This is a genomic window from Pseudomonas sp. EYE_354 (assembly GCF_023148575.1).
Taxonomy (GTDB): Bacteria; Pseudomonadota; Gammaproteobacteria; order Pseudomonadales; family Pseudomonadaceae; genus Aquipseudomonas.
Genome location: NZ_JAHXNQ010000007.1, coordinates 168,829 through 279,577, shown reverse-complemented (window position 1 = coordinate 279,577; position 110,749 = coordinate 168,829). Strand labels below are relative to the sequence as shown.

General features: G+C 61.3%; 90 protein-coding genes, 5 tRNA genes and 8 pseudogenes (1 of these 103 cut by a window edge). 61 read left to right on the top strand and 42 right to left on the bottom strand.

Annotated features, from left to right (window positions below; all coding sequences use genetic code 11):
* Positions 1 to 142: 142 nt before the first annotated feature.
* The 8 genes and pseudogenes from KZX66_RS12550 to KZX66_RS12515 form a co-directional block, all read left to right on the top strand.
* Positions 143 to 1,036: pseudogene (locus tag KZX66_RS12550) on the top strand (cysteine synthase family protein); the annotation flags it as partial.
* Positions 1,014 to 1,577 (top strand): phosphoribosyltransferase family protein, encoded by a 564-nt coding sequence (locus tag KZX66_RS12545; RefSeq protein ID WP_248079763.1) that lies wholly within the window; start codon positions 1,014 to 1,016, stop codon positions 1,575 to 1,577. The pseudogene KZX66_RS12550 and the gene KZX66_RS12545, both read left to right, overlap by 23 nt.
* A 308-nt stretch (positions 1,578 to 1,885) precedes the next feature.
* Entirely contained in the window at positions 1,886 to 2,515 is a 630-nt protein-coding gene (locus tag KZX66_RS26440; RefSeq protein WP_248079761.1) for an EamA family transporter, read from the top strand.
* The gene (locus KZX66_RS12535) at positions 2,512 to 3,762 is read left to right on the top strand and encodes an ATP-grasp domain-containing protein (protein ID WP_248079759.1); all 1,251 of its coding nucleotides are present in this window, start codon (positions 2,512 to 2,514) and stop codon (positions 3,760 to 3,762) included. Before KZX66_RS26440 ends, KZX66_RS12535 begins: the two co-directional genes overlap by 4 nt.
* Positions 3,763 to 4,062: 300 nt before the next feature.
* Positions 4,063 to 4,695, top strand: coding sequence for a glutathione S-transferase (locus KZX66_RS12530; RefSeq protein WP_248079757.1), 633 nt, complete (start codon positions 4,063 to 4,065; stop codon positions 4,693 to 4,695).
* A 63-nt stretch (positions 4,696 to 4,758) separates the two neighbouring features.
* On the top strand, positions 4,759 to 5,670 hold the full coding sequence (locus KZX66_RS12525) for a LysR family transcriptional regulator (RefSeq protein ID WP_248079755.1): 912 nt from the start codon (positions 4,759 to 4,761) through the stop codon (positions 5,668 to 5,670).
* A complete protein-coding gene (locus KZX66_RS12520) occupies positions 5,670 to 6,554 on the top strand; it encodes a LysR substrate-binding domain-containing protein (RefSeq protein WP_248079753.1) in 885 nt (294 codons plus the stop codon). The genes KZX66_RS12525 and KZX66_RS12520 overlap by 1 nt, the downstream gene beginning before the upstream one ends.
* A gap of 79 nt (positions 6,555 to 6,633) precedes the next feature.
* A complete protein-coding gene (locus KZX66_RS12515; RefSeq protein WP_248079751.1) occupies positions 6,634 to 7,566 on the top strand; it encodes a pyridoxamine 5'-phosphate oxidase family protein in 933 nt (310 codons plus the stop codon).
* 21 nt (positions 7,567 to 7,587) lie between these two features.
* Here the strand turns inward: KZX66_RS12515 and KZX66_RS12510 are convergent, their stop codons facing one another.
* From KZX66_RS12510 to KZX66_RS12500, 3 genes are all read right to left on the bottom strand, one after another.
* Positions 7,588 to 9,108 (bottom strand): glycosyltransferase family 39 protein, encoded by a 1,521-nt coding sequence (locus KZX66_RS12510; protein ID WP_248079772.1) that lies wholly within the window; start codon positions 9,106 to 9,108, stop codon positions 7,588 to 7,590.
* Positions 9,108 to 10,763 (bottom strand): lipid IV(A) 4-amino-4-deoxy-L-arabinosyltransferase, encoded by a 1,656-nt coding sequence (arnT, locus tag KZX66_RS12505; RefSeq protein ID WP_248079749.1) that lies wholly within the window; start codon positions 10,761 to 10,763, stop codon positions 9,108 to 9,110. The genes KZX66_RS12510 and arnT overlap by 1 nt, the downstream gene beginning before the upstream one ends.
* Before the next feature lie 187 nt (positions 10,764 to 10,950).
* Positions 10,951 to 11,625: a histidine phosphatase family protein gene (locus KZX66_RS12500; protein ID WP_248079747.1), complete on the bottom strand. Its 675-nt coding sequence runs from the start codon at positions 11,623 to 11,625 to the stop codon at positions 10,951 to 10,953.
* 275 nt (positions 11,626 to 11,900) lie between these two features.
* Here KZX66_RS12500 and KZX66_RS12495 point away from each other — a divergent pair, with 275 nt between their 5' ends.
* The 4 genes from KZX66_RS12495 (at position 11,901) to KZX66_RS12480 (ending at position 17,706) form a co-directional block, all read left to right on the top strand.
* Positions 11,901 to 12,569, top strand: a complete 669-nt coding sequence (locus KZX66_RS12495) for an ABC transporter ATP-binding protein (protein ID WP_248079745.1) — start codon at positions 11,901 to 11,903, stop codon at positions 12,567 to 12,569.
* 1 nt (position 12,570) lies between these two features.
* Positions 12,571 to 15,033 (top strand): ABC transporter permease, encoded by a 2,463-nt coding sequence (locus KZX66_RS12490; RefSeq protein ID WP_248079743.1) that lies wholly within the window; start codon positions 12,571 to 12,573, stop codon positions 15,031 to 15,033.
* On the top strand, positions 15,023 to 16,084 hold the full coding sequence (locus tag KZX66_RS12485; protein WP_248079741.1) for a lipocalin-like domain-containing protein: 1,062 nt from the start codon (positions 15,023 to 15,025) through the stop codon (positions 16,082 to 16,084). The genes KZX66_RS12490 and KZX66_RS12485 overlap by 11 nt, the downstream gene beginning before the upstream one ends.
* A gap of 116 nt (positions 16,085 to 16,200) precedes the next feature.
* Complete coding sequence (locus KZX66_RS12480) at positions 16,201 to 17,706, top strand: hypothetical protein (RefSeq protein ID WP_248079739.1); 1,506 nt, start codon at positions 16,201 to 16,203, stop codon at positions 17,704 to 17,706.
* A gap of 60 nt (positions 17,707 to 17,766) precedes the next feature.
* On the opposite strand, the pseudogene KZX66_RS12475 reads toward KZX66_RS12480, so the two are convergent.
* From KZX66_RS12475 to KZX66_RS12440, 8 genes and pseudogenes are all read right to left on the bottom strand, one after another.
* A pseudogene (locus tag KZX66_RS12475) lies at positions 17,767 to 18,187 on the bottom strand (hypothetical protein).
* A 160-nt stretch (positions 18,188 to 18,347) separates the two neighbouring features.
* Positions 18,348 to 19,211, bottom strand: coding sequence for a LysR family transcriptional regulator (locus tag KZX66_RS12470; RefSeq protein ID WP_248079737.1), 864 nt, complete (start codon positions 19,209 to 19,211; stop codon positions 18,348 to 18,350).
* A gap of 38 nt (positions 19,212 to 19,249) precedes the next feature.
* A complete protein-coding gene (locus KZX66_RS12465; protein WP_248079735.1) occupies positions 19,250 to 20,290 on the bottom strand; it encodes a hypothetical protein in 1,041 nt (346 codons plus the stop codon).
* 24 nt (positions 20,291 to 20,314) lie between these two features.
* A complete protein-coding gene (locus KZX66_RS12460) occupies positions 20,315 to 20,590 on the bottom strand; it encodes a hypothetical protein (RefSeq protein WP_248079733.1) in 276 nt (91 codons plus the stop codon).
* A 147-nt stretch (positions 20,591 to 20,737) separates the two neighbouring features.
* Positions 20,738 to 21,487: an alpha/beta fold hydrolase gene (locus tag KZX66_RS12455; RefSeq protein WP_248079731.1), complete on the bottom strand. Its 750-nt coding sequence runs from the start codon at positions 21,485 to 21,487 to the stop codon at positions 20,738 to 20,740.
* Between the two features lie 103 nt (positions 21,488 to 21,590).
* Positions 21,591 to 22,991, bottom strand: a complete 1,401-nt coding sequence (locus KZX66_RS12450; RefSeq protein WP_248079770.1) for an efflux transporter outer membrane subunit — start codon at positions 22,989 to 22,991, stop codon at positions 21,591 to 21,593.
* A gap of 7 nt (positions 22,992 to 22,998) precedes the next feature.
* Entirely contained in the window at positions 22,999 to 24,969 is a 1,971-nt protein-coding gene (locus KZX66_RS12445) for a MacB family efflux pump subunit (RefSeq protein WP_248079729.1), read from the bottom strand.
* A gap of 1 nt (position 24,970) precedes the next feature.
* Positions 24,971 to 26,140 carry an efflux RND transporter periplasmic adaptor subunit gene (locus tag KZX66_RS12440; protein ID WP_248079727.1) on the bottom strand — a complete coding sequence of 390 codons (1,170 nt, stop codon included), beginning with the start codon at positions 26,138 to 26,140 and terminating at the stop codon, positions 24,971 to 24,973.
* A 193-nt stretch (positions 26,141 to 26,333) separates the two neighbouring features.
* On the opposite strand from KZX66_RS12440, the gene KZX66_RS12435 reads away from it, so the two are divergent.
* From KZX66_RS12435 to KZX66_RS12420, 4 genes are all read left to right on the top strand, one after another.
* Positions 26,334 to 26,882, top strand: coding sequence for a sigma-70 family RNA polymerase sigma factor (locus tag KZX66_RS12435; RefSeq protein ID WP_282445905.1), 549 nt, complete (start codon positions 26,334 to 26,336; stop codon positions 26,880 to 26,882).
* Positions 26,883 to 27,000: 118 nt separating this feature from the next.
* Positions 27,001 to 28,338 carry a SidA/IucD/PvdA family monooxygenase gene (locus tag KZX66_RS12430; RefSeq protein ID WP_248079725.1) on the top strand — a complete coding sequence of 446 codons (1,338 nt, stop codon included), beginning with the start codon at positions 27,001 to 27,003 and terminating at the stop codon, positions 28,336 to 28,338.
* 66 nt (positions 28,339 to 28,404) lie between these two features.
* Positions 28,405 to 29,625 (top strand): putative DNA modification/repair radical SAM protein, encoded by a 1,221-nt coding sequence (locus KZX66_RS12425; protein ID WP_248079722.1) that lies wholly within the window; start codon positions 28,405 to 28,407, stop codon positions 29,623 to 29,625.
* The gene (locus KZX66_RS12420) at positions 29,622 to 30,506 is read left to right on the top strand and encodes a TIGR03915 family putative DNA repair protein (RefSeq protein ID WP_248079720.1); all 885 of its coding nucleotides are present in this window, start codon (positions 29,622 to 29,624) and stop codon (positions 30,504 to 30,506) included. The genes KZX66_RS12425 and KZX66_RS12420 overlap by 4 nt, the downstream gene beginning before the upstream one ends.
* A gap of 3 nt (positions 30,507 to 30,509) precedes the next feature.
* Here the strand turns inward: KZX66_RS12420 and KZX66_RS12415 are convergent, their stop codons facing one another.
* The 4 genes and pseudogenes from KZX66_RS12415 to KZX66_RS12400 all read right to left on the bottom strand — a co-directional run.
* Complete coding sequence (locus tag KZX66_RS12415) at positions 30,510 to 31,007, bottom strand: Lrp/AsnC family transcriptional regulator (RefSeq protein WP_248079718.1); 498 nt, start codon at positions 31,005 to 31,007, stop codon at positions 30,510 to 30,512.
* A gap of 5 nt (positions 31,008 to 31,012) precedes the next feature.
* Positions 31,013 to 31,240, bottom strand: a pseudogene (locus tag KZX66_RS12410) (histidine/lysine/arginine/ornithine ABC transporter ATP-binding protein); the annotation flags it as partial.
* A gap of 83 nt (positions 31,241 to 31,323) precedes the next feature.
* On the bottom strand, positions 31,324 to 32,370 hold the full coding sequence (locus KZX66_RS12405; protein ID WP_248079716.1) for an ornithine cyclodeaminase: 1,047 nt from the start codon (positions 32,368 to 32,370) through the stop codon (positions 31,324 to 31,326).
* Positions 32,371 to 32,384: 14 nt separating this feature from the next.
* Positions 32,385 to 32,483 (bottom strand): annotated as a pseudogene (locus KZX66_RS12400) (amidinotransferase); the annotation flags it as partial.
* Between the two features lie 634 nt (positions 32,484 to 33,117).
* On the opposite strand from KZX66_RS12400, the gene mgtA reads away from it, so the two are divergent.
* From mgtA to KZX66_RS12375, 5 genes are all read left to right on the top strand, one after another.
* Positions 33,118 to 35,823 (top strand): magnesium-translocating P-type ATPase, encoded by a 2,706-nt coding sequence (mgtA, locus tag KZX66_RS12395; protein ID WP_248079714.1) that lies wholly within the window; start codon positions 33,118 to 33,120, stop codon positions 35,821 to 35,823.
* Between the two features lie 16 nt (positions 35,824 to 35,839).
* On the top strand, positions 35,840 to 36,556 hold the full coding sequence (locus tag KZX66_RS12390; RefSeq protein WP_248079712.1) for an MgtC/SapB family protein: 717 nt from the start codon (positions 35,840 to 35,842) through the stop codon (positions 36,554 to 36,556).
* 270 nt (positions 36,557 to 36,826) lie between these two features.
* Complete coding sequence (locus tag KZX66_RS12385; protein WP_248079710.1) at positions 36,827 to 37,456, top strand: response regulator transcription factor; 630 nt, start codon at positions 36,827 to 36,829, stop codon at positions 37,454 to 37,456.
* Position 37,457: 1 nt separating this feature from the next.
* Positions 37,458 to 41,075, top strand: a complete 3,618-nt coding sequence (locus KZX66_RS12380) for a transporter substrate-binding domain-containing protein (RefSeq protein ID WP_248079709.1) — start codon at positions 37,458 to 37,460, stop codon at positions 41,073 to 41,075.
* A gap of 133 nt (positions 41,076 to 41,208) precedes the next feature.
* Positions 41,209 to 41,631, top strand: a complete 423-nt coding sequence (locus KZX66_RS12375) for a chemotaxis protein CheY (RefSeq protein WP_248079707.1) — start codon at positions 41,209 to 41,211, stop codon at positions 41,629 to 41,631.
* Positions 41,632 to 41,764: 133 nt separating this feature from the next.
* Here the strand turns inward: KZX66_RS12375 and KZX66_RS12370 are convergent, their stop codons facing one another.
* Positions 41,765 to 42,835, bottom strand: a complete 1,071-nt coding sequence (locus tag KZX66_RS12370; protein ID WP_248079705.1) for a 3-deoxy-7-phosphoheptulonate synthase — start codon at positions 42,833 to 42,835, stop codon at positions 41,765 to 41,767.
* Positions 42,836 to 43,446: 611 nt separating this feature from the next.
* Here KZX66_RS12370 and KZX66_RS12365 point away from each other — a divergent pair.
* Both KZX66_RS12365 and KZX66_RS12360 read left to right on the top strand, forming a co-directional pair.
* Entirely contained in the window at positions 43,447 to 44,196 is a 750-nt protein-coding gene (locus KZX66_RS12365) for a carbon-nitrogen hydrolase family protein (RefSeq protein WP_248079703.1), read from the top strand.
* Entirely contained in the window at positions 44,197 to 44,628 is a 432-nt protein-coding gene (locus KZX66_RS12360; RefSeq protein ID WP_248079701.1) for a GNAT family N-acetyltransferase, read from the top strand.
* Positions 44,629 to 44,720: 92 nt separating this feature from the next.
* Here the strand turns inward: KZX66_RS12360 and KZX66_RS12355 are convergent.
* Positions 44,721 to 44,852 (bottom strand): annotated as a pseudogene (locus tag KZX66_RS12355) (DNA-binding protein); the annotation flags it as partial.
* 82 nt (positions 44,853 to 44,934) lie between these two features.
* Between KZX66_RS12355 and KZX66_RS12350 the strand changes: the two are divergent.
* The 6 genes and pseudogenes from KZX66_RS12350 to KZX66_RS12325 form a co-directional block, all read left to right on the top strand.
* A complete protein-coding gene (locus tag KZX66_RS12350; RefSeq protein WP_248079699.1) occupies positions 44,935 to 45,291 on the top strand; it encodes a helix-turn-helix transcriptional regulator in 357 nt (118 codons plus the stop codon).
* Between the two features lie 160 nt (positions 45,292 to 45,451).
* A complete protein-coding gene (gene uvrY, locus KZX66_RS12345; RefSeq protein WP_010566015.1) occupies positions 45,452 to 46,093 on the top strand; it encodes a UvrY/SirA/GacA family response regulator transcription factor in 642 nt (213 codons plus the stop codon).
* A gap of 1 nt (position 46,094) precedes the next feature.
* Entirely contained in the window at positions 46,095 to 47,918 is a 1,824-nt protein-coding gene (gene uvrC, locus KZX66_RS12340) for an excinuclease ABC subunit UvrC (RefSeq protein ID WP_248079697.1), read from the top strand.
* A 32-nt stretch (positions 47,919 to 47,950) separates the two neighbouring features.
* A complete protein-coding gene (gene pgsA / locus KZX66_RS12335; protein ID WP_010566013.1) occupies positions 47,951 to 48,511 on the top strand; it encodes a CDP-diacylglycerol--glycerol-3-phosphate 3-phosphatidyltransferase in 561 nt (186 codons plus the stop codon).
* A gap of 60 nt (positions 48,512 to 48,571) precedes the next feature.
* A tRNA-Gly gene (locus KZX66_RS12330) sits at positions 48,572 to 48,647 on the top strand.
* Positions 48,648 to 48,876: 229 nt separating this feature from the next.
* A pseudogene (locus tag KZX66_RS12325) lies at positions 48,877 to 49,119 on the top strand (Arm DNA-binding domain-containing protein); the annotation flags it as partial.
* A 1-nt stretch (position 49,120) separates the two neighbouring features.
* On the opposite strand, the pseudogene KZX66_RS12320 reads toward KZX66_RS12325, so the two are convergent.
* The 9 genes and pseudogenes from KZX66_RS12320 to KZX66_RS12275 form a co-directional block, all read right to left on the bottom strand.
* Positions 49,121 to 49,237: pseudogene (locus KZX66_RS12320) on the bottom strand (TetR/AcrR family transcriptional regulator); the annotation flags it as partial.
* On the bottom strand, positions 49,234 to 50,874 hold the full coding sequence (locus KZX66_RS12315; RefSeq protein WP_248079696.1) for an AMP-binding protein: 1,641 nt from the start codon (positions 50,872 to 50,874) through the stop codon (positions 49,234 to 49,236). The pseudogene KZX66_RS12320 and the gene KZX66_RS12315, both read right to left, overlap by 4 nt.
* 56 nt (positions 50,875 to 50,930) lie before the next feature.
* On the bottom strand, positions 50,931 to 52,223 hold the full coding sequence (locus tag KZX66_RS26390; protein ID WP_282445904.1) for a methyl-accepting chemotaxis protein: 1,293 nt from the start codon (positions 52,221 to 52,223) through the stop codon (positions 50,931 to 50,933).
* 17 nt (positions 52,224 to 52,240) lie between these two features.
* Positions 52,241 to 53,497 (bottom strand): GTP-binding protein, encoded by a 1,257-nt coding sequence (locus KZX66_RS12300; protein ID WP_248079695.1) that lies wholly within the window; start codon positions 53,495 to 53,497, stop codon positions 52,241 to 52,243.
* The gene (gene nthB, locus KZX66_RS12295; RefSeq protein ID WP_248079694.1) at positions 53,494 to 54,138 is read right to left on the bottom strand and encodes a nitrile hydratase subunit beta; all 645 of its coding nucleotides are present in this window, start codon (positions 54,136 to 54,138) and stop codon (positions 53,494 to 53,496) included. The genes KZX66_RS12300 and nthB overlap by 4 nt, the downstream gene beginning before the upstream one ends.
* A 40-nt stretch (positions 54,139 to 54,178) precedes the next feature.
* The gene (gene nthA / locus KZX66_RS12290) at positions 54,179 to 54,781 is read right to left on the bottom strand and encodes a nitrile hydratase subunit alpha (protein WP_248079693.1); all 603 of its coding nucleotides are present in this window, start codon (positions 54,779 to 54,781) and stop codon (positions 54,179 to 54,181) included.
* An 80-nt stretch (positions 54,782 to 54,861) separates the two neighbouring features.
* Positions 54,862 to 56,376: an amidase gene (locus KZX66_RS12285; protein WP_248079692.1), complete on the bottom strand. Its 1,515-nt coding sequence runs from the start codon at positions 56,374 to 56,376 to the stop codon at positions 54,862 to 54,864.
* Between the two features lie 118 nt (positions 56,377 to 56,494).
* On the bottom strand, positions 56,495 to 57,364 hold the full coding sequence (locus KZX66_RS12280; protein ID WP_248079691.1) for a transporter: 870 nt from the start codon (positions 57,362 to 57,364) through the stop codon (positions 56,495 to 56,497).
* Positions 57,361 to 58,428 carry a phenylacetaldoxime dehydratase family protein gene (locus KZX66_RS12275; RefSeq protein ID WP_248079689.1) on the bottom strand — a complete coding sequence of 356 codons (1,068 nt, stop codon included), beginning with the start codon at positions 58,426 to 58,428 and terminating at the stop codon, positions 57,361 to 57,363. The genes KZX66_RS12280 and KZX66_RS12275 overlap by 4 nt, the downstream gene beginning before the upstream one ends.
* Positions 58,429 to 58,969: 541 nt before the next feature.
* Here KZX66_RS12275 and KZX66_RS12270 point away from each other — a divergent pair.
* The 5 genes from KZX66_RS12270 (at position 58,970) to KZX66_RS12250 (ending at position 64,627) form a co-directional block, all read left to right on the top strand.
* Positions 58,970 to 59,905 carry a helix-turn-helix domain-containing protein gene (locus KZX66_RS12270; RefSeq protein ID WP_248079687.1) on the top strand — a complete coding sequence of 312 codons (936 nt, stop codon included), beginning with the start codon at positions 58,970 to 58,972 and terminating at the stop codon, positions 59,903 to 59,905.
* Positions 59,906 to 60,233: 328 nt separating this feature from the next.
* A complete protein-coding gene (locus tag KZX66_RS12265) occupies positions 60,234 to 61,496 on the top strand; it encodes a serine hydrolase (RefSeq protein ID WP_248079685.1) in 1,263 nt (420 codons plus the stop codon).
* 116 nt (positions 61,497 to 61,612) lie between these two features.
* Positions 61,613 to 62,950: a hypothetical protein gene (locus KZX66_RS12260; protein WP_248079683.1), complete on the top strand. Its 1,338-nt coding sequence runs from the start codon at positions 61,613 to 61,615 to the stop codon at positions 62,948 to 62,950.
* 40 nt (positions 62,951 to 62,990) lie between these two features.
* Positions 62,991 to 64,094 (top strand): polyamine ABC transporter substrate-binding protein, encoded by a 1,104-nt coding sequence (locus KZX66_RS12255; protein ID WP_248079681.1) that lies wholly within the window; start codon positions 62,991 to 62,993, stop codon positions 64,092 to 64,094.
* A gap of 44 nt (positions 64,095 to 64,138) precedes the next feature.
* Entirely contained in the window at positions 64,139 to 64,627 is a 489-nt protein-coding gene (locus KZX66_RS12250) for a DUF3237 domain-containing protein (RefSeq protein ID WP_248079680.1), read from the top strand.
* A 29-nt stretch (positions 64,628 to 64,656) separates the two neighbouring features.
* Here the strand turns inward: KZX66_RS12250 and KZX66_RS12245 are convergent, their stop codons facing one another.
* On the bottom strand, positions 64,657 to 65,268 hold the full coding sequence (locus tag KZX66_RS12245; protein WP_248079678.1) for a TetR/AcrR family transcriptional regulator: 612 nt from the start codon (positions 65,266 to 65,268) through the stop codon (positions 64,657 to 64,659).
* Between the two features lie 118 nt (positions 65,269 to 65,386).
* A complete protein-coding gene (locus KZX66_RS12240; protein ID WP_248079676.1) occupies positions 65,387 to 67,144 on the bottom strand; it encodes a sigma-54-dependent Fis family transcriptional regulator in 1,758 nt (585 codons plus the stop codon).
* A 268-nt stretch (positions 67,145 to 67,412) separates the two neighbouring features.
* On the opposite strand from KZX66_RS12240, the gene KZX66_RS12235 reads away from it, so the two are divergent.
* The 3 genes from KZX66_RS12235 (at position 67,413) to KZX66_RS12225 (ending at position 70,730) form a co-directional block, all read left to right on the top strand.
* Positions 67,413 to 68,888, top strand: a complete 1,476-nt coding sequence (locus tag KZX66_RS12235) for a benzaldehyde dehydrogenase (RefSeq protein WP_248079674.1) — start codon at positions 67,413 to 67,415, stop codon at positions 68,886 to 68,888.
* Between the two features lie 45 nt (positions 68,889 to 68,933).
* Entirely contained in the window at positions 68,934 to 69,701 is a 768-nt protein-coding gene (locus KZX66_RS12230; RefSeq protein ID WP_248079672.1) for a coniferyl-alcohol dehydrogenase, read from the top strand.
* Positions 69,702 to 69,782: 81 nt separating this feature from the next.
* On the top strand, positions 69,783 to 70,730 hold the full coding sequence (locus KZX66_RS12225) for a transporter (RefSeq protein ID WP_248079670.1): 948 nt from the start codon (positions 69,783 to 69,785) through the stop codon (positions 70,728 to 70,730).
* On the opposite strand, the gene mhpT is transcribed toward KZX66_RS12225, so the two are convergent.
* Positions 70,708 to 71,925, bottom strand: a complete 1,218-nt coding sequence (mhpT, locus tag KZX66_RS12220) for a 3-(3-hydroxy-phenyl)propionate transporter MhpT (RefSeq protein WP_248079668.1) — start codon at positions 71,923 to 71,925, stop codon at positions 70,708 to 70,710. The genes KZX66_RS12225 and mhpT overlap by 23 nt on opposite strands.
* Before the next feature lie 308 nt (positions 71,926 to 72,233).
* Between mhpT and KZX66_RS12215 the strand changes: the two genes are divergently transcribed.
* Positions 72,234 to 73,550 (top strand): OprD family porin, encoded by a 1,317-nt coding sequence (locus KZX66_RS12215; protein ID WP_248079666.1) that lies wholly within the window; start codon positions 72,234 to 72,236, stop codon positions 73,548 to 73,550.
* Position 73,551: 1 nt separating this feature from the next.
* On the opposite strand, the gene KZX66_RS12210 is transcribed toward KZX66_RS12215, so the two are convergent.
* Positions 73,552 to 74,043 carry a MarR family transcriptional regulator gene (locus KZX66_RS12210; RefSeq protein WP_248079664.1) on the bottom strand — a complete coding sequence of 164 codons (492 nt, stop codon included), beginning with the start codon at positions 74,041 to 74,043 and terminating at the stop codon, positions 73,552 to 73,554.
* A 213-nt stretch (positions 74,044 to 74,256) separates the two neighbouring features.
* Between KZX66_RS12210 and KZX66_RS12205 the strand changes: the two genes are divergently transcribed.
* The 6 genes from KZX66_RS12205 to KZX66_RS12180 all read left to right on the top strand — a co-directional run bounded on the left by KZX66_RS12205 (position 74,257) and on the right by KZX66_RS12180 (position 82,340).
* Complete coding sequence (locus tag KZX66_RS12205; protein WP_248079662.1) at positions 74,257 to 75,087, top strand: p-hydroxycinnamoyl CoA hydratase/lyase; 831 nt, start codon at positions 74,257 to 74,259, stop codon at positions 75,085 to 75,087.
* A 77-nt stretch (positions 75,088 to 75,164) separates the two neighbouring features.
* On the top strand, positions 75,165 to 76,613 hold the full coding sequence (locus tag KZX66_RS12200) for an aldehyde dehydrogenase (protein ID WP_248079660.1): 1,449 nt from the start codon (positions 75,165 to 75,167) through the stop codon (positions 76,611 to 76,613).
* A 62-nt stretch (positions 76,614 to 76,675) separates the two neighbouring features.
* The gene (locus KZX66_RS12195; protein ID WP_248079658.1) at positions 76,676 to 78,559 is read left to right on the top strand and encodes a feruloyl-CoA synthase; all 1,884 of its coding nucleotides are present in this window, start codon (positions 76,676 to 76,678) and stop codon (positions 78,557 to 78,559) included.
* Positions 78,556 to 79,797 (top strand): thiolase family protein, encoded by a 1,242-nt coding sequence (locus KZX66_RS12190; RefSeq protein ID WP_248079656.1) that lies wholly within the window; start codon positions 78,556 to 78,558, stop codon positions 79,795 to 79,797. The genes KZX66_RS12195 and KZX66_RS12190 overlap by 4 nt, the downstream gene beginning before the upstream one ends.
* 31 nt (positions 79,798 to 79,828) lie before the next feature.
* Complete coding sequence (locus KZX66_RS12185) at positions 79,829 to 81,571, top strand: acyl-CoA dehydrogenase (protein ID WP_248079654.1); 1,743 nt, start codon at positions 79,829 to 79,831, stop codon at positions 81,569 to 81,571.
* A gap of 55 nt (positions 81,572 to 81,626) precedes the next feature.
* Positions 81,627 to 82,340, top strand: coding sequence for a GntR family transcriptional regulator (locus tag KZX66_RS12180; RefSeq protein ID WP_248079652.1), 714 nt, complete (start codon positions 81,627 to 81,629; stop codon positions 82,338 to 82,340).
* Between the two features lie 6 nt (positions 82,341 to 82,346).
* Here the strand turns inward: KZX66_RS12180 and KZX66_RS12175 are convergent, their stop codons facing one another.
* Together KZX66_RS12175 and KZX66_RS12170 are read right to left on the bottom strand one after the other, a co-directional pair.
* Complete coding sequence (locus KZX66_RS12175; RefSeq protein WP_248079650.1) at positions 82,347 to 83,297, bottom strand: PDR/VanB family oxidoreductase; 951 nt, start codon at positions 83,295 to 83,297, stop codon at positions 82,347 to 82,349.
* Positions 83,294 to 84,334, bottom strand: a complete 1,041-nt coding sequence (locus KZX66_RS12170) for an aromatic ring-hydroxylating dioxygenase subunit alpha (protein WP_248079647.1) — start codon at positions 84,332 to 84,334, stop codon at positions 83,294 to 83,296. Before KZX66_RS12170 ends, KZX66_RS12175 begins: the two co-directional genes overlap by 4 nt.
* 129 nt (positions 84,335 to 84,463) lie before the next feature.
* Here KZX66_RS12170 and KZX66_RS12165 point away from each other — a divergent pair.
* Positions 84,464 to 84,881, top strand: a pseudogene (locus KZX66_RS12165) (hypothetical protein).
* Here the strand turns inward: KZX66_RS12165 and KZX66_RS12160 are convergent.
* Positions 84,878 to 85,039: a hypothetical protein gene (locus KZX66_RS12160; RefSeq protein ID WP_248079645.1), complete on the bottom strand. Its 162-nt coding sequence runs from the start codon at positions 85,037 to 85,039 to the stop codon at positions 84,878 to 84,880. The pseudogene KZX66_RS12165 and the gene KZX66_RS12160 overlap by 4 nt on opposite strands.
* A 210-nt stretch (positions 85,040 to 85,249) precedes the next feature.
* On the opposite strand from KZX66_RS12160, the gene KZX66_RS12155 reads away from it, so the two are divergent.
* Entirely contained in the window at positions 85,250 to 85,912 is a 663-nt protein-coding gene (locus KZX66_RS12155) for a peptidase C39 family protein (RefSeq protein WP_248079643.1), read from the top strand.
* A gap of 36 nt (positions 85,913 to 85,948) precedes the next feature.
* Here the strand turns inward: KZX66_RS12155 and pbpG are convergent, their stop codons facing one another.
* Positions 85,949 to 86,872: a D-alanyl-D-alanine endopeptidase gene (gene pbpG, locus KZX66_RS12150; RefSeq protein ID WP_248079641.1), complete on the bottom strand. Its 924-nt coding sequence runs from the start codon at positions 86,870 to 86,872 to the stop codon at positions 85,949 to 85,951.
* Positions 86,873 to 87,080: 208 nt separating this feature from the next.
* A complete protein-coding gene (gene folD / locus KZX66_RS12145; protein ID WP_248079639.1) occupies positions 87,081 to 87,935 on the bottom strand; it encodes a bifunctional methylenetetrahydrofolate dehydrogenase/methenyltetrahydrofolate cyclohydrolase FolD in 855 nt (284 codons plus the stop codon).
* Positions 87,936 to 88,210: 275 nt separating this feature from the next.
* Here folD and KZX66_RS12140 point away from each other — a divergent pair.
* The 11 genes from KZX66_RS12140 to KZX66_RS12090 all read left to right on the top strand — a co-directional run bounded on the left by KZX66_RS12140 (position 88,211) and on the right by KZX66_RS12090 (position 98,812).
* Positions 88,211 to 88,287: transfer RNA gene (locus KZX66_RS12140), tRNA-Arg, on the top strand.
* Positions 88,288 to 88,319: 32 nt separating this feature from the next.
* Positions 88,320 to 88,395, top strand: a tRNA-His gene (locus KZX66_RS12135).
* A 56-nt stretch (positions 88,396 to 88,451) separates the two neighbouring features.
* Positions 88,452 to 88,536, top strand: a tRNA-Leu gene (locus tag KZX66_RS12130).
* A 77-nt stretch (positions 88,537 to 88,613) separates the two neighbouring features.
* A tRNA-His gene (locus tag KZX66_RS12125) sits at positions 88,614 to 88,689 on the top strand.
* 593 nt (positions 88,690 to 89,282) lie between these two features.
* The gene (gene tig, locus KZX66_RS12120) at positions 89,283 to 90,593 is read left to right on the top strand and encodes a trigger factor (RefSeq protein ID WP_248079636.1); all 1,311 of its coding nucleotides are present in this window, start codon (positions 89,283 to 89,285) and stop codon (positions 90,591 to 90,593) included.
* Between the two features lie 91 nt (positions 90,594 to 90,684).
* Positions 90,685 to 91,320 (top strand): ATP-dependent Clp endopeptidase proteolytic subunit ClpP, encoded by a 636-nt coding sequence (clpP, locus tag KZX66_RS12115; protein WP_003174822.1) that lies wholly within the window; start codon positions 90,685 to 90,687, stop codon positions 91,318 to 91,320.
* Between the two features lie 112 nt (positions 91,321 to 91,432).
* Positions 91,433 to 92,716 (top strand): ATP-dependent Clp protease ATP-binding subunit ClpX, encoded by a 1,284-nt coding sequence (clpX, locus tag KZX66_RS12110; RefSeq protein WP_010209414.1) that lies wholly within the window; start codon positions 91,433 to 91,435, stop codon positions 92,714 to 92,716.
* Between the two features lie 161 nt (positions 92,717 to 92,877).
* Positions 92,878 to 95,274, top strand: a complete 2,397-nt coding sequence (gene lon / locus KZX66_RS12105; RefSeq protein WP_248079633.1) for an endopeptidase La — start codon at positions 92,878 to 92,880, stop codon at positions 95,272 to 95,274.
* Positions 95,275 to 95,423: 149 nt separating this feature from the next.
* Positions 95,424 to 95,696: an HU family DNA-binding protein gene (locus tag KZX66_RS12100; protein WP_003174819.1), complete on the top strand. Its 273-nt coding sequence runs from the start codon at positions 95,424 to 95,426 to the stop codon at positions 95,694 to 95,696.
* A 232-nt stretch (positions 95,697 to 95,928) separates the two neighbouring features.
* Positions 95,929 to 97,803 (top strand): SurA N-terminal domain-containing protein, encoded by a 1,875-nt coding sequence (locus KZX66_RS12095; RefSeq protein ID WP_248079632.1) that lies wholly within the window; start codon positions 95,929 to 95,931, stop codon positions 97,801 to 97,803.
* 211 nt (positions 97,804 to 98,014) lie between these two features.
* Positions 98,015 to 98,812 carry a DUF2242 domain-containing protein gene (locus tag KZX66_RS12090; protein ID WP_248079631.1) on the top strand — a complete coding sequence of 266 codons (798 nt, stop codon included), beginning with the start codon at positions 98,015 to 98,017 and terminating at the stop codon, positions 98,810 to 98,812.
* A gap of 453 nt (positions 98,813 to 99,265) precedes the next feature.
* Here KZX66_RS12090 and KZX66_RS12085 read toward each other — a convergent pair whose 3' ends face one another.
* Positions 99,266 to 100,300, bottom strand: coding sequence for an AraC family transcriptional regulator (locus KZX66_RS12085; RefSeq protein ID WP_248079630.1), 1,035 nt, complete (start codon positions 100,298 to 100,300; stop codon positions 99,266 to 99,268).
* 4 nt (positions 100,301 to 100,304) lie between these two features.
* Complete coding sequence (locus KZX66_RS12080) at positions 100,305 to 101,435, bottom strand: carbon-nitrogen hydrolase family protein (RefSeq protein WP_248079629.1); 1,131 nt, start codon at positions 101,433 to 101,435, stop codon at positions 100,305 to 100,307.
* Positions 101,436 to 101,647: 212 nt separating this feature from the next.
* Here KZX66_RS12080 and KZX66_RS12075 point away from each other — a divergent pair, with 212 nt between their 5' ends.
* Positions 101,648 to 103,687 (top strand): NADPH-dependent 2,4-dienoyl-CoA reductase, encoded by a 2,040-nt coding sequence (locus tag KZX66_RS12075; RefSeq protein WP_248079628.1) that lies wholly within the window; start codon positions 101,648 to 101,650, stop codon positions 103,685 to 103,687.
* A gap of 57 nt (positions 103,688 to 103,744) precedes the next feature.
* Complete coding sequence (locus KZX66_RS12070) at positions 103,745 to 104,635, top strand: 1-aminocyclopropane-1-carboxylate deaminase (protein ID WP_248079627.1); 891 nt, start codon at positions 103,745 to 103,747, stop codon at positions 104,633 to 104,635.
* On the opposite strand, the gene KZX66_RS12065 is transcribed toward KZX66_RS12070, so the two are convergent.
* The 3 genes from KZX66_RS12065 to KZX66_RS12055 all read right to left on the bottom strand — a co-directional run bounded on the left by KZX66_RS12065 (position 104,625) and on the right by KZX66_RS12055 (position 107,262).
* The gene (locus KZX66_RS12065; protein WP_248079626.1) at positions 104,625 to 105,182 is read right to left on the bottom strand and encodes a cytochrome b; all 558 of its coding nucleotides are present in this window, start codon (positions 105,180 to 105,182) and stop codon (positions 104,625 to 104,627) included. The two genes, KZX66_RS12070 and KZX66_RS12065, sit on opposite strands and share 11 nt — an antisense overlap.
* Before the next feature lie 114 nt (positions 105,183 to 105,296).
* On the bottom strand, positions 105,297 to 106,124 hold the full coding sequence (gene phnX / locus KZX66_RS12060) for a phosphonoacetaldehyde hydrolase (protein ID WP_248079624.1): 828 nt from the start codon (positions 106,122 to 106,124) through the stop codon (positions 105,297 to 105,299).
* 28 nt (positions 106,125 to 106,152) lie between these two features.
* Positions 106,153 to 107,262, bottom strand: coding sequence for a 2-aminoethylphosphonate--pyruvate transaminase (locus tag KZX66_RS12055; protein ID WP_248079622.1), 1,110 nt, complete (start codon positions 107,260 to 107,262; stop codon positions 106,153 to 106,155).
* Between the two features lie 112 nt (positions 107,263 to 107,374).
* Between KZX66_RS12055 and KZX66_RS12050 the strand changes: the two genes are divergently transcribed.
* Positions 107,375 to 108,229 carry a LysR substrate-binding domain-containing protein gene (locus tag KZX66_RS12050; protein ID WP_248079620.1) on the top strand — a complete coding sequence of 285 codons (855 nt, stop codon included), beginning with the start codon at positions 107,375 to 107,377 and terminating at the stop codon, positions 108,227 to 108,229.
* Positions 108,230 to 108,369: 140 nt separating this feature from the next.
* The gene (locus KZX66_RS12045) at positions 108,370 to 109,077 is read left to right on the top strand and encodes a YebC/PmpR family DNA-binding transcriptional regulator (RefSeq protein WP_248079618.1); all 708 of its coding nucleotides are present in this window, start codon (positions 108,370 to 108,372) and stop codon (positions 109,075 to 109,077) included.
* 52 nt (positions 109,078 to 109,129) lie between these two features.
* Here KZX66_RS12045 and KZX66_RS12040 read toward each other — a convergent pair whose 3' ends face one another.
* Positions 109,130 to 110,431: a leucine-rich repeat-containing protein kinase family protein gene (locus tag KZX66_RS12040; protein WP_248079616.1), complete on the bottom strand. Its 1,302-nt coding sequence runs from the start codon at positions 110,429 to 110,431 to the stop codon at positions 109,130 to 109,132.
* A gap of 39 nt (positions 110,432 to 110,470) precedes the next feature.
* Positions 110,471 to 110,749 carry the 3' end of a cell division protein ZapE gene (gene zapE, locus KZX66_RS12035; RefSeq protein WP_248079613.1) on the bottom strand. Its footprint extends 816 nt past the window's final position, so 279 of the gene's 1,095 nt are visible here — the last part of the coding sequence; its start codon lies off the right edge, out of view; the stop codon is at positions 110,471 to 110,473.

The following is a 110,749-nucleotide window of genomic DNA, read 5'->3' as shown; positions in this document are numbered from 1 at the left end:
GAGAACGAGGTCGGCAGCCTCGCGTTTGAATTCAGGGGAAAAGGTACGGCGTTGTTTGGTCATCTGACACCTCGTTCTGGCGAGCATTCTCGCCTAGATGGGTGTCCGGTTTCATTAGACCACTACAAATAGAGTTTTCTCTAAATGTGAATTTTTAAACCCTACAGGAAGTCATAAAGACAGGACGTACCTGAATATTGTTAACCGGTTGGAAGAAGCAGGTGTTATTAGGCCTGGCATGACGTTGATAGATTGCTCTACGGGGAATGCTGGGGCGGCGCTTGCTTGGATCGGAAAAATGAAAGGCTATAAAGTTAAAATTTTTATGCCGGAAGGTATGACTGAGGAGCGCACGGTACAGATACGTTCTTATGGGGCTGAAGTAGTTGAGACATCAAAAGACGATTTTTTATCGGGCGCTGTACTAACAGCTAAGCGTTATGTGGCAGAGTGCGCAGATAAAGAAAATTATTTTCTGGATCAGTCCAGTAACTTATTAAATAAGCAGGGTTGGACATTCTGTGGTGAGGAAATAATAAGAAGCTTGAAGATGCTTGATATAGTGCCCGATTATTTCATCTGCTCGATAGGTACGGGTGGGACTTTTTCCGGTATTGCTGAGGTCCTGAAGCACGCCTACAGCGAGATTATAACAGTTGGTCTTGAAGTCAATAATTCTGCTCCATTGTTTGCAGCGCGAAATCACATGGCTTTTGAGCACCGTCCTCATAACTTGATGGGGCTAGGTGCCGGCGTGTTGTCGGCTAATACGAGCGCTGAATTGGTTGATGAAGTGAGGCTGATTGATGGTGCTGAGGCTTGGGATCGAATGAAACGCTTTATTGATGAAGAAAAAATTCCAATTGGTCCGACCTGTGGAGCGAATCTGTTGGCCTGTGATGAGGTTGTAAAAAACGTCAATAAAAAAAATATTGTCACTTTGTTTTTTGATGGCTCATGGAAGTACGCGAGTCGCTGGAATGGTGTTTATCCAGAATACAGTGAGGTGAGTGATGCTGCTCGAAGATATTTATAAAAATGCCAAGGTTGTAAATTCCGGTAAGGCGTGGACTACGGTGAACGAGTTCACTGATCAGATTCCAGCATTAAGGCCGGAGGTCCTAATGGAGGTTGCGCATGAAATAATTAAGTGTATGGATTTGAGTGTTTCAAAAATAGTCACTGAAGAAGACAAAGGCGCTGCGCTTGCTACGACAGTCTCGTTGTTGACAGGTATCCCGCTGGCAATGGCTAGATGGTATTCGTATAGCCTGAGTGATATTAATGAGCAGGTAGTCAATATACAGTCTGAGTACTTTGATGGCGTTGTGTACCTTAATGGGGTGGATGTCGGAGATCGAGTCACTATTATTGATGACACATTGAGTACTGGCGGTACGATTATTGCGCTGGCTAGAGCCGTAAGTGGCGCAGGCGGCGAGTTGGTGGATGTTATTTGTGCAGTCGAGAAGGTAGAGAACAATGGATTTAAAAACGTTAAGAGTCACACAGGTGTTGAAGTAAAAACACTTATGAAGATAATGGTTAGGGAAGAAGGTGTGAGTGTTATTTCGTAGTGTGATAATTTTCGGTTGAGTATGTATGCTTAGAATAGGCGTAATAATTGGCTTGGTGTTCTGCTTGCTCAGCGCAGCCTTCGATGTGTACGTTGCTTACGTCACACAGTCGATCAATACCTTACTGGTTGTTTTTTACTGCTTTGTAACGTCTGCGGTGTTCTTTATCGTGTATGCACTGTGTCGCGATGCACACGCTCTGGTGGCGAGGCTGAAGTCCTGTTGGAAGTTCGTGTTAATCGTCAATGTGGCGGTTTTACTCAACTGGGGGGGGGCTGTTTTATGCCCTGCGTTATTTAGAGCCTGCCGTGGTCGGCGTCGCCTCGGTCGCCTGCGGACCCGCACTTACGTTAGTTATTTCGCTGCTGAGTAAACGCGGCGCCAAGGTCGCTTTAGCCGATACGCTGGTGTCCTGCCTGGTGCTCACGTCGGTAGCCATCATGTTGTTCAATTCCTTTACCGGCGACAGTGGCGTCGTTGCGACCACCGTGGAGGAGCGGCTGCTGGGCATTGCCAGCGTTTTGGTTTGCGCGTTGGGTACGGTCATGTACACGGTTTTCTCCAAGGAAATGTTCGCACGTCAGTGGACGGTCTACGAAATTCTGGCTGTCAGGAGCGTTGCGATGATCGGTGTCTGCGTTATCGCAATACCTGTTGGCGTAGGGAGTTTTTCGCTCGACCGCGAGTTGATTCTGCCGATGATGATATTGGTGGTCATCGGACATTTGCTGCCGATCTACCTGATTCAGAAAACCATTTACTACTTGACGCCTATCCATGTGTCCCTGGTGTTGCTGACCCTGCCTGTATTTGTGCTGTTACTCCAATACCTGGACACCAGAGTTGAATTCTCCATGGCCAGTATGCTGGCGGTCGGCATCATTGTGTGTTTGCTGTCGGGTCGGGCGATGTATGCAATCAGGAAGGAGGCAACATGATCAACGTGGTCGTGGTTGACGGTTTCTCTTCTGGGAAATTTGTAGCGAAGCGCTTGAGTGAAAAGGGCTGCGTGCTTATGCATGTGGCGTCATCGCAGGCTTTGGACAGTTACTATTACAAGGGTTTTGATTATTCGGTTTATGAACGGATCCTCGTAAGTGGCGATTTAGCGAGCACTGTGGTGAGTGTCGAGTGCTTCCAGCCGTACTTCATCATTGCGGGCGCCGAAACCGGTGTACCCCTGGCGGACCTGCTCAATGAACGACTGCAACTGCCCTATCACAATGACTTCGACAAGACCGAGGCCCGTCGCAACAAGTACGACATGATCCAGTGTGTTGCTCAGGCACAGTTGTCCGCAGCTCGGCAATTCGCCGCAGCCAGTTGGGCTTTGGCCGATACCTGGATCAGGGAACACGGACGCTTTCCCGTCGTGATCAAACCGCTGGCGAGCGCAGGTGCCGATGGAGTGTTCGTCTGCGTGGACAGGAAAGCGTGCGAAGTTGCCGTGGGTAAGCTGCTGGGCACCACAAACAAATTAAACCTGCCGAATACGCAGGTGCTGATTCAGGAGTACCTGGCGGGGGTGGAATATGTGGTGAACATGGTTTCACTCAACGGCCAATCGCTCGTTACGGAAGTGGTGAGATACCAGAAGCAGCGTACAAAAGAGGGAGGCATCCTGTATGACATTGATGAGCTGATCGGCTCTGATTCGGCGGTTTACCCGGTACTGGTGGATTACACCCGGTCCGTTCTGCGGTGCCTGGGTATTCGCAACGGACCCAGTCATGCAGAAGTCATGCTCACTGCAGAGGGGCCGAAACTGGTAGAAATTGCGGCACGAACCGATGGCATTCTGCGCCCCAGCGTATCCAGGCAAACCACCGGGCTTGGGCAGATTGAAGCCGTGGCCTTATCCATCGTTGAGCCTGAATTTTTTTCCCAGTTATTGGCTAGGGATGTCGACTATCGACTGCTGCAACATACCTACAATGTATGCCTGATCAACCGTTCACATGGCTGTTTTTATAAGGATCTGTTTTTGCAAGAGCTGCTCAAGCTTGAGTCTTTCTTCGACGTGGTTTTCTACGTCGAAAATGGCCAGTCCTTGGGAGTAACGCAAGATGTGTTCAGTCAACCGGGTACTGTGTACCTGGTTCATACCGACCCGAAAGTGATCGCAGCGGATTACCTTAGGATTCGCACACTTGAAGCCGAAGGAGGGTATTTGACTGTCGGTTAGCACGCCTTCAAGCCAGGTCGCACACCCCAAAATTCCACCCGCCTGTATCGCTTGGTTTTTGTCGCCGCATGGTCGAACGCCCGCACCGCTAGCTTGAGCGGCACTGGGTGAGTAATCACGGGCGCATTGAGCTGGAGTTCAAGGACGTGTCAGGCCCGTATCAAGCGGCAACCTTTGGGACCAGCCGGATAAAGTATTATTTCGTCAGGTGAAATACTGGATTGTAAATCCTGGTGATTCCATCCATCAGGGCTGCGGTGGAACATGCCTGGCGTCGATACCTCACTTTTGGAGCCGTTCATGTCCCTGTCTGCGATCAAACTGTATGGTTTTCCCCTGTCCGGGCATTCCCATCGGGCCGAGTTGATGCTTTCCCTGTTGGGCCTGCCCATGGAATTTGTCCTGGTGGACCTCAAGCAGGGCGCCCATAAATCCGCCGAGTTCACCGCCACCGTCAACAGTTTTGGCCAGGTGCCGGCGATTGATGACAACGGCAATGTGGTGGCGGACTCCAACGCGATCCTGGTTTACCTCGCCACGAAATACGGCAACGGCCAATGGCTGCCGAGCGACCCGCTGGGCCAGGCGCGCGTGCAGCGCTGGCTCTCGGCCGCCGCCGGCCAACTGCATGCCGGGCCCGCCACTGCGCGGTTGGTCACGGTGTTCGGTGCGGATGTGGATGCTGCGTCCGCCATTGAGCGTGCCCATGCCTTGCTCGCGCTGGTGGAGCAGCAACTGAGCGAGACCTGCTACCTGGCCGGCGAGCAGCCGAGCATCGCCGATGTCGCGTTCTACACCTACGTGGCCCACGCGCCGGAAGGCAATGTGTCGCTGGCAGACTACCCTCAGGTACGCGCCTGGCTCTCCAGTATTGAGGCGCTGCCGGGTTTTGTCGGCATGCCGCGCACGGTGATCGGCTTGCAAACCCCATGATGCGAACGCCCTGTGGCAAGCTCGCTCGCCACAGGGGTGCTCATTGAGTCAACAGGAGTCGCGATGGACCGGTTTCACGAAATGCAGGTGTTCCTGGCGGTAGCCGAGGAGGAAGGCTTTGCCGCCGCGGCGCGCCGCCTGAACACCTCGCCACCGAGCGTGACCCGGGCCATCGCCGCGATGGAGCAGCGCATCGGCACGCAGTTGCTGGCGCGCACCACCCGCAGCCTGCACCTGACCGAGGCCGGCCAGCGTTACCTGGAAGATTGCCGGCGCATCCTCGCCGAGCTGGACGAAGCCGAGGAAGCGGCGGCGGGCAGTTATTCGATCCCCTGTGGCCATCTGACGGTGACCGCGCCGGTGCTGTTTGGCGAGCTGTATGTGGCGCCGGTGCTGGGCGAGTATCTGAACCGCTTCCCTCAGGTCAACCTCAACGCGCTGCTGGTCGATCGCGTGGTGAGCATGGTCGATGAGGGGGTAGATGTGGCTGTGCGCATCGGCCATCTGCACGAGCCGGGGCAGCAGGCGACACACGTGGGGGAGGTGCGCCGCGTGGTGTGCGCAGCGCCTGCCTTCCTCGACCAGTATGGTCGGCCGGAGCACCCTGGGCAGTTGCGCGAGGCGCGCATCGTCACGCCGTCGTCTGCCGGCCAATCGGTGAGCGAGTGGGTGTTTTCCCAGGGCGACCAACAGCTGAAGGTGCCTATCCAACCGCGTCTGGTGGTGTCGGCGAACAACGCCGCAATCAACCTGGCGCGCCTGGGGTGGGGCATGACGCGGGTACTGTCGTATCAAGTGGCCGCGGCGGTGGCGGCGGGTGAGTTGGAAATCGTGCTGGAGGCGTTCGAGCCGGCGCCGCTGCCGATCCAGGTGCTGTACCAGAAAAGCCATCGCATCCCGGCCAAGATCAGCACCTTCGTGGAATTTCTCAGCCAGCGCCTGGGCCAGGACGCCGCGCTCCAACGGCGCGGCTGATGGAGCGTTATCGCGATATGCAGTTGTTCGCGGCGCTGGCCGCGCAACCGAGCCTGGCCGCGGCGGCGCGCAGTGCGCGTGTCTCCGGCCCAACCCTGGTGCGCGCGGTGGCCCGTCTGGAAGCGCGCCTGCACCTGCCGTTACTGCAACGCAGCACCCGCGGGGTAAGCCTCACCGATGCCGGCAACGCTTACCTGGCCGACTGTGTACGGTTGCTGGCGGCGGTGGATGCCGCCGAGGCCTCGGCCAAGGGTTTGCACGTGCAGGCCCAAGGCAACCTGCGGGTGTTCCTGCCGTTGCTGTTCAGTCGCTATGTGATGGCGCCTGTGTTGGCCGGCTATCTGGAGCGCTACCCCGAGGTGCGCCTGCACGCGTCTTATCACGATTACTACCCGAACCTGCATGAAGAGGGCCTGGACGTGGCGATCCTGGTGGGTGGCCTGCCCGACTCGGCGCTCATCGCACGGCCCATCGGGCACGTACGACAGGTGGTGTGCGCCAGCCCCGATTACCTCGCCGCCCATGGCGAGCCGCGGCACCCGAGCGAGCTGAAACGGCACGCACTGGTCGCCGCTGCCGAGTCGGTGCTTTGGGAATTTCCGGGTTATTCACTCAAAGCCCGCGCCCGGTTGGGCTGCGCCACGGTGCAAGGCGCGATCAATGCCGCCGTGCACGGCGCGGGCGTGATGCGTGGCCTGAGTTACCCCCTGCATGAACCCCTGCGCAGTGGGCAATTGCGCCGGATCCTGGCGGACTATGAAGGACCGCCGCTGCCCGTGCACGTGGTGTACGGCGAGGGCCGTCATGCGCCGATGCGCGTGCGCAGTTTTGTCGAGCACTGCGTGACCGCGTTGCGCGCCCATCCGGCATTTCAGCTGGCGTAACAGTGGATTGCCTGGCGTGGCTATTCTCTCGTTTGATGCGAGGGCGCAGCATCGAACCATCCCATAGGAGGTGGCCCTTATGAACCCTGTCGAACAGTCCCCTTGGCACGCCGGCGAACGGCAGATGCAGCACAGTGCCGGCGTTGCCGAGCGCATGGCCGTGATCGGGCCCAAAGTGATTCGTGATCATCTTCCCGAGCAGCACCGCGACTTTTATCCCTTGCTGCCCTACTTGCTGCTGGGCGTGGTTGACGCTCAAGGCATCCCATGGGCGACGTTGGTGGAAGGCGCGCCGGGGTTTGCCCATTCGCCCGAGCCACATCGTTTGCAGGTCGACAGCCTGCCCTCCAGCGCCGACCCCGCCCGCGCCGCGCTGCACCCCGGTGCCGCAGTGGGCGTGCTGGGTATCGACCTCAGCACCCGCCGCCGCAACCGCATGAACGGCCGTGTCGGCGCCCTGGATCACGCGGGGTTTTCGGTGGACGTGGTGCACACCTTCGGCAACTGTCCCAAGTACATCCAACTGCGCCCCGTGGAGGGCATCGCACGTAAACCCGGCACCGAGGCCGAGCATTCCAACGGCCTGGACGCTGCCGACCAAGCGCTGATCCGCCACGCCGACACCTTCTTCGTCGCCAGCTACGTTGACGTCGAGGGCGAACGCTCGGTGGACGTGTCCCATCGCGGCGGCAACAGCGGCTTCGTGCGCGTGGACGCAGACGTGCTGACCATTCCGGATTTCGCCGGCAACCTGTTCTTCAACACCCTCGGCAACCTGGCGACCAACCCGGTGGCGGGGTTGTTGTTTATCGACTTTGCATCGGGCGACGTACTGCAAATCGCCGGGCGCACCGCGTTGATCCCTGACGGCCCTGACGTGGCTGCGTTCGAGGGCGCGCAGCGGTTGTGGACGGTAACCGTTGAGCACGTGGTGCGGCGCCCGGCCGCCTTGGCATTGCGCTGGCAGTTTGCTGAGTTTTCGCCGTTCAGTCTGGCGACGGGGCGTTGGTAGCACGGCTGCGCGCGCCGCGCGTCAAGGCGGCGTCGGTACAAACGCCACACTTCCCTCATCACGTTTGTGAAACAAGCGCTCGCCATTATCCGGCCCGGTGGTGATCACCTTATTGCCGGCACCCAGGTACGCCAGTGGTGTCGGGTCGTCCTTGGAAAAGGGCGCGACGATTATCGTGCGCTGCGGGTCGAAGCGCTGGCCGCTGGTTTTTTCCAGCCAGGCCATGAACGCCTCGCGGGTGCCTTGGCGCGGGAAGTCCTGGGTCTGGGCCACGTAGTAGAACGGCTTGCCGGCGTTTTGCAGGTACATCGGGGCTTTGTTGTCGACCTCTACCAGCACCAGTTGCCATTGTTGCCAGGGCGCGCTTTTTTCTGCCTGCGCGCGCACGTCTTCGGCGAACCGGGTCACACCGCCGTTGCCGTTGGACCAGGGATAAGCCACGCCCACTATCAACAGCATGAGCGCGGCAGCGATGCCGAACCCGTTCCTCCAACGCGGCCAACGGGCGGGATTGTTCCTCAGTCGCTCACTCAACCACCACGCCGCCAGCAGTTGGGCAAAGGGCACTAACGGCAGCACGTAGTAGCTGCGTCGGCTGCCGCTGGCGGTGAAGAACACAAAGAGCAGGCCCAGGCCTGCGACCAGCCACCGCACGTTGGGCGGGGTGTGGCGCCAATTGCGTACGGCCAGCCACAGACCCAGCAGCCAGCAGGGTGTCCAGGGCAGGGTGTAGGCGGGGAGGTAGATCAGGTAGGTGTAGATCGGGCCCATATGGTCGAAGGGGTCGAAAAAGCGCACCACGTTTTCCCGGAACACCAGCGCCAGTCCGCTTGCACCATAGGTTGCGGCGCCGTAGACATGGGATAACACGAACGGAACGGCATACACCGCGCCGGCAATCAGCAGTGCCAGTAACAGCCGCAGGTTGAGGTGGCGCCTGTAACGCTGCTCGCTCAGCAGGTGCGGCAGCAGCACCAGGGCCGGTAGCACAAAACCGATCAACCCCTTGAGCAGCGAGGTCAGTGCGAGCAACAGGAAAAACACCGTATAGCGTCCCAGCCGTGTGTCATCCGGCCCACGCCAATACCACCACACCGCCGCCAGCACGCCGCAGACGGTCAGCACATCCGCGGTGGCCACGCGTGCCCAGAACAAAAAGTAGAAGGTGGTCGCGAGCATCCACCCTGCAATCAGCCCGGTGCCTTTGTGAAACAGGCGTTCGCCCAGCAAGTAGATCAGCCACACGCTCAGCCATGCGGCAATTACCGACGGCAAGCGCAATGACCATGGACCAAGGCCGCCCATCAGGTGCGCCGTGGCGGTGATCAGCCAATAGGAGGGCAGGGGTTTGTCGTAATACGGCACGCCTTTGAGGTACGGGTCGAAGTAATCGCCGCTTTGCAACATCTGCAAGGCGATGTTCGCCCAGCGGGTTTCAGGGCCCCACAGGTCACGTGCGCCCAGGCCCGTGAGCAACAGCACGGCCGTGACACTCAGCAATAAAAGCAGGGCGCCGCGTTGGGTGTTCCAGAAAGGCCGCATCATGGCAACTGCGGGTAGAGGATCAATTGCAGGGAGCCTTTCTTATAGCGTTTGCCGCCGAGCGGCAGTTGCCCGGCCTCGCGCATTTCGCTGGTGCTGCTCACGCGCAACAGCACGCCGACGGCGCCGTGCCGGCGGGCATCGGTGAGCCAGTTTTGCACCTGTTCCAGTTCGACTTTGCGTCTGACGCTACCGGCGTACTGCAAGCCATAGCGCAGCTCGCCCTCGGTGTCATACAGCGCCACGTCGGGGCGTTGCAGGCGCCAGGCCAAGGCGCTGGCACTGGCCAGCTCATTGCTTAACAGGGCGTGTGTTTGCTGCAGTTCCTGCAAGTGTTCCAGCACGAACTGGTCGGGCATTTGGTTATCAGCGATCTGCGCCGGCATGCTCGCGGGCAGCAGGATCACCAGCACACCGATGCCCAGCGCCGGCATGGCCCACAACGTGAGTGGTCGAAACGCTTGCAGCAGATGGGTAAGGATCCACACCAGCAGCACGATAAACGCCAGCGACAGGTTGAACATCTCGGCGTGGCTGTTGCTGTAGAGCGGCCTGGCGATTTGCAGGTAGATCAGGCCGATCATCGCCAGCATGCCGATGGCGAAATTGAGCAGACCATTGAGGCAAATCGTGCGTGCGCGACCGTCGCGCAGCAGGTCACTCAGGGTATGGCCCATCAACAACGCCAGGGGCAACAGGCACGGCATGATGTAAGTGGGCAGCTTGCCGTTGCTCAGGCTGAACAACCCCAGGGGCAGCAGCAGCCACAGGGCCAGGAAGCCGATCGCCGGCTGGCGTTTTTCTCGCCAGGTTTTGCGCAGGGTTGTAGGCAGCAGACCGGTCCACGGCAGGCACGCCACGGCGATAATCGGCAGGAAGAACCACCATGGCCGCACGTGTTGCGCGTCGGCGGCGCTGAAGCGGCGAATGTGTTCGTTCCAGAAAAAGAAGCGCCAGAAGTCCGGTTCCCTGGCGTGGATCGCCAGCACCCAGGGCAAGCACACCAACACCGCGACACCGATCGCCACGGGGCCATACCGCAGCAGGTCAGCCAGGCGCCGTTGCCAAAGTACGTACGGCACGGCAATCAGCACCGGCAGCGCCCAGGCCAGAAACCCCTTGGTCATAAAACCCATGGCGCAGGCAAAGCCCACCGCCGCCCAGGCGCCGAGACGGCTGCGCGGGCTGTTGCTGTCGAGGGCAAACCACAGCGCCACCAGGCTCAGGTTGACCCAAAGCGTGAACGGCGGATCGAGGTTGGAATAACCCGCCTGCCCCGCCACCAGGCCAAAACTCAAGTAGAGCAGGGCGCAGGCGAAGCTCTTGCGAGGGTCGTTCCACAGGCGGCGAGCGATGAGGTGGGCCAGCAGCACGCTTAAGCCTGTGGTCAGGGCCGATGCGATGCGTACACCGAACAGGTTCTGGCCGAACACCGCTTGGCCCAGGGCGATCAACCAGTACCCGGCGGCGGGTTTTTCGAAATAGCGGATGCCCATGAAGTGCGGCGAGACCCAGTTGCCCGTCTGGAGCATCTCCTGGCTGATTTGGGCGTAGCGCGTTTCATCCGGGATCCACAAACCGTGCAGGCCCAACGGCAATAGATAAAACGCAGCGAAGGCGAGCAACAGCAGGTGCAGGCGGTTCAAACGAATCATGAAAACGTCGCTCCTTGACGTTTAATTAATAAGTGACGAACTAAAAAGGCAGTCGCTGAAAAGGTCACGGGATTCACTAAGTTGCAGAACATGTAGACGACGTCCTTAATTAAAAGGCGCAACTCAACATGCCAGAACATGGCTGTCTTTTGGCTGAACAGTCAGTCGTGGCGGCTGAGGAGAGTGGTTAGATTTGCTTGAGCGCGGCCGGCCAGTCCGGGTTGTTCACAAGGCCCAGGATTTTGAGTTTGCCGTTGGGCAATACCTGCACGAACAGCGAGCTGCCGTATTCGGGGAACGCGGCATGCGGGAAACCCTGGGTTGTTTCGAAGTCGGCGATGCAGCCGCTGTGGGTGACGAACACCAGGTTGCGCCCCGGCTGTTTGTAGCGCAGCAGTTCTTCGCCCATGGCCGCGCCGCAGACGGCTCTTTCGCCCGAGGTCAGCTCATGTTTACCGAACATAAAGCGCAAGGTTTGGGCGGTACGAATGGCGGGGCTGGCGAGTACGTCGCTCTCGGCCATGCCCAAAGATTTAAAGGCGTTGCCGAGTTTTTCTGCGTGTTGGCTGCCGTTGATGGTGAGGCCTTCGACCGGGCCCAGGCAGGGGTTGGTCGAGCGGTCGCAGCGCTCTTCATGGCGCACCAGCACGATGATCTCGCCGTCGCGCCACAGAGGCAGCACTTGGGAACTCAACAGGCGGTCGCCGACGCCCAGGTCCCTTGGCGATACCGGCCAGAAGAGTACACAGCCGAGCAATAACGCCGTCACGCCTACACCTATCCAGCGCAGTTGGGGGCGCTTGATCCAGGCGCGGCGCGAGCGCGGTTTAGTCAGGGTAAGGTCAACCACTTCATTCACCATGTTCACTGTCGGCAGTGTTGTAATTAGTTAGGTGCAACGTGTCGGCGAGTACCCGAAGTGAAGCGAGAGGCTGTCACAGGGCCGCTGTCTTTTCGCTGAACATGTGGCGGTTAAAAGTTGCCAGGCACGGCAACTAACTAGTTGCCCGGGCGTGACGCTTGGCCGGTAATTTAAAGAGGGGTGGGTGGGCAGCCGGTGAAATCCATGTGAAAAATTCGCGTGGTTTCAACCGGTAGCCGTTATCCTCGATTGCCACCCATCAAACGAGTCTTCCCATGTTGCAGGTGCAAGGTGTCTTCAAAAGCTATGCCACGCCCCAAGGCCCATTGGCGGTGCTGGCGGGGGTGGATGTGCACCTGGCCGAGCGCAGCAGCCTGGCATTGATGGGTGAGTCGGGCAGTGGCAAGAGCACGCTGTTGCACCTGGTGGCCGGGCTCGATCGGGTCGATCGCGGCAGTATTGAGGTGAGCGGGCAGCGCCTCGATCAACTGAGCGAGGCGCAACTGGCGCACTGGCGGCGGACCGAGATCGGCCTGGTGTTCCAGCAGTTCAACCTGATCGGCAGCTTGCGCGTCGACGACAACCTGGCGTTCCAGGCTCGGCTGGCGGGGCGCTTTGATCCGCATTGGCAGGCGCAGTTGGTGGAGCGCCTGGGCCTGGGCGACGTGCTCAAGCGTTACCCGGAGCAACTGTCGGGCGGCCAGCAACAGCGGGTCGCGGTGGGCCGGGCGCTGGCGTCCAGGCCTGCCCTGTTGTTGGCGGACGAGCCCACCGGCAACCTTGACGAAGCCACCAGCGACGAGGTGCTGCAACTGCTGCTGGACCTGCTGCGTGACAGCCCCACCAGCCTGTTGATGGTCACCCACAGCCCGCGCATCGCCGCGCGGCTGGACCGGCAGGTGGCGTTGCATCACGGCCTTATCGTGTCGGCGGATGCGCGCTGACATGGCCGTGTTTTATTGGACGTTGCGCGCTTTGCTCAGCCATTGGCGACGTCATCCCGTACAGTTTTTCAGTGTGCTCACCGGCCTGTGGCTGGCCACTGCGCTGTTGACAGGGGTGCAGGCGCTGAACAGCCAGGCGCGCGACAGTTATGCCCGCGCCAGCCAGTTGATCGGCGGCGAAGCCCAGGCCAGCCTGAGTGCGCCGGACGGTGCCAGCGTCCCCGAGGGGCTGTTCGCCCAACTGCGCCGCGCCGGCTGGCCGGTGTCGCCGGTGGTGCAGGGGCGGGTGCAGCTCACGGGGCGTGAGGACGTACGCCTGCAATTGATGGGCATCGAGCCGCTGTCACTGCCGGGTGGCGGGGCGGTGGCGGGGCAGCACTTGAGCCAGGCGCAACTGCTCGCCTTCTTTGACCCGCCAGGGCGCACCTGGATCGCGCCTCAAACCCTGCAGGCGCTGGGTTTGCAGGAGGGGCAGCAGCCGCAGACAGTCGACGGTCAGCGCCTGCCGCCGCTGCACGCGCAGCCGGACATGGCGCCCGGTTTACTGCTCACCGATATCGGTTTCGCCCAACCGCTGCTCGGGATGCAGGGGCAGCTGTCGCGCCTGCTGGTGGACAAGGCCTTCGCCGCCGGCGACCCCAAGCCTCCTGTCACGCTGCAACTGCACCAGGCCGAGGACAATAACCTGGCACGCCTTACCGAGAGCTTTCACCTGAACCTCGATGCCCTGGGGTTCCTGTCGTTTGTGGTGGGGCTGTTCATCGTGCACGCCGCCATCGGCCTGGCGCTGGAGCAACGTCGCGGGTTATTGCGCACCTTGCGTGCCTGTGGCGTCAGTGCGCGGCTGTTGATCTTCAGCCTGGGCGTGGAGCTGGGCGCGTTGTCACTGCTGGGCGGCGTACTGGGTGTCGCCAGCGGTTACGTGCTGGCCAGCCTGTTGCTGCCGGATGTGGCGGCCAGCTTGCGCGGGCTGTACGGCGCTGAAGTGCCGGGGCAACTGAGCCTGAGCCGGTGGTGGTGGCTGGCGGGGCTGGTCTTGAGCCTGCTTGGGGCCCTGCTCGCCGGTGCCAGCAGCCTGTGGCGGGCGGCGCGTTTACCGTTGCTGGCGCTGGCCAATGCCCAGGCCTGGCATGAGGCCCACGGCCGTTGGCTGCGGCGCCAGGGTTGGGTGGCGGGCGGTGCGTTGCTGATCGCGCTGTTGGCACTGTGGCTGGGCGACAGCCTGGCGGCGGGTTTTGTGTTGATGGGCGCCTTGCTGCTCGGTGCGGCGCTGGGCTTGCCGGTGTTGCTCAACGGCTTGCTCAAGGTTGTGCTGGGACGCAGTCGCTCGGTGCTGGGCCAATGGTTTCTCGCCGATTGCCGGCAACAGTTACCGGCCCTGAGTTTGGCCCTGATGGCCTTGCTGCTGGCGTTGGCCGCCAACATCGGCGCCGGCTCCATGACCTCCGGTTTTCGCCACACCTTCAACAACTGGTTGGAGCAACGCCTCACTGCCGAGCTGTACCTCAACCCTCAGACATCGGCCCAGGCCGACCAGCTCAGCCAATGGCTGGCGCAACAACCCCTGGTGCGCGCCGTGCTGCCCACTTGGCAGGTCGCGGTGCAGGTGCAGGGCTGGCCGGCAGACCTGTTCGGCGTGGTCGACGACCCGACCTACCGCGAGCATTGGCCGTTGCTGGAGGCGGTTGATGCACCGTGGGACCAGTTGCAGCACGGCGACACGCTGATGCTCAGCGAACAGTTGGCGCGGCGGCTCGCGGTGAAACTGGGGGATGCGGTGGGTATCCCGACGCCGCAGGGTGTGTGGTCACCCACGGTGGTTGGCATCTATGCCGACTATGGCAACCCCAAGGGTCACGTGCTGGTCAATTCGCAGCACCTGCTCAAGCACTGGCCGACGCTCTCGCCGGCACGTTTCAACCTGCGTGTCGCACCGCCCGATGTGGCGCCGCTGGTGCGCGAGGTGCAGCGGGTATTTGCCCTGACGGACAGCCGTATCGTCGATCAACAGCAACTCAAAGGCTGGTCGAGCCAGGTGTTCGAACGCACCTTCGCCGCCACCGCCGCCCTCAACAGCCTGACCTTGGGCGTGGCCGGTTTGGCGTTGTTCATCAGCCTGCTCACGCAAAGCCAGAGCCGCCTCGGGCAACTGGCGCCGCTGTGGGCGTTGGGCGTGACACGCCGGCAATTGATGCTGTTGAACCTGGGCCAGACCTGGCTGTTGGCGGTGCTCACGCTGCTGTTGGCGGTGCCGCTGGGCCTGCTGCTGGCGTGGTGTCTGGACGCGGTGATCAACGTGCAGGCCTTTGGCTGGCGTCTGCCGTTGCAGGTGTTCCCGTGGCAGTTGGCGCAGCTGCTGGGGCTGGCGCTGCTGGCCACGTTATTGGCCTCGGCCTGGCCCTTGTGGCAGCTGTACCGCAGCCAGCCCACGGACTTGCTTCGGACCTTCGCCCATGAAGATTAAGCTGCTGATGTGTGCGTTATGGCTGTTGAGCGCCTGTGACAAGGCCCCCGCGCCGCAGGCGAGTTTCGCCGGCCTGGGCAGTGAGGCGGCGGATTTTGCCCAGGTGGTGCCGGGCAAGGTCTTTCGTTTCCCCGACGACCACGGCCCCCACGAGGGCTTTCGGATCGAATGGTGGTACGTCACCGCCAATCTCAAGGACGCCCAGGGCAACGTGTTTGGCGTGCAATGGACGCTGTTTCGCAACGCCCTCAAGGCTGGGCCGACGCAGGCCGGTTGGCAGGACTCGACGGTCTGGCTCGGCCACGCGGCGGTCACCTCCGCCAACCGGCACTACGCCGCCGAACGCCTGGCCCGTGGCGGCGTTGGCCAGGCCGGGGCCCAGGCGGCGCCGTTCAGTGCCTGGATCGACGACTGGAATTTCACCACCCGTCCTGGGGCGACGGATGCGTTGGCGGACATGCAACTCAACGCCAGCGGCAAGTCATTCGCCTACGACTTGCACCTGACCTCCCAGCGTCCGTTGGTGTTGCAGGGCGACAACGGCTACAGCCGAAAGTCCGATCAGGGCCAGGCCTCGTACTACTACAGCCAGCCGTTTTTTACCGCGAGCGGCAGCGTGAGCATCGATGGCCACACCTATCAAGTCAGCGGCCCGGCCTGGCTCGACCGCGAGTGGAGCAGCCAGCCGCTGAGCAGCCAGCAGACCGGCTGGGACTGGTTCTCCCTGCACCTGGACGATGGTGAGCGACTGATGCTGTTTCGCGTGCGGCAGCAGGACGGCGGCGGCTATCTCACCGGCACCTGGATCGACCGCCAGGGCCGCACCGAGACCCTGCACAACGCCGACATCCAACTGGCTCCGCTGGCAACCACGGCCATTGACGGACGCACGGTTCCAACGCGCTGGTCGCTGAAAATTCCGGCCAAGCAGTTGGATATCACCACCGAAGCCGTCAACCCGAACGCCTGGATGAACCTGAGTATTCCTTACTGGGAAGGGCCGGTGCGATTTGAGGGGGGAGTGGGGTATCTGGAGATGACGGGGTATTAGGTGCGAGGAAATTTCCTACATAAAATACTGGACATGCATACAGTATTTGGCTAGATTCCATCCCAGGTGACCGGATGTCACCTGACCTTCACTTTTTAACTATGGATGGATAAAAAATGAAATCTAAAAAAGCCTTTATGCTGGGCGCAGCCGTGGCGGCCTCCTGCTTCGTGTCGGCCTTTGCCCTGGCCGAGCAATACCCTCATCTGGCGGCGCAAGCGGCCCAACCTTCGATCAAACAAAGCCTGAAAGCTGCTGGCAACGTCCAGTCGACAAAGGCGCCGGCGGGGCTCAAACAGCAACTGCGCGCGGGTGCTCAACTCAAAAAGTCGCAGCCCGCCGTGAAAGCCAAGGCTGACTCGGTGGTGGTGGACCATCCCGCGCAAGCTCCCGTGACCCAGGTCAAGAAGCCCAGCGCACAGTCGGCGACGGCGGTGCAGGCTGCGTTGGTTCAAGGCTGCGAAACCACGCTGGATGTGAACCAGCTGTACACCATCAACGGCGTGCAGACCGGCAATTTGCTGTGCTACCACTTCAACCTGCCGAGCAAGGCCCGGATCAATGCGCTGTTGGTCGGCCAGACCGCCGGCACCGACATGGCGTTGACCCTGTTCCAGGACGATGGTCAAGGCAACCCGATTCCACTGAGCACCTCCGACAATCCGGGCACGGGCGATGAAAGCCTCGAAGGCGTGCTGCCGGCCGGTGATTACTACTGGTTCATGGAAGCCAATGCGGCAGTCCAGGGCTCGAGCTTCCAGTTCGGCGTGGCGGTGGATGCCAACATCGATGCGTTCGAACCCAATGACACCCCGGATACCGCGTTCCAACTGCCGGACACGCTGAACTACCTCCAGGGCAACGCGGACAGCGTCAATGATGTGGATTACTTCGACTTCACCGCAGTGCGCGGCCAAAGCGTGGGTATTGCCTTGACGCCCGATGCGGCCAGCGGCAGCACGCGCAACAAGTGGATCCTGGAACGATGGGATGGCAGCCAATGGGCGCAGGTGGACCCTGCACTCAAATCCACCTCTGTCCCAAGCCCCGGTGTGGGCGGGGTGGTGAAGGTGCGTGTGCGGCCCAACCCTGGTGACGCGTGGAGCGCGACGGGAAAATACAACCTGTCTTTGGGTTCTAACCCGCGCATCAACACCTCGGACGTGAAGGGCGAGCCGAGCGTGATTCGCATCCCGTATTCCGCGTCCGATGTGGGCTACGGTTACATGACCACCCAGGCCTATCGAAACCTGACCTGGACCATGAACCTGTCGGACAGCACCGGCGCGCCGCTGGTGGGGTTGCACCCGATTGTGTATCTCGATCAGCACATCAACCCCGATACCGGCAACATCGTCTACAAGGCGTATTCGGCGGCAACCGACAGTGCCGGCGAAGCGGCCGGTACGATCAACGTGGGCACCTGCTCCGGTGATTTCCAGACCACCTTTGTGCATTACTCCCAGGGCTACAACAACACCTGGCGTACCACCTTCAACTACGGTGTGTGGCGCATGGAAGTACTGGAATATCCGGGGATCGGCGTGGGCGGCGACAATGTGCCTTACGTCAGCTTCGGTCACCTGTGCAACCAGACCTTGTTGAGCAGCACCAAGGCTTAACGGGCGATTTTCTTTGACCTTAAGGGCATACAGGCCGCGCGCCTGTATGCCCTTTTTGCGTTATGGCGCCAGTGCCACCGCCAACGGCAAGCGCGCCATGCTGGTGTTCTTCAAGGAGCCCAGGTACAGCCGGTCGCCATACTCGCACGCGGTGGTGACCGGCGAATAATTACCGGCGCTGCCATCCTGCAAATTGGCGATGACTTTCCCCTCGGTATCGAGCTCCAACACAAAGCCTTTGCGCTTGATGGGCTTGGGCGCCAGCCCTAGCGGGCGTCCGCCGGTGTTGGCCAGTACGTCGAGGGTTTGGCTGCCGGGCGCGGTGCGAATGATGCGCCCATCATGCAGGCCGCTGATCAGCATGCCCTGGGCGGTGTCCAGTTCACCGGCTGCACGTGGGTGGGCATCAACAGCAGAAAGGCGACCACCGCCAGCAGCAACACAAACAGCACAGGCGCAGTTTTCTTGGGCGAGTGCTCATGGCGGTTCCTGGTTATCGTGGGGGTTGGGGCGTTTGAAATTGTTCCCCTGCCGCACCTCGCGGCGCATGGCGAGAAGCTCAGCGTGCTGTTGCCGGAGGCTGAGCTTAGTGGGCAACCGGGAATCTGCGAGTGCTTGAACGTGACCTGATGTGTTGCGCCTTAAATCAGCGGGTCCCAACGTTGCGACCAATCACTGTCGGCCTTGACCACGCCGCGCAGCAGTTCCAACGCCTGTTGCAACACCGCTGAGTCCCGTGCACGGGAATACACCAGGTAGGTTGGAAAGCTGAATTCCGGCGCCTTGGCTACACGCTCCATCACGCCGCTGTCCAGATAGCTCTGGACCACCCGTGTGCGGAAGTAACCGGCGCCGCCGTTTTCCAGGATGTACTGCAAGGCCAGCGGCCCCAGATTGAAACTCACGGCGGCACGGGCTTTGTCGGGCAGGGCGGCATCGTGCTGCTGGCGAAAGCCCGGGCCCCAGTCGATGTACACGTATGGGGCCGGGTTACTCACCAGTTGCACCAGGATCAGTTTTTCTTCCAGCACTTGCTCCACCTGCAAGCCCGGCCAGTATTGCGGCTGGAACACCAGTGCCGCATCAAGCACACCCAGCTCCAGTTGGCGCAGCAGGTATTCGCCTTCGCGCACGACTGTGCGCAGGGCGTGCCCGGGAATCTGTTCGCGCAGGGCCTGGGCCCAACCGAGCATCAACGGGTTGCACAGGCTGACCTCGCCGCCGATGTGCAGCACATTGCAATAGCCGTCGGGCAACGGCAGATCGCGGCGCGCGGCCTCCCAGGTTTGCAGCAACTGATTGGCGTAAACCACGAACGCCTCGCCGTCGGCGGTCAGCCGCGCACCTGCGCGGTTGCGCACAAACAGCGTGCAGCCCAACTGGGTTTCGAGGTTTTTGACTCGTGCGGTGATCGCGGTCTGGGTGACGTGCAATTTCTCGGCCGCGGCGGCAAGGCTGCCGCAGCGGGTGATTTCGAGGAAAGTGCGTGCAAGTTCGATATCCATACATCTCTCGCAAGTGGCTCAGCCACGCAGTGTAGCCTTCAGGCCGGCGAAAAAATCAGCTCCACATCGATCTGATGCCCCTGGCGCAGCACATACTCGCTTAAACCCTGGCGATTGCGGATCAAGTAGCCGGGATCATAGACGAAGCAAATCAACCGTCGGCACCGCGGGTGTGCGGCATAGCGTGCGATGTCGATGATCAACTGTTCGCCCAGTTGCTTGTCCTTCAACCCCGCGCGGGTCATTTTCACTTCGACCCCGACTTGCATATCGTGCAGCAGAAAATCCATGCGCGATGAGGCGCCTGCGCAACTGGGCACGGGCTCCTCGGCACGCAGGTCGGCGATATGCAGGCTCAGAAGTGCGCGCAACAGGTCCTGCACATCGTATTCGTTATGCACCGACAGGCCCGTGCGGCCATCGTGACGATGGGTCAGCGCCAGGCAGAAGCGATGAAAATGCTGGAGTAGATGCCGGACGGTATCGAGCGGCGAAGGCGCGGGGGCGTCGGGTTCATCGTCAAAAAAGCGGGCCAGCTGGCGCTCTTCGAAATCCACGATGGCCGTCGGCTCCTTGAGGCTGGCGTAGATCAACAACAGCAGCAAAATGATTTCGAGCAGGACAAACAGCAACAGGCCCGACAAGGCCGGTCGCAGGGTGATCTGCGGTTCGTAACGATAGCGGGGCAGTGTGCCGTCGGCTTTTTCGCCCTGGGGAACGAGCTGAAACTTCAGGCTGACGTATATCCATAGATGCCCACGGTCCGGCACGATAAAACTGGACAGTGCATCCAGGCGCTCCTGGCTCGGCTCGCGGTTGTAGGCCTTGAGTTTGTCGAACAGCGGGTCGGTGTTCTGGCGGAACTCCTCGGAGATCATCAGGTTATACACCGCCGGGTTGGTCTGGTCGGCGGGCTGAAACACCTCATAGATCAGCAACAGGTAGTTGATGGCGATGCTCACCATGATCAGCACCAACAGCAGCCGCGTCCTGCGCTTGTAAAGGCGGGTACTCAGGATGACCTGGGCGAGGGATTGCGGCGACGGCTTGCGCCGGATCGACTTGAACCAACTGATCATAAAGCGGTGTTCTCGCGCGACGGGCTATTGAATACCGATGGACCAGCGTCGGGTCGTCTGGTCTTCGTGGCGTTTGTCGATATCGGTTTCGTATTGGCACTGCGGGCCCTCGCAACTGTATTCGAGCGTGAGCGAGGGCGGAGGTTGAATGGCGAACAGCGAGCTGGACTGCACCGCCGGTTCGGTCGTCAGGGGCTCAGTCGCGGGCGCGGTGTAAGTCAGATCCAGCGCGGCGCTGCAGGCCATGGCTGGCAGGATGGCGAGCAGTGCACTCGCCACAACGGTCCTTGTGAATGCCATCTAAAACAATCCGTACCACAAAAAATGAAGCGCGAATTATAGGCCGATAGCGAAGGGGGATGCACCGCGCTATCCCCGGACGGCCAACCCACAGATCACGCAGGCTGCCAGCTGTTGAGTGAGGTTGCGTCGTAAACGATGTTCTATCTATCGCCCCACACCTGAATCCACGCAGCGGGTGGACGCAGGAGGCCGTTTGCCGTACGCCAGAAAAACCCCGATCCATCGGGCTGCACAGCCGCTGGTCCCTGGGCTGGTTGGCTCCTTGAGGTGCAATTGTTCGACCTGAGGCGCGCTGAGGCTGTTGCCCTCGCCGTTGACCAGCACCATGCGCGCGATGCGCTCGGGAAACAGCGCGGCGTAATGGTCACCCAGGCGTGTCGCTGCTGCGTTGCCCAGGTAATGCAGTTGTGGGTCGCCCAGTTGGACGCGGACGAACTCCATGTCGCGAGCGGCCTGTTCAACGCCCTTGTCCTGGCTCAGGTCGTGCGAGCTGAGCTCGATCACGTCGTAGCGGTTGAGCAATGTGCGATAGGCCTGTGCCGAAGACGCGCCCCAGTGGCTGGCCAGTTGAATGGCGAAGGTGCCCACTGCGTTTCGTTGTGGCGGGTCGCCGGCCTGGGCGAAGACTACCCCCTCGCGACTCAAGGGGTCGCGGGCGCCCACTCGGGTCACGTAGAGACGCCGATTGCCTTGGCCGGGGGCCGTATGATCGCGCGGTACGCTCACGATGCCGCATTGGGTGCGCGCCAGTACGTCAGGGTCCAGGCGTTCCACGGCGGGGAGGGGGCAGTCCAACAGCCAGTCAATGGCGGTGGGTTTGATCAGCGGCTCGGCATGGCCAAGGCTCGCCGCCAAACATAGGCAGCCCCACACCAGGTGTTTTGCAACGGTCATCAGGAGGTCCAGGGCTGCCGTGTGAGAACGGCTTTTTACCAAGGACCTGGGGCTGAAGAATGTAGGGTTAAAAGACGGACGCTGTAGGAGATTTGAGTTTCGTTTATCGGATATCGCTTTGCCAGCCGCCGCCCAATGCTTTGTACAACGTGATGCTGGCCTGCAGGCGTGACAAGCGCAACTGCACGTTCAGGTCCTGGGCGGCGTACAACGTGCGCTGGGTTTCCAGGACGCTGAGCAGGTCCTCGGCGCCCGCCTGATAGCGGCTTTCGGCGATCCGGAAGGCGGTCTGAGCCTGTTGCAGTTCTTCTGTCTGCCAGTGGCGCTGCTGGTCCAGGCGCGTAACGCTGCTGAGGGCTTTTTCCACATCGGCAAACCCATTGATGATTGCGCCGCGGTAGCTTTGCAGCAGTTCATCCTGGCGCGCGCGGGCTTTGTCGCGTTCGGCGCTTAAACGGCCATTGTTGAAGATCGGTCCCACCAGCCCGGCCGTCAGGGTGTAGTAGGGGCTGCGCAGGATATCCAGCGCCTTGTAAGCGTCGGAGCCCACGGTGGCGCCGAGGGTGACCGCCGGCAGCATGGCCGCGCGCGCCACGGTGACGTTGGCCTGCGCCGCTGCCAGTTCGGCTTCGGCCTTGGCAAGGTCCGGCCGGCGGCTGAGCAATTGGCTGGGCATGCCGCTGCCGATGGTCGGCCAGGTCAGGGCCTCAAAGGGCTCGGCGGCCAGGTCCAGGGCTTGCACCGGTTGGCCGAGGAGGGCGGCGAGGGTTATCCGTGATTCTTCGGCAAGCTGTGCAATCAATGGCAACTGGCGCTGCTGGCTGGCCACCAGGCTTTTCTGCCGGGCCAGTTCCAGCGCGGTGGCTGCGCCGGCGTCATAGCGGGTTTGCACCAGGTCGAGCACGTTGCGCGCATTGGCCAGGTTCAGCTCGGCGATCTGTTGGCGTTGGTGCGCGGCCAGGGTTTGTGCGTAGCGGTCGGCCACGTTGCTCAGCAGGGTCAGCTCCACGGTGGCTTGGTCGAACGCGCTGGCTCGCAGGCTGTGCAGGGCGCTGTCGCGCGCGGCGGCGCGACCGCCCCAGAAGTCCACTTCGTAACTGGCGGCAAAGTTGGCGCCAAAGCCGTCCTCGGTGTCATCGCTTTTCGACACGTCCAGGTTCGGTCCACCTTCGCCGCGCAGCAGCTTCTGGCGGCTGGCGGTGAGGTTGAACTTTACTTCGGGCAACAACGGCGCGCCGGCGATCACTGCCGTGGCCTGTGCCTGGCGCACTCTGGCCATGGCGGCGGCGACGTCGAAACTGTCACGTCTGGCCTGGTCGATCAGACGGTTCAGTTGCGGGCTGCCAAACTGCGTCCACCACTGGCTGTTGCTGGCCTGGGCCGCGTCGCGCTCGGCGAATTGCCAGGCGGTCGGCGGCGCGACGCCGCTGTCGACGACGGGCGGGTCGCCGGCGCAGGCGTTGAGCAGCAGGCACAGGCTGATGAGGGACAGGTGCGCAGGGATGCATCGTTTATTCACTGGTCAATGCCTTAACCGGATCGAGCCGGGCAGCTTTACGGGCCGGCATAAAGCCGAATACGACGCCGGTGACCAACGCGCAACCAAATGCGCCGAGCACCGCCACCAGGGAAAACTGCACAGCCACTTTGGCCAGTACCAACACACCCCCCACCAGCAGGGCCAGCGCGATACCGCACAGGCCGCCGACCACCGAGAGCATCACCGCTTCGGTGAGGAACTGGCGCAGGATGTCGCGCTGCCGGGCCCCGGTGGCCATGCGGATGCCGATTTCGCGGGTCCGTTCACGCACGGTCATCAGCATGATGTTCATCACGCCGATCCCGCCCACCAGCAACGAGATGGCGGCAATCGAGCCGAGCATCAGCGACAGGGTGTTCTGGGTGTGCGCCTCGGCCTGGATCATCGCGGCGTTGTTGGTCAGCTCGTAGTCGCGTTTGCCGTTGTGCAGGCGTTGCATCAACTGGTCGATGGCCAATTCGGCCTCGTGGACCTTGCGCGCATCGGCGGCGGCGATCACCACATATTCGGGGTCGTAACTGCCGAACAGGCGCACGCTGGCGGCGGTGTAGGGGATGGCGATACGGTCGTCGCTGTCCTTGTCGCCGGAGGCGGCGCCTTTTTCCGCGAGCACGCCGATCACCTGGAATGGCACGTTCTCGATCAGGATGTATTGGCCGATGGGGTCCACCAGGCCTTTGAACAATTTGTCGCGCACACGATGGCCGATCACTGCCACCGTGGCGCCCGCGCGCTCGTCGGCTGCCGTGAAGTAGCTGCCCTCGACCACCGGCCAGTTGAAAATGTCCGGAAAGTTGGTGTCGTTGCCGCCCACATAGGCCACGTAATCGACATTGCCGAAACGCACCCCGGCCTCGCTGCCGTTGACCGGCATGATGCGCTTGACCTGGGGCAAGGCTGCCAGCGCCGCGACATCATTGAGTGTGACCACCCCCGGCGGCGTGCGCGGGTTGGGCGCTGAGCCGCCGAGGTAGAGGATGTTGGAGCCGAAGGCGCCCATCTGCGCCATGACCTGGCGCTTGCTGCCTTCACCCACCGCCAGCATCACCACCACCGAGGCCACGCCGATGATGATCCCCAGCAGGGTCAGCGCGGTGCGGAAACGGTTGATCCACATCACGCGCCAGGCCGCTTGCACCGCGTCCATCAGTTCGGCTTTCCAGGCGCCGTTGTGCTCGGCACCGTCGGCCAGCCGTTGGCGCAGGTCCACGGCTTGCAGTGCGCCGCTGTTGACGGTTGGCGCGCCGCTGTCGGCGTCGGCGGAATCGCTGATGATCAGGCCGTCGCGAATTTCGATAACGCGGTTGGCCCGCGCCGCCACTTCGCGATCGTGGGTGATCAGGATCACCACGTGGCCCTGGCTGGCCAGTTCGTCCAGCAGGGTCATCACCTCGGCGCCGCTATGGCTGTCGAGGGCACCGGTGGGTTCGTCGGCGAGGATGATGTGGCCGCCATTCATCAGCGCACGGGCAATCGATACGCGTTGCTGCTGCCCGCCGGACAACTGGTGCGGACGGTTGCCGGTGCGCTCTGCCAGGCCCAGGCGGCTGAGCAGGGCGCGGGCGCGGGCATGGCGCTCGGCGGCGCTGACACCGGCATAGATCGCCGGCATTTCGACGTTTTCCAGAGCTGAACCCGAGGGGATCAGGTGGTAGCCCTGGAACACGAAGCCAAAGGCTTCGCGGCGCAGCCAGGCCAGTGCGTCACTGTCCAGGTGGGCGACGTTTTCGCCGGCGAACAGGTAGTCGCCGACGCTTGGGCGGTCGAGACAGCCGAGGATGTTCATCAGCGTGGACTTACCGGAGCCGGACGCGCCGACAATGGCGACAAACTCCCCGGCATGGATCGACAGGTCGATGCCACGCAACACGTCGACCTGGGGGCTGTCACCGCCGCCGTAGGATTTGCGGATGTTCTTGAGTTCGATCAGAGGCGTGGTCAACTCAACCCCCGGTGCCGGTGGCCGGGCCGATCAGCAGGTGATCGCCTTCACTCAAACCGCTGAGCACCTGCACCCGCAGACGATCACTGATGCCAAGGCGTACTTCGCGTTCTTCGATGCGGCCGTTCTCCAGCACCACGCGGGCGATCTGCCGGTCGGCGCTGCTGGTGCCGGTCAGGGCGGCAACCGGCGCGGTCAGGGTGTCCTTGGCTTGGCCGGCGACAAAAAACACCTGGGTGGTCATTTCGGCCATCAAGGCGTTGTCGCCGTTGTCCACATCCAGCAACACGGTGTAGAGCACCACGCGGCCGGTACCGCTTTTGCCGGAGCTGTTGGGGCTGCCGCTGCCCTGGGTTTCGTTCAATGGCTTGGGCGGTATCGGCAGGATCTGTCGCACGGTGCTGGACCAGCGCCGGTTGCCGCCGCTGAGGGTGGTGAAGTAGGCGGTCATGCCGGGTTTGACGTGACCGATGTCGGCCTCTGAGACCTCAGCCCATACGGTCATCGGCGACAACTTGGCGATGCGCAGGATCAGCGGCGTCTGCTGTTGGGCGTTGAGGGTCTGGCCGACTCGCGCGTCCACCGCGACCACGGTGCCGCTCATCGGTGCGTAAATGCGCGTGTAGCCCAGTTCGGCTTCATCGCTGCGCAGGCTGGCCTGGGCCTGGAGTATCTGGGCCTGGAACATGTCGACGCGGGCCTGGGTGGCACTGAGTTCGGCCTTGGCGGTTTGCACATCCTCTTCACGGGTGGCGTTGCCGGCGACGAGGCGCTGCTGGCGCTGGTATTTCTGGCGCGCCAGCGCGTGCAGGGCCTTCTGTTCCTGCAATTGAGCCTTGAGGTTTTCGATGGCATAGCGACTGGCGTCGAGTTTGGCTTTTTGCGTCGAGGGGTCGATTTCCACCAGTAACTGACCTTCCTGGACCTGGTCCCCGGCTTCGACATGGATCTTGCGAATTTGCCCCGATGCCTGGGCGCCCACGTCGACATAACGCCGTGGTTGCAGAGTGCCCAGAGCGGTCACGCTGCTTTCGATATCGGCGCGGGTGACCGTTACGGTGGTGAGCGTGTCGCGGCCCGGCGGCAGCACCTGCCAGGCGGCCAGGGCGAGCAGGGGGATCAGGCACGCCACAACTAGCAGGGCGCGTCGGGCAGGTCGAGGGCGTTTCATGCTTAGGTTCCAGCCAGGAAAGTTCGGAGCGCAGTTGCGCAGAGCTGACAGTTAAACGAGAGAAATGCTCGTCAATTTAGGCTGTTACACACCGTGTAATAGCTCTTAGGAGTAAAAAAATCGACGGTTGGCGCAAGACTTCTTTAAAAGTAAGTGAGAATTACTATAAATTGCACGCACCCAAACTGCCATTATGCATTTGGCTGACATTTTCAGGCACTCAAGGAACGGATACCGCCCTCTACGGCGGTCGGGAGTCATGTTGGATAGCTACTATCGCGAGCTGGTGTGTTTTCTCAACGCCAAGCTGGGCAACCGTCAGGTGGCCGAAGATGTGGTGCATGACGCTTACGTCCGGGTGCTGGAGCGCTCCAGCGCGGCACCCATCGAGCAGCCTCGCGCGTTTTTATACCGTACGGCGCTGAACCTGGTGATCGACGGCCATCGGCGCAATGCCCTGCGCCAGCATGAGCCCCTGGAAGCCCTCGACAGCGAAGAGCGTTTCTCCCAAAGCACGCCCCACGCCAGCCATGACCAGAGCCAACGACTGGCGCTGCTTGAGCGCGCCCTGGCGGAGTTGCCGGCGGCCTGTCGCGACAGCTTCAAGCTACGCAAGCTGGAAGGCCTGACGCACCTGCAAATCGCCGGGCGCCTGAACATTTCCCGGGCCCTGGTGGAAAAACACATCGTCAACGCCATGAAGCATTGCCGGGTGCGAATGCGCGAGTGGGACGCTCACTGATGCTGATCGGTTAAATTTTATTTCATTGTCCTCGTTTCCTATCAACACATGACCTGTTGTGCAGGTCTTGAAGGTATTTCTGCCCCATCGCCAAGGGGCTTATCCAGAGGACACTGGAATGACACAGGCAATTGCTTCGCCCGCGGTTCACGACCTTATCGGTATCGGTTTCGGCCCATCGAACCTGGCGCTGGCCATCGCCCTGCAGGAACGAGAGAAAACCCAAGGCAAACTGGATGCGCTGTTTCTCGACAAGCAGGCCGACTACCGCTGGCACGGCAATACCCTGGTCACCCAGAGCGAGCTGCAGATTTCGTTCCTCAAGGATCTGGTGACCCTGCGCAACCCCACCAGCCCTTACTCCTTCGTCAATTACCTGAAGGCCCATGACCGCCTGGTTGATTTCATTAACCTGGGCACCTTTTACCCGTGCCGCATGGAGTACAACGACTACCTGCGCTGGGTGGCGGCGCAGTTCCAGAGCCAGGGCCGGTATGGCGAGGAAGTGCTGGCGATCGAACCGATCCTGCACCAGCAGCAGGTCGAGGCGCTGCGCGTGATCTCCCGCGATGCGCTGGGCGAACAGCATGTGCGCACCACACGTTCGGTGGTGGTCAGCGCCGGCGGCACGCCACGGGTACCGGACGCGTTCAAGGCGCTCAAGGACGATAGCCGCGTGTTCCACCACTCCCAGTACCTGGCCCGCATGGCGCAGCAGCCGTGTGTGGACGGCAAGGCGATGCGCATCGCCATCATCGGCGGTGGCCAGAGTGCGGCCGAAGCCTTTATCGACCTCAATGACAGCTACCCGTCGGTGCAGGTCGACATGATCCTGCGCGGTTCGGCGCTTAAACCGGCGGATGACAGCCCATTCGTCAATGAAGTGTTCTCCCCGGCCTTTACCGACCTGGTGTTCCAGCAGGTGGGCGCTGAGCGCGAGCGGTTGGTGGCCGAGTACCAGAACACCAACTATTCGGTGGTCGACCTGGACCTGATCGAGCGTATTTACGGGATTTTCTACCGTCAGAAAGTCTCCGGTATCGCCCGCCATGCGTTCAGCACCATGACCGTGGTCGAGAGGGCCGAGGCCGGCCCGCTGGGCGTGGCACTGACGCTGCGCAACAATGCCACCGGCGCCGTCAGCGTCAATCACTACGATGCCGTCGTGCTCGCCACCGGCTACGAGCGCCAGATGCACCGCGAACTGCTGGCGCCGCTGGAAGCCTACATGGGCGACTTCGAAGTGGCCCGTGACTACCGCATCGTCACCGACGAACGCTGCAAGGCGGGCATCTATATCCAGGGTTTCAGTCAGGCCAGTCATGGCTTGAGCGACACGTTGTTGTCGATTTTGCCGATTCGCGCCGATGAAATTGCCGCGTCGCTGTACGAAAACCATCGTCACCGGGGCTCGGCTCATTCGGTTCGCGACCTGCTGCTGGCCACCGCCAGCTGACAGGGTGCACTTGTGACGCAGAGGGCTGACTGATACTGTACAAAAAACCAGTATTGGCAGCCCTCCATGCAATTGATCGAAAAACTCAGCATTCTCGCCGACGCCGCCAAGTACGACGCCTCCTGCGCCAGCAGTGGCGCGCCCAAACGCAGCTCCGAGGGCAAAGCGGGGCTGGGCTCTACCGACGGCATGGGCATCTGCCACAGCTACACGCCAGACGGGCGCTGCGTATCACTGCTTAAGGTGTTGCTCACCAACTTCTGTCTCTACGACTGCCAATACTGCGTCAACCGCCGCTCCAGCGACGTGCCCCGTGCACGCTTCACTCCGGAGGAAGTGGTGACGCTGACCCTGGATTTCTATCGACGCAATTGCGTCAGCGGGCTGTTCCTCAGCTCAGGCATCATCCGTTCGGCCGACTACACCATGGAGCAGCTCGTGCGGGTGGCCAAACTGTTGCGTGAAGAACACGACTTTCGCGGCTATATCCACCTCAAGACCATTCCCGAAGCCGACCCGGCCCTCATCGCCGAGGCCGGGCGGTATGCCGATCGCCTGAGTGTGAACATCGAGCTGCCCACCGATGCCAGCCTGCAAACCCTGGCGCCGGAGAAGCAGATCGGCTCGATCAAACAGGCCATGCAGACCATCTACACGGGTGAACAGACTGTATTCAACGAACCCCGTGCACCGCGTTTCGCGCCGGCCGGGCAGAGTACCCAGATGATCGTCGGTGCCGATGACACCGACGACAGCACCATCCTTCACGGGGCCGAGTCCCTGTACGGCAACTTCAAGCTGCGCCGCGTGGATTACTCGGCGTTCAGCCCCATTCCCAACAGCCCGAAAAGTGTGCCCCTGGCCGCGCCGCCATTGATGCGCGAGCACCGTTTGTACCAGGCCGACTTTCTGTTGCGCAGCTATGGATTCAGCGCGGGCGAACTGTTTCAGGGGCCCGGTCACCTTGCCCTGGATATCGACCCCAAGCTGGCCTGGGCCCTGGAACATCGCGAGGTGTTCCCGTTGGACCTGAACCGTGCAGAGCCCACGCTGATCGCGCGCATTCCGGGTATCGGCCTGCGCACTACCCAGCGTCTGGTCGACCTGCGCCGCGAACGCAAGATCCGCTTTGAAGACCTGGCGCGCATGCGTTGCGTGCTGGCCAAGGCCAAGCCGTTTTTTATCACCAGCGATTACCACCCACAGCAGGCCGAAAGTACGAGCGTGTTGCTGCGCGAGCAGTTACGCGACCGCCCGCAGCCGCAGCAGATGGGGTTGTGGGGATGATCAGTCTGGAGTGCGACAACGTGTTCGATACCTGGCGCGAACAGGCGCGCTGGTTGCTCAGCCACCAGATCGACCCCAGCCAGGTGAGCTGGGGCGAGGCTGAGGTGGCGGACCTGTTTGCCACCGATCAGCCGATCCCGCCAGGGCAGGGCCCTTTCCAGGCGCGCATTCCCAAGGCCCTGCTCCAATTGCTGGAGTCGGCCGCCTGTTACCACGGCGACCAACGGTGGAGCCTGTTGTATGAAGTATTGTGGCGGGTCAGCCATGGCGACCGCACGGCGATGCTTGCGGGAGACAAGCTGGGCAGCGAGTTGCAGCGCCGCATCAAACAGGTCAGCCGTGAAGCCCATCATTTGCATGCATTTGTGCGGTTTATTGCCTTACCCGCCGAGGCGGGGCTTGAGTTGCCGGAGTATGTGGCGTGGCACGAGCCGGCCCACGACATCCTCAAATCAGCCAGCCAGCATTTTGTCGGGCGCATGGGGCGTCATCGCTGGATGATCGCCACGCCATTGGACGGGGTGTATTACGACGGTGAGCAACTGATCCATCAGCGCGAGTGTCCTGAAGCCTGGCGCCAGTTGGCGCAGAATATTGAAGACCCGCACAGTGCCATGTGGCTGACCTACTACAGCCACATCTTCAATCCGGCACGGCTGAACCCTAAGGTGATGGAAGGCCACTTGCCGAGCCGGTTCTGGAAAAACCTGCCGGAGGGCAAGTTGATACCGGGGTTGATCAGCGAGGCGCGTACGGGCAAGCAGAAGGACGGGCAGGCCAGGCGGATAGGGGAAAGGCAAGGAAAGCGAATTGTGCACCCGGTGCTGGTCAATGGGGTCGCCGAAAAATCAACGCCCCCGATTGAACATGGGCATTCGTAAGGCTCAGCCCAACGCGGCGGCGGTGTTTTTGACCACCGCCAACTCCGGATGCGCCACCAACTTATCGATGTGCAACTCGTCGTTGTTCAACCAGGTTTCGGTGAGCACCCGGTAGTGCTCCATGTCCCGGCAGCGCATGCGCAGGCTGTAGTCGAACGGCCCACTGATCAGTTGGCATTCGAACACCTGCGGGCAGGCTTTGATGCACGCCTCAAAGGCCTTTTGCGCCGAGCGCCCGCTTTGGTTGGACAGAGCCACCAGCACCAGCAGCGACAGGCCTGGCGACACCATCTGCAGATCGATGATCGCGCCGTACCCACGGATGACCCCACGTCGTTCCAGCTTGCGCACCCGTTCCAGGCAGGGCCTTGGGGTGAGGTGCACCAGCGACGAGAGCTTTTCGTAGGTGATGCGTCCTTGATGGCGCAGCACTTCGATGATCGCCTCGTCGATGCGGTCCAGTGCGGGGGAGGTATGGGGGGCGTTGGCCTTGGTGTCCATGGGTTTCACTTCAATCGGTTGGAAAGAAATTGCTGCAATCGCTCGCTGTTGGGGTGGTCGAGGATACCGCCTCCTTCTTCGACCCGGCCCTGATGCAGCAACAGCACCTGGCTGTACATCTGGCGGGCAAAGCCCATTTCGTGGGTGACCATCAGCATGGTACGGCCTTCCTCGGCCAACGTCTGTATGGCTTTGAGGACTTCTCCTACAAGTGCCGGGTCCAGTGCAGCGGAATCGGCTGTCCCACCCAGTGAATCGGCTTTGGCTCGCGAGAATCTGGCCCGTCCAGTGCGTAAACCGGCAGGCCAGAGCGGTCTCAGGCGCGCTTTTTCTGCTGCGCGCGCGGTTGTTGGGCCAGGCGCGCGAACAGATCCTTCGGATCGGCCAGGTCCGGAACCAACTCCAGTTCGCTGCCGATATCCAGGGCCTTGGCCACGTCCAGTACATAGCGCAGAGCCGAGTAGTCTTCGATGGCAAAACCCACCGAGTCGAACAGGGTGATCTGGTGCGCGTTCTCACGGCCGGGCTGTTGGCCGTTGATCACTTGCCACAGTTCGGTCACTGGCGAGTCTTCCGGCATGTGCTGGATCTCACCTTCAATGCGGCTTTGCGGTTCGTACTCGACAATCACCCGGGCGCGCTCGACGATCCGTCGATCCAGCTCGGTCTTGCCGGGGCAGTCGCCACCCACGGCGTTGAGGTGCATGCCCGGTTCGATCATCTCGTCCGTGAGGATGGTGGCGTAGGCCTTGTCGGCGGTCACGGTGGTGACAATATCCGCGCCCTTGACCGCTTCGGCCACGCTGTCGGCCAGAATCACCTTGATGGCCGGGAAGGCCTTGAGGTTGGCCGCCAGCTTGGCGGTGGCCTTGGCGTCGATATCGAACAGGCGGATCTCAGTGATACCCAGCATCGCGTGGAAGGCCAGGGCCTGGAACTCGCTCTGGGAACCGTTGCCGATCAGCGCCATGCTGCGGCTGTTGTCGCGCGCCAAGTAGCGCGCCACCAGCGCCGAGGTGGCGGCGGTGCGGATGGCGGTGGTCAGGGTCATTTCCGCCAGCAGCACCGGCTTGCCAGTGTCCACATCGCCCAGGGCGCCAAAGGCCATCACCGTGAGCATGCCGGCCTGGGTGTTTTTCGGGTGGCCATTGACGTATTTGAAGGCGTACAGCGAGGCATCGGACACCGGCATCAACTCGATCACACCGTCCGCTGAATGGTTGGCCAGGCGTGCGCACTTTTCGAAATCCTGCCAGCGCAGGTAGTCGGCGCGGATGTACTCGGCCATCTCGGTGATGCAGGTTTGCAGACCTTTTTGCGAAACCAGATAGCTGAGGTCGTTGACGTCGATATAGCGGGTCATGGCAAGACTCCTTATTAAAATGAGGGGCGGGCGGGCAGATGCACGTGCGCCAGCATGCAGCGGGCATTGGCGCCGCCGATGCGTTCGAGGGTGTCGATGTTCACCACCACTGGCACCCGCAATGGCAGGCGAATCGTCAAGACAGTGTGGATGGTTTGCACGGGGGCACGAATCCATGGGGGGTGAACTGTGGTGCTATTTTGTGCGTTGCAACGGGTGAATCCCGGCTGAAACTCGGGGTCGGCTCAGCCGGGAAAGCTGAAAAGGTGGGTATGACAGCCGTTTCGGCTGTTGCGTCGAATGACGATCACAAAATGTCTTTCCTGAACCCATCCTGAAGAACTTTCTTATTCAGCGTGGGAGAACTTTCCTACGGTTTACTCTCCAGAAACCGCGGCGTAAGCTTCGCGCGTTTTCATCAATAGCGGAGACCCTCAGTGGGTACTTGTTCAAGTGACAGTCGTCGGCCGGTTTCGGTAACCGGCACAGACTTGGCAAGATAACGCGCATTTTTCCGATGCCGTTGTCTCGCCACTAAACGCGAGAAGCGGCATCAAGACAGCGGCCAGTCCTGGCTCTGTTTCGATCCTCTCTCATCGACGCTGATCGGCACCCGGGTCACCTCGGGATGCTACGGACGCGCCTGCCTTTTGGGTGGGCGGGCCAAGCCGGCTGTGCCTGTCTGACAGGTGCGGTGCGGCCGGGCGGTACCTGCACGACGGTCTTTCCTCGCGCAGGAGTAACACCATGAACCTGACTCTGTTGAAAGAGTTCTTTGCCGGCTTCCTGCGGACCCGGCACATCGCCCGGCATTTCCGTCGCCTGGCCATGCTCGAGACCGTGACCGACGCCAGCGTCAGCCGCGAAGTACCGCCAACGCTGGCGCAAACCCTGGTGGTGGCGGCCAACAGCAGCAGCGTGCAATTGCTCGGCACGTTGGGCAGCCACGTCGAAGGCCTCACTACCCAGGAGGCCGATGCCCTCCGGGTGCAATACGGCCTCAATGAAGTCGAGCACGAGCAGCCGCTGCCGTGGTGGGTGCACCTGTGGCACTGCTACAAAAACCCCTTCAACCTGCTGCTGACCTTGCTGGCGGTGATCTCCTGGCTGACCGAAGACATGAAGGCCGCCACGGTGATTTTCTCGATGGTGGTGCTCTCCACACTGCTGCGTTTCTGGCAGGAGTCCAAGTCGAACAAGGCTGCCGATGCGTTGAAAGCCATGGTCAGCAACACCGCTACGGTGCTGCGCCGCGATGCAGCCAAGCGCCTTGAGCTGCCGATCAAACAACTGGTGCCGGGCGACGTGATCGTGCTGTCGGCCGGCGACATGATCCCCGCCGATTGCCGCGTGATCAGTGCCAAGGACCTGTTTGTCAGCCAGGCGGCGATGACTGGCGAATCAATGCCGGTGGAGAAGTTTGCCCAGCAGCAGGACGCCAGCACCCGCAACCCGCTGGACTTGGAAAACATCCTGTTCATGGGCACCAACGTGGTGTCCGGCGCGGCGACGGCGGTGATCCTGACCACCGGCAACAGCACCTATTTCGGGGCCCTGGCCCAGCGCGTGACCGCCACTGACCGCGCCACCACGTCGTTCCAGCAGGGCGTGAACAAAGTCAGCTGGTTGCTGATCCGTTTCATGTTTGTGATGGCGCCGCTGGTGCTGTTCATCAATGGGTTCACCAAGGGCGACTGGACCGAGGCGTTGCTGTTCGCGCTGTCGATTGCCGTGGGCCTGACCCCGGAAATGCTGCCGATGATCGTCACCTCGACGCTGGCCAAGGGCGCGGTGTTTTTGTCGCGCAAGAAAGTCATCGTCAAGCGCCTGGACGCGATCCAGAACTTCGGCGCCATGGACGTGCTGTGCACCGACAAGACCGGCACCCTGACCCAGGACAGGATTTTTCTGGCACGGCATGTGGACGTGTGGGGTCAAGAGTCCGACGACGTATTGGAAATGGCCTACCTCAACAGCTACTACCAGACCGGCCTGAAAAACCTGTTGGACGTGGCCGTGCTGGAACATGTGGAGGTGCATCGCGAGCTGAAGGTCGGCACGGCGTTCCAGAAAATCGACGAGATCCCGTTTGACTTCAACCGTCGGCGCATGTCGGTCGTCGTGGCCGAGCGCGGCCAGCCGCACCTGTTGATTTGCAAGGGCGCGGTGGAGGAGATCCTCTCGGTGTGCAACAACGTGCGCCATGGCGATACCAACGAAGCCTTGACCGCTGACCTGCTGGCGCGCATCCGCCAGGTCACTGCCGCGTTCAACGAAGAAGGCCTGCGCGTGGTCGCCGTAGCGGCGCAACCGATGGCGTCCGGGCGGGATACCTACAGCCTGGCGGACGAAAACAACCTGACGTTGATCGGCTACGTGGCCTTTCTCGATCCGCCCAAGGAAAGCACCGCGCCGGCGCTCAAAGCCCTCAAGGCCCACGGCGTGGCGGTCAAAGTGCTGACGGGCGACAACGAGCTGGTCACCGCCAAAATCTGCCGCGAAGTGGGCCTGGAACAACAAGGCCTGCTCATGGGCAACGACATCGAGGACATGACCGACGCCGAGCTGGCCAAGGCCGTGGAAACCACCAACGTGTTCGCCAAACTGACGCCGAGCCACAAAGAACGCATCGTGCGCCTGCTCAAGGCCAATGGGCATGTGGTGGGCTTTATGGGCGACGGCATCAACGACGCGCCGGCGCTGCGCACGGCGGATATCGGTATTTCGGTGGACAGCGCGGTGGACATCGCCAAGGAGGCGGCCGACATCATCCTGTTGGAAAAAAGCCTGATGATTTTAGAGGAGGGCGTGCTGGAAGGTCGGCGCACCTTCGCCAACATGCTCAAGTACATCAAGATGACGGCCAGTTCCAACTTCGGCAACGTGTTCTCGGTGTTGGTGGCCAGTGCGTTTATCCCGTTTTTGCCGATGCTGCCGATGCACTTGCTGGTGCAAAACCTGCTGTACGACATTTCGCAGATTGCGATTCCGTTCGACAACGTCGACGAAGAAATGCTGGCCAAACCCCAGCGCTGGCAACCGGGCGATGTGGGACGCTTCATGCTGTTTTTCGGACCGATCAGTTCGATCTTTGACATCACCACGTTCGCGCTCATGTGGTACGTATTCGACGCCAACACGCCGGACCACCAGACGCTGTTCCAATCGGGCTGGTTCGTGGTGGGGCTGCTGACCCAGACGCTGATTGTGCACATGATCCGCACGCCGAAAATCCCGTTCCTGCAAAGTCGTGCCGCGATGCCGTTGATGGTGATGACGGGCGTGATCATGGCCGTGGGGGTTTTTCTGCCGATGGGGCCACTGGCGCACTACTTCAAATTGCAGGCGTTGCCGTCGCTGTATTTTGTGTTTTTGCCGGTGATTCTGCTGGCGTACATGGCGCTGACCCAGGCGGTGAAGGGCTACTACATCCGTAAGTTTGGCTGGCAATGAACAGGGACGATTTCCTATGCAAGCAATCAACAACATCAACCTCGATTCCCTGATCGACACGTCGGTGAGTCTCACCGCCGCGTTTATCCTCGGTGGCTTGATTGGCTTGGAACGTCAGTACCGTCAGCGCACGGCGGGGCTGCGCACCAATGTGCTGGTGGCGGTAGGGGCGGCGATTTTCGTGGATATGGCTAACCGCCTGGGCGGTGCGGAAGGGGCGGTGCGGGTGGTCGCGTATGTGGTGTCGGGCATCGGCTTTCTCGGCGCCGGCGTGATCATGCGCGAAGAAGGTAACGTGCGCGGGCTCAACACCGCCGCCACGCTATGGGCATCGGCCGCGGTGGGGGCGTGCGCCGGTGCCGATCTGGTGCTTGAAGCGTTGCTGGGTACGCTGTTTGTGCTGGCGGCCAACACCTTGCTGCGACCGATCGTCAATAACATCAACCGCCAGCCGTTGGATGTGGTGTCGGCGGAGGTCACCAACATCCTCTATGTCATCGCCCGGCGCACCCAGCAAACCGCGGTGCTGGCGTTGCTGGAAGCTGAGTTGGCGCGCTGCAACTACCCGGCCAGTGATGTCGATGTGCGCCCGTTCGGCAGTGAGGAAGTGGAAATCGAGGCGACCCTGGCGGTGACCTCGGTGGACGGTAACGAGTTGGACGCACTGGTCGCGCGAATTTCCAGATCGACGCTTGTGGTTCAGGCGTTCTGGAGCCCCAGTACGACGGAGTAACCCTGGGCGCGGCTCTGTCCTGGTGAAGGAAAATCCTACGAGCAATCAAGACTATCCCTTCAATTGAAAAGACACGTCGTTGTTAAGGTTGCGCGCTTGCGCCTGTTCAGGAATCAAGGCGCGTGTTTACCGTGTTTTTCAAAAGGAGGGACCCGTACTGCCTGACGTGTTGCGCAGAGGCATCAGCACCGCTTGTCGGAACTGTTACTTCTAACAGGTAGATGGGACTCGCTTGATATGTGAGCGTATTGATCTTCTCAGGGGAGTCTTATGAGCAACAAAGCTTTAATTGTGGATGATCATCCTTTTATACGCGCCACCGTCAAGTTTCTGCTCAAACAGGAAGGTTTCGACACCATCCTTGAGGCGGGCAACGGTGCCGACGCCATGCAGATTGCCCGCGAGGTGCGTCCGGATCTGGTCATTCTGGACCTGGCGATGCCCAAACTTGGCGGGCTGGAGGTGATCAGCCGGATCAAGTCACTGGAGCTGCCCTGCAGAATCCTGGTGCTGACTTCTTATCTGGCCGTGTTTTTTTCCACCCGCTGTATGCGCGCCGGTGCGATGGGGTTCGTGGCCAAGACGGGAGAGCTGGATGAACTGCAAAAGGCAATCAGGGCGATCCGCTCCGGTTACAGCTGTTTCCCCAGCCTGCCTACCAGTTCGGTGCGCCGCGACGATCTGCAGTCCACTGAGCAGGAGTTGGTGGAGGCGCTTTCCGACCGTGAGTTGACCGTGCTGCAAAAGCTCGCCATAGGCCTGGGTAACAAGGAAATCGCCGAGGACATGCTGCTCAGTCACAAGACCATCAGTACCTACAAAACGCGGCTCAAGGAGAAGTTGCGGATGTCCTCGGTGGTGCACCTGTCCAAGTTTGCTCAGCGTAATCATCTGATCTGAAATGGTCGCCTCAAGGTTGCTCAAGCGCGCGGCCATCCTGCTGATGGGGCTGTTGCCCCTGGCGGCGATGGCCTCTGATGACCCACACAATCTGCGCCTGCTGGGCCACTCCACGCTTGAAAACCCGACGCTGGTGTTGAGCGAGGCGGACTGGCGCTGGCTGCGGGAGCGGCGCACGCTGTCGATGGGGGTATCGGCACCCGATTACGCCCCCTTTGACCTGAGCAATAACAACGACGAACTCGAAGGCATCACCGCCGATTACGCGCAAATGATCGCGCAGATACTGAACATCAGTATTAACGTGCGACGGTATGACACTCGCGATGAGGTGATCGAGGCGCTCAAGACCGGTGAGGTTGACTTGGTAGGGTCGGCCAACGGCTATGAAGCGGCCGATTCGCAGCTGGTGCTGTCCCGATCCTATGCCAACGATCAACCCACGCTGGTCACGCGTACGGGCGAGAGCCATGCACTCAAGCCTGATCTTTCGGGTAAGCGCGTCGCGATGCTCTATCACTACATGCAACCCGACGTCGTCCAGGCCTTTTATCCGAATGCCCGGTTGCTGCTGTTCGGTTCGACCTTCGAAGCCATCGGCGCCGTTGCATTCGGGCAAGCGGATGTGTACCTGGGCGACGCCATCAGTACCCGCTACCTGATCAACAAGAACCATCTGAACAACGTGCGCATGGCGGATTTTTCCGCGCTGGAGACCAACCCTTTCGGCTTCGCGTTCGTCAAGGGTAATACGCGTTTATTGAACATCTTCAACGCTGCACTGGCGACCGTGCCCGCCAACCAGCAACTGGAAATCCTGCGCCGCTGGAGTGCCGGCGGCGGCGGCTTCTTTGAAGCCGAGCGGCTGCGTTTGAGCGGCAGTGAGCAGCGCTGGCTGGAGAAGCATCCCCGGGTGAAGGTGGCGGTGCTCGACAAGTTCGTGCCGTTGTCCTACTTCAATAAACAGGAGCAATTTGAAGGATTAAGCGCCGAGGTGCTGTCGCGGATCAGCCTGCGCACGGGGTTGAAGTTCGATGTGGTGCGGGGCAGTTCGCTGCCACGGCAAGCGGATCAGGTCAATGCCGGCAAGGTGGACATGGTGGCGGCGATCAGCCCGAGTGTCGAACGCTCCGAGAAAATGCGTTTTACCCGGCCTTACTTATCCAGTCCCTATGTGTTGGTGGTGCCTGCTGAGAACGATCGCCTGGTGACCCTTGAGGACATGGCCGGTAAACGTCTGTCGTTTATTCGCGGCGACAGCCTTGCCGCGCAGATTATCCAGCACTACCCCAGCATCGAGTTGGTCGATGTGGAGAACCCTGAGCAGGCCATGGAGTCGGTCGCCAAAGGCAGTGTCGATGCAACGGTGCTGTCGCTGATTTCCGCGCGCTACCTCATTGCGCGTCACTATCCCGAACGCCTGCGCATCACCAGCACCGTGGGCACGGAGCCTGCGCGTTTGACGTTTGGTGTCAACCGCAGTCATTTGGAGTTGTATTCGATCCTCGACAAGGCCTTGCTGAGCATTACGCCTGAAGAGATAGACGAGCTGACCAACCATTGGCGCAGCGAGATCCTGATTGATGACAATTACTGGCTGCGTCACCGCAACGTCATTCTCCAGGGGTTCGGTTTGGCTGCGTTGTTGCTGCTGGTTACCCTCGGTTGGGTGTTCTACCTGCGTAGTCTTATTCGCAAGCGTGCCCAGGCCGAGCGTGCTTTGAGTGACCAGATGCGTTTTATGAGCGTGCTGATTGACGGCACCCCCCATCCTATTTACGTGCGTGATCGTCAGGGCCGCTTGATGGCGTGCAATAACGCTTACCTGGATGTGTTTGGCTTCAAGCTCGAAGACGTGATCGGCAAGACCGTGATGCAAACCGATACCGGCAACCCGCCCCAGGCCCAGTCGTTCCATGCCGATTACTTACGGTTGATGGAGCAGGGTGAGCCGCACATTCTCGACCGCGTACTCAAACTGCCGAACGGTGAAGTATTGACCATCTACCAATGGATGCTGCCCTACCGTGATGGCGACGATAAGGTGGTGGGCATGATCGCCGGTTGGGTGGATGTGAGCGAGCGCCAGCGTTTATTGGGCCAGCTGCAGGAGGCCAAGGAAGAGGCCGACGCTGCGAACCGCGCCAAGACGACGTTCCTGGCGACCATGAGCCATGAGATCCGTACTCCCATGAATGCAGTGATCGGCATGATCGAGCTGGCGCTTAAAAACGCCGAACAGGGCCGTGCCGACCGCGATGCGCTGGAAGTGGCATCGGTAGCTTCGCGGAGCATGCTGGAGTTGATCGGCGATATTCTCGATATTGCGCGAATTGAGTCCGGCCATCTGTCCCTGAGCCTGGAAACGTCCAACGTGCATGAGCTGCTGGTCTCGGTGGCGCGGGTATTCGAGGGGCTGGCGCGGGACAAGGGCCTGGTTCTGCAAGTGGAGCTGGATCCCTTGATCGACCGCCCGGTGTTGATCGACCCCATGCGTTTCAAACAGGTGATCTCCAATGTGCTGGGCAATGCCATCAAGTTCACCGCCGCCGGCCGTATCTGCCTTGGCGCCCAGGCCATGCCGGCTTTGGCCGGTGACCCTCTGAGCCTGCGGGTATGGGTGGAGGACACGGGTATCGGCATCAGTGCCGAAGATCAACAGCGGTTGTTCAATCCGTTTATCCAAGGCAGCAACCACGAACAATCGGCGCGCAGCGGTTCTGGCCTTGGACTGGTGATCAGCCGCAACCTGTGCCAGATGATGGGCGGCCAACTGCACCTGAGCAGCGTGCTGGGCAAAGGCACGCGGGTGGATTTGACACTGATGCTGGCGTTGGCCGCAGCGGTGCCGACGGCTTCGGTTGCGCTGCCGAGCCCTTCGACACGCGCGCTGAAGATCCTGGTGGTCGATGATTACCCCGCCAACCGCCTGCTGCTGGCGCGACAACTGAGCTTCCTTGGGCATCGCATCGTCACTGCCGACGACGGTGTCCAAGGGCTTGCGCTTTGGCGGGCCGAGCACTTTGATGGGGTGATCACCGATTGCAACATGCCCCTTAAGGACGGTTACGCGTTGGCGCGTGATATCCGCGTACAAGAACGCGAGCGCGGCTTGAAACCCTGCCTGTTGCTGGGCTTCACCGCCAACGCCCAGGCAGAAGAGGCTGAACGCTGCCGCCAGGCTGGCATGGACGGCTGCCTGTTCAAGCCGACCGGGCTTGAGGATTTGCGGCAGGCCTTGGCCTCGCATGCAGCCGGTGGCGCTGCGGCGATGGAGGAGGCGTTGGTTGATTTGAGCTTGCTGACCACGCTCACCGGGGGTGACAAGGCTGCGCTCGACGAATTGCTGACGCCGTTGTCCGTCAGCCTGGAGGAGGACCGTGCGTTGCTGCCAGCGCTTCAACATCAGGTGAACTTTGCCAAGCTGCATGACGTGGCCCATCGCATTAAAGGTGGCGCGCGCATGGTCAAGGCACGGGCGCTCATTGAGTGCTGCGAGGCCTTGGAGGCAGTGTGTGAACGACGGGACGAGGCCGCATTGGGCGATACGGTCGAGGCCTTGGGCGCGGCTATCACGCAGGTGCATCACACGCTGGTCCGCTACGGCAATCGGGCGTGACTGAAGTCAATGCCCTTTCGGTGGATTTGGGATAGGTCCTACGCGAAGAGGGAATATGCCTGATTTAGTCTGCGGGATATGTCTGGAGAATGGGCGGCCTCACTGACGCGCGCTGCCAGCCCAGGGGTTTGCCATGCCGAACAAAGCACTGACCATCCTGATTGCCGATGAACAGCACCTGCAACGGCTGTACATTGAAAAAATGCTCAACCAATTGGGGTACCACCGGATTGTCCCGGTGCAAACCTCTGAAGAAGTACAAATCCTGACCGCTATTCCCGCTGAGCCTTTTGATGTGCTGATCATCAACGCCGGCCTGCTGGTCAATACCTGCGAGCTGCAGTCCCAGGTTCGCCATGTGCTGGTCTACGACCACCTGGAAGCGGGCAAGCCTGCCGGTGCGATGCCGACGGTCCTGGTGCGCCTGCCTGGCGTGCCGGACAACGTCAACCTTGAACACTTCATGGATATCATCGATCCACCCGAGGCCGCGAAGGGCCTGCGGGTGCTGCCGTGGCTGCGGGAATTATCCCGCAGGCCGGTGGCCGGGGTTTAGTTTCACTCTGGCGCAATGCCCTTGGGGGCGCCCGGTGGCGTTCGGCGATCTGCTGGATCACCGGGTCCTTGAGCACTTCGCCGTAGACCCACTGGTGAGGCGCCGTACCCCTGCGTAGCGGCGCCTTGAACGATCAACCTTGCGCACGCAAACGCTCGGTGGCGTTGCGCAACAGGTGCTCGGTACCTGCCCAGCCCAGGCAACCATCGGTCACCGACACGCCGTACTTCATCGACGGGCTCAGGGGTTGGCAGCCTTCGAACAGGTGGCTCTCGAGCATCATGCCGATCAGCGAGGTGTCGCCTTGCAGGCGTTGTTCCAGCACGTCGTTGAACACTGCCGGCTGACGCAACGGGTCCTTGCCGCTGTTGGCATGGCTGCAGTCGACCATGATGCGCGGTGCGACTTTGGATTTGGTCAGGTCGTGCTTCACCTGCGCCACGCTTTGGGCATCGTAGTTCGGCCCACGGTGACCGCCGCGCAGTACCAAGTGGGTGTCGGGGTTGCCGGCAGTCTGGATGATCGCCGGGTGGCCCTGGCTGTCGACGCCGAAGTGGCGGTGCGGGTGGGACGCCGAGCGCATTGCGTCACAGGCAATCGCAACGCCGCCGTCGGTACCGTTCTTGAAGCCCACCGGCATGCCTAGTCCACTGGCCATTTCGCGGTGGATCTGCGACTCGGTGGTGCGTGCGCCAATCGCCACCCAACTGAGCAGGTCATCAAAGTAGCCGGCGGCCATGGGTTGCAGCAGTTCAGTGGCGACCGGCAGGCCCAGGCGCAGCATTTCACGCATCAGCTCGCGGGACAGGGTCAACCCGGCGGCCATGTCATCGCTGCCATCCAGGTGCGGGTCGTAGGCCAGGCCTTTCCAGCCGATGGTGGTGCGTGGTTTTTCGACGTAGGCACGGATCACCAACAGCATCTGGTCGCTGACGTCCAGCGCCAGCTTCTTCAGGTTGCGCGCGTACTCCATGGCCGATTCCGGATCGTGGATCGAACACGGGCCGACAATCACCAGCAAGCGTGAATCTTCGCCATTGAGAATGGCGCGCACGGCTTGGCGATGGGCATGGATCTGTTCGTTGAGGAACGGGCTGAGCGGTAGTTGATGCTTGAGCTCAAGAGCACTGGGCAGGCGTTGGGTCAGGGCTTCATTGGCACTGATGAGGTTCGAAACGGGCAGGGCGGCGACGGAGGAGTTCATATTCAAGGCTTCCTGGACAAGCGGCGGGTTGTTCCCGCGCGCTTGGCCTACTGGGGTGTTCGACAATTGGCCGTACTGGCTACGTGTGTTGGCTTGCCACCAATAGGTGACCGATCGGAGGCGGCAGGCTGTCCCGAACGGAGCTTGCTAAATCGCCATGCGGTGGAGGTGTCGTAGCGGTAATAGGTGGCGTAGTTCATGTCGTGATTCCTTTGAGTGTTCTGCAAAAGTTAAGAGGCCTGAAAAACAAAACCCCCGGTCGGGGAGCCGACCGGGGGTTAGATTTCTCTGGTAGGCGACCCCTTGAGTAGTGGGCGCCGATTTGAAGTATCAGGCGCGCCAGTGGCTAAACCAATACCCAAAATAAAAGCTGACAGCTGCGCTCGAACCGTTCACACAGGCAGCTGGCACCGAGCGCGAGGCGCTGGCAGCAAGGCAAACCTGAGTGTGGACGAGTTGCAACATGGTGTGTCTCCAAATGATCGGTGGAGCTTACTAGAGGCACGCGCAGAGATTCAATCAGTAATTTCTATTGGGTGAAGGGTCTTACCGCTATGGGGTACGTGTCGATATGCTGGTCACCCTTTGATACTGATTGCTTGGACGCGACCATGACTGCCTTGACCCTTGCTGCTGCTCAATCCGTTTCAATTGCGGGCGATGTGCCGGCCAATATCCAGCGGCACCTTGTATTTATGCGGGCTGCACGGGAGCAGGGCGTGCAACTGCTGGTATTCCCGGAGTTGTCTTTGACGGGCTATGAACCGTCGCTGGCGGCGGCACTGGCGATTGCCCCCGGCGATGGCCGGTTGACGCCACTGCGGGAAATGGCGCGGGCGCTGCGCATGACTGCCGTGGTGGGCATGCCGATCCGACTGGCGCCTGACGCCGGCGTAGCAATTGGCGCCTTGGTGCTGGGGGCGGATGGCTCCCTGGCGGTCTACACCAAGCAGCACTTGCATGCCGGTGAAGAGGTGGCGTTTGTTGCCGGGCAAGGGGGCGCGCTCCTTGAACTTGAGGCGCAACGTATTGCTCTGGCGGTGTGTGCAGATTTTTGCCATGCCAGTCATCCGCGTGCTGCGGCGCACGCGGGCGCCTCGGTTTACGCCGCCGGGGTGCTGATCAGTGAGAACGGTTACGCCACGGACGCTGCACTGCTGCAAGGCTATGCCATTGAACATGGCCTGCTGGTCGTGATGGCCAACCATGGTGGTCCTTCGGGGGGGTGGGCGTGTGCCGGTCGCAGCGCGATCTGGGCGGCGGATGGCCGTTTGCTTGCCGCGGCACCGGGTCTGGGGGAGGCACTGGTGGTTGCCCGACTGGACAGTGACGGTTGGGCTGGCCATGTGGTGGCTGTCTAAATGGTCTTTCATCTGCGCGCGGCGACGGACCAGGACCTGCCCTTTGCACGAACGTTGACCCGCGAGGCAATGAACGGGTATTACCGGCAGTACGGGCTCTGGTGGTCCAATGACGGCTTCGATACGGCCTGGGCCGGGCGCGAAAACTGGTTGATTTGCCGTGATGACAGCGTGCTGGGTTTTATCAGCCTGAGCCGTGATAGCCGGGCGCTGTATATTCGCGAGCTGCACATGCTCGAAGCCTGTCGCGGGCAGGGTGCGGGCAGTTGGGTGCTGGAGCAGATGGCGCTCAAGGCGCAGGCACTGGGCCTGTTGCGTTTGACGGTGTTCAAGACGAATCCGGCCTGGCAGCTTTATCAGCGCACGGGGTTCAATATCGTTGGGGAAGAAGATTGCTTCTGGCGTATGGAGCGGGTCTGCCGTTCAAGCTAAACCACGCGCCTTATCCTGATAGGCGCATACTGGCTGCAGGAGCCGAGTTCCTGAGTGTTTTTTGGCCGTCAGCCTCAGGAAGGATGACCCCTCTTTTTGCGCCCGGCGAGGACTTGGTAGGTGGTTGCCGGCTCAACGCCATGTTCACAGGCGAACGTTTGAACTGACTTTCCTTGATGTTGCAGCCTGGCCTCGGCTTTTACGGCAGTCAGGGTTCGGGGCATAGCTCGAAGCCGTTCAAGTTTGTTTAACTAAGAGGTGAGCCTGTCATCTCTGCAGGTTTACAAAATAGGATCATGCATCCAAATGAGTGGAATCGGTTCGCGTTTGAGGCAGGAAAGAGAGCGGCTTGGCCTGTCGCAAAAAGTCTTTGGTGAGATCGGTGGCGTTGAGGCCAACGCGCAAGGCAAGTACGAAAGTGGAGGGCGTGCACCCAAGGCCGACTATTTGTCTCGGGTCGCCGAGAGAGGTGTTGATGTACTGTACGTGTTGACCGGCACGGCCACGCCGCTTCAGCTGGAAAGCCTGAGCCGGATAGAAGAAAAAGTCCTGGGCGATTACCGCGCGATGTTCAAGGAAGATCAGGATGCGATCCGTCGCCTGACTTCCACCTTGGCTGAACATTGCATTTTGCAGAATGGAAAATCCAAGGCCCAGCCTTAGGATTTCTGACCCTTCGTCCAACAAATCAGGCTGTCCGCTGCGCTGCGGGCGGCTTGCGCTTATCCAAACTCCATATATATGACGCTTGCAACTAGGTCTGGGCCTTGGTTTTTTGCTAAGGTGTTCGGCAACCTATAAGACCATTTCGCGAGGTGTCTGCTTGATTAGGGTGCTAGTAGTCGATGACCATGATCTCGTTCGTACAGGCATTACACGAATGCTGGCTGACATCGATGGCCTGCAAGTAGTCGGCCAGGCCGAATCAGGCGAGGAATCCCTGATCAAGGCCCGGGAGTTGAAGCCCGACGTGGTACTGATGGACGTCAAGATGCCCGGGATCGGCGGTCTTGGCGCTACGACCAAATTGCTGCGCAGCCATCCGGACATTAAAGTCGTGGTGGTGACCGTGTGCGAGGAAGATCCGTTCCCCACCCGCCTGTTGCAGGCCGGTGCCGCCGGTTACCTGACCAAGGGCGCGGGCCTTGCCGAGATGGTGCAAGCCATCCGTCTGGTGTTTGCAGGCCAGCGCTATATCAGCCCGCAGATTGCCCAGCAGTTGGCGATCAAGTCCTTCCAGCCCACCAGCGACTCGCCGTTCGATGCGCTGTCGGAGCGGGAAATCCAGATCGCCTTGATGATCGTCGGTTGCCAGAAGGTTCAGGCCATTTCCGACAAGCTGTGCTTGTCGCCCAAGACCGTCAACACCTACCGCTATCGCATTTTCGAGAAGCTCGCCATCAGCAGTGATGTTGAATTGACCCTGCTCGCGGTGCGCCACGGCATGGTGGACGCCAGCGCCTGACATGACCACATCGTTTGATCCGAGTGCCTTCCTTTCAACCTGCAGTGGCCGCCCCGGCGTGTATCGCATGTTCGACAGCGAGGCGCGCCTGCTGTACGTCGGCAAAGCCAAGAACCTGAAGAACCGCCTGGCGAGCTATTTTCGCAAGACCGGTCTCGCGCCGAAAACCGCCGCCCTGGTGGCACGTATCGCCCAAGTCGAAACCACCATCACCGCCAATGAAACCGAGGCGCTGCTGCTTGAGCAGACGCTGATCAAGGAATGGCGACCGCCCTATAACATCCTGCTGCGTGACGATAAATCCTACCCATATGTATATTTATCCGACGGCGACTTCCCACGCCTGAGCATTCACCGTGGCGCCAAGAAGGCGAAGGGCAAGTATTTCGGGCCGTATCCCAGCGCCGGTGCGATCCGCGAGAGCCTGAGCCTGCTGCAAAAAACCTTTTTTGTGCGTCAGTGCGAAGACAGCTTTTACAAAAACCGTACGCGGCCCTGCCTGCAATACCAGATCAAACGCTGCAAGGCGCCGTGCGTCGGCTTGGTGGAGCCTGCGGAATACGCCGAGGATGTGCGCCATTCGGTGATGTTCCTCGAAGGACGCAGCAATGCGCTCACCGATGAGCTCTCCACGGCGATGGAACAGGCAGCCAGTACGCTGGATTTCGAACGTGCCGCTGAACTGCGTGACCAGATCTCTCTGTTGCGCCGCGTCCAGGACCAGCAAAGCATGGAAGGCGGCACCGGCGACGTCGACGTGATCGCTGCGTTCGTCAACCCGGGGGGCGCCTGTGTGCACTTGATCAGCGTGCGCGGCGGCCGAGTGCTGGGAAGCAAGAACTTCTTCCCGCAGACCGGTATCGACGAGGAAGTGGCCGAAGTGATGGCCGCGTTCCTTGGCCAGTACTACGTCAGCAGTCCCGAGCGCGACCTGCCGTCGGAGCTGATCGTGAACGTGGTGCACGAAGACTTCCCCACCTTGATCGAGGCGATCCACGAGCTGCGCGGCCGCGAGTTGGGTATCAGCCACCGTGTGCGCGGCACCCGCGCCCGCTGGCAGCAACTGGCGGTGACTAATGCCGAGCAAGCCCTGAGCGCGCGCCTGGCCAATCGACAGCACGTGGCCGCACGCTTTGACGCCTTGGCCGAGGTCCTCAACCTGGACGAGCCGCCCCAGCGCCTGGAGTGCTACGACATCAGTCACTCCAGCGGCGAAGCTACCGTGGCGTCCTGCGTGGTGTTCGGGCCGGAAGGACCGATCAAATCCGATTACCGACGCTATAACATCGAAGGCGTCACCGCTGGCGATGACTACGCGGCCATGCACCAGGCCCTGACGCGGCGCTTCAGCAAGCTCAAGGACGGGGAGGGCAAGCTGCCCGATATCCTGCTGGTGGACGGCGGCAAGGGCCAGCTGTCCATGGCCCGTGACGTGCTCAACGAACTGGCCGTGCCCGACCTGATTCTCCTGGGTGTGGCCAAGGGCGCGACGCGCAAGGCTGGTTTCGAGACGTTGTACTTGAATGATGCCGCCCATGAGTTCACTTTGAAAGGCGACTCGCCGGCGCTGCATTTGATTCAACAGATTCGCGACGAAGCCCACCGTTTTGCCATTACCGGCCACCGCGCCCGCCGTGGCAAAACCCGGCGAACCTCAACCCTGGAAGGGGTTGCAGGCGTGGGGCCGACGCGACGTCGTGACTTGCTTAAACATTTTGGTGGCTTGCAGGAGCTGTCCCGTGCCAGCATTGACGAGATAGCCAAAGCACCCGGTATCAGTAAAAAGCTCGCTGAGCTGATTTATGCGAATCTGCATAGCGAATAGAATGCCTTTCCACCTCGTAGCCAGTTGTGCCGATGAATATCCCTAATCTGATCACCGTTCTACGCGTCCTGCTCATCCCGATTTTTATTTTGTTGTTCTATTTGCCGTACGAATGGAGCTACCTGGCCTCCAGCTCCGTGTTTGCCTTCGCGGCCGCCACCGACTGGCTCGACGGCTACCTGGCACGCCGCCTGGAGCAGAGCACGCCGTTCGGCGCGTTTCTGGACCCGGTCGCCGACAAACTCATGGTGGCCGTCGCCCTGGTGCTGCTGGTGCAGGAGCACGGTAACCTGTGGCTGACCCTGCCGGCCGCGGTGATCATCGGCCGCGAAATCGTCGTCTCGGCCCTGCGTGAATGGATGGCCGAAATCGGCGCCCGTGCCCACGTCGCCGTGTCCAACATGGGCAAATGGAAAACCGCCGCGCAAATGCTCGCGCTGGTGATCCTGCTGGCCAACCCGTCGGACTTCACTTTCTGGGTCCTGCTCGGCTACGCTTTGCTGCTCATCGCCGCCGGCCTGACACTGTGGTCCATGCTCCAGTACCTGCGCGCCGCCTGGCCGCATCTGCGCACCACCGTTGAAAAGAAATAAAACTTTTTTGAATCAAAGGCTTGACGGGTGCTTAAGATTCTATAGAATGCGCCTCACCAAGCGGGAATAGCTCAGTTGGTAGAGCACGACCTTGCCAAGGTCGGGGTCGCGAGTTCGAGTCTCGTTTCCCGCTCCAAATATCGATCTGCAGAGTTCCATGGAAGTCTGTAAGTCATTGAAAATAGACGCTTCGGCGTCTTTTTTCGTTCCATCAGCATCCACCGAAAGCCACGGGTATCCGGACGTTTTTAGTCCAGAATCTAGTCCATGAAAATGGCAGGCGTCGAGATCGGATTGTTGCAGGAGCCCGACGAGTCATTTGCTGAACATCTAGCCCTGAATTCTACCTTCAGGAGGCTAGAAGCATGGCTCTTTCAGATGCTGCCGTCCGGCAGGCCAAGCCCACCGGCAAAGACTACACCCTCGGCGATATTGACGGCCTGTCCTTGGCGGTGACGGCCTCGGGCGGGCGTTCGTGGCACTTCCGTTACTGCTGGAGCGGCAAGCAAAAGCGCATGTCGTTGGGCACCTATCCGCAAGTCAGCTTGCGTGAGGCGCGTTCCCTTCGGGATGAAGCGCGCAAGTTGTTGGCTCAAGGAGTCAATCCCCATGTGCCGCCAATTCACGCATGCTGACCTGGCCGAAGCTGCGCTCCTTGAACAGTTCCAGGGCTCTGCGCTGGAACTCTGAGCGGCTCAGGCCAGGCATGGCACGTTCCGGAGTCATGTGGGCTGTGCCTGCTGTCTGGCTATTTCCTGGTTGCGCAAAATGAAGCGCTGCAACTTGCCGCTGGGGGTCTTGGGCAGTTGCTCGACAAACTCGATTTCCCGCGGGTACGCATGGGCCGCCAGACGCTGTTTGACATGCAGGCGCAGGGCTTCAGCCAATTCGGCGTCTGGCGCGTACCGGGGGTTCAGCACCACGAATGCCTTGATCAACTCGGTGCGTTGCGGGTCGGGTTTGCCTATGACGGCCGCTTCGATCACTGCCGCGTGTTCGATCAGCGCACTCTCCACATCAAAAGGCCCGACGCGATAGCCGGACGTGGTGATCACGTCGTCGTTACGGCCGACGAAGCTGATACTGCCGTCAGCATTGAGCTCTACGATATCGCCGCTCAAGTAGTAGCGGCCGATAAACGCCTTAGTGGGCATGCCAAAGTAGCCGTTGAACCAGCACAGGGGCGAGCGCTCGCGATCCACCGCCAACACGCCGGGCTGGCCGGTGGGTAATTCCCGACCGGCGTCATCCAGCACCACAATCCGGTGACCCGGAACCGCATACCCGGCCGAGCCTTCGTGGATCGGGTGGTGCAGCCCATGGTGGTTGCACAGCACCATGCCGATTTCGGTCTGGCCGTAGTGGTCGTGGATAACCACGCCGAGTTGTTCGGCAAACCAACGGATGACTTGCGGGTTGAGCGGCTCGCCGGCGCTGCTGATGACACGCAAGTGGCCGCGCACGGCGTTGGCGAACTCGGCGCCCGCTGCAATCAGCAGGCGATAGGCCGTTGGCGACCCGGCCAGGTTGCTGATGGCGTACTGGGTGATGATCCGGCAGGTGCTTTCGACGCTGAACGGCCCGTCGTAGAACAACGTGGCGTGACCACAGGCCAAGGGCCCGGTCACCGCGTAGTACAAACCATACGCCCAGCCGGGGTCGGCGAGGTTCCAGAAACGGTCGTCTGCGCGCAGCGCTATCGCGTCACGCATATAGCCCTTGAAGGCCAGAATGGCGCTTAACGGCACCTCCAGCGGCTTGGCCGGCCCGGTGGTTCCCGAGGTGCACATCAGCAGGAAAGGCGCACTGGCGTCCAACAACGTCGGTACGCATTGCGCCTGTTGGCGATCCAGCACGCTCCAAAAATCGTAATCGCCCGAATGCGGCAGGGGCGCGTCGGTGACGATGATGGCGGGACAGTCCGTGATGTCGTCGAGCTTGGGACGATTGCTGGCATCGGTCACGATCCAGCGGGCCTTGGAGCAGCCCAGTCGCTGTTCGATCGCCTTGGGACCGAAGGCGGTAAACAGCGGCTGATAGACCGCGCCAATGCGCCAGGTGCCCAGAATGGCAATCAACAGTTCGACCGTGCGCGGCATCAGGCCCGCGACGCGATCGCCCGGCTGAACCCCTTGTTCGCGCAGAAAGTTGCCGAAGCGCGCGGCGTGGGCCTGCAGTTCGCTGAAGGTATGGTGCGTGGAGCGGCCATCGCGGGTTTCGCAATACAGCGCCACGGCATTGCCGTCGGCGTGGCGGTCGCAGCATTCGATGCACGCGTTCAGGGCTGTCAGCTCACCCTGCAAATCCCTGGCGGCCAGTTGTTGATAGTCGAACGATGCCACGGCTGAGTCGTAATCGCGCATAACGTACCTCTTGTTATTGTGAGTGTGCCCCGGCCTGCCGCGCAGGGGGGCCGGTGCTAGCGGTCCATCATCTCGGCAGCTTGCTGGGTCGCCTGGCTGGTTCGCGTGGCCAGTTTGCGCACTTCATCGGCGACCACCGCAAACCCGCGCCCGGCGTCACCGGCCCGCGCGGCCTCAATGGCGGCATTGAGCGCCAGAAGGTTGGTCTGGCTGGCGATGCCCTGGATGGTGGCGACAATCTGCGTCAGCTTGTTGAGGGTTTCCTGCATCACCTGATGCTGTTGCGCCTGTGCTTCGCGCATCGTGCTTTCTTCATGCTGGGCGTGGATATCGGTGATGGCGCCCACCACCCGTTGCGGGGAGCCGTCCGGCGCGCGGCGCGTTTGCCCACGGCCGCGAAACCAGCGGTAAGTGCCGTTCTTGTGCTTGAGTCGATAGTCCACATCGAACGGTGTGTTGCCGCTGCGGTCGTCGACATGCGCGACAAACGCGGCGATGGCCCGCGCACTGTCGTCCGGGTGCAGGCGCGAGGTCCAGCTTTCCAGGGTATTGGGGAACTCCTCGACCGTGTTGCAGCCCAGCAGCCGGCGCATTTGCGATGACCACCAGATGGTGTTTTTCGGGTTTGCCGGGTCGCCGGCCACCACCTCGATATCCCACAGCCCGTCGTGCAGCATTTCCCGGGAAATGTCGAAACGGGTGGCCGCCAGTTCGAGTGCTTCGTTGTGCAGGTGCTGCGCGTGAATGTCGCGCACGCTGCCCCCCAAGACCTGCGCCACCCCTTGCGCATCGCGCTGTGAAACCCCGCTGACTCTGCACCAGCGATAGTCATCGCCGGCCGCCGCCTTCATCCGCACATCCAGCGCGAAGGGGGTACGCCCGCTGCGGTCGGCCAGGTGCCTGGCGAGTGCCGTCAGATGCGCTTGCTGATCGGCCGGGTGCAACTGTTCGCGCCAATCGCCCAGCCGGTCACCACCAGGCACCTGGACTGACGCAGACCCCGTCCACGTCATCGCGCCGTCCGGCGTCGACGCGGCGGTTCCATCCAGTGTCAGCGTCCAGAACAGGTCACCTGCGCCTCGGGTGATCAGTGCCAGGCGGGCTTCCATTTGCTGCAACAGCCGGTCACGGTCGGCCAGGTGTTCGTCCAATTGGCTGACTTGCACGCTCAGTGCGTGGGCCTGCGTCTTGAGGTCGCGCCGCTCTTGCAGCACCTGCTCGACACCGCACAGGATGCGGCGCAATAACGGGTTGCTCGAAGACAATGGCGTGCTGGCCTGGTCGGGCTGCTCCAGTCTGTCGGCGAGCGGCGCCAGTACCCAGCGCGTGGTTGGCCTGAAAAAAAGCATGGAACACCTCACCTCGGTCAAATGGGCTCAGCCTGCAAGCGGCGCGTCGGCGCCGACAAGGCATAGGCATCAAAGGCTGCCGCCCCCGGCAGGGCTTGCCAGGCGTGCGGGCCGGCGGCGATTTCCTCGGCGCTGAGCAGGCAGTGGTCGAGTTCGCGCTGCAAGGCCTGGGTGTCCAGGTCCTGGCCGATAAACACCAGCTCCTGCCGGCAGTCCCCGACGACGCTGTCCCACTTGGCCATGATGCTCTGCAAGCGATATTCATCCCGTGGCCATTGCGACTGCTCGAGAAAACTCCACCAGCGCCCCACATAGTCCCACTGGAACTGCCTGCCGCTTTGCGCCAGCAGGCCGGTTTCCAGGTGCCGGCTGGCGAGCCAGAAGTACCCTTTGCTGCGCAGCAGGCGCCCGTTGCGCCAGGGCCGCTGGAGAAAATCGAGCAAGCGCTGTGGGTGGAAGGGCGCGCGCTCGCGGTACACCCAGGACGTCACGCCATAGGTGTCAGATTCGGAGGCCGGGGTGTCGGTCGCGTCCATCTGCCGCATCCAGCCTGGCGACGCGGCAAGGCTCGGTAAATCAAACCGATGGGTGCCGAGGAGGGCGGATAACTCAACGTTACCGTGGGCCATCGGCATGATCAGCGCGGTCGGGTTAAGCCCGGCGAGGATCCCGTGCACCGCCTGGTAGCCCGCGTCATCCAGCAGGTCCCGTTTGTTGACGAGAATGACGTTGGCGTACTCCACCTGCTCGATCAGAAGATCTGCCAGCGGGCGTTGGGGCGTATCCGCCTGTGCATCGTCGCGGGCCACGGCGTCCGGCGACTCAAGCAACGCCTGAAAGCGGCTGCCGTCGACCACCGTCACCAAGGTATCGAGCCGCGCCAGTTCGCTGAGACTGAAGCCGTCGGCATCAAGGAAGGCGAACGTCTCGGCGACCGGCATCGGCTCCGAGATGCCCGTGGATTCGATGAGCAGGTAATCAAAACGCTGCTGGCGTGCCAGGGTGCTGATCTGCTCCAGCAAATCGGCGCGCAGCGTGCAGCAGATACAGCCATTGCTCATTTCGATCAGCTCATCGCGCCCCCGGTGCAGCGATACATCGCGCTGCACCTCTGCGGCATCGATGTTGACCTCGCTCATGTCATTGACGATCACCGCCACTCTCAGGCCTTGGCGGTTGCGCAGGATATGGTTGAGCAGGGTGGTCTTGCCGGCGCCGAGGAAGCCGGAAAGCACCGTCACCGGCAATCGGCCCGCCTGGGCGCCGCTCATCATGGGGTCACCTTGTCCAGGTAGCTTTCGAACAGGTCGACCACCACGAAGCCTTCGTCTGCGGCATCCCCCCACAGATCCCTCGTGCAAAACTCGACGTGGTAACTCGGCTGGTGCGCCGCGCTCGTATCGCCATGGCCAATGGCGTCCGGGAATGGCCATTTTTCCGAGGTGCGATGCAACACCACGCCGCGCTTGCCACGCACGTAGGCCGGCATGCGGATATGCCCGGCCACATACTCATCGCGCACCACAACCCGGTCGCCCACTTCAAAGGGCGCGCGATCGGTGATCGCCGAGCGTCCGTTGGACTGCGCGGGGTTCGCCAGCTTGAAGTGCGAACCCAAGGCCTGATCGAGCTCGGCCTGGGTGATGACGCCTGTTTCGACCAGCAGGGTCGCGGTGGCGATGACATAGCGTTCGTAGTACTGGGTGCCGACGTGCTGGCGAACGTCCAGGCGTTCGACGGCGTGACGCACTTCGTCCACGCTGAATTTTTTCAAGTGATCGGCACCGAGGAACATCAGGCTGTAGGCCAGGTGCTCCCAGTCCTGCTTGAACACCTGTTTGTAGCTCAGGCTGTTGATGGTGTGGGGGACTTTGCCAAAGCCCTGGAAACCGCCGAGATCGTGAAAGCCATCCATAATAAAAACTCCGGGAGTTGAACGATGAGGTGGGGGTGTGTCAGCCGATACGCGGCAGGGCGACGCCGATCAGCACGTCTTTGGTCACCAGCGCCTGAAGCTGCTCTTCACTCATGTGCTCGGTGCCTTCGGGCCTTAGCGGCAACACCAGGTAGCGGCTTTCGGCGCTGGTGTCCCAGACCTTGACTGCCACGTCGCTCGGTAGCTCGGTGCCCAGTTCGCGCAATACGGTGCGGCCCTCCCGGACCAGGCGCGCACGGAACTCGAAGCCCTTGTACCACTCCGGTGGCAGCCCGAGCACCGGCCAGTTGGTGCAGGAGCATAGGCTGCACACGATCACGTTCTTGACCGTTGGCGTATCCTCCAGCGCGACGATGTATTCGCCCTGCGGGCCGGTGTAGCCGAACTGTGCGCACGCAGCGGTGCCATCCTTGAGCAACTGCGCCCGGAACTGCGGGTCGACCCAGGCCTTGGCGACCACACGGGCGCCGTTTTCCGGGGTCCAGCCGTGTTCCATCAGTTGTGTGAGTTGCTCGACATAGCCCTCCGGGATGAGGTCTTTGCCCTTGAGCACTTGAAACAATGCCCACGCCCGCTCGCCGGGCGTTGAAGTCGTCGCGGTTGTGGAAGTCGATGAACTCATGGGGTCTCTCCTGTCAGTCAACGCGGTTGTGATGTGATTCAAACGTGTCGGTGTTTCTTATTGTTTTTCAGGTCATAAACTCAGAGCGTGCGCCAGTCCACCGCGGCTTCAAACGCTGCGGCGGCCTGGTAGATCGTGCCTTCGGCATGGTGTCGGGCGACCAGCATCAGCCCGACCGGAAGGCCGTCCACCAAGCCGCAGGGAATCGACATGGCCGGGTGCCCGGTGATGTCCTGAGGCGCGGTGTTGCCGATCATTTCCAGGGCGCGGGCCACGTACTCGGTGATCGAGCAGTCTGCTGGCGGATGGGGTTGGGCGATGATGGGGGTGGTCGGCATCACCAGCAGGTCATAGGCGAGCAGCGCCTTGTCATAGCCTTGCCGCGCAAACCGTGCGAGGTTTTGGGCCTTGGCGTAGTAGCGCCCGTTGTAGCGCGTGAGGCCGTATTGGCCGACGAACATGCACAGTTTGAGCGACGCCGATAAGTGGTCAGCCTGCTCGCGCCAGCCGGCCTGTTTGTCCAGCAGACCGACGTCGTACAAGCCTTTCCAGTTAAAGCCTGCGCCGTTGCCGTGCATCATCTGCATGGTCAACCCCTCGCAACCGATGGGGTGCCACAGCGATCCCGCCAAGGTGTGTTCGGGAATGGACACCGCTTCCACCTGCGCGCCCAACGCCTCGAGGCGTGCGATGGCCTCGCGCACTTTGTCCGCCACGCGTGGGTCCTGGTTAGCCAGCTCAAACCCTTCCTGCACGACGCCGATTCTGAGCCCGCTCACCCCCCGCGCCAGGTAGCTGCAGTAGTCATCGACCTGCGGCGCCGCCTGGCGTGGATCTAGCCCGTCCGCACCGGCCATGGCCTGCAGCATCAGTGCGTTGTCGCGCACGGTGGCGGTGATGGGGCCGACATGATCGATCGTCGCTTCAATCGCCATGATGCCGGTGTAGGGCACCAGACCATGGGTCGGCTTCATGCCGTAGGTCCCGCAGAAGGCCGACGGAATACGGATTGACCCGCCCTGATCGCCGCCAACGGCGATGTCCACCTCGCCGGCGGCCACCAACGCGGCACTGCCCGATGAGGAGCCACCGGCGGAAAACCCGTGACGGTGGGGGTTATGCACCGGTGCGGGGTCGGAGGTGTGGCTGCCCCCGGACAAGCAGTAGTGCTCGCAGGTGGCTTTGCCGAGGATGGTCGCGCCGGCATCGAGCAAGCGTGTGACCACGGTGGCGTCGAAGCTCGGCACAAAGCCTTGCAGCGTTGTCGCGCCGTTCATCATCGGCACGCCGGCCAGGGCGACGTTGTCTTTGAGCGCGACGGTTTTACCGGCCAGCAGGCCCTCACGGGCACCTTTGACTTCAGCGCGGTAGTACCAGGCGTTGAACGGGTTTTCTTTGTTTGCGGGGCGATAGCCGCCACTGCGCTCGTAGCGGATGGGCGGGATGAAATCACACAGCTCGTCGACCAGATCGTAGGCATCGAAACTCGGTTGCATGAGCTCAAGGTAGGACGCCGCCTGCTCGTGGGTCAGTTGCATGTTCAACTGGGCCGCGATGGCTAAAAGCTGATCAAGCGTGGGGCGATTAATGGCCATGATTTTCCTGTCTTTTTATCGATTCGGTCCGGGTAGCGTTGAAGACCAAATTAGGCCTCTGCTGCCGTAGGCGCATGGTTGAGCAAGACACTCACTTGGCTGAAAAGGACAGCCGGATTCAGAACACTTTCAAGATCCGCAGATTCAGGCGAGCGCCTTCCCTGAAGCCTTGCTCGACCTCGATGTCCTTGCCCAACTGCGCCTGGAGCTGCAGCGTGGGATCGACGAAGTGCGTGACCGTGAAACGCGCGTAGGACGTCGACAGACCGTCGTGCTGGTCAACGCCATCCACCGTGGTGGCGGCCCCGCTCACATAGCCGCCACCGAGCGCGAACGTGGTGCTGGGCGTCCAGTTGTAGCGCACGGCGGCCTGGTATTCGTAGCGCGTGTTCTCTTCGAGTTTCGCGCCGGTGGGGCCGTAGTCGTTATTACTCGACACCCAGGACACGTCCGCGACGGTGTCCAACGCCCACTGCGCCGAAAAATGGTGGATGTAGGCCGCTTGTAAGGTGGCTCGCCAGCGGTTTTCACCGAGGTTCAAGGCATCGTTTTTGTCGTAGCTGCCGATGGGGATATACAGGTAGGGGGCCAGGGCGAACACGTCCTTGTTCGCGGTCGGTAACGTCCATTTGAGCGGCGCGGTGATGATCGGGTCGGCCACGCCATGGGTGTTCCCCAGCGCGCCGACATCCCCCGAAGCATTCATGTAGCCGAACGGCAGCAATATCTGCGGCTCCCATGAAAGGTTCTCGGCCAGGCCTATGGCATGGATGTAACGCAGGATGCCCACGTCGGAGCTGAGCTTGGCGTTGTCCGAGGTTTTATGGCCGTTCTGATAGAGGTCCGACCGTTGCGCGTGCTGGAAGTAAAACAACACGGCATCGGCCCCGGCGGGCAGCGGCTCGAAATCTCCGGGGGCGACTTCAAGGGCCTGGCTTTTGACGAACGGCAACATCCCCAGCACCAGAACAATCGGTCTCAATTTCATGGTTGCACTCCTTGCGCGACAGCGGCGTCGCGCAACATGCCGGTCTGCGCGTGGCAGTTGATGTACTCAAAGATCTGGCTCTTGGCGTCCGACACCGACACTTCGTGGTACAGCCGCAGCTTTTTCAGCCCTGCGGCCACGCGGAAGAACGTCACGAAAATGCGCAGGTGGGTCGGGTGGGACTCGGCCCAGCGTTCGAGTTTTTCCACCGAGCGCCAGTGGCCGATGTTGTAACTGATGTCGAGGAAGTTGCCGTCCAGGTCGATATTGCGTACGAACCGGTTGCTGTAGCAGCCCAACGGCTGGCCGTTGTCACGCAAAAAATCCATGCCGTCCTGCAAGGTCGGCAGGATCTCGTCGAGGTACAGCGAGCGTTCGTCCGCTTCGGCGTCCGCCCAGTCCTGGCCGGAGCGAATCAGCGTGAGGTTGTCGTGCCCCAAAACCACCACGCGCCCGCCTTTTGCCGGATCACCGGCGACCACTTGCAGCTCACTGGTGGGCTTCATCCAGTCGGTCTGGGAGATTGGGAAACGGTCGCGCATCGACCCCCAGTAACCGTGCTCCTCGATCTCGCCACTGGTTGCATCCATTACCGCGCCGACACCAGGCAGGTTGTCCTGGAAGGCATACAGCGTCTCGAATTGCTCGGCGCGCGGGGCGCTGATTTCGCGGAAATAGCCCAGGCCGTCGTTGAGACGATCCGGTGAGACCCACCAGTCGTTCACCGGCGCCGAGCGCAACCAGCGGCAGTAGGCGGCCGGGTCGTTCCAGTAGCCGACCACGATCAAATTATCGAAGCCGCTGCTGTCGGTGTGGTGGGTCAAGTCATGGGTCTGCGGGCCATCGGCCAGGCTGAAACTGCCGACGATGTGACGCATCGCCTGGAGCGCGGCGTCGCGCTGTGCCTCGCCGCGATACTGCACGCCGAGGTAGGCCATCACCACTTGTTGCAACGTCTCGTCGGCGCGCGCGACCCACATCGGGAACGGCGGCTGGTACTCGTCGGGCACACGGCGCGACAGGCTGCGTGGACATTTGAGGTGTGTGTCGATTGCAGATTCCATCTTGAGTTCCTCGTTATTTGGTTCAGGCCTACGGGTGGGCATCAGTGCTTGGGCGACGGGCCGCGCTTGGCGATTTGTCGTCGGTGCAGCAGCCTCATGACCCCCCACTCAATCAACCAATAAACCGACTCTTCCGGCACCAGGTCGCGCCTCTGCAGGAGCCAGGAGAAATCAGTCAAGGGGGGTGAACAGTGTCGATGCATGGCACGCCTCGTCAGCGGGGTAAGAGCTGCTGTGAGGTGGAAATTAGGCGTCACGGCGAGGCGCCGCTTGGTTCGTCAGGACAACCGTTTGGTTGGAAAAGACAAGGCGCGGCAATGACCGGCGTTGGTGCGCCCATAGCGAAAACGCTGGGGCTCGTGCCTCGAAATGGGTAGGGCGAGGGCCTTGCCGTTACCCCGCCGTGGAGACGGTCTTTGTGAGGGTGGCGGCCTTGAGCGCTCAAGGGGGGCGTGGGTGTGCTTGGCCTATTAATTGCTGTCGGTGACAACCCGTACACCTTTTCAAGCGCTTACTACATCGCTGTACCGAGGTCCGTGCCATGAACCCAAGCACCCAGTATTCGACCCTTGCCGTTCCCGCACCGCGCCGCTTTGATTATTGGAAAGAAGTGGTCTGTCGCCATTGTCTGGCGGCCGATAGCAAACCCTTGTCCCAGAGCAGTTTCGACGGCGCGCTCGCGATCAATACCGTCGGCGATCTGGACCTCTGTTCGCTGGCATCGCCACTGCATTATTGGGAGCGCGCCGAGCGGCATCTGCGCAGCGGTCCGGCTGAAGATTTATGGTTGGGTTTCGCCCGAAATGGTCATGGCCAGATAGAGCAGGGCGGACGAAAAGCCAGCCTGGCCGCTGGAAATTTGTTTCTTTATGACGCAACTCAAGCGTTTCGCTTCAGCTTTGGTGGTACCGAAAACCACCTGGTCCGGATTCCGCGAGCGTTACTGACCGACCGCCTGCCGCGTATCGCGGAGTGCACCGCGATGGTCCTCGACGACCGCCGGCCTGGGGTCATCCCCCTGCGTGAGATGCTGCGCCAGGCCGCCAGCACCCCGGCGTCGTTGCAGGACGAGCGCATCGCAACGCGCTATTCAGCAGCCTTGCTCGACCTGCTGGTGATCAGCCTGGAACTCCAGGACCTGAAAACCACCCACCAGGAATTGGACCTTTACGGCCGCATCATGCAGTACATCCAACGGCACCTGACCGAGCCGGACCTGTCGATTGAAGTCATCGCCCAGGCCCACAACGTGTCGACCCGCACCGTTACACGCGCCTTCGCGCGCTACCAGAAAACCCCCGTTGCCGAGATCTGGAAAGAGCGCCTGAATGCCAGCCGCGAAGCGATTGAGCGTGGCCAGGTACGCAGTGTGTCCCAGGCCGCGCTGGACTTCGGGTTCTCTGATTTCTCCCATTTCAGCCATGCGTTTCGCAAAGCGTTTGGCGTGGCGCCCAACACGTTATTGCGGCGCGATTGAGGCCTGCGGAAGGCGGGCGGCGACACTCGGCTGTCGCCCGCCCGATTGACGCCAACTCGAATCGATCAAGCCACCGTACTCCTGCGCACCTCCTTGCCTCATAGGCGCAACGTCCCCTCATTGCCTCCCTCAACGGCATCGCATTGAAGCGACCGCCGCAAGCGTCGCTGATCTTCCCATCGCCAACTTTTTAATGAGTGAAGTGAATCCTGGCGTGGGCAAGGGTTTTATTTTTTTGGATAAAAACATTTATTGACTAAAGAATATTTGCCGGTTAATTATTACTGCGCATCTGCTCACATGCAGAGTCATTTCCAGGGTTGTCACCATGGGTCAGAAAATCACGCCTTCATTGGCCAGCCTGTATGTGCAGGCGGCCGAATCCTCGCCCGCGCCGCGCTTGGCTCCCGTATTGATGCAGGGCTTTCCGGCAGCGCCGAAACACCGGGTTACGTGGAGCAATTGGATGCTTCCTCCGTTCAGTCAATGGGGGTTTCGCAATTTGGCGCGGCTGCGTCCCACCATCGACGTGCCGGCGGGCGCAGGGGCTGCGGGGCTGCTCAAGGCGGCTCCGGCAGCGCTGGATTCGCTGTATTTCGACAGTGAATGCGGGCTGAGCATCAGCGTCATGGATCACCTTGTCGCCAGTCAGACCGATGCTTTTTTGGTGATGCAGGGCGACACGGTGTTGTTCGAACGTTACTTCAATGGCCAGTGCGCCGCGGACCGCCACATCATGTTTTCGGTGACCAAGTCACTGATCGGTACCCTGGGCGAACAACTGGTCACCCAAGGTGTGCTCAAGCCCGAGTTGCCTGCGGCGTACTACGTACCTGAATTGGCCGGCAGCGCATTTGGTGATGCCACCGTGCGCCAGTTGTTCGACATGGCCGTGGGCATCGACTACAGCGAGGTGTATGACGACCCCAACTCCGAGAGTTCGCAATACGGTTATGCCTGCGGTTTTCAACCGGCACCGGCGCAGTACGCCCAGTTCGAGTCGCTGTACCAGTACCTGCCATCCCTGAAAAAACGCGGCGGCCACGGTGGTTTTTTCCATTACGTAACGGCCACCACCGAAGCCTTGGCGTGGGTCATGGAGCGCGCCTCGGGAGAGGCGTGCAGCCAGATGCTGGCGTCGATCTGGGGGCGCCTGGGGTGCGAGCGCGACGGCTATTTCATGGCCGATCCCTGGGGGCGCAATGTGGCCGGCGCAGGCTTCAGCGCCACGTTGAGAGACATGGCGCGTTTCGGTCGGTTACTGGCTAACGATGGCCGTCACGACGGGGTCGAGCTGCTGTCACCCGAGACCGTCGACCGTATCGCCGCCGGGGCGGACCCTGCGATCTATGCGCAGAATGCCGAATTCTCCCAATGGACGCCGGGTGCGTCCTATCGAAGCCAGTGGTACGTGTTCAACGACCACAGTCAGGCGCTGTTGGCCGGTGGGATTCACGGCCAGTACCTGTTCGTCGACAAGCCGTCGGGCGTGGTGATCGTCAAGCAATCGTCGCTGGCCGATGCGGTCGGCCCGTTCGATGCCGACAGCGTGCGCATGTTGCGCGCCATCGCCGCTCACCTGAGCCACTGACACACGCCAAACAATAAGAGTCTTGCGTTCTATTCACCTGGCCTGGCCAGGTGTTGGCGGCGCGCTGCGTCGCCATTGACTGCCCTGTAACAACAATAATTCCACAGGAGCTTCTTATGGTTTTCACCACGCGTTTTTCTCGAGCGCTGTTAATGCTCGGCTTACCCCTGACCACCCAGGCCGCGCTGGCGGGCTACACCTTTGAGGACGGTAACCTCAAAGGCGAAGTCAACCTCACCGCCGGTGGCGCGACGCTGTTCAGCCGCGGCGTTAACTTCGGCAGCGGCCAGGTTGACGCTCGCAGCGGCAAAAATGGCGGAAGCCGGATCAACTGGCAGGAGGTCTACGTCAAACCGGGCGTCAAGCTCGACTACGCGCTGCAACCGGACTTCAGCCTGCTGGCTGGCGGTTCCTTGGTGGCGGCCAGTACGTTCGGCGATGGCGATCCCGGCGGCTTGACCCGCAGCTCCGACGGCAAGGTCGCCGCCGAAGAGCTCTACGCGGGTTTTCGCAGTGGCGAATGGACGCTCACCGCCGGCCGCCAGAACTACATGATCGGCACCGGTTTCATCGTCATGGACGGCAACCTCGACCAGAAAACGGACGGGGCGTACTGGCTCGGCCCGCGCACCGCCTTCAAGGATTCAGCCCTTCTGGCGTGGGATCACGGCGCGTTGAAGTCCCAGGCTTTCACCTTGCGCACCGACGACGACCTGGGCGATTTTCGCATGACCGGCGTCAACTTCGATTACAACCTCGATAACAGGGTGACGCTGGGCGCCATGGCCATGAAGGTCAATGCCCTGGGCCCCAAAGGCAGCACCCTGCCGCGCCGTCGGGACGGGATGCAGGTGTACAACCTGCGGGCCCTCAACGCCAAGCTTCCCGGCGTGCAGGACCTGACGTTGAACGCCGAGTACGCCGTGGAGCGCGGCAGCGGCGAGGGGGTGGATTACGCGGCGAACGCCTGGTACGGCCAGGCCGACTATGCCTTCAGCACGTTGCCGTTGACGCCGATCATCGGCTATCGCTACGCGAGCTTTTCCGGCGATGACAACCTGGGCGACAACCGCCAGAAAGCCTGGGACCCGTTGAGCAAAGGCTTCGTCGACTGGAGCACATGGCTGGTCGGGGACGTGGTCGGTAACTACCTGCTGTTCAATAGCAACGAAAACGTCCAGCAGTTCTCGCTCAAGACCCACCTCAGCGAGACCCTGACCCTCGGCGCCATCCACTACCAGTTCTGGCTGGATGAGAAAAACTACATGGGCGCGGCGGTCAGTGACCGGCGTTTTGCCGATGAGAGTGTGGTTTTCCTCGACTGGACGCCTACGCCGTCGTTCTATACGTCGCTGTCTTATAACTGGGTCAAACCACTGGCCGCCGCCAAGCAAGTGTTCGGCAACGACCAGAAGTTCAGTGCGCTGGAACTGTATTTCACCTATCGCTATTAAGTGCTGCGAGCCATCGTGGCCGCGCTGGAGTGTTTTGATCATGAACAGGTTTTTGCGTAATACCTTGCTGGGCACCTTTGCATCACTGCTGATCAGTGGCGTTTGCCTGGCCGAAGAACGGACCGTGCGGATCTACAACTGGATCGAATACCTGCCGCCGGAAGTGCTCAAAGGCTTCCAGGAAGAAACCGGCATTCGCCCGATCTATGACGTGTTCGACAGCTCCGAAACCATGGAGTCCAAGCTGCTGACGGGCAACTCCGGGTATGACGTGGTGTTCCCCGGTTCGGCCAACCTGGGGCACCTGATCACGGCCGGTGCCGTGCAACCGCTGGACCGCAGCCAACTGCCGAACTGGCAGCACCTGGACCCGCAGTTCATGCAATCGCTGGAAGCGGTGGGTGACACCGGTAATCGCTACGCCGTGCCTTATCTGTGGGGCACCACGTTAATCGGTTACAACGTCGACAAGGTGCGCAACGCCCTCGGGCCCGACGTGCAAATGAACACCTGGGACATCATCTTCAAGGAAGAAAATCTCGCCAAACTCGCCAGTTGCGGCGTGGGCTTTCTCGATGCGGCCAATGAAATCGTGCCGATCGCCTTGCACTACAAGGGCCTGGCCCCCAACAGCCAGAAGCGCGAGGACTATTCGCAGGCCCAGGCGGCCATGATGAAGATCCGCCCTTACATCACCTACTTCAACTCCTCGCGCTACGGCATGGACCTGGCCAACGGTGATATCTGCGTGGGTGTGGGTTGGTCTGGCGGTGTGGCGCTGGCCAAGCGTTTGGCCGATGCCGCCGGCAAGGGCGTCAAGGTCGAGATGGCGTTGCCCAGGGAAGGCGCGCCGATGTGGTCGGACGTGATGATGATCCCGGCCAAGGCGCCGGACCTCGCTGAGGCCCATGCTTTCATCAACTACATCCTGCGCCCGGACGTCATTGCACTCATCAGCAACAAGATCGGCTACCCCAACCCGAACAAGGACGCCACCGCGCTGGTCGACGCGAGTATCCGCAACGATCCAAACATGTATGTGCCGGAGCAAGCGCGCAAGACTCTGTTCGCGCTGGAGCCGGTTCCGGCCGCTGTCGAGCGGATCCGCACCCGCACCTGGACTGCTATCAAGACCAATCGCTGACCCAACATGGCCCGGTACGTGTGTGCCGGGTCCGGAGCTGTGTGATGACTGAACCCCTGGATTTGATGGCCGTGGCGCCCAACCTGCAGCGCGTGCTGACGTTGCGCGTTGCCATAGGGCCGGGCGTAATGCTGGGTGACAGCGTCGACGGCTGGCGCTGCAATTACCCGATCGTGGGCGGTGATTTCGACGGCGTCGGCGTCAGTGGTCAGGTGCTGGCCGGTGGCGAGGACGTGTTTGTGTTGCGTGCCGACGGCGTGGGGCAACTCGATGCGCGCTACAGCCTCAGGACCGATCAGGGTGAGCTGATCAACCTGCGCAACCGCGGCGTGCTGGCCATGACCGAATACGGGCGCCAACTGGAGCGCAACGGGCAGTGGCCGATTCCGGAGACGGAATATCGCTGCACGTGTACCCCGGTGTTCCAGGTGCCCAAGGGGCGGCTGGACTGGCTCACGCGCTCAAGTTTTATCGGCCTGGTGCAGTACCCCAGCGCCGAGCAGGTGGTGATCCGCTGTTATCGGTTTTACTAAAGGGGTTGCCCGGCAGGCCTGGGAACAGTTCAGGCCTGCATCCCATAGAACACCAATTCGGTGATGCGCCTGACCTGCAGCGAATGCGCGTCGATATCCGGGTGCTCCTGGTTCACCAGCCGGAACAGCTGCAAGTGTGAGTAGTCGTTCAACAGAAACGCCGCCAACTCCACGTCCAGCTGGGGACGCAGTTTGCCGGCCTGTTGCAGTTCACGCAGCAGTTGGCTGATTTCGGCCCTGAGCGCATCGTTCATGGCGCGGTAGCCCTCGGGCAATTCGTTACTGCCGCCGAACAGGATCAGCGGCAGCAGCTCGCGCCACAGGCTGGGATGCATCACCTCCAGGGCGTAACCGGTCAGCAACCGCTCCAAGTGGCACATCGCGTCGACCGGGTCTTCGATGTCCTGGATCAGGCTGCGGGTGTCAGTGATGGCGCGTTGATCGGCCTGGTGCAGGATTTCCAGGATGATTTCCTGTTTGTTGCCGAAATACTTGAACACCGTCGGCGCCGACACACCCGCCTGGCCGGCGATTTGTTCGATGGTGGTGGCCTGGAAACCCTGGCGTTCAAACAGCTCGATGGCCGCCTGGCTGATGGCCTGGCGCCGTTCGGCTTTCTGACGTTCACGCAGTCCGCTCACAGAAGGTCCTTGTTACGAGAAGAAGAGGGCGCTTGTCGCCCCTTACCCGTGCAAAATACTTAACTGGATAAAACTTTTAAAGCGCTAATTATCAAGCCGTGTCCCAGGGCGTTCTCGTTCAAGGGGTTTGTCGCTGATGCTTCTTCAAGCGGTAGGCAAATTGCGCCCGGCTGAGCCCTACCAGCCTGGCCGCAGCGGCCAGGTTGCCGGCGTTCTGTTGCAGCGCCTCATGGATCAGGCGCGACTCGAGGCCTTCGATGGAAAACCCCTGGTCCAGTTGGCCGAGGGTCTCCAGCAAGGGTGGGCGGACCGTGGACACCGCAGTGGACAGGCTGCCGTGATCGTCCAGGCCGTACGGGTCCGTCGGCATCGGCTCGTTGCGAAACAGGTGCACCAGGTCAATGGCCTGGCCTTCGTCACTGGCGATCAAGCCGCGCTCGATCAGATTTTGCAGCTCGCGCACGTTCCCCGCGAAGTCGTAGCGCAGCAGTACCTTCAGCGCACGCATGGTCAGGCCCGCGGGCGTGCGCGCGTATTCCTGGCAGAAGCGCGTGAGAAACGCATTGATCAACAGCGGGATGTCATCCCGGCGCTCACGCAGGGGGGGCAGGGCGATGGGGTAGACATTGAGGCGGTAGAACAAGTCTTCGCGAAACGTGCCATCGGCCACGGCTTTGCGCAGGTCGATATTGGTCGCGGCCACCACGCGCACATCCACCGTGATCCCGCGCACGCCACCGACCCGTTCGATCTCACGCTCCTGCAAGGCCCGCAGCAGTTTGCTTTGCCCGGTCAGGCTGAGGCTGGTGATTTCATCCAGGAACAAGGTGCCGCCCTGGGCCCGCTCGAAGCGACCGGGGCGTGAATGGGTGGCGCCGGTGTACGCGCCGCGTTCGACACCGAACAGTTCGGCCTCGATCAGGGAGTCCGGGATGGCCGCGCAGTTGAGCGCCACGAATGGCTGCTGATGGCGCGCGCTGAGCTGGTGCAACTGGCGCGCGAACATCTCCTTGCCCACGCCGGACTCACCGCTGATCAGCACCGTGGCGGGTGTCAGCGCAACCCGTTGCAGGGCCTGCATCGCCGTGTTGAACGCCGCACTGGCGCCCACCAACGGCAGTGGTGCGCTGGCGCCTGTCCGGGGGCCTGGCGGGCTTGGGTGCGTGGGGACGGGCGCGGGGCCGCTGACGGTCTGGGACACATTCAGGTAACGCAGGTCCTGCTCGACGTCTCCCCATTGCTCCGCGGTCTTGCCGATCACCCGGCAACGGCTGTGGCCCATGCCACGGCATTCCACTTCGCGGAAAATCACCAATTGCCCGAACAGGCCGCTGACGAAGCCGATGGCGTAGCCGGTTTCCGTCCAGCACACCGGGTCCTGGCCTGTGCCGTAAGCCCCCACGTGTTCGTCGGCCTCGCAGGAGTGGTGCCAGAGAAACTCGCCTTCATAGAACCCCGAGTCGGCGTCGAACTTGAAGTGCAGCGGTTCGACTTTGGTCATGCCCTCCAGCGTGTGCAGGTGCGTCCCGGCCCGGAACACGGCGGCGGCATCGGCCTGGGGCCAGCGTTCGCGAATTAAACGAGCGTCCCGCGCACCCGAGGCATAGCCGGTACGGGTGAACAGCCCGCGCGCCTGCTCCAGCCCCAGGCGTTCGATGACCTCCCGGCGCAGCGCGCCGAAGGAGGAACTGTGCAGCAGCAACATGCGCTGGTCGTTGAGCCAGATCCGCCCGTCTTCGGGAGAAAAGAACAGGCAGTCCGTCAACTCCGCTGTCGTGGGCGAGCTGGCATCGCTGAGTTGGCGGCTGTCGCCACGCGGATGATACGGCGCAGTCACTGCCGGGTCGTCGGGCAGCGTGCTGGGGGGATGAGTCATTGTTATGCCCCTGCAAAGCGAGTGAACGATATGAGTAACAGCTGAGATAGTTATTAAACATAACCTTATCAATTGAACAAGTGGCACACCGCGATTTTTTGCCCGCGACCGGCGCGGCGGTATGCGCGGTCCGTTGAAAGGACCGTTGCAGAGCGTTCAAAGGCGTATGTGCGTGCTGCGACGCGCAGACGGCACAGCCTTTGCTCAACACCTGATGCGGCGCCTGCCCTCGTGCAGGCGATGACAAATACAAAAAACCGGAGTTGCCATGTCAGTGTCTGAAACCACCTCGCTGCTGCAGCGAGCCATTGAGTCCGAATGCCTGTTCAACGGTGACTGGGTACCCGCCTCGGGTTCCGTGACGCCCGTGATCGAACCCGCCACCGGCGAACCGCTGATGCGTTGCGCCATGGCCAGCCCGGCGGATATCGCCATTGCCAGCCGCAGCGCGGCGCTGGCCCAACCGGCGTGGGCCGCGCTCGGCCCGCGTGAGCGCGCCGAGGTGTTTCGCAAGGCGGCCCACCTGGCCCAGCAATCTTTTGAGGAACTTGCGTTGTATGTCGCCCGGGAAACCGGCGGCGCGTTGTTCAAGGGCGAACACGAAGTGCGCGAGGCGATTGTGCTGCTGCATCAGGCGGCGGGTCTGTTGTCCCAACCTCACGGGGTGGTGCTGCCCAGCGAAGCCGGACGGCTGTCCTATGCCCGGCGTCAGCCCCATGGGGTGGTCGGGGTGATTTCACCGTTCAACTTCCCCCTGGTGTTGTCGATGCGCTCGGTGGCGCCGGCTCTGGCGGCAGGGAACGCGGTGGTGCTCAAGCCTGACCCGCAAACCCCGGTCAGCGGCGGTTTTCTCATCGCCCGTCTGTTCGAAGAAGCCGGCCTGCCCAAAGGTCTGTTGCAGGTATTACCCGGCGCCGCGCCGGCCGGTGAGGCGCTGTGCCGCGACCCCAACGTACGCATGATCGCCTTCACCGGCTCCACGGAGGCAGGACGCAAAGTCGCCGAAGTGGCCGGGCGACACCTGAAAAAAGTCGCGCTGGAACTGGGCGGCAAGAACCCGTTGATCATCCTGGAAGACGCCGACCTCGACCAGGCCGCGAACAACGCGGCCTGGGGCGCCTGGCTGCACCAGGGGCAGATCTGCATGGCGACCGGGTTGATTCTGGTGCATGCCTCCATCGCCGCCAGTTTCACCCGCAAGCTGGTGGCCAAGGCCCGTGCGCTCAGCGTCGGCAACGCCGCCCGAGGCGAGGCCGCGCTTGGCCCGTTGATCAACCCGCGCCAATTGCAGCGCGTGCACACGATCGTCAGCGACAGCCTGCAGGCCGGCGCACGGCTGGAGGCGGGGGGCGAATATGACCAGCTGTTTTACCAACCGACCGTGCTCAGCGGGGTGCGGCCGGGTATGCGCGCATTTGACGATGAAGTCTTCGGGCCGGTGGCCACGGTGGTCAGCTTTGACACGGACGAGGAGGCCATCGAGTTGGCCAACCGCACCGAGTACGGCCTCTCGGCCGCGATCATTTCACCGTCGGTGGGGCGCGCCATGGCCATGGGCGAACGCCTGAACTGCGGCATGCTGCACATCAATGACCAGACCGTGGCGGACGAGTGCATCAACCCCTTCGGCGGACGCGGCGCCTCGGGCAACGGCGGCAGCGTGGGCGGTCCGGCCGACTGGGACGAGTACACCCAATGGCAATGGGTCACCGTAAAAAATACGCCGCCGACCTATCCCTACTGAGCCCTGGCTCACGCAATGCCTATACAACAATAAGAGGGCTTGACCATGAACCTGTACAACAAAACCTTGATCGTCACCGGTGTCGCGTCGGGCATTGGTGCGGAAGTCGCGCGGTTGGCGCGCTTCCAGGGCGCCACGGTCATCGGGGTAGACCGCCATGAACCGCAGTTGACGCTGGACGGTTTTTTCCATGCCGACCTGAGCGATCCGACCAGCATCGATGCACTGGTGGCGCGTCTGCCGGCGCGGGTCGACGCGCTGTGCAACATCGCCGGCGTACCCGGCACGGCCCCGGCGCAGACGGTGGCCGAGGTCAATTACCTGGGCTTGCGCCACCTCACACAAGCGTTGCTGCCGCGCCTGTCGGCTGGCGGCAGCATCGTCAATGTCGCCTCGGTGTTGGGTGCGCAATGGCCCCAACGCCTGGAACTGCACAAGGCCCTGGCCGCGACGCAAAGCTACCAGGCCGGGCAGCAGTGGCTGGCGGCAAACCCGGTCGAGCAGGCCACCTGTTATCAGTACTTCAAGGAAGCGCTGATCGTCTGGACCTTGCAGCAAGCCCAAGGCTGGTTTCGCGATCACGCGGTGCGTATCAACTGCGTCGCGCCGGGGCCGGTGTTCACCCCGATTCTGGGAGATTTCGTCAGCATGCTCGGGCCGCAGCGGGTGGCCGAGGACAGCCAGCGCATGACCCGCCCCGCGTTGGCCGATGAAGTGGCCTCGGTGATTGCCTTTTTGTGCTCGGACGCGGCGCGCTGGGTCAATGGGGTCAATCTGCCGGTGGATGGCGGGTTGGCCGCCACCTACGTGTAGGCCGCGCAAGCGCGTCACACCCCGGTGCGCAGCCAGCGTGCCGGGGGTCTTGAACAACAACAAAAATACAGGACATACATCATGCTCAAGCCTTGCTTGCGGACAGTTGCGGCCACGACTTTTGTCGCACTGTCATCCACTGTTCACGCCTATGACTTGCCCGGCCTCAACCTGGGCAGCACAAGTTTCTATGACGGTTCGCCAGCGCCCGCCGGACCCGGTTGGTACCTGGAGGAATACCTGACCTATTCGCGCGCCAGCCGCTTCAACGATGCCCACGGCAACAAGCTGGCGCTGCCCAGGCAGGACGTGGAGGTGGTGGCGCCGACCACGCAAATCATTTACGTCGGCCAACCCCTGGCCAACGGCGCAATGCCTGGTTTCACCCTGATCAACACTTCCCTGGCCCATGTGGACGTCGACGATGGGTTGAATAACGCGGCCTTGAGTTCCCGCGCCGGCTTTGGCGATGTGGTCGTCGGCCCGTTCCTGCAGTTGCCGACCCTGAGCCGCGCCGATGGCAGCCCGCTGCTGACCCAGCGGGTCGAATTCGACGTGTCGATCCCGGTGGGCGCCTATGACCGCAAGCGTTCGATCAACCCAGGAAGCAATTTCTGGTCCTTCAACCCGTATTACGCGGCGACGTACTGGTTCAACCCCAAGTGGTCGGCGAGCGGTCGCTTCATGTACCTGTGGAACGGCAAGAATGACAAGCCGCAGGCGGGCTTCGGTGATGTCTCCGACACCCAGGCCGGGCAGGCGCTGCATGCCAACCTGACGTTGCAGTACGCCATCGACCAGCAGTTGAGCGTGGGGCTGAACGGGTATTGGTTGAAGCAGATCACCGATACCGAGGTGCAGGGGCATGCGGTGAGTGGGCGCCGAGAAAAGGTCTGGGCCATCGGCCCAGGCCTGGTCTACGCGTTCAACAAGGAGAATGTGTTGTCAGTGAACACGTACTTCGAACAGCAGGCGCAGAATCGCACCCAGGGCAACAAGCTGGTGCTTAATTGGCTGCACCAGTTCTAGGCAGGTTCAGTGGCGCCGCACGCACCATCACGCTGATGATGGTGAGTGCGGCGATCACCACACCTGGAGAGGTTGCCAGCATCACGCCGGCGGTGCCGGCTCCGGCTGCCAGCAGTTGCCCGGCGGCCAGCGGCCCGGCCACCGAGCCCAGTCGGCCGATGGCCACGGCCGCGCCCACGCCAGTGGCGCGCACGGCAGTGGGGTAGGCCGGTGGCGCGCTGGCATACAGCACCAATTGCGCGGCCATCACGAACAACCCCGCGGCAAAGCCTGCGATGGCCATGGGCACTATGCCCACCGACAGGCCCACGCCCGCCAGCGCTGCCAGCAGGCCGGCATACACGAACAGCACCACCTTGAGTGCGTGGCAACGGTCCAGCAACACGCCGCCGAGCAGCGAACCGAGGGCACCGCCGATATTGAAGAGCATCTGCACCATGCCGGCCTGGGGCTTGCTGAAGCCTTGTTCCAGCAACAGCGAAGGCAGCCAGTTGAGCAGCATGTACATCACGGTCAGGGTGAAGAAGTAACTGAGCCACAACGCCAGTGTGGTGCGTGCGCGGCCTTCGCCGAACAGTGCCTGGCCGGTGGAGGGGCGGGCGCCGGGGGTGTCTTCGGCCTGTTGGCGAAAGGCGGTGGATTCGGGCAGCAGCAGGATCATCAACGGCACAGCCAGCAGCGGTGCCAAACCGCCGATGATAAAAGTGGTCTGCCAGTGTTCACTGGAAAACATCGCCACCACCGCAGCCAGTGCGCCACCCAATGGCACCCCGCAATACATCACGCTGATGGCGGTGCCACGGTTGCGTTCGCTCACCGCTTCGGCACACAACGCGATCAGGTTCGGCAGCGCGGCGCCCAGGCCCAGGCCGGTCAGGAAGCGCACCAGCAACAGGCTCGAATAGCTGTTCACAAATGCCGTGCTCAGGGAGAACAGCCCGAACAGCAGCACCGCGCTCACCAGGATTTTCTTGCGGCCGATGCGGTCGGCGATCCATCCGCCGAAGAAGGCACCGGGCAGCAGGCCGATGATCCCGACGCTGAATACCCAGCCGAGCATTTTCGGGTCGAGGGCAAACGTCTGGCGCAACCCTGCGGCAGTGGTGCCGGCGGCCTGTAGATCGAACCCTTCGATCAGGGCAACGATAAAGCACAAAGCGATCGTCAACGTCGAACGACGCGCGGGAGTGTTCATGGGCAAACCTCATTGTTGTTTTTGTTGTGGTAGCGAGCCTGCTGGGCGGCTGGCAATTAAGATAACAAATATAACTATAAAAAGAAGGGCGCCTGGGCCGCGCCAAAAATCATCCCGCAAGCCGCCTAGGCCGGCTATTTGAGATTGGCAGTGGCAGGAAAAGTGGAAATAGATAGGCTTATTAACGTTCGATTATCGGTCAGTCGCGGTTGACGAGCGTCGTGAGCGTTTCCATTCTCTGTTCGCGAAGCCGATTGGGCCAAGTGTGTGTCACCCCCAAAAACAACAACAAAAAATGGACATCGAACATGCCAAAACTCCCTACGGGCGCCGTCGCGGCGGCCTGCTGTGTGTCGAAAAGCACACCACGTCTGATCAGCACACTGCTGATGCTCGGCGTACTGCCCACCCCGCTGTGGGCGGCGGGGTTTATCGACGACAGCCATGGCACCCTGACGTTGCGCAATTACTACCTGGATCGTGACTACAAGGACGACGGCGCCAAAACCGCTGCACGGGAATGGGCCCAGGCGTTCATCCTCAATCTGGAGTCGGGGTATACGCCTGGCCCGCTGGGGTTTGGCCTGGATGTGCGCGGCTTGATGGGGGTCAAGCTTGACTCCTCGCCGGACCGCAGCGGCACCGAGTTGCTGCCGGTGTCGGCCAGCGACAAGCGTGCCGCCGACGAATATTCACGCCTGGCGCCGACCGCTAAACTGCGGTTTGCGCAAACCACGGTGAAGGCCGGGGACGTGTCGATCTTCCTGCCATTCGCCTTTGCCAGCCCATCGCGCCTGCTGCCGCAGACCTTTCGCGGTACCACCTTGAGCTCCAAGGACATCGACGGGCTGACCCTCAATACCGGCTATATCGACCGCATCAACAAGCGCGATTCCACCGACTACCAGCCCATGACCATCGCCTCGCCCAACCGACGTTTCAACGCGACCGCCACCACCTCGCACCTGGCTTACGTCGGCGGCGATTATCAGGTCAATAAAGACCTGAGCCTGCGCGCCTATCATGCCGAGGTCGCCGACCTTTACCAGCAGGACACCCTGGCGTTACTGCACAACCTGCCGCTGGGCGAGGGCGTGCTCACCAGTGACCTGCGCAGTTTCTTCAGTCGTGAGGACGGCAGCGCCAAGGCCGGTAACGTGGATAACCGCAACCTTTCGGCGCTGTTCGGCTATCGCTTGGGCGGGCACCGAGTGAGCCTGGGTTATATGCATTCGAGCGGCGATACCGCCACGCCGTATATCTCCGGCACCGAGTTGATGGGCATGAGCGAGCTGACCATGAGTTCGGATTTTCTCAATGCCAAGGAGCGCACCTGGCAGGCCATCTACGACTACGACTTTGCCGCGTCGGGCGTGCCGGGCCTCAAAAGTCGCCTGCGTTACGTGCGTGGCGACAACATCGAACTGGCCGCCTTCAACGCCGAGGATCGCAAAGAGCGCGAGTTCCAGATGGAACTGGGCTACGTGATTCAGAGCGGCCCGCTGAAGAACGTCGGGCTGATGGCGCGCAAGTCGATCTACCGCAACGACTTCCCCGGCGGCGCTGCGTTTCGCGATGAAAACCAGACGCGCTTTCTGGTGCTCTACACCGTGGCGCTGTGGTAAGTCATCCGTTCTGATAGACCTTCTTGAGCAGGCGCAGCAGCTCTGCGCGTTCTTGCGCGTCCAGAGCTGCCGTGGCGTCGAGGTCGCTTTGTGCGGCGATGTCCTTGAGCTGCTTGAGCAGGGTTTCGCCGGTCTTGCTCAGGAAGATCCCGTAAGAGCGCTTGTCCGGTTTGCAGCGCACACGCACCGCGAGCGCACGGCTTTCCAGTTTGTTCAGCAAGGGCACCACCTGGGGCGGCTCGATGGCCAGGGCGCGAGCCAGGTCGGCCTGCATCAGCCCAGGGTTCTGCTCGATGATCGCCAGGGCCGAGAACTGGGCGGGGCGCAGGTCGTGCTCCGACAGCCGGCCGATCAGGTTCTGGAACAGTTTGAGCTGGGCACGGCGCATGGCGTAACCGATCAGATCGTCCAGGGCTGAATCCAGCGGTGGCCGTGCCTCGTCATCATCGGGCAGGGCCTGGCTGGCGGCGGCGAGGGTAGAAGGCTTGGCCATTGGCAGTGCAATCCTCATAAGGTAGCGGTTAAGAAGGCTATCTAGTTTGCCGGGGTTAACGCGCCGTGGCTATGCCGGGTTTTCACGGCGCTTCGGCATCGCCGTTCTTTAATGAGTGAAAATATTGGTTACGACGATTAATAGTTAATTGACATAACTATATTTGCGGTTTAATTTCGAATCATCTTCACACCAGAACAAGAGCGTACCGCCATGAGCAATTACGAAGGTCGTTGGTCCACCGTCAAAGTCGAGATCGAGGAAGGCATCGCCTGGGTCATTCTCAATCGTCCGGAAAAACGCAACGCCATGAGTCCCACCCTTAACCGGGAAATGATCGACGTACTGGAAACCCTGGAACAGGATCCGGACGCCGGCGTGCTGGTGCTGACCGGTGCCGGTGAGGCCTGGACTGCGGGCATGGACCTCAAGGAATACTTTCGCGAAGTGGATGCCGGCCCGGAAATTCTCCAGGAAAAAATCCGTCGCGAAGCCTCGCAATGGCAATGGAAACTGCTGCGCATGTACACCAAGCCCACCATCGCCATGGTCAACGGCTGGTGCTTCGGCGGCGGTTTCAGCCCGCTGGTGGCATGCGACCTCGCCATCTGCGCCGATGAGGCGACCTTCGGCCTCTCGGAAATCAACTGGGGCATCCCGCCGGGCAACCTGGTCAGCAAGGCCATGGCCGACACCGTGGGCCATCGCCAATCGCTGTACTACATCATGACCGGCAAGACCTTCGGCGGGCAGAAAGCTGCCGAGATGGGCCTGGTCAACGAGAGCGTGCCGCTGGCGCAGTTGCGCGAAGTCACGGTGGACCTGGCGCGTAACCTGCTGGAGAAAAACCCGGTGGTGCTGCGTGCGGCCAAGCATGGCTTCAAACGTTGCCGCGAACTGACCTGGGAGCAGAACGAAGATTACCTCTACGCCAAGCTCGATCAGTCGCGCTTGCTCGACACCGAAGGCGGCCGCGAGCAGGGCATGAAACAATTCCTCGACGACAAGAGCATCAAGCCTGGCCTGCAGGCGTATAAACGCTGAAGTCAGCGGCCTTCGGGCCGCACTGCCGTAACCCTGCTTGAACGTATTCCCTATAAAGAAAATAAAGAGGAATCACCATGCTGGACGTGCCCCTGTTGATCGGCGGCCAGTCGTGCCCCGCCCGCGACGGTCGTACCTTCGAACGTCGCAACCCGGTGACCGGTGAAGTGGTCTCGCGTGTCGCCGCCGCCACCCCTGAAGATGCCGACGCCGCCGTGGCCGCCGCGCACGCTGCGTTCCCCGCGTGGGCGGCGCTTGCGCCCAACGAACGTCGCACCCGGTTGCTCAAGGCAGCCGAGCAATTGCAGGCGCGCAGCGCCGAATTTATCGCGGCCGCTGGCGAGACCGGCGCCATGGCCAACTGGTATGGCTTTAACGTGCGCCTGGCGGCCAATATCCTGCGTGAAGCCGCGTCGATGACCACCCAGATCACTGGCGACGTCATTCCTTCCGATGTGCCCGGCAGTTTCGCCATGGCCCTGCGTCAGCCATGCGGCGTGGTGCTGGGCATCGCGCCGTGGAATGCGCCGGTGATCCTCGCCACTCGCGCTATCGCCATGCCGCTGGCCTGCGGCAACACCGTGGTGCTCAAGGCCTCCGAGCTGAGCCCGGCGGTGCACCGCCTGATCGGCCAGGTGCTGCAGGACGCCGGCCTGGGCGATGGCGTGGTCAATGTCATCAGCAACGCCCCAGCCGATGCCGCCGTGATAGTCGAGCGGCTGATCGCCAACCCGGCGGTGCGGCGAGTCAACTTCACTGGCTCAACCCATGTGGGGCGGATCGTCGGTGAACTGTCGGCGCGCCACCTCAAGCCTGCACTGCTGGAACTGGGCGGCAAAGCACCGTTGCTGGTGCTCGACGACGCGGATTTGGACGCGGCGGTCGCGGCAGCGGCCTTTGGTGCCTATTTCAATCAGGGCCAGATCTGCATGTCCACCGAGCGCCTGATCGTCGATGCCAAAGTCGCCGATGCCTTTGTCGCCAAACTGGCGGCCAAGGTCGCCACCCTGCGCGCCGGCGACCCGGCTGCGCCGGAATCGGTGCTGGGTTCGCTGGTGGACGCCAGTGCCGGTACGCGCATCAAGGCGTTGATCGACGACGCATTGGCCAAAGGCGCGCGGCTGGTGGCCGGCGGCCAACTGGACGGCAGCATCCTGCAACCGACCCTGATCGATGGCGTCACCGAGCACATGCGCTTGTACCGCGAAGAGTCGTTCGGCCCGGTGGCGGTGTTGCTGCGCGGTGACGGCGACGAGGCGTTGCTGCGCCTGGCCAACGATTCCGAATTCGGCCTTTCGGCGGCGATTTTCAGCCGCGATACCGGGCGCGCGCTGGCCCTGGCGCAACGGGTGGAATCGGGCATTTGCCATATCAACGGACCCACCGTGCACGACGAGGCGCAGATGCCCTTCGGCGGCGTCAAGTCCAGCGGCTACGGCAGTTTCGGTGGCAAAGCGGCCATCGAGCACTTCACGCAGTTGCGCTGGGTGACCTTGCAGAACGGGCCGCGGCACTACCCGATCTGAGCAGGCGTTGCGACATAACAATCACAAGGCGGCGTTGAACCGCCTTGATGGAGGACATCCTTGTGAGTGCCGAATTCAGACCGCAACCCCAGCCCGAGCAGCACCCGCCGCGATACCGCGCGGTGTCCATCGGCCATGCGCCGGTCGAGGTCACAGAAGAACAGGGCGTGCTGCATATGCGCTCGCTGGAACCCTTGGGCGCCTTGCCCACGCGCTTGCTCGACCGCCTGGTGCATTGGGCCCAGGTGCGGCCCGAGCAGACTTTTATCGCCGCCCGCCAGGCCGATGGCGAGTGGCGCCGCGTCAACTACCGTGAAATGCTCGACAGCGTGCGCGCCATTGCCCAAAGCCTGCTGAGCTATGGGCTGTCGGCACACAAACCGCTGGCCCTGCTGTCGGGCAATGACATCGAACATTTGCAGGTGGCCCTCGGCGCCATGTACGCCGGCGTTCCCTACTGCCCGGTGTCGCCTGCGTACGCGTTGCTGTCCCAGGACTTCGCCAAGTTGCGGCATGTCTGCGACCTGCTGCAACCGGGCCTGGTGTTTGTCAGCGATGCAGCGGCCTACAGGCGTGCGATCGAGGCGGTATTGCCGGGCGAGACGCCGCTGATCTGCGTGCGTGGTGAAGTGCCTGGGCGCACTCAGGTCAGCTTTGCCAGCCTGCTGCAAACCCCCGGCGGTACCGAGGCCGACGCTGCGTTCAATGCCACCGGCCCGGACAGCATCGCCAAATTTCTCTTCACCTCGGGCTCGACCAAGCTGCCCAAAGCTGTGATCACCACCCAGCGCATGCTGTGCGCCAACCAGCAAATGCTGTTGCAGACGTTCCCGGTGTTCGGCGAGGAGCCGCCCGTGCTGGTGGACTGGCTGCCGTGGAACCACACGTTCGGCGGCAGCCACAACGTCGGCATCGTGCTCTACAACGGCGGCACCTTTTACCTGGACGAAGGCAAGCCCACGGCCCAGGGTTTCGCCCAGACCCTGCGTAACCTCAAGGAGATTTCGCCCACGGCCTACCTCACCGTGCCCAAAGGTTGGGAGGAACTGGTCAACGCGCTGGAACAGGACGGCGAGTTGCGTGAGCGGTTTTTCGCGCGCATGAAGCTGTTCTTCTTTGCCGCCGCCGGGCTTTCGCAAAGCGTCTGGGACCGCCTCGACCGCGTGGCCGAGAGGCACTGCGGCGAACGCATCCGCATGATGGCCGGGCTGGGTATGACCGAAGCCGCACCGTCGTGCACCTTCACCACCGGGCCGTTGTCGATGGCCGGCTACATCGGCTTGCCCGCGCCGGGTTGCGAAGTGCGTCTGGTGCCGCTGGACGGCAAGCTTGAGGGGCGGTTTCGCGGGCCGCACATCATGCCGGGGTACTGGCGTGCGCCCGAGCAAACCGCCGAGGTGTTCGATGAGCAGGGCTACTATTGCTCCGGTGATGCGATCAAGCTCGCCGACCCCCAGCAACCGCAATGGGGGTTGATGTTCGATGGGCGCATCGCCGAAGACTTCAAGCTGTCTTCCGGGGTGTTTGTCAGTGTCGGACCATTGCGCAATCGCGCGGTGCTGGAGGGCTCGCCGTATGTGCAGGACCTGGTGATTGCCGCGCCGGACCGCGAATGCCTGGGCGCGCTGGTGTTCCCTAGAGCCTATGAATGCCGCCGCCTGGCGGGCCTGAGCGTCGAGGCCAGCGACGCCGAGGTGTTGGACAGCGCGCCGGTGCGCCAATGGTTCAGCGACTGGTTGCAACGGCTCAATCGCGAGGCCACCGGCAACGCCAGTCGCCTGGAATGGATTGCGATCCTCGACGAACCGGCGTCCATCGACCGGGGTGAAATTACCGATAAAGGTTCGATCAACCAACGCGCGGTGCTGCAATGGCGCGCGGCGAAGGTCGAGGCGCTGTATCGCGGCGAAGACCCTACTATTCTGCGCGCAGGGCCCAAGCCGTGAGGGGTGCCGGCCAGTACGCGGCGTTTGCCGATGCCGCGATTATCGAGGCCGTGCGCACGCCCTGGATCGACCTCGGCGGGGCGCTGGCCCAGGTGTCGCCTATTGATCTTGGGATCAAGGTCGGGCGTGAGGTGCTGGCCCGCGCCGGCCTCCAGGCGCAAGCAGTGGACAGCGTGTTGGCCGGCTCCATGGCCCAGGCCAGTTTCGATGCTTACTTATTGCCACGGCATATCGGGTTGTACAGCGGTGTGGCGCAAACGGTGCCGGCGCTGGGGGTGCAGCGCATCTGCGCCACCGGTTTCGAGCTGTTGCGCCAGGCCGCTGAGCAACTGCGCGGCGAGGTGCAATTGGCCTTGTGCGTGGCGGCTGAATCGATGTCACGCAACCCGATAGCGGCCTACACCCACCGGGGCGGGTTTCGGCTCGGGGGCGAGGTGCAATTCAAGGACTTTCTCTGGGAGGCGCTGTATGACCCGGCACCTGGCCTGGACATGATCGCTACCGCCGATAACCTCGCGCGGCGTTATGGTCTGAGCCGCGAGGCGGTGGATCGCTACGCCTGCGACAGTCATCAGCGCGCGTTGCTGGCCCAGGGCGCCGGGGCGTGGGCCGAAGAGATCGTAGCGGTGGAGAACCAGGTGTTCGCGCTGGAGGGCTATCAATCGCGGAGTATCACCCTGGCGCGCCACGCCGGTGTCGTGAGTGAGGACAGCCACCCCCGGCCCACCGACTTGGCGGCCCTGGCACGCTTGCGCGCGGTGCATGCCGACGGCGTGCAAACCGCCGGCAACAGTTGCGCGGTGGTCGACGGCGCAGCCGCCGCCCTGGTCGGGCGTGCGTCCGACTGCACACGCCCGCCGCTGGCCCGGCTGCTGGCCAGTGCCGTGGTGGGTGTGGCTCCCGAGTTCATGGGCATTGGCCCGGCACCAGCGATTCGCCTGTTGCTGCAGCGCAGCGGCCTTACGCTGGACGACATCGGCCGCTTTGAGATCAATGAAGCTCAGGCCGCCCAAGTGTTGGCGGTGGCCCACGAGCTGGAGCTGGACCGCACCCGGCTCAATGTTCAGGGCGGCTCTCTCGCACTGGGCCACCCGCTGGCCGCCACGGGCCTGCGCCTGGTCATGAGCCTGGCCCGGCAACTGCGCGAGCACAACCTGCGCTACGGGATTGCCGCCGCCTGTGTGGGCGGCGGGCAGGGCATGGCACTGTTGATCGAAAACCCCGCCTGGTGCGCTTGACTGCCTATTTTTGATTCGATGAGGTGTGCCGATGTGGAGCTACGAGGCGCCGCTGCGCGATATGCAATTTGTGCTTGAACACTGGCTGCAGGCCCCCGACGCGTGGCGCCGCAACCCGGCGTTCGAAGGCGTGGACCTGGCGCTGGCGTTGCAGGTCGTGGAAGAGGCGGCCCGTTTCAGCCAGGGCGTGCTGGCGCCGTTGAACGCGCCTGGCGATCGCCAGGGGTGCCGTTGGCAGGACGGCCAGGTCAGCACCCCGGACGGTTTTGCAAAGGCGTATCGCGCCTATGTCGACGGCGGTTGGCCAGGGCTGGCCTGCGCCGAGGCCCTGGGCGGCCAGGGCTTGCCGCAACTGCTTGACGCCGCTCTGCAAGAAATGCTCTACGCCAGCAACCACGCCTGGGCCATGTACACCGGCATCGCCCATGGCGCTTACCTGTGCCTCAAAGCCCACGGCGAACCACACTTGCAGGCGCGTTACCTGCCGCAGATCGTCAGCGGTCAGGCCTTGCCCACCATGTGCCTGACCGAGCCCCAGGCCGGCAGCGATGTCGGCTTGCTGCGCTGTCGCGCCGAGCCCCAGGCCGATGGCAGTTATCGCCTGAGCGGCAGCAAGCTGTTTATCTCCGGCGGCGAGCATGACCTCACGGCCAATATCCTGCACCTGGTGCTGGCGCGCCTGCCTGATGCACCGTCGGGCAGTCGCGGGATTTCACTGTTCCTGGTGCCCAAGCGGCTGGACGATGGCCAGGCCAATGGCGTGCGCTGTGACGGCATTGAACACAAGATGGGCATCAAGGGCAGCGCCACCTGTTCCCTGGTGTTCGAGGCGGCGCAGGGCTGGTTGATCGGCGATGCCCATCGCGGTCTGGCGGCGATGTTCGTGATGATGAATTCGGCGCGCCTGCATGTGGGCCTGCAAGGCCTGGGGCACGCCGAGGCCGCCTGGCAGAACGCTCGGCAGTACGCCGCCGAGCGCTTGCAAATGCGCGCGCCGACAAGGCCCGACAGCGCCGCCGCCCAGGCGGCTGATCCCATCTGTTACCACCCGGCCATGCGCCGCGTGTTGTTGGAACTGCGCACCGCCAGCGAGGGCATGCGCGCCATCGGTTATTGGGCGGCGCACCTGCTGGATCAGGCCGAGCACGAGCCAGATGCGCCGGCCGCGCAGTTGGCGCCGTTGCTCACGCCCATCATCAAAGCGTTTTTCACGGAACAGGGCTTTCGCCAGGCCAGCAATGCGTTGCAGGTCTTCGGCGGGTACGGCTACGTCAGCGAGTTCGCCATCGAACAAACCCTGCGCGACAGTCGCATCGCGATGATCTACGAGGGCAGCAACGAGATTCAGGCCAATGACCTGTTGTTGCGCAAGGTGCTGGGGGATGACGGCCGCGCGTTTGGCCTGCTGCTGACCGAGTTGCGCGCGGAGGCGGAGCAGGGCGCCGAGTCCCGCGAATGCGCGGGATTCGCCCAGGTGTTGGGCGACCTGTGCGACACCTTGGATGCGGTGGTGAGCGGCATACGTATGCAGGCGCAGTGCGACAGTGAATACCCTTACCGGGCCGCGCCGGATTTCCTCCAGCTGTGCGGCGTGGCGTTGCTGGCGTTCGCCTGGGCACGGGCGGCCCGCGTATCCAGGGCCTTGCCCGAAGACGACCCGTTGCGCGCCGCCAAGCTGCAAAGCGCCGGTTTCTTTTTTGATTACCTGCCCTCCCGGCTGGCCGCGCACCTGGGCGCGATAAGCAGTGCGCGTGCCGCACTGGCGTTCGTCTGACGCGAACAGACGCTTGCGGTACTATGGCGGCCCACGTTTTCTGGAAGTTGCCTGGATGAGTAAGCCCGGTCAATTGGTGCTGGTTGCACTGCGCAAGATGATCGCCAGCGGCGAGCTGGCGGCCGGGGAACGCCTGATGGAAATCCCCACCGCGCAGTTGTTCGGCGTGTCGCGCATGCCGGTGCGCATGGCGTTCCGGACCCTTGAGCAGGAAGGGCTGCTGGTGCCGTTTGGCGGGCGCGGCTATCAGGTGCGGTCAGTCAGTGCCAGCGACATCGCCGGCGCCGTTGAAGTGCGTGGCGTGCTCGAAGGGCTGGCGGCGCGCCAGGCCGCCGAGCACGGCCTGTCCAGCGAGGCGCGCGCCGTGCTGGAGCGCTGCCTGGTCGAGGGCGATCAATTGTTCGAGAAAGGCTACGTGACCGAGGACGACCTTGAGGTCTATCACGACCTGAACATGCGTTTTCACCAGGTCATCGTCCAAGGCAGTCACAACCCGGCCATCGCTGACGCCCTGGCGCGCAACGATCACTTGCCCTTCGCCTCGGTGACGGCGCTGGCGGTGGATCGCGAGGACATGGCCCGCGAATTCCGCCGCTTCAACTATGCCCATATGCAGCACCATTCGGTCTTCGACGCCCTGGTCAACCGCCAGGGCGCGCGGGCCGAAGCCATCATGCGCGAGCATGCCAATGCCACATTGCGGTATGCCGAGATCTTCAGTTCGGCCACCGCCGACGCGCGCATGAAGGTGATCCTGCCCGCCTCGTGACGTGGTTCAGATATCGAGCACCAACAGGGCGGTTTTCGCGCGCGAGCAGCAGGGCGTGAACTGATCATTCAGCGCCTGCTCCTGCTCGGTGAGGAACAGGTCGCGGTGCTCCGGCACACCTTCCAGCACGCGGGTCAGGCAGGTGCCGCAAATCCCCTGTTCGCAGGACACGGCAATCTCGATGCCGTGGCTTTCCAGCACCTGCACCACGCTCTTGTCGGCGGGCACCTCGAAGACCTGGCCGCTGCTGCTGAGCTTCACCGAAAAACATCCATCCAGGCGGTTGTCCACCGGTGCCGCCGTGAAGTACTCGCGATGCAGGCAGGCTTCCTGCCAACCCTGGGCCCTGGCACTGTCGAGCACGTGCTGCATAAAGCCGCCCGGGCCGCACACATACAGGTGCACATCGCCGGCCGGTGCCGCCAGCACGTGGGCGACATCCAGCGCCGTGTCGGGTTGCTCGTCGAAATGCAGGAACACCCGTTCGGCAAACGGCGACGCTTTCAGGCGCTCGACAAAGGCTGCCCGCTCACTGGACCGGGCACAGTAATGCAGCTCGAAGTCAGCACCGCTATGGGCCAGGCGCTCGGCCATGCACAGGAGCGGTGTGATGCCGATGCCACCGGCAAACAGCAGGCTGCGCCGGGCGTCGTGGACCAGGGGGAACAGGTTGCGCGGTTCGCTGATGCTCAGGCGAGCGCCTTCGTGCACCTGTTCATGCAAACCACGGGAGCCGCCGCGTGAGGCCGGGTCCTTGAGCACGCCGATCACGTAGCGATGACGCTCCTGCGGGTGATTGCACAGCGAGTACTGGCGCACCAGCCCGTCCGGCAAGTGCACGTCAATATGCGCACCGGCACTGAAGGCCGGCAGCGGGCTGCCATCGACGCTGGCCAGTTCATAAGTGCAAATATCCAGCGCTTCGGTGTTGCGCGATGCCACCACGACCTCAATCATGTCGGCTCTCCGGCGCGTTCCCGGGCAATCAAGCGCTCCAGGACCTTGCGCGACTGCACGCCGCCCGCATCGATATTGAGCTTGAGCAGGTTGCGCGTCGGGTGGGCCAGTAGGTTCTGCTGTTGGCGCTCGAGCATCTCCAGGTCTTCGCTGAAAATCTTGCCCTGGCCTTCGCGGATGCTGGCGGTCAGCGCCTCATCCTTAGGGTTGAAATTGCGCGCCATGCCCCAGAAATACCAGATCGAGGTGTCGGTCTGCGGGGTGATGAAGTCCACCACGATGCTCGCCGCTTTGTGCTCGGCTGCGGCGTGGTAGCCGCCCTTGCCGGCATGGGCCACGCCGACTTCGATCAGCACGTGGCTGGGTGGGGTGAAACGGCAGATCTGCCAGCGGTCCACCGGCACATCGTCGGCCAGGTTGTTGCCGCGCAGAGCCATACGCCAGAAGGGCGGGGCCATGATGTTCTCCATGTGCCGCGCAGTGACCACCTCGTCACCGTTGACCGTAGTAACGGGCGGCGCTTCGTCGATTTCCTTTTGGCCGATGCTGGAGGCGTGCACGTAGGTTTCGTGGGTCAGGTCCATCAAGTTGTCGATCATCAGGCGGTAATCGCACTGGATATCGAACAGCCCGCCGCCATAGGCCCACTCATCACTTACGGCCCATTCCAGGTGGTGGATCAAGGCGGGGTCGGCCAAGGCCTGATCGCCCGGCCACACCCAGATAAAGCCGTAGCGCTCAACGGCGGCAAAGCTTTTGTTGCAGGGAAAGCCGCGCACCCGCTGACCTGGCATGTCGACGGTCTTGCCATCGCAGCCCATGACCAACCCGTGATAGCCGCACACCAGGTTGCCGTTTTCGACATAACCCAGCGACAGCGGCGCGCCGCGGTGGGGGCAGAAATCCTCGATCGCCACCACGGCGCCCTCCAGGCCACGGTAAAACACCATCTTTTCCCCGCAGATCTGCCGGCCCAGGGGCTTTTGCGCGATCTCATCGGGGGTGCAGGCGACATACCAAGTGTTCTTGGGGTACATGATGACTCTCCAGGCGATGGATTATTTTTGTTTAATGGATCCATTAGAGTGGAGGTGATTGAGGTGGTCAAGGCGTAATAATTGCTTTATTGGGCGATTATCGGACGTTTGATTTTTATTGGATCCATTATTGGGTGGCCCAAGGTACTTGCGCCACTGTTGTTGATCCCCGCGCTCGGCGCTGTGTTGCTGCTGTCAGCCTGCGCCAGCCCGATTCCCAAGGCGGGATCGAGCGAAACCTGGATCGGTTTGAAAGAAGAGACGCCGAATGACCCGAACGCGTAGACGGCAAGCGCGTGGATGACGGGCGCTTTTTCTAAGTGGCACCGGGGGATCATCGTTTGGACGTGACGTAGTTCGAAGAACAGCCGGGCGACGACAATCAGCAAAACTGCCAGGGGGGCGGGGCGAGTACAGGCACTTCAAGGCGGGTGAACACTACACGCTGGTGGAATCCAGCCTGGGCAGCAGCGTGCGCGCATCCCTGACCGATGGCCACGGTCAGGACGTTGCGGCGACCCAGGACTTCGCTTGCATGCCTGGCTAGGCGTGGTGCGCCGTCGCCTTGTGGGGTTTGGCTCTTAAGTCGTGTTTGACGTGGGGGTTATGGTGCCGACGGGTAATGCGCAACACTCCCCACAACATGGCGGCGGCCACCGCCAGCCAGCCGGAAATCAACATCACAATCGTTGTTGCAAGGCTCATTCTGGCCTCCTTTGCCCCGCTGGGGGCACACACAGTCTTCTCAATGGACAGTCTAGTTGTCAGGCGGTTGCCTGCTATTGACCAATGGTCGTGTCCTTTCAACTTCTTTGCTCTATCCGGACCCTTTCACCCTGACTTCGGGCTATACCTGCGTGGCAGAGCGTCCTATGATCGGGGCCCTTACCGGCAGTTGATCAAGCGAGTAAAACATTGCGGTTACGGTCGAACTTTCAAACGTCCCTGCTGCTGGCCTGCACCTTGGGCTTGGCGGCCTGCTCCGGGCATCCGTCCAAACTGGCGGGCTTGCCGGAGCGTGTCGAACTCAATGGTGTGCCGACCTTTCGCAGCGAGGCTTATCAGAGCGGTCCTACGGCGTTAGCCAGCATGCTGTCGCAACAAGGCATTGTCATGACACCGGGCTTGCTGGATAAGCCTTTGCATTTGCCGGGCGGCGAAGCGGATCTTGAGCGCACTATGCAGGTGCTGGCGCGTGAGTATGGGCTGCTGGTGTACCCGTTGGATGCCAGGCTGACGGCTGTGCTGGCGCAGGTGGCGGCGGGTTATCCGGTGATGGCGCGGGTGGGCGGGGGGCTCTGGTCTGATGCGCGCTACGTGGTCGTAGTGGGATTCAATCAACAGAAAAGCACGGTGCTGTTACGTTCGGGTATGGACCGACGGCTGTTGATGAGCTTCAGCGATTTTGAGTCGAAGTGGAAAAGCGCCGGGAACTTCGCAATCCTCATTCAGCGCCCCAGCCAATTGCCGGCCAATGTGGACGCGCAGCGCTGGCGTGAGGCGGCGGATGCGACCGCCCAGGCCGGTCAGGAGCGGGCGGCGGCGCAGGCGCTCAAGGTGCTGGCGGAACGAAAGTAAAAAAAAGGCGCTCAAAGCGCCTTTTTCGTGGGTCGGTTATCGATGTGCTTGCGCTGCATTGGGTCGGTTCTTGAGGTTTTTGTCGGCTTTGTAGCGCAACGCGACGTCCGGCACCGCGCCGCCTTTACCGGTTTCGACCCAACTGCGGATGCGGCTGGCATCGGCGAAGTGCGTGAACTTGCCGAAAGCGTCCAGGATCACCAGCGACACCGGGCGATTCCCCATACTGGTCACTAGCACCAGGCAATGACCGGCCTGGTTGGTGAAGCCGGTCTTGGTCAGCTTGATGTCCCAGTTGGCCCGGTTGATCAGGTGGTCAGTGTTGGAGAAACCCAGGGTGTAATTGGGTTTGCGGAACGAAACGGTCTTTTCCTTAGTGGTGCTTAACTGGCTCAGCAGCGGGTAATGGCGTGCGGCAGCCAACAGCTTGCTCAGGTCGCGCGCGGTGGACACGTTGTGGATCGACAGGCCGGTCGGCTCTACATAGTGGGTGCTGGTCATGCCCAGCGCCTTGGCCTTGGCGTTCATGGCCGCGATAAATGCAGGGTAGCCGCCCGGGTAGTGGTGGGCCAGGCTGGCGGCGGCGCGGTTTTCCGACGACATCAGGGCAATCAGTAGCATTTCCTTGCGCGGCATTTCGCTGCCGATTTTCACGCGGGAGAACACCCCTTTCATTTCCGGCGTGTCCTTGATGTTGATGTCGATGTACTCATCCATGTTCTGCTTGGCTTCAAGCACGATCAGGCCGGTCATCAGCTTGCTCACCGACGCGATCGGCACCACCACGTCAGGGTTGCTGGCGTAGATGATCTTGTTGGTCTGCAGGTCCACCAGCATGGCGCTGCCGGAGGCGATCTGTAATTTGGATGGATCACGTGGCGCGAGGGTGGATTCGGCGGCGTGCGCAAAGGTGCCTGTGAACGCAAAAAACAGGCTGACAATAGAAAGACGAATATTCACGCGGATGAACTCGCTAAAAAGGTAAAGAAATACCGTTGGGCAACGGGTTTATGACAAATGGCGTTACATTTTAGGAGTATGGATCAGAAACTGTCGAATGTTCTTCTGCATCCAGACGAAAGTGCTTAAAAAATAAGAAAAAACAGGTTTTATTCAGGGCAATAAAAAGCCCTGCGATAAGGCAGGGCTTTTTCAGTACGGCTGGTTATTAACCGTGAAGGGTCTCTGCGGCATACAGGGTGTTTTCCAGCAGGCAGGCGCGGGTCATCGGGCCGACACCGCCGGGCACCGGGGTGATCCAGCCGGCGCGGGGCAGGGCGGTGTCGTACACCACGTCGCCGACCAGCTTGCCGTCTTCCTGACGGTTGATGCCCACGTCGATGACGATGGCGCCTTCCTTGATCCACTCACCTTTGACCAGCCCCGGCTTACCGGCGGCCACCACCACCAGGTCGGCGCGGCCGACGTGGCCCGCGAGATCCTTGGTGAAGCGGTGGGTCACGGTGACGGTGCAGCCGGCCAGCAGCAGTTCCATGGCCATCGGGCGACCGACGATGTTGGACGCGCCGACCACGACCGCGTCGAGGCCGTACAGGTCGACACCGGTGCTTTCCAGCAGGGTCATGATGCCCTTGGGCGTGCACGGACGCAGCAGCGGGATGCGCTGGGCCAGGCGACCGACGTTATAAGGGTGGAAACCGTCGACGTCTTTGTCCGGACGGATGCGCTCCAGCAATTTGGATGCGTCCAAGTGCTCGGGCAGCGGCAATTGCAGCAGGATGCCATCGATCGCCGGGTCATCATTGAGGCCGTCGATCAGGTCGGTGAGGGCCTGCTGAGTGGTCTCGGAAGGCAAGTCGTAGGCCTTAGAGATAAAGCCGACCTCTTCACAGTCTTTACGCTTGTGCGAGACATAAACCTGAGAGGCAGGATCGCTGCCGACCAGGATCACCGCGAGGCCCGGAGTGCGCAGGCCTTGCCCGCTGCGCTCGGTGACGCGTTTGGCGATCTGCTGGCGCAGGCTGGCGGCGATTGATTTGCCGTCGATAAGTTGTGCAGTCATTACGCGTGATTAACCATCGAGAGGGGGAAGAAAAGTGCGCGCATTCTCGCACGCCAAGACGTGAGGGCAAAGGCGCTTGGTCTGCAAATTGCCCTAACCCCTTAAATAAAATGAATTTTTTTCAAAAAAGATTTGACGGGTTTCCAGGCCCTCTATACTATTCGTCGCACTTGTCGGGCACAGCCTAGCACTGGTTAAGAAGGTCAAGCAGAATGGTTGTTCTGTAAGGCTGGAAGCACTTAGTTTGTAATCCTCAAAGAGTACAGATTAATAAGGCGCCCGTAGCTCAGCTGGATAGAGCATCCGCCTTCTAAGCGGATGGTCGCAGGTTCGAGTCCTGCCGGGTGCGCCATTAGGCAGCTTTGGCACAAGTAGCGCGATATGGTGGGCGTAGCTCAGTTGGTAGAGCACGGGATTGTGACTCCCGTTGTCGAGGGTTCGATCCCCTTCGTCCACCCCATATTTCAAAAGGCGCCAGATTAATCGTCTGGCGCCTTTGCTTTAAGAGCTTCAAGCGCGGATGTGGTGGAATTGGTAGACACACTGGATTTAGGTTCCAGCGCCGCAAGGCGTAAGAGTTCGAGTCTCTTCATCCGCACCAAATAAAGCTTTGCTCTGTCATAAGGAGGGGTGAGGTTCAGCAAGGAAAATGTTCGAGTTCCTTGTTGATGCAATATGGTGGGCGTAGCTCAGTTGGTAGAGCACGGGATTGTGACTCCCGTTGTCGAGGGTTCGATCCCCTTCGTCCACCCCATATTTTAAAAAGCGTCAGATCAATGGTCTGGCGCTTTTTTTTGCCTTCGATAAAAGTCCGGCGTTGTGTTGGTGGAGGTTATTCCGTGCGCGGTGTCCGGCAGTTATAGGCGTCAAGAAAAAAGCAAGCATTCTCAATGCCTTGGCGTTAGAATCGTTGCCGGTTTTGAACGTGTAGAACTGATGCTCGTCTATATAGAGGTCAGTACCGCTATTAGATAGCGACAACGGCGCGGCACCTCAAGCAGGGCTGTGCCGTTTTTGTTTAAGCGTTTTGGTTTTCCAGTGCGGGCGTTCATCGTATTTGTGTTTCTCGATGCTGCGGCCTGCCCGTCGGTCTTGTTCGCAAGGCCGGCTGTCGGGGGCTGCTTCCGACCTCTTCTATATATAGAAGGGTTGATGCAGAGCCCTGGCGTGATGAGCTGTATTTGCTAATGGGTGCAGGTGCATGCGTGCACTTGAGCCTACAAATTGCCTGCTGTTTTTTTACCCGTTTCCAGTAGGGTGACTTCTTGAGTTTGACCCTCTAGAATGCATGCCCTTGATTCTGGGGTCGGAAACGGCCGGCTAACGTCTGTGCAACGAGGAATATCCATGCAAGTTTCTGTTGAAAATACTACTGCTCTCGAGCGCCGCCTGAGCATCACCGTGCCAGCAGAACGCATCGAGACTGCGGTCAACAAGCGTCTGCAGCAGACTGCCCAAAAGGCCAAGATCGCTGGTTTCCGTCCGGGCAAAGTGCCGATGAGCGAAATCAAGCGCCGTTTTGGTGCTGATGCACGTCAAGAAGCGGTCGGCGACGTGATTCAGGCTTCTTTCTACGAAGCCGTTGTTGAGCAAAAGCTGAACCCGGCTGGCTCGCCTTCGATCGAGCCTAAGTCCCTGGAAGCGGGCAAGGACCTGGAATATGTTGCCGTATTCGAAGTGTTCCCGGAGTTCGAAGTGGCTGGTTTTGAAGGCATCGAAATCGAGCGCCTGAGCGCCGATGTCGCTGATTCCGATCTGGACAACATGCTGGAAATCCTGCGCAAGCAGAACACTCGTTTTGAAGTGGCTGACCGTGCCGCTCAGAACGAAGACCAGTTGAACATCGATTTCGTCGGCAAGGTCGACGGCGAAGTGTTCGCTGGCGGCTCCGCCAAGGGCACTCAGTTGGTGCTGGGTTCCAACCGTATGATCCCTGGTTTTGAAGACGGCCTGGTTGGCGCCAAAGCCGGTGAAGAGCGCGTGCTGAGCCTGACCTTCCCTGCGGATTACCAGAACCTGGACCTGGCCGGCAAAGCCGCCGAGTTCACCGTGACCGTCAACAGCGTTTCCGAGCCTAAGTTGCCTGAGCTGAACGAAGAATTCTTCGCTCAATTCGGTATCAAGGAAACCGGCATCGAAGGCTTCCGCACCGAAGTTCGCAAGAACATGGAGCGCGAGCTGCGCCAGGCCATCAAGTCCAAGGTCAAGAATCAGGTGATGGACGGCCTGCTGGCAACCAACCCGATCGAAGTGCCTAAGGCGCTGCTGTCCAACGAAGTGGATCGCCTGCGCGTTCAAGCTGTTCAGCAGTTCGGTGGCAACATCAAGCCTGATCAACTGCCGGCCGAGCTGTTCGAAGAGCAAGCCAAGCGCCGCGTTGTGCTGGGCCTGATCGTGGCTGAAGTGGTCAAGCAGTTCGATCTCAAGCCTGACGAAGACCGTGTTCGCGAAATGATCCAGGAAATGGCTTCGGCCTATCAGGAGCCTGAGCAGGTTGTGGCGTGGTACTACAAGAACGACCAGCAACTGAACGAAGTACGTTCGGTTGTGCTGGAAGAACAAGTTGTGGATACTGTTCTGCAGAAGGCTAAGGTGACCGATAAAGCGGTCTCTTACGAAGAAGCAGTCAAACCGGCGGAAGCAGCACAAGCCGACTGATTGTCCAACTCGTTGGAAATACAACCATAAGCCAGCCTCGCGCTGGCTTATGCGTTTTCAAGACATGACTATTTGGGAGTAACTGCAGAGCATGTTCCGTAATTCCTATATTCAGCAGAACTCTGATATCCAGGCCGCAGGCGGTCTGGTCCCGATGGTTGTCGAGCAGTCCGCTCGTGGCGAACGCGCCTACGACATCTACTCGCGCCTGCTCAAGGAGCGAGTGATCTTTCTGGTGGGCCCGGTAGAGGACTACATGGCCAACCTGATCTGTGCGCAACTGCTGTTCCTTGAAGCGGAAAACCCGGACAAGGACATCCATCTCTACATCAACTCGCCGGGCGGCTCGGTGACAGCGGGCATGTCGATCTACGACACCATGCAGTTCATCAAGCCGAACGTATCGACGACCTGCATTGGCCAGGCGTGCAGCATGGGCGCGTTCCTGCTGACCGCAGGTGCCGAGGGCAAGCGTTACTGCCTGCCGAACTCGCGCGTGATGATTCACCAGCCACTGGGCGGTTTCCAGGGCCAGGCGTCGGATATCGAAATCCATGCCAAGGAAATCCTCTTCATCCGCGAGCGCCTGAACACGCTGATGGCAAAACACAGCGGGCACACCCTGGAAGAAATCGAGCGCGACACCAACCGCGATAACTTCATGAGCGCCGAAGCGGCACGTGAATACGGGTTGATCGACGCAGTGATCGAAAAGCGCCCCGCTTAATATAAGCAGCTCAAAATAAGGCTGGTCGGTTTTTCCGATCATCGGCGGGCTTGAAAAAGCCCGCATAAGCCTTCATCTTGTGTTGCAAGCCTATCGGATTTGGATCGAACGAATGACTGACACCCGCAACGGCGAGGACAACGGCAAGCTGCTCTATTGCTCCTTCTGTGGCAAAAGCCAGCATGAAGTGCGCAAATTGATTGCCGGCCCCTCGGTCTTTATCTGCGACGAATGCGTCGACCTGTGCAATGACATCATCCGAGAGGAGGTGCAGGAAGCCCAGGCCGAGAGCAGCGCGCATAAATTGCCTTCGCCTAAAGAAATCAGCGGCATCCTTGACCAATACGTCATCGGTCAAGAGCGTGCAAAGAAGGTTCTGGCCGTAGCGGTATACAACCACTACAAGCGCTTGAACCAGCGTGACAAGAAAGGCGACGAAGTTGAGCTCGGCAAGAGCAACATCTTGCTGATCGGTCCTACAGGCTCGGGTAAAACCTTGCTTGCAGAAACCCTCGCTCGTCTGCTGAACGTTCCGTTTACCATCGCCGACGCCACCACCCTCACCGAGGCTGGCTATGTGGGTGAGGACGTCGAGAACATCATTCAGAAATTGCTGCAGAAGTGCGACTACGACGTAGAGAAGGCCCAAATGGGTATCGTCTACATCGACGAAATCGACAAGATCTCGCGTAAGTCCGACAACCCGTCGATCACCCGGGACGTTTCCGGTGAAGGCGTGCAGCAGGCCCTGTTGAAACTGATTGAAGGCACGGTCGCTTCCGTACCGCCGCAAGGTGGCCGTAAGCACCCGCAGCAGGAATTCCTTCAGGTTGATACGCGTAACATCCTGTTTATCTGCGGTGGTGCGTTCTCCGGCCTGGAAAAGGTTATTCAGCAGCGTTCCACTCGTGGCGGCATTGGTTTCAGTGCTGAAGTGCGCAGCAAGGAAGAAGGCAAGAAGGTCGGCGAGTCCCTGCGTGAAGTCGAGCCTGACGATTTGGTCAAGTTCGGTCTGATCCCGGAATTCGTTGGTCGTCTGCCGGTTCTGGCGACGTTGGACGAGTTGGATGAGGCGGCTTTGATTCAGATCCTCACTGAGCCGAAGAACGCCCTGACCAAGCAATACGCCAAGTTGTTCGAGATGGAAGGCGTGGATCTCGAGTTCCGTACCGACGCACTTAAATCGGTGGCCAAGCGGGCACTGGAGCGCAAGACCGGTGCACGTGGTCTGCGTTCTATCCTCGAAGGCGTTTTGCTCGACACCATGTACGAAATCCCCTCGCAATCCGAGGTGAGTAAAGTGGTCATCGACGAAAGCGTTATAGAAGGTAAGTCCAAGCCACTGTATATCTACGAAAACAGTGAGCCGGCTGCCAAGGCTGCGCCAGACGCGTAAGCGTTTCGCAGTTTCGGTAAAAACAAGGGGCCTTTAGGGGCCCCTTTGTTTTTTATGCAAATTTTTACTGTGTTTAACTGCTGGCATTAAGCTTGTTTTTTTTGCATGCAACCCCCATCTTGGTTTCAAGCTAATTTTTCAACTGTCATAGAGGCGAAATCATGAAGACAACCATTGAATTGCCTCTCCTGCCGTTGCGTGATGTCGTCGTGTATCCGCACATGGTTATCCCGCTGTTCGTGGGGCGCGAGAAGTCTATCGAAGCCCTCGAGGCCGCGATGACGGGCGACAAGCAGATCCTGCTGTTGGCCCAGAGAAACCCTGCTGATGATGATCCAGGCGAAGACGCCCTGTATCGCGTCGGCACCATTGCCACTGTCCTGCAATTGCTCAAGCTGCCTGATGGCACCGTCAAGGTGCTGGTGGAAGGCGAGCAGCGCGGTTCGGTAGAGCGTTTCATGGAGGTGGATGGCCACCTGCGCGCCGAAGTGGCACTGATCGACGAAGTCGAAGCCCCTGAGCGCGAGTCAGAAGTCTTTGTACGCAGCCTGCTCTCGCAGTTCGAGCAGTATGTGCAGTTGGGCAAGAAAGTCCCGGCTGAAGTCCTGTCGTCCCTCAACAGCATTGATGAGCCAAGCCGTCTGGTCGACACGATGGCTGCGCACATGGCGCTGAAGATCGAGCAGAAGCAGGACATCCTTGAAATCATCGACCTGCCCGCCCGTGTCGAGCACGTGCTGGCGCTGCTTGACGCCGAAATCGACCTGCTGCAGGTTGAGAAGCGCATTCGTGGTCGCGTGAAAAAACAGATGGAGCGCAGTCAGCGCGAGTACTACCTGAATGAGCAGATGAAGGCCATTCAGAAAGAACTTGGCGACAGCGAAGAGGGTCACAACGAAATCGAAGAGCTTAAAAAGCGCATCGATGCCGCAGGCCTGCCTAAAGATGCCCTGACCAAGGCCAATGCCGAGCTGAACAAGCTCAAGCAAATGTCGCCGATGTCGGCCGAAGCCACCGTAGTGCGCTCGTACATCGACTGGCTCGTGCAAGTGCCGTGGAAGGCCCAGACCAAAGTGCGTCTGGACCTGACCCGCGCGGAGGAGATTCTCGACGCAGATCATTACGGCCTCGAAGAAGTCAAAGAGCGCATTCTCGAATACCTCGCCGTGCAAAAGCGCGTGAAGAAAATTCGCGGTCCAGTGTTATGCCTGGTCGGCCCTCCAGGTGTGGGTAAAACCTCCCTCGCCGAGTCGATCGCCAGTGCCACCAATCGCAAATTCGTGCGCATGGCCCTTGGCGGTGTGCGCGACGAAGCGGAAATCCGTGGTCATCGCCGTACGTACATTGGTTCGATGCCGGGAAGATTGATTCAAAAGATGACTAAGGTGGGGGTGCGTAACCCGCTGTTCCTGCTCGATGAAATCGACAAAATGGGCAGTGACATGCGCGGCGATCCCGCATCGGCGCTGCTTGAAGTGCTTGATCCCGAGCAGAACCACAATTTCAACGATCACTACCTTGAAGTCGACTACGACCTCTCCGACGTGATGTTCCTATGCACCTCCAACTCCATGAACATCCCGCCTGCGCTGCTGGACCGCATGGAAGTGATTCGTTTGCCGGGCTACACCGAAGACGAGAAGATCAACATTGCGGTCAAATACCTCGCGCCCAAGCAGATTTCGGCCAATGGCCTGAAAAAGGGCGAGATTGAATTCGACGTCGAGGCGATTCGCGATATCGTGCGTTACTACACCCGCGAGGCCGGTGTACGGGGCCTTGAGCGTCAGGTGGCGAAGATTTGCCGCAAAGCGGTCAAGGAACATGCCCTGGAAAAACGTTTCTCGGTGAAGGTCACTGCCGACGCTCTGGAACACTTCCTTGGTGTGAAAAAATTCCGCTACGGCCTGGCCGAGCAGCAGGATCAGGTAGGGCAGGTGACAGGTCTGGCGTGGACTCAGGTGGGTGGCGAATTGCTGACCATCGAAGCCGCCGTGATTCCTGGCAAGGGCCAGTTGATCAAGACCGGCTCTCTGGGTGACGTGATGGTCGAATCCATTACCGCCGCGCAAACCGTGGTGCGCAGCCGCGCCAAGAGCCTGGGTATCCCCCTGGACTTCCACGAGAAGCATGACACCCATATCCACATGCCTGAAGGGGCAACGCCTAAAGACGGTCCCAGTGCCGGTGTAGGCATGTGCACGGCACTGGTATCAGCATTGACCGGCATCCCGGTGCGCGCCGATGTGGCCATGACCGGCGAAATTACCCTGCGTGGTCAGGTATTGGCTATCGGGGGCCTGAAAGAGAAATTGCTCGCTGCACATCGGGGTGGTATCAAGACCGTGATCATTCCTGAAGAGAATGTTCGCGACTTGAAGGAAATTCCTGAGAACATCAAGCAGGATCTTCAGATTAAACCGGTTAAATGGATTGACGAGGTCCTGCAAATTGCGCTGCAATACGCGCCGGAGCCCTTGCCGGATGTGGCTCCGGAGATTGTCGCTAAGGACGAAAAACGAGAGTCTGATTCCAAGGAAAGAATTAGCACGCATTAATGTGTTAAAGCCTGGGGGCTTCCTTGACAGCTTTTTAGAGCCCTTGTTATAAAGCGGCTCTTAAGTGTCTGCAGGCCATTCAGCACCGGATTTTGCTGTTTACCAAAAAACTTAGAATCATACTCAATAGATATATAAGGGGACTTAGAGTGAACAAGTCGGAACTGATTGATGCTATCGCTGCATCCGCTGATATCCCGAAAGCTGCTGCCGGCCGTGCGCTGGATGCAGTAATCGAATCCGTCACTGGCGCTCTGAAGGCCGGCGACTCCGTGGTACTGGTAGGCTTCGGTACGTTCTCTGTGACTGATCGCCCAGCCCGCACTGGCCGTAACCCACAGACTGGCAAAGCACTGCAAATCGCTGCTGCCAAGAAACCAGGTTTCAAAGCCGGTAAAGCCCTGAAAGAAGCCGTTAACTAAGCTTCGTTCAAGCCTTTGCTTACCCGGGTCGGACGCAGGTCTGGCCTGGCAGCGGAGCGGTAGCTGACCCACGTATCCATTGGGTCGCCACGCCGGGGGTATCAGTAGAAAACCCCCGTCCGCTCCGCCAGTTACGAGAAGGCGCATCCTCGGATGCGCCTTTCTTCTATCCGGACTCTACCCACGCTCCACGGTTGCCAATTTTTGAAGTTCAACCGTTTCTGGGGGACGCATGCTGCAAAATATCAGGGACAATTCACAAGGCTGGATTGCCAAGACCATTATCGGGATCATCGTCGCATTGATGGCGTTCACCGGTATCGAGGCCATTTTTCAGGCTTCAGGTAATAACAAGCAAGACGTGGCCAAGGTCAACGGTGAAGCGATCACTCAAGCCGAACTGAGCCAGGCCGTCGATATGCAACGTCGCCAGCTGATGCAACAGCTGGGCAAGGATTTCGATGCTTCGCTGCTGGACGAAAAACTGCTGCGCGAAGCGGCCCTCAAGGGTCTGATCGATCGCAAACTGCTGCTGCAAGGCGCCGCCGATTCCAAGTTTGGCTTCTCCGAAGCTGCGCTGGACCAGGTGATCCTGCAAACGCCGGAATTCCAGGTCGACGGCAAGTTCAACGCTGACCGCTTTGACCAAGTGATCCGTCAACTGGGCTATAACCGTCTGCAGTTCCGTCAGATGATGACCCAGGAAATGCTGATGGGCCAGGTTCGCGCCGGTATCGCAGGCAGCGGTTTTGTCACTGATGCCCAAGTGCTGGCATTCGCGCGTTTGGAAAAACAGACACGCGATTTCGCCACCGTCAACATCAAGGCTAACCCTGCTGCGGTGAAACTCACCGACGATGAGGTCAAGGCTTACTACGACCAGCACGCCAAAGAGTTCATGACCCCGGACCAGGTGGTCATCGACTATCTGGAGCTGAAGAAGTCGTCGTTCTTCGATCAGGTCAGCGTCAAGGATGATGAGCTGCAGGCGGCTTACGAGAAAGAAACCGCCAACCTTGCTGAACAGCGTCGTGCTGCGCACATCCTGATTGAAGTCAACGACAAGGTCACCGACGCGCAAGCCAAGGCCAAGATCGAAGAGATCCAGGCGCGCCTGGCCAAAGGCGAGAAGTTTGACGCCCTGGCCAAGGAACTCTCCCAGGATCCAGGTTCGGCCAACAACGGCGGCGACCTGGGCTTTGCCGGCCCAGGTGTCTACGATCCAGACTTCGAAACCGCCCTGTACGCCTTGAAAAAGGACCAGGTCTCGGCGCCGGTACGTAGCGCCTTCGGTTGGCACTTGATCAAGCTGTTGGGCGTTGAAGCACCAGAAGTGCCGACGTTTGCCAGCCTGAAAGACAAGTTGACCCGCGAACTCAAGACCCGGCAGGTAGAGCAACGTTTTGTCGAAGCGACCAAGCAATTGGAAGATGCGGCATTCGAAGCCTCCGACCTGGCTCAACCAGCGTCCGACCTGAAGCTGACCGTGCACACGTCCGCGCCGTTCGGCCGTGAAGGTGGCGAAGGCGTTACGGCCAACCGTGCCGTGGTCACCGCCGCATTCAGTCCGGAAGTCTTGGATGAAGGTGCCAACAGCACTGCCATCGAACTGGACCCGGAAACCATCATCGTGCTGCGTGCCAAAGAGCACCGCAAACCTGCGCAACTGCCGCTGGAAAGCGTTGCCGCGGCGATCCGCACCCAGATGGCCAAGGAGCGTGCAAGCGCGGCTGCCAAGACCCACGCTGAAGAGCTGATCGCTGGCTTGCGCAATGGCAAGATCCCGCTGAACCAGCCAGTTGATGGCCAGGCCTGGAAAACCACTGAAGCGGCTACCCGTAGCCAGGAAGCGATTGATCCGGCCGTGCTGCAAGCCCTGTTCCGCATGCCTAAGCCTGCGGCCAAGGACAAGCCGACCTTCACCACCGTGACCCTTGCGGACGGTAGTTTGGTGATCGTGCGCTTGAACGGCGTGAACGAAGCCGCTGCACCATCGGACGAAGAAAAGGCGCAATACCGCCGCTTCCTCGCCTCCCGTCTCGGCCAGGAAGACTTCGCGGCCTACCGTAAGCAGCTGGAAAGCAAAGCTGACATCAAGAAGTACTGATAGCGGCTTGAACCAAAAGCCCCCGGTCTGAAAGGACCGGGGGCTTTTTCATGGGCGCTGCTGCGGGAGGTCGATGACCATCTTCAACATCAGGGCGTTTTCCTGCAGACGCCGTCGCGTAAGCCTGTGACGTTTTACCGACAGGAATGCGCGCGCCAAGGCCACGTTCTGTTGCACAATACCGGCCAGACCGTTTTCCTCAGGATTTTCAATGTCGACATCATTTTACTTGCGCAGTCTCGGGCTGGCGCTGGTGTTGGCGGGCGCCGCGGGCTGCTCGTCACCCAAGACCGCTATTTACGAACATGAAAGTTTCGACGACTCGGGTACGTTTTCCCGGGATTACCCTGTCAGCGATGTGGACGCGTGCGAAGCCGCACGGCGTGCCTTGCTGAGCCAGGGCTACATCATTACCAGCAGCGACCCGAAACTGGTGGTGGGCAACAAGAGCTTCCAGCAGACCGGCGAGACCCATTTGCAGATCAGCTTCAATGTGGTGTGCGCCGATGATGGCAAAGGCAAGAAACACTCGACGATGTTTGCCAACGCGCTTCAGGATCGTTACGCACTGAAGAAGGTCAACAACTCCGCGAGCCTGGGTGTGGGGGTGCTGGGCTCTGTGTCGATGCCGATCGGTTCCACCGATGACTCGATGGTCAAGGTGGCCAGCGAAACCGTCTCGGCGCCAAAATTTTACGAGCGTTACTTTGCGCTGGTGGACGTGTTCCTGCCTCAGGAAGTGAAGGCGGCCGAGCATATTCCCGAGAAGCCCAAGGCTGAGTTGGGTGTGCCGGAGCCCAAGGCCGCACCGCTCGCCGAGAAGGTCGAAGCGCCGAAGGAGGAACCCACCACTTCGCAGCCCGTGGCCCCGCCTGCAGAACCCGCACCGATTGCCCCTGAGCAAGCGCCGGCACCTGAACCCGCACCGGCACCCGCGCCCGCACCGACCAATCCCGACCTGCCGGCACCGACCGAAGCTATTCCGCCGCTGCCGGCGTCAGCGCAGTAAATCAGGCCACGCGGGGTCGGCCTTTGGTCGACGTCGACCCCGTAGCGCTGGATCGTCTCTCCGATGTTCTCGCGACCGATGACGCTGTCATCGGCCAGCGCCCTCACGTCCGCCGACACGTTGCAGCGCCGTTCCACTTCAAAGATTTAGCAAGAGGTTTCCTGAGTACCTTGACGGGCCGGGCGCGCAATAACGCGCGTCAAAAACTGAGGTGATAAATTCCTACACCGCTGCTACGTTTAATCTGAAGGTGCAGGAACGTCACGACACGGACATTTTTTCGTCATGACGGCACTTTAGGCTGGCTGTGCAGGTCATCTATCTGGCAGCCGCTTTAAACATCAGAAAGGAGTCCACGATGGACGATTACCAGGAAGAACTGTTGGAGTACCAGGCCTTTGAGTGGGATCCGTTGGATCCGGTCGACGACGCCACCGAGCTGTAAAACTGACTTCAGGCGGAATGCCGCTGACTGCGGCGAAATTCCCCTGGGGTCTGGTTGTTCCAGCGCCTGAACGCGCGTTGGAATGCTTGGGCTGAGGCAAAACCGAGCAGGTAGGCGATCTCGCCGAACGCCAGCTCCGTATCGCGAATGTAGGTCATGGCCAGGTCGCGGCGGGTATCGTTGAGAATCGCGCGGAACTGGGTGCCTTCTTCGGCGAGTTTGCGGCGCAGTGTCCAGGTTGGCAGCTTCAGGCGTGCCGCCACTTCTTCCAGGTCGGGTTCCCGGCCGCCATTGAGCATCGGCCCGAGCAGGCGTGTAATGCGTTCGCGCAGACTGCGGGTGCGGGTCAATTGCTCCAATTCCCTTTCGCACAGTTGCAGCAACAGTTGCCAGGTGCTGGGGCAATGCTGCGGGTTGCGCAATGCCAGAGTGGGTTGGTTCAGGCGCAATTGGTTGGCGTCGGCGCCAAAGTGCACCACGCCGTCGCCCAGCAGGTTGTACTGCTCGCTGTAGTCCGGGGCGTCGAACTCGATCTCGATGCGTTGCGCGTGAATCGGCTGTTGGGCGAGGCCCGACAGTTGATTCAGCCAGCCGGCGATGATCGAGTCCACCACAAAGCGGTTGTAAGCGTTATAGGGGCTGATGGAATAAAAGCGCAGCCAGGCGCCATCGGCGTCTTCATGGAAGCTCGATTGCCCGCGATAGTTGGAGCCATACAGTGCTTCGAAGCGCGTCAGCGCGCGCGCTGCTTCACGTACGTTGGGCGCCTGCGCGGCGGTGACCCCGGCAAGCCCCGCCTGGCTCAAGCGGCTGAGCTGGCCCATGCGCAGGCCCAGGCCAGGGTCGCCGGTGAGCTGGACCGCAGCATGGCCCAGGCGCATATAACGTGGGATTGATAACCGGGCGCCCGCTTCGGCGAGGCGCGCGGGGTCGAGGCCGTATTGCAGCAGCAGCGGTTGTGGGTCGAGCCCGTGGCTGCTGATGGCATCGGCCAGTGTGTGCACGAAGCCCACCGACAGATCCCCCAGGCGCACCGGCTTCACCGCGTTACAGCCAGATATTCAACAGACGCGCGCCCCGGGCGGCGCCGTCGCTGCTGATGTGCCCGTTGTGGCTCAGAAAGCTTTGCCCGGCGGTGCCCAAATCCCAGAACTGCCCACGCAGGAACACACTCATGCCGGCGCTGGCCTGGCTGACGGGTTGCTGGCTGATCAACGTGAGGCGGCGCCAAGCTTCACCCTCGCTGAGTTCTTCAGGCTTGAGGCTGATTTCCTGCGGCGTAGAGACGCTTTTGAAACCGCGCCACGGCCGCTCCCAGGTCTCACGCCCGAGCACAAAGGCCGGTACGGCGATCAATTGCGCGCCTTGTTCGTTGAGTTTGCGGTAGTTGTCCGGGTACCAACTGTCACTGCCCACCAGCACGCCGAGGCGCCCAGCCGGGGTGTCGACCACGCTGACGATGTTTTCGTCACCGGGTTCGATAAACCCGCGCTCATCGTAGATCGGATAGAGCTGACGCTGTGGATCGCCAAGGGGCAAGCCGTCTGCGGCGAACACCACGCTGGCGTTATACAACGCGCCGTGGCCAACCTGCAGTTGCCCCCGGCTCACACTCGGATTGGGCAGGGCGATGGAGCCGGCAACCACGGTGACACCAAATTCCTTGGCCAGACCGCCGAACAACACCTGATAGTCGCGCGCCATGCCGGGGGCCTTCATGCGCAGGTAGGCGTCGTCGGTACGGCTTTCGCCGGTGGCGCTGATCCAGGCGCGCAGGAACTGCAGCGGGTTGCTCAACGACAGCCAGTGCATCGCGTCTTTGACGTGCAGCGCCTGGTACACCTCGTTTTTCTCGCCGGTGAGCATCAGCCAGGTGCCGATATGTTCCGGTAGCACCACGATGGTTTTGTCGTTGATCAGGCCCTGGTCCCTGGCGTTTTGCAGGTACGCCGCCAGTTTGAGGTGCAAGCGTTCCAGGCTCTGGTAATCGGCGGGAAACAGCTCCGGCTGAATACCCAGCAAATTGCCACGATCGGCAGGCTCGCCTTCGTTGACCGCCAGGGTGATGCGCAGGTCCGACAGGTAATGCGCCACAGGGCGCTCCTGGGTCCAGACCAGATACGCGGCGACGGCGGCAACCAGGGCCATGGAGACGGTGAACGCTAGAAGTTTACGCATGGGGCAACAGACAACAGACCGTGTGCAGGGTTCGCCGACTAGGGTAGGGCCCATGGGCCAGCTTGCCAAGGGGCGCTGTGCATTTGGATCAATAAGTTGTGAGTTTCGGTCATTGAGCGGTAGGGCGACGCCTCTTAGTCTGTGGGACATAAACCGATGGCAGGCCATTCGAGCTTTCCACGTCCCGTGATGATCCGTTGTGGAGCCGTACCATGACCGCTGCTGCTTACCCGCACCTGCTGACCCCGTTGGACCTGGGCTTCACCACCCTGCGCAACCGCACCCTGATGGGCTCGATGCACACAGGCCTTGAGGAAAAGCCCGGTGGTTTCGAGCGCATGGCCGCCTATTTTGCCGAGCGCGCCCGCGGCGGCGTTGGCTTGATGGTGACCGGCGGGATTGGCCCGAATGACGAAGGCGGGGTGTACGCCGGCGCCGCCAAGCTGACCACCGATGCCGAAGCGCAAAAACACAAAGTCGTCACTCAGGCAGTGCACGAGGCAGGCGGCAAAATCTGCATGCAGATCCTCCATGCCGGCCGTTATGCCTACAGCCCAAAGCAGGTGGCGCCGAGCGCGATTCAGGCGCCGATCAACCCGTTCAAACCCAAGGAGCTGGACGAAGAGGGCATCGAAAAGCAGATACAGGATTTTGTCACCTGCTCGTTGCTGGCCCAGTTGGCCGAATACGACGGCGTAGAGATCATGGGTTCCGAAGGCTACTTCATTAACCAGTTCCTTGCCGCCCACACCAACCACCGTAACGACCGCTGGGGAGGCAGCTACGAGAACCGCATGCGCCTCGCCGTTGAGATCGTGCGTCGGGTGCGTGAAGCCGTCGGCCCGAATTTCATCATCATTTTCCGCCTGTCGATGCTCGACCTGGTGGAAGGCGGCAGCACCTGGGAAGAAATCGTGCAGTTGGCCAAGGCCATCGAGCAGGCGGGCGCGACCCTTATCAACACCGGTATCGGCTGGCACGAAGCGCGTATTCCCACCATCGCCACCAAAGTGCCGCGCGGGGCGTTCAGCAAAGTCACCGCCAAATTGCGCGGTGCGGTCAAGATCCCGCTGATCACCACCAACCGCATCAACACCCCGGAAATTGCCGAGCAGATCCTGGCCGAAGGCGACGCGGACATGGTCTCCATGGCGCGGCCGTTTCTCGCCGACCCTGAGTTCGTCAACAAGGCCGCCGCCGGCCGCGCCGATGAAATCAACACCTGCATCGGCTGCAACCAGGCCTGCCTGGACCACACCTTCGGCGGCAAGCTGACCACCTGTCTGGTCAACCCGCGTGCGTGCTACGAGACCGAACTCAATTACCTGCCCGTGCAGCAGATCAAGAAAATCGCCGTGGTCGGCGCTGGCCCTGCCGGGTTGGCCGCTGCCACCGTCGCCGCCGAGCGCGGGCACCAGGTGACGCTGTTCGATTCGGCCAGCGAAATCGGCGGCCAGTTCAACATCGCCAAGCGGGTGCCGGGCAAAGAAGAGTTCTTCGAAACCCTGCGTTATTTCAACCGCAAGTTGCAGACCACCCACGTCGAGCTGTGCCTGAACACCCGTGTGGATGTCGCGCAACTGGCCGCCGGAGGGTACGACGAGATCATCCTGGCCACCGGCATTGCGCCGCGTACCCCGGCGATTCCGGGCATTGAGCATGCCAAGGTGCTGAGCTACCTGGATGTAATCCTCGAACGCAAACCCGTGGGCAAGCGTGTTGCGGTGATCGGCGCCGGCGGTATTGGCTTTGACGTGTCGGAATTCCTCGTGCATCAGGGCGTCTCCACCAGCCTGGACCGCGAAGCGTTCTGGAAGGAGTGGGGCATCGACACCCAGTTGCAGGCCCGTGGCGGCGTGGCCGGGATCAAGCCCGAGCGCCATGCGCCGGCGCGGGACGTGTTCCTGCTGCAGCGCAAGGCTTCCAAGGTCGGCGACGGCCTGGGCAAGACCACCGGCTGGATCCACCGTACCGGCTTAAAGAACAAGCAGGTGCAGATGCTTAACAGTGTCGAATACCTGAAGATTGACGACGACGGCCTGCATATCCGCATCGGTGCCGACGGCGAGCCGCAGCTGTTGGCGGTGGACAATATCGTCATCTGCGCTGGCCAGGATCCGCTGCGTGAATTGCACGACGGGCTGGTCGCGGCGGGCCAGAACGTGCACCTGATCGGCGGCGCCGATGTGGCGGCCGAGCTGGACGCCAAACGTGCCATCAACCAAGGGTCGCGACTGGCGGCCGAACTGTAAAACCCGAAAAGGGGCGGTGTTAGACTACCGCCCCTTTTTTCATGCAGATGTGCCCCGATGGGTCCTTTCGACTGGCTGCCCCACGCGCCCCTTGAACCGCTGCCGCTGGACTGGCTCAAAGGCGTCGAATTGGCGGTGTTGCGCCTGGACCGCATCGACCCGCTGATCAGCGGTAACAAGTGGTTCAAGCTCACCGAACACCTGGCCCTGGCGCAACAGGCGGGTGCCGCGGGGATCATCAGCCTCGGCGGCGCCCACTCCAACCACCTGCACGCCCTGGCGGCGGCGGGCAAGCGCTTTGGCTTCCAAACCGTTGGCCTGCTGCGTGGCCATCAGCAAGACACGCCCACCGTAGAAGATCTGAACGCGTTCGGCATGCATCTGCATTGGCTGGGGTATGGCGGTTATCGTGCGCGGCATGCGCCAGAGTTTTGGGCGCCCTGGCGTGAGCTTTATCCGCAGTTGAACCCGGTGCCCGAAGGCGGTGGTGGAATGGCAGGCGCCAGGGGTTGCGCGGTGCTGGTGGAACAGGTGCGCGGGCAATTGAGTAACCTGGGTTGGGCCGACTACGACGGCTGGTGGCTGGCGGCGGGTACTGGCACCACGCTGGCCGGGCTGGCGTTGGCCGAGGCGGGCGCTCGTGTGGTGTATGGCGCACTGGCGGTGCCGGACGATCACGGTGTGGCGCAAAACGTCAGTGCCCTGGTGCACGGAGGCTACGTTCTGCTGGATGCCAGCCGGGGCGGCTTTGCCAAGGTCGATCCGGTGTTGCGCGACTTTATCGACACCACCGAGCAGGCCTGTGGCCTGCCGCTGGAGCCGCTGTACACCGGCAAAGCGTTGCTGGCGTTGAAGCAACAGATCGAGGCCGGGCGCATCGCCCCCGGCACGCGTCTGGTTTTTGTGCACACCGGCGGCCTGCAAGGCCGCCGAGGGTTTACAGCCTAGCGCGCTTGCCCGGCATCATGCGCAGCATGGTGGTATCGCGCATCACGTAGTGGTGAAAAATACCGGCCAGCGCATGCAGGCCGATCAACCAATAGCCGATCTGGCCGAACAGTACATGCCAGCCCTCGATCTGCTTGGCCAAGGCTTTGTTTTCGCCAATCAGCGGCGGCAATTCGATGCCGTAGAACAATACCGAATGCCCCTCGGCGCTGACGATCAGCCAGCCGGCAATCGGCATGCCGATCATCAAGGCGTACAGGGCGGCGTGCGTCAGCGTGGCCAGCAGGCTTTGCCACTGCGGCGGCGCCGGGACGATCTTCGGTGCAACCCCCAGACTGCGTGCAAACAGGCGCAGCCATACCAGCACAAACACAGTGAGGCCGAGCATAAAGTGCATCTCGACGATCAGCGTGCGTGCGCCGCTGCCTTTGGGGAACTGGCCGCGTAACTCAATGCAGGCGTAAACCACCGCCAGTAACACCACCATCAACCAGTGCAGGGCAATCGACAGGGTGCTGTAGCGCGTATCGGAATTTTTCCACGGCATCGCTCGGTTCCTCATTCATCAGGGCAAACCTCCGTTCTTTGGTGACGAAGTCCTTTTACTCTATGCCTGTTTTGAACGGTTTGTCCGCTGCGAATACCGTTGTGTTGACCTCTATCAGTGGCTTTGCGGCATTTCACCGCGGGCCAGGCGCTCGTTGATGTCGTTGATCACCGCCGGCAAGTCGGTGATGGTGTCGATCAAATAATGCGGGCGCGAGCCTTCGAACAGCGCCTCGATGCGCTGGCGTTCACGGGCCAGCGTGGCGCTGTCCAGGGCGCGAAATTGTGCGTACGTCAGGCCCAGGGCATTGCCGGAGCAGGTCAAGGCCACGGTCCACATACCGGCGCGCCGGCCTTCGAGGATGCCCGGTACGGTGTCATCGACCTTCACGCACGCGGCCACGTCGTCAATGCCCAGCGCGATCACGTTGGCCAGGGCCTGGGCCGGCCACGGGCGGCCGTTGGGCACTTCGTCGGTGGCCACCACATGGTCGGCGACATAGCCGTTGGTGGCGGCCAGCGCCACCACCTTGTCCATCACCTGCTTGGGGTAGCCGGAGCAGGAGCCGATCTTGATGCCTTGCGCACGCACGCTGGCGATGGTGTCCAGTGCGCCGGGAATCAGCGCCGAATGCTCGGCGATCTTCTCGATCTGCAACGGCATGAAACGCTGGTAAATGGCGGTCACGTCGTCATCGGTGGGCGTGCGGCCAAACGTCTTGCGGTAGCGTGCGGCGACTTGTGGCTGGTTGCACAGGGTACGGATGTGATCCCACTTGCCCATGCCCATGGGGCCACGCGCTTCTTCGATGGAGACCTGCACGTCGAACTCAGCGAAGGCCTCGACAAAAATCTGCGTGGGCGCAAACGAGCCGAAGTCGACCACGGTGCCGGCCCAATCGAGGATCACGGCCTGGAGCGTATTGGGGGTTTGATAGTTCATGTTCAGATCCTGTGGGTAAGGGGGGCGGTCAAACGTTCAGCACGTCCATCTCTTGCAGCACTTGGCCGATGGCCGTCACTGCGGCCTGCATCCCGTTGGCGTCGACATGGCCGATGCAGCCGACGCGGAAGGTGTCCACCTCGGTCAATTTGCCTGGATACAAAATGAATCCCTTGGCCTTGACCCGTTCGTAGAAGTCCTTGAACTGGTAGCGCGGGTCCTGTGGTGCGTGGAAGGTGACGATGATCGGAGCCTGGATCGCCGCCGGCAGGAAACTGCGCAGGCCCAGTTCGGCCATGCCGTGCAGCAGTGCCTGGCAGTTGTCGGCATAGCGTTGATGGCGTGCGGGCAGGCCGCCTTCCTCGGCGTATTGCAGCAGCGCTTCGTGCAGGGCCGCGACTACATGGGTGGGCGGAGTGAAACGCCATTGGCCGGTCCGGGCCATATAGCTGTGCTGGTCGAACAGGTCCATCGCCAGGGAATGACAGTTGCCTTGGGCGGCGGCCAGCGCCTGTTTGTCGGCGAAGACGAAACCCATGCCCGGTACGCCTTCCAGGCACTTGCCCGAGGCGGCGATCAGCGCGTCGAACGGCACTTGGCGGGCATCGATCGGCAGCGCGCCGAAGGAGCTCATCGCGTCGATGATCAGGCGCTTTCCGTGGTTTTTCACCACATGGGCGATGTGCGGCAAGGGGTTAAGGATCCCGGTACTGGTTTCGCAATGGATCAACGCGACATGGCTGATCGCCGGGTCGGCGTGCAGCAGGCGATCGACGTCGGCGGCAGTGGTGGGCTGGTCTTCGGCGGTTTCAAAGGTGCTGAACGCGCGACCCAGCACGTGGCAGATCTTCGCCAGGCGCTTACCGTAGGCGCCGTTGATCAGCACCAGCACCTTGCCATCGCGGGGGACCAGGGTGCCGATGGCCGCTTCGACGGCGAACGTGCCGCTGCCCTGCAAAGGCACGCAGTGGTGGCTGTCGGCGCCGTGCAGGATCGCCAGCAACTGTTCGCAGACGTTGGCGGTGAGCCGGTTGAAACGGTCATCCCACGACCCCCAGTCCGCCATCATTGCCTGACGGGTGCGGTTGGACGTGGTCAGGGGGCCTGGGGTCAGCAGGGTCGGCGCGGCAGGGGTCATTTCAGTTCCTTGCAAGGTATCGGGGGTGAAGCTACGGCGCTTAAATTGCAGTTTGGCTTGTTATCAATCAAATTGTTTGTTGTTATGCGAGCTATCAGTGAGGCCGATAGCTATGAACCTGTTCCAATTACGCGCATTCGATGCGGTGGCCCGTGAGGGCAGCTTTACTCGCGCCGCCGCGCGTCTGTTTATCAGCCAGCCGGCGGTGACCGGGCATATCAAGGCCCTGGAGGAGCACTACCAGATCCCGTTGTTGCGGCGTACCGCACGGCGTGTGGAGTTGACCGAGGAAGGCGCTCGGCTGGCGGCGATCACCCGCGCGATTTTTGGCCTGGTGGACGAGGCGCAGACCCTGCTCGAAGCCAACCGGCAACTGCTCACCGGGCGTCTGGAAGTGGCGGCGGACGGCCCGCACCTGGTCATGCCGATGATTGCCAGCCTGCGCGCGCGCTACCCAGGCATTACCGTCAACCTGCGACTGGGTAATGCCCAGGAAACCCTGGCGGCCTTGTTGTCCGAGCATGCGGATGTGGCGGTACTCACGGAGGTGGAACCGCGCAATGGCCTGCATTTGCAGGCGTTGGGTGAGTCGCGGCTCTGTGCCCTGGTACCCGCTGACCATGCGTGGGCGCAGTGGGGCGAGGGCATCAGCCTGGATCAGCTCAACGACGTGATCATGGTGCTGCGCGAGCCCGGTTCGATCACCCGGCGCACCTTTGATAACGCTTGTCTGGTGGCCGGTGTGCAGCCCAGGGTGCTCTTGGAGTTGGACAGCCGCGAGGCGGTGACCGAAGCGGTTGCCGCGCAATTGGGGGTCGGCGTGGTGTCGTCGATGGAGCTCAGCCAGGACCCGCGTGTGCAAGCGCTGCCGATCCAGGGCGATGGGTTGCTGAACCGGCATCTGCTCGGCTGCCTGGAGCGGCGGCGTTCACTGCGCTTGATTCAGGCGTTCTTCGAGTTGGCCTGATGGCGTCACCGGCGACCCCTTGCGGGCGTGGCGCGGCTGGCCGGTTTTTTGGTGGATTAGAGTGTTTTTGCGCTATAAACTCTGCCCCCAAAGCGCCGGCCAGTAGACGTCTCGGCGCTATGGATATTAGAGAGTGAGTCATGGGCGCACAGTGGAAAGTCAAACATAAAGAAGCGGCATCCAATGCCAAGGGCAAGATCTTCGGCAAGCTGGTGAAAGAAATCACCATCGCCGCCCGCAACGGCGCCGACACCGCGACCAACGCCCACTTGCGTCTGGTGGTGGAACAGGCCAAAAAGGCCTCGATGCCCAAGGAAACCCTGGAACGCGCGATCAAGAAGGGCGCCGGTCTGCTCGGTGAGACCGTGCAGTACCACCGCGTGACCTACGAAGGCTTTGCCCCGCACCAGGTGCCGCTGATCGTTGAGTGCGTGACCGACAACATCAACCGGACCGTGGCGGAAATTCGCGTGGCGTTCCGCAAGGGCCAACTGGGTGCCTCCGGTTCCGTCGCCTGGGACTTCAACCACGTCGGCCTGATCGAAGCCTCGCCGGACACCCCGGACGCGGACCCGGAAATGGCTGCCATCGAAGCCGGCGCCCAGGATTTCGAAGAAGGTGAAGAAGAAGGCACCAGCCTGTTCATCACCGAAACCACCGACCTGGACGCGGTACAGAAAGCACTGCCGGAGCAAGGCTTCACCGTGCTGTCGGCCAAGCTGGGCTACATCGCGAAAAACCCGGTCAGCGGTTTGACCGATGAGCAGATGGCTGAAGTCGAAGCCTTCCTGGAAGGCCTGGACAACCATGACGACGTTCAGGATATGTTCGTCGGCCTGGCCGGCTGATGGATCACTGACTAGGCCCGATGGGGGGAACGGGCACGCTCCCCCCATCGTGTCAGTCCTGTTGCACAGCGTTCAGGAGGTTTTCGATTTCGTCGAACCCTGGTCGCGCCAGCACATCGGGTTGACAGCAGCGTGTCTGCAGCGCGACCAGTGCGTCGCTCACCGGCGCCTCAACACGTTCCAGCAACTCCCCCAACAACACCCCGAACGCCCGCACTTCAATACGCTGCAATGCCCGGGTTTCAGTGGTGTCCGCCAAGGCGTGGAACGACGCCGCGCCGAAGTCCCCCAACAGGCAATCGCCCACTTCATTCCACAGAATATTGTGGCCGTACAGGTCGCCATGGGTGATGCCGCGCCGGTGTAAGTGCGCGGCCACCGAGGCGATCCCCCTGGCCATGCGCAAGGCCACTTGTGCGCTGAAACGCGCAGTGGGCTCGTAGATGTCGCGGCTGCACGAGGCCAGACTGGGCAGGGCCGCGAGGTTGCGGTAGCTGGGGTCGATCAGGTCCATCACCAAGGCCGCCTGGCCATCGGGGTGGCCAACGACGCGGCCCTGGACGTTGATCAGGTTGGGGTGCAAGCCTGCTGCGATGCAGGCATGCATCTCGTGCAGCGGCGAGCCGTCGCTGGTGATGGTGCCTTTGTAGAGCTTGACGGCGACGGGCAATGCTTGTGGTGTCCAAAGCGCCTTGTGAATGACTCCCGAGGCACCTTCGCCCAGCACTTCGGCCAGTTCCAGTTCCGCCCAGGAAATATTCGGCGTTGTGTCGTTCGCCGCCACCTCGACCGCCATTTCCACCGGGTTACCGGCATAGGCCAGCCACGTCAGGTTCGGCAGCGCCAGCAGCCACGCCGGCAGGTGGGTGAAACGGTTGGCGGCGATGCGCAGCAATTCAAGGTTGTGACACTGGGCCAGGCTCTGCGGCAGCACCGTCAGTTGGTTGCCGGCCAGCATCAGTTTTTGCAGGCGTGGACGCTGGCCCAATTCGCTGGGCAATTGGCTGATGCAGTTGTCGGTGAGGATCAACCAACGCAGCAACGGCGGCAGGGCGGCGGCGGGCACGTGACTGATGCGGTTGGCCTTGAAGCCGATCATGCTCAACTGCGCGCACTGCCCCAGGCACGCCGGCAGTTCGGTAAAGGCGTTGTCGGAGCAGAACAGTACGCGCAAGTGCGGCAGGCGGTGCAGGTCGTCGGGCAGGCTGTTCAGGGCATTGCCGCTGAGGTTGAGGATTTCCAGGGAGTCGGCCAGTTCGAAGATTTCCCGGGGAAACTCGGTGAGCCCGCAGGACAGGTCCAGGCGCGTGATGCCGGCCAATTGGCCGGCCTTGAGTTGGGCAAGGGTATGCATGAACGGCGCGATCACTCGGCTAGGGGCGTAAAAAGGCGCTCATGATACCGGGTCGGGCGTCGGTTGCGGGGTGGTGTGTTGCAATTGGTTCAGCCGGCTGACGGTGCGCGCGAGGTCGATGGCCTCGCCGCTCATCGCCAGTGCCAGCGGTTGTTCACCGATCAGCGTCAGGCGCTTGTCCTTGTCGTAGAGCACGTCCACCAGGTTGATAAAACGTTGCTGTACCGCAATTGGGCACTCTGCCAGGTGCGGCAGGCCGTCGATGATCCAATGGTCGAACTCCTCGCACAGCAGCAGGTAGTCCATGACGGCGGTGAG

What these genes read in the sequence shown, in the direction of transcription:
- KZX66_RS12255 (WP_248079681.1), top strand. Translation starts at nt 62,991, where the DNA reads ATGAACAGGTTTTTGCGTAATACCTTGCTGGGCACCTTTGCATCACTG.
- KZX66_RS12385 (WP_248079710.1), top strand. Translation starts at nt 36,827, where the DNA reads ATGAGCAACAAAGCTTTAATTGTGGATGATCATCCTTTTATACGCGCC.
- KZX66_RS12455 (WP_248079731.1), bottom strand. Translation starts at nt 21,487, where the DNA reads ATGACCGTTGCAAAACACCTGGTGTGGGGCTGCCTATGTTTGGCGGCG.
- KZX66_RS12390 (WP_248079712.1), top strand. Translation starts at nt 35,840, where the DNA reads ATGCAAGCAATCAACAACATCAACCTCGATTCCCTGATCGACACGTCG.
- KZX66_RS12185 (WP_248079654.1), top strand. Translation starts at nt 79,829, where the DNA reads ATGTGGAGCTACGAGGCGCCGCTGCGCGATATGCAATTTGTGCTTGAA.
- KZX66_RS12260 (WP_248079683.1), top strand. Translation starts at nt 61,613, where the DNA reads ATGGTTTTCACCACGCGTTTTTCTCGAGCGCTGTTAATGCTCGGCTTA.
- nthB (WP_248079694.1), bottom strand. Translation starts at nt 54,138, where the DNA reads ATGGATGGCTTTCACGATCTCGGCGGTTTCCAGGGCTTTGGCAAAGTC.
- KZX66_RS12525 (WP_248079755.1), top strand. Translation starts at nt 4,759, where the DNA reads ATGGACCGGTTTCACGAAATGCAGGTGTTCCTGGCGGTAGCCGAGGAG.
- KZX66_RS12370 (WP_248079705.1), bottom strand. Translation starts at nt 42,835, where the DNA reads ATGAACTCCTCCGTCGCCGCCCTGCCCGTTTCGAACCTCATCAGTGCC.
- KZX66_RS12055 (WP_248079622.1), bottom strand. Translation starts at nt 107,262, where the DNA reads ATGACCCCTGCCGCGCCGACCCTGCTGACCCCAGGCCCCCTGACCACG.
- KZX66_RS12545 (WP_248079763.1), top strand. Translation starts at nt 1,014, where the DNA reads ATGCTGCTCGAAGATATTTATAAAAATGCCAAGGTTGTAAATTCCGGT.
- nthA (WP_248079693.1), bottom strand. Translation starts at nt 54,781, where the DNA reads ATGAGTTCATCGACTTCCACAACCGCGACGACTTCAACGCCCGGCGAG.
- KZX66_RS12175 (WP_248079650.1), bottom strand. Translation starts at nt 83,297, where the DNA reads ATGATTGAGGTCGTGGTGGCATCGCGCAACACCGAAGCGCTGGATATT.
- KZX66_RS12040 (WP_248079616.1), bottom strand. Translation starts at nt 110,431, where the DNA reads ATGCATACCCTTGCCCAACTCAAGGCCGGCCAATTGGCCGGCATCACG.
- KZX66_RS12090 (WP_248079631.1), top strand. Translation starts at nt 98,015, where the DNA reads ATGTCGACATCATTTTACTTGCGCAGTCTCGGGCTGGCGCTGGTGTTG.
- arnT (WP_248079749.1), bottom strand. Translation starts at nt 10,763, where the DNA reads ATGATTCGTTTGAACCGCCTGCACCTGCTGTTGCTCGCCTTCGCTGCG.
- KZX66_RS12275 (WP_248079689.1), bottom strand. Translation starts at nt 58,428, where the DNA reads ATGGAATCTGCAATCGACACACACCTCAAATGTCCACGCAGCCTGTCG.
- KZX66_RS12380 (WP_248079709.1), top strand. Translation starts at nt 37,458, where the DNA reads ATGGTCGCCTCAAGGTTGCTCAAGCGCGCGGCCATCCTGCTGATGGGG.
- KZX66_RS12250 (WP_248079680.1), top strand. Translation starts at nt 64,139, where the DNA reads ATGACTGAACCCCTGGATTTGATGGCCGTGGCGCCCAACCTGCAGCGC.
- folD (WP_248079639.1), bottom strand. Translation starts at nt 87,935, where the DNA reads ATGACTGCACAACTTATCGACGGCAAATCAATCGCCGCCAGCCTGCGC.
- KZX66_RS12200 (WP_248079660.1), top strand. Translation starts at nt 75,165, where the DNA reads ATGCTGGACGTGCCCCTGTTGATCGGCGGCCAGTCGTGCCCCGCCCGC.
- KZX66_RS12210 (WP_248079664.1), bottom strand. Translation starts at nt 74,043, where the DNA reads ATGGCCAAGCCTTCTACCCTCGCCGCCGCCAGCCAGGCCCTGCCCGAT.
- KZX66_RS12050 (WP_248079620.1), top strand. Translation starts at nt 107,375, where the DNA reads ATGAACCTGTTCCAATTACGCGCATTCGATGCGGTGGCCCGTGAGGGC.
- KZX66_RS12365 (WP_248079703.1), top strand. Translation starts at nt 43,447, where the DNA reads ATGACTGCCTTGACCCTTGCTGCTGCTCAATCCGTTTCAATTGCGGGC.
- KZX66_RS12520 (WP_248079753.1), top strand. Translation starts at nt 5,670, where the DNA reads ATGGAGCGTTATCGCGATATGCAGTTGTTCGCGGCGCTGGCCGCGCAA.
- clpX (WP_010209414.1), top strand. Translation starts at nt 91,433, where the DNA reads ATGACTGACACCCGCAACGGCGAGGACAACGGCAAGCTGCTCTATTGC.
- clpP (WP_003174822.1), top strand. Translation starts at nt 90,685, where the DNA reads ATGTTCCGTAATTCCTATATTCAGCAGAACTCTGATATCCAGGCCGCA.
- KZX66_RS12430 (WP_248079725.1), top strand. Translation starts at nt 27,001, where the DNA reads ATGACACAGGCAATTGCTTCGCCCGCGGTTCACGACCTTATCGGTATC.
- KZX66_RS12375 (WP_248079707.1), top strand. Translation starts at nt 41,209, where the DNA reads ATGCCGAACAAAGCACTGACCATCCTGATTGCCGATGAACAGCACCTG.
- KZX66_RS12215 (WP_248079666.1), top strand. Translation starts at nt 72,234, where the DNA reads ATGCCAAAACTCCCTACGGGCGCCGTCGCGGCGGCCTGCTGTGTGTCG.
- KZX66_RS12495 (WP_248079745.1), top strand. Translation starts at nt 11,901, where the DNA reads ATGTTGCAGGTGCAAGGTGTCTTCAAAAGCTATGCCACGCCCCAAGGC.
- KZX66_RS12225 (WP_248079670.1), top strand. Translation starts at nt 69,783, where the DNA reads ATGCTCAAGCCTTGCTTGCGGACAGTTGCGGCCACGACTTTTGTCGCA.
- KZX66_RS12205 (WP_248079662.1), top strand. Translation starts at nt 74,257, where the DNA reads ATGAGCAATTACGAAGGTCGTTGGTCCACCGTCAAAGTCGAGATCGAG.
- KZX66_RS26390 (WP_282445904.1), bottom strand. Translation starts at nt 52,223, where the DNA reads ATGCTTTTTTTCAGGCCAACCACGCGCTGGGTACTGGCGCCGCTCGCC.
- KZX66_RS12045 (WP_248079618.1), top strand. Translation starts at nt 108,370, where the DNA reads ATGGGCGCACAGTGGAAAGTCAAACATAAAGAAGCGGCATCCAATGCC.
- KZX66_RS12465 (WP_248079735.1), bottom strand. Translation starts at nt 20,290, where the DNA reads ATGATCAGTTGGTTCAAGTCGATCCGGCGCAAGCCGTCGCCGCAATCC.
- mhpT (WP_248079668.1), bottom strand. Translation starts at nt 71,925, where the DNA reads ATGAACACTCCCGCGCGTCGTTCGACGTTGACGATCGCTTTGTGCTTT.
- uvrC (WP_248079697.1), top strand. Translation starts at nt 46,095, where the DNA reads ATGACCACATCGTTTGATCCGAGTGCCTTCCTTTCAACCTGCAGTGGC.
- KZX66_RS12440 (WP_248079727.1), bottom strand. Translation starts at nt 26,140, where the DNA reads ATGAAACGCCCTCGACCTGCCCGACGCGCCCTGCTAGTTGTGGCGTGC.
- KZX66_RS12265 (WP_248079685.1), top strand. Translation starts at nt 60,234, where the DNA reads ATGGGTCAGAAAATCACGCCTTCATTGGCCAGCCTGTATGTGCAGGCG.
- phnX (WP_248079624.1), bottom strand. Translation starts at nt 106,124, where the DNA reads ATGAACTATCAAACCCCCAATACGCTCCAGGCCGTGATCCTCGATTGG.
- pgsA (WP_010566013.1), top strand. Translation starts at nt 47,951, where the DNA reads ATGAATATCCCTAATCTGATCACCGTTCTACGCGTCCTGCTCATCCCG.
- KZX66_RS12180 (WP_248079652.1), top strand. Translation starts at nt 81,627, where the DNA reads ATGAGTAAGCCCGGTCAATTGGTGCTGGTTGCACTGCGCAAGATGATC.
- KZX66_RS12230 (WP_248079672.1), top strand. Translation starts at nt 68,934, where the DNA reads ATGAACCTGTACAACAAAACCTTGATCGTCACCGGTGTCGCGTCGGGC.
- KZX66_RS12435 (WP_282445905.1), top strand. Translation starts at nt 26,334, where the DNA reads ATGCATTTGGCTGACATTTTCAGGCACTCAAGGAACGGATACCGCCCT.
- KZX66_RS12405 (WP_248079716.1), bottom strand. Translation starts at nt 32,370, where the DNA reads ATGACCCGCTATATCGACGTCAACGACCTCAGCTATCTGGTTTCGCAA.
- KZX66_RS12350 (WP_248079699.1), top strand. Translation starts at nt 44,935, where the DNA reads ATGAGTGGAATCGGTTCGCGTTTGAGGCAGGAAAGAGAGCGGCTTGGC.
- KZX66_RS12315 (WP_248079696.1), bottom strand. Translation starts at nt 50,874, where the DNA reads ATGCGCGATTACGACTCAGCCGTGGCATCGTTCGACTATCAACAACTG.
- KZX66_RS12280 (WP_248079691.1), bottom strand. Translation starts at nt 57,364, where the DNA reads ATGAAATTGAGACCGATTGTTCTGGTGCTGGGGATGTTGCCGTTCGTC.
- tig (WP_248079636.1), top strand. Translation starts at nt 89,283, where the DNA reads ATGCAAGTTTCTGTTGAAAATACTACTGCTCTCGAGCGCCGCCTGAGC.
- KZX66_RS12285 (WP_248079692.1), bottom strand. Translation starts at nt 56,376, where the DNA reads ATGGCCATTAATCGCCCCACGCTTGATCAGCTTTTAGCCATCGCGGCC.
- KZX66_RS12515 (WP_248079751.1), top strand. Translation starts at nt 6,634, where the DNA reads ATGAACCCTGTCGAACAGTCCCCTTGGCACGCCGGCGAACGGCAGATG.
- KZX66_RS12415 (WP_248079718.1), bottom strand. Translation starts at nt 31,007, where the DNA reads ATGGACACCAAGGCCAACGCCCCCCATACCTCCCCCGCACTGGACCGC.
- KZX66_RS12485 (WP_248079741.1), top strand. Translation starts at nt 15,023, where the DNA reads ATGAAGATTAAGCTGCTGATGTGTGCGTTATGGCTGTTGAGCGCCTGT.
- KZX66_RS12460 (WP_248079733.1), bottom strand. Translation starts at nt 20,590, where the DNA reads ATGGCATTCACAAGGACCGTTGTGGCGAGTGCACTGCTCGCCATCCTG.
- KZX66_RS12170 (WP_248079647.1), bottom strand. Translation starts at nt 84,334, where the DNA reads ATGTACCCCAAGAACACTTGGTATGTCGCCTGCACCCCCGATGAGATC.
- KZX66_RS12480 (WP_248079739.1), top strand. Translation starts at nt 16,201, where the DNA reads ATGAAATCTAAAAAAGCCTTTATGCTGGGCGCAGCCGTGGCGGCCTCC.
- KZX66_RS12080 (WP_248079629.1), bottom strand. Translation starts at nt 101,435, where the DNA reads ATGCGTAAACTTCTAGCGTTCACCGTCTCCATGGCCCTGGTTGCCGCC.
- KZX66_RS12235 (WP_248079674.1), top strand. Translation starts at nt 67,413, where the DNA reads ATGTCAGTGTCTGAAACCACCTCGCTGCTGCAGCGAGCCATTGAGTCC.
- KZX66_RS12420 (WP_248079720.1), top strand. Translation starts at nt 29,622, where the DNA reads ATGATCAGTCTGGAGTGCGACAACGTGTTCGATACCTGGCGCGAACAG.
- lon (WP_248079633.1), top strand. Translation starts at nt 92,878, where the DNA reads ATGAAGACAACCATTGAATTGCCTCTCCTGCCGTTGCGTGATGTCGTC.
- KZX66_RS12360 (WP_248079701.1), top strand. Translation starts at nt 44,197, where the DNA reads ATGGTCTTTCATCTGCGCGCGGCGACGGACCAGGACCTGCCCTTTGCA.
- KZX66_RS12240 (WP_248079676.1), bottom strand. Translation starts at nt 67,144, where the DNA reads ATGACTCATCCCCCCAGCACGCTGCCCGACGACCCGGCAGTGACTGCG.
- KZX66_RS12500 (WP_248079747.1), bottom strand. Translation starts at nt 11,625, where the DNA reads ATGGTGAATGAAGTGGTTGACCTTACCCTGACTAAACCGCGCTCGCGC.
- KZX66_RS12160 (WP_248079645.1), bottom strand. Translation starts at nt 85,039, where the DNA reads ATGAGCCTTGCAACAACGATTGTGATGTTGATTTCCGGCTGGCTGGCG.
- KZX66_RS12530 (WP_248079757.1), top strand. Translation starts at nt 4,063, where the DNA reads ATGTCCCTGTCTGCGATCAAACTGTATGGTTTTCCCCTGTCCGGGCAT.
- KZX66_RS12510 (WP_248079772.1), bottom strand. Translation starts at nt 9,108, where the DNA reads ATGCGGCCTTTCTGGAACACCCAACGCGGCGCCCTGCTTTTATTGCTG.
- KZX66_RS12300 (WP_248079695.1), bottom strand. Translation starts at nt 53,497, where the DNA reads ATGATGAGCGGCGCCCAGGCGGGCCGATTGCCGGTGACGGTGCTTTCC.
- KZX66_RS12535 (WP_248079759.1), top strand. Translation starts at nt 2,512, where the DNA reads ATGATCAACGTGGTCGTGGTTGACGGTTTCTCTTCTGGGAAATTTGTA.
- KZX66_RS12470 (WP_248079737.1), bottom strand. Translation starts at nt 19,211, where the DNA reads ATGGATATCGAACTTGCACGCACTTTCCTCGAAATCACCCGCTGCGGC.
- KZX66_RS12270 (WP_248079687.1), top strand. Translation starts at nt 58,970, where the DNA reads ATGAACCCAAGCACCCAGTATTCGACCCTTGCCGTTCCCGCACCGCGC.
- KZX66_RS12065 (WP_248079626.1), bottom strand. Translation starts at nt 105,182, where the DNA reads ATGCCGTGGAAAAATTCCGATACGCGCTACAGCACCCTGTCGATTGCC.
- KZX66_RS12425 (WP_248079722.1), top strand. Translation starts at nt 28,405, where the DNA reads ATGCAATTGATCGAAAAACTCAGCATTCTCGCCGACGCCGCCAAGTAC.
- mgtA (WP_248079714.1), top strand. Translation starts at nt 33,118, where the DNA reads ATGAACCTGACTCTGTTGAAAGAGTTCTTTGCCGGCTTCCTGCGGACC.
- KZX66_RS12490 (WP_248079743.1), top strand. Translation starts at nt 12,571, where the DNA reads ATGGCCGTGTTTTATTGGACGTTGCGCGCTTTGCTCAGCCATTGGCGA.
- KZX66_RS12070 (WP_248079627.1), top strand. Translation starts at nt 103,745, where the DNA reads ATGGGTCCTTTCGACTGGCTGCCCCACGCGCCCCTTGAACCGCTGCCG.
- KZX66_RS12075 (WP_248079628.1), top strand. Translation starts at nt 101,648, where the DNA reads ATGACCGCTGCTGCTTACCCGCACCTGCTGACCCCGTTGGACCTGGGC.
- KZX66_RS12095 (WP_248079632.1), top strand. Translation starts at nt 95,929, where the DNA reads ATGCTGCAAAATATCAGGGACAATTCACAAGGCTGGATTGCCAAGACC.